Raw genomic sequence first — 115,343 nt, forward strand, 5'->3', positions numbered from 1 at the left:
CTCCAAGCATTTTTATTTTACTCACTATTGAGCATTCGTATCCATGAAAAATAGTTCCCAAAGATGACCGTCAATATCCTCAAAACCCCACCCGTACATAAAACCATGGTCCTGTGGCTCTTTTGAAGGCTTGCCTCCAGCTTTTAAAGCATTATTGACAATCTCATCAACTTTTTCCCTGCTATCAATAGATAAAGCCATAATGGCTTCTGAGCTATTAGTTGTATCAGCAATCTCTTTTTTAGTAAAGTTCTTGTAGTGGTCTTCAACTAACAACATGGCAAATATATTATCACTGATGATCATACATGCGGCTAATTCATTGGTGAACTGAGAGTTAAACTCAAAACCTAACTTAGAGAAAAACTCCTTAGTCTTATTTAGATCTTTTACTGGTAGGTTAACAAAAATACTTTTTGCTTGGATTCCCATATCTTACCTCCCTTATATTTTCCATCCTAGAGGTAATTCTCTATCGCTCCTACTAATTCCTTCAGTATTTAAACAAAAAGTACTCCCCGAAACTTTCACAGAAGATACCGGTCCTTACGGTTAAAATCACTGTGTAAGTATATGGATTGTCCTTAAACAGCATTTATCGTTAAAAATAAGCTTGAATTTAGGTAAAGTAGATTAGAAGGCAACTTAGTACTAGAAAAGACCCATTAAAAAAGAAGAAGTTCAATTTTATTAAAAAACTGAACTTCTTCTTGAGTTATTTTGTGTACGTGCTTTAGAGCCAAACTCGTTAGGATGATGCCTACCCGTTTTTCTTTTTTTGTTCCTTCTTTTTACTTTCGGACTTACTCTCGCTCAAGAGTTCGAGTACTTTATTAGCATTAAAATCGCCTAGCTCATTGCTGTACTCTTCGCTAAACGTTTCACGATTTTGATGTTGATTGCTATTCTTGTTTTCCATTTTGTAATCCTTTTTTAGAGTTGCGGTTTGCACCCTTCATTGCGTCTTCCGCAATCGCTTCTTGAGCAAACTCTGTATCCGGCATACTTTCTGTTGGTGTATTATTATTTTTTAAGGCTGCATCAAATTTTACTTTTCTCTTAGCCATAGTGAACACCCCTTATCTAAAGTTGAGGATTTTCCTCACTGTTTATTGTTTCCGTTTCTTCCTTGCCTATGAGCTTTTTTTAGACGTCAAGCTCCTTTCATATCCTTGTGGCCGTTGGAGATAATAAGAAGGAAACACTAAATAAAGGGGTGAGATGTTTGAAGAAAAAGAAAAAGACTGAAGATCAACTAGAAGTGCCATTTATGAATGAAACCATGCCACACCAACCCGAAGCTCCAGTGTTCAAAGGGAGTGGTATTAAGATGGAAAAACCATTCGTGAATGAGCATGGAGTGGTAATTGGCGACAGCTTTTATGATTCACCTAACTCTCCGCTTAATAATTGGTCGGACGACGTGGATCCTTCTATAATGGCAGGAGAAGAATGGGTTCACCCTACCAATGATATTGGCTGGAATACAGCTGAAAATAGGGACTTAATAGAGAAAAAGATACCACCACAAGGTGTTCCTTTTACACATCCAGATAAGGATGTTAGCTATAATCAGGATTAATAAAGTAAAGCATCAGCTCAAATGAGGCTGATGCTTTTTGTTGCTGTCGAGCTATACTGATACTTAAGAAAGAACACTGTCTTAGAGATAACGTAAAAAATAGCCTGCTCGACGCAGGCCTTAACCTTCTGCCTTTGGTTTTATCTCCTTTAGAGCAATTAAGCCAGCGAGAATACAGATCCCTGTAATACTATAGTACATTACTTGATGAGATGCTTTCATAAGGAGAACAAACACAGGAGGACCTGCTGCCACCCCAATAAATCTCATTGAACTATACAGTGAGGTAATCGTTCCTCTTTCCTCTTTTTCAATTCCTTCTGTAATGAGTGAATCCATACAAGGTAACGTAACCCCGATCCCTACACCACAGACAAAGAAAATGCCAAGCAAGAAATAAATATTTTCTGTAAAACTAATCGCAAAAACAGAAGCTGCTAATAAGGCAATGCCCCCCACTGTTATCCATTTCATTAAGACTTTATTCTCTTTAATTTTTCTACCTGTTATAAACGAAGCTAAACATAACGAAGCAAGTGGGATTGCTAAAATTAAACCTTTTTTTACCCCTTCTATACCATGTTGATCCTCAAGCATAGAAGATAAGTAAAAGAGTACGCCAAATAGAACAAACATCAGTATGCAGCCAATGGCAAAAATGGCATATAACCATCTTCCACTTTCCTTAAATATTTTTTTTACTGACTTAAGAAATTCCTTAAAAGGTAAGGGCTCATCCTGTTTTTTTGGACTTTTAACTAAAAATATCATTAAGATAATAGAAATTAAAGTAAATGCAGGAATGGCAAAGAAGGGTAAAAACCACACAATCCCGGCGAGTAAGGAACCTAAAATAGGACTTAACACCTTACCGAACGTATTGGAGGTCTCAATGACACCCAGCTCTTTACTTACTTCTTCTTCACTTCTAAACATGTCTCCAACTAGAGGCATCACAACAGGAGCTGCACCTGCTGCACCGACACCTTGCAACACTCTTCCAACGAGAATCATCATGTAAGGATCCTTCATTTTCCATGAGGCCCAACCTGATATTAATCCTCCAATACCCGCTATAATTAAACTAGGAATAATTACTTTTTTACGTCCAATTCGATCCGATAAATAACCCGCTATCGGAATGAGAATAATCGCCACAATGGAATATAAAGTTATGACCATACTTACTTGAAACGAACTAATTTTCAACTTTTTCTCAATTGTAGGGAGAACGGGGATAAGCATTGAATTCCCTAAAGTCATAACTAACGGTATGGAAGCAAGTGAAACGATTGACCACTTTTTTTCATGTTCCATTTAAACAACCTACCTTATCAGAATTGAATTCGACTCTATTATCATTAGTTTTTCTTCGTAAATTTATATTGTAAGTTAATGGTAATGGTGGTTTAACGCAGTAAAGCGGTGGGGGCCAGGCCCCCACCGCTTTACTGCGTTAAATAAATAAATAACAAAAAAGGACCTTCTGCAAGAGAAGATCCTTTGTTTAGCCGATAATTACTCGTTCTTTTGGATAATGGTAGCGGACTTTCTTTTCTCTTCGACCACCTAATAATACTAATACGAGAATAATCCCAATTCTTCCTACGAACATAAGGAAAATGATGATACATTTACCTAATGTGCTTAAGTCAGGGGTAATTCCCATTGATAGTCCAGACGTACCGAATGCAGAGCATACTTCAAAGATAATGCTGATAATCGGAAACGGTTCTGTGACTAAAAGGATTAAAGTGGCAGAGAAACAAATGATAATCGCTAAGAATGAAATAGCGAGTGCCTTTAGAATATCATCTTCATGTAATTCTCGATTGAATATTTTTATGTGTTTATTTCCCTTTGCAAAATGATATATAAATAATAGGTTTAAAGCAAAGGTCGTCGTTCTTATTCCCCCACCTACAGAGCTTGGAGAGGCACCTATAAACATTAGGATGGATAAGAAGAACAACGTCGGTTCGCTAAATTCATTAACATCCATTGTAGCTAAGCCACCACTTCTCGTGCTAATCGACTGAAATAAGGAATAAAACAAAGCTTCATGCCAAACCATGTCTTTGAAAAAATTCTTGAGCTCTAAAAGTATGATGACAATCGTACCAAATACAATTAATAGAAAAAAAGTAATGGATGTGAGCTTCGCAAACAATGAGAATCTAAATCGATAACCATCCGTTTTATTAGTAAGGAAGTCTTTTACCTCAATTAAGACAGGAAATCCAATTGCTCCAAGTATGATGAGTAACATATTAATAAATTGTACAAAGTAGTCTTTGGCAAACGGAATAAGAGAACTACCGGTTATATCAAATCCACCATTTGTAGTTGCCGAAATGGAGGCGAAAAAACCCTGTAAATATGCTTCTTGCCATGTAGGAAAGTAATTTAAAAAATAAGTTCCTAAGATCAATGCACCCATTAATTCAATAATAATAATGATGGCTAAAATTTGTCTCATTAAGTTGACGAGACCAGACAAATTAGTTTGGTTCTGATCTAGCATAATTAATTGTCTTTCCTTCAGACCAATTTTCTTCCCCATAATTAAATATACAAAGGTCCCTAGTGTCATAACCCCGATACCGCCAAATTGAAGTACGAATGCGAGAATGAAGACCCCGGTCACACTAAAGGTATCTGCGGTGGAGACTACGGTCAATCCCGTTACACTTACTGCACTAACAGCTGTAAATAACGCATCAATAAAACTCCATGTTACGTCTTCTTTATGAGCTACAGGTAAGCTAAGCAATATAACTGATATGGTTACAGCTATGAAATAGAAACTGACAATGAGCTGTGCCGGACTAAGCCTATGTAGCTTCATTTTAAATGGTTGAAACATAAATTGACCCTAACCTTTCACACTTATTATACACTCCCATTTTGACCTATATAATCGAAAAGGGCAACAGCCTTTCGTAAATCTATTTATTACAAGTCCTGTATGGTTATGAGATTCTTTCCATCAATTGAAATCATTGGACAGTATTAGTTACTATACAGTCTCTCATACTAAGAAAGCAATACCTTATTGCAAAAGAAATGGAAGGAGTCGATCCAAATGGCTAACAGTAGTAATAAACTATTAGTGCCTGGTATCGAACAGGCATTAGATGCAATCAAATATGAAATTGCTGAAGAGTTTGGTGTGAGCCTAGGCTCAGATACAGTTGCAAGAGCAAATGGTTCTGTTGGTGGCGAAATTACAAAGCGTCTTGTAAAGACAGCCCAACAACAAATCAATGGTCAATTTAATCCACAACAATAATTAAATATACATGGCTTAACCCGGAATAGTTGATATTCCGGGTTTTACATGAGGCAGAAATTGTTATCAATACTACATGTACTGATATTTCAACGGAAAATAGATTGATTCCAACTTCTTACCGAGTATTCCAACAAAATATAAAATCATTCCACGAAATATTGCCTTATTTCACTATTCTACCTACTAATTTCACGAAACAATGTAAAAGAAAAAGAGCAGGTTTACCCTACTCTAGTCATCGTCTTCTTCGTCGTCATCGTCCTCGTCGCGATCTTTGCCTTTTTCATCGTCGTCATCGTCATCGTCTTCTTCTCTGTCATCATCGCGATCTTCTTTTTTATTTTTAATTTTTTCTTTTACTTCTTTTAGTTTTTCTTTTACATGTTCGGTCTTCTTTTCTTGCTTTTGCTCTGTTGCTTTTTGTTGATTGGCTTTAGCATCGTTATTTTTTTCCTGCATCTGAACCTTAGGTAATTCTTCTTTTTGTTTCTCTACTACTTCATTCTCTTTATCGACAGGCTTTACTGGTTGTTCTACAGGCTTATCTTTTGCTTCTGTTTCTTTATTACTTTCTTTTTGTTCTTCATCTTTTGTAGCCATGATGAATTCTTTAACGTACTTTCCTGTAGATAAGCCTTTTCCAATTGCAAGCTCTCTATCCTGAATGCCCCGGTCCAAGACGGTAATTTTCACATTCTCTGCTTTGTGAGCTTTAGCTATGGCTGATACATTTTTTGTTAGTTTTTCTTTAAGTACATCTCCTTCATCATCCACTACGACTGTCGCAATGATGACCTCTGCACCTTCCTTGTAATACCCAGATTCTCGACTATCCTTGATGATAGATTCCGTTACACTCTCAATGGAGTGATTTTTCCATTCTTCCAAATTAGCTATAATGGCTCTACCTTCTTGGTTATATGCTTTTAATGTAATAACCCTTAGCTTCTTATCAACAGCTGCTTCTATACTTGGATTGATATCTATAGACATATAGGCATATACCTGATGACTGTCATAATAGGAAAAGGCAGTAAAAAATAATAAAATGGCTGCTATTGAACTTGCTAATGCTATTCGTAACTTGCCAAAGCTAAAGTACGGAGTTTTCTTAAAACTAGCACGTTCATTTAACGGAAAAAAATCAATTTCCTCTCCAACTTCATAATTCTCTCTCACTTTTCGTCCTTTTAGAAATTCACCATCAGGGGTAAGAACCGTTACATGTGTCGCATTAACCTCCAGCACTACTCCTTTCTTCAATTGTCCATCACCCCTTTAACATACTCTTTTAAAAATGTATAATCGCTTGCCATGATGATACAAACCGCGATGATATACTTTCTATTTCGTTCTATCGTTTTGCGACTAACTTCAACTTCCTTCTCTAAGTCTTTCATAGGTAGCCTTTTCTTTTCAAACAAAATCCGTTTAAACTCAGAATTACTAATGACTTCCTTTGCTACCTTCATTGCATTTTCTCTTGCATCCGAATGCTTGGGAGAATTCTCAACTAAATCCTGAAAGCTTAAATCAAATTGCTTTAATACCGATTGATAGTGAAAGATTTCATCTCTTCGATGTTCTTCTTCTAGCTTTTTATAATAATTGTCTACTGACACATCTACCTCATATTTATTTTGAACAGTTTCTTCATCATTGATTTGAGAATCAAGTTTGACTGTTTGTTGTCTACTTTCTTTCCTAATAAAATCAATGACTCTTCTTTTTATAATTAATTCTGCAAATGAGAGAAGCGAACTTCCCTTATCTGACGAATACTTTTCAATGGATTCATTAAAAGCAATGAGTCCAATACTAAATTCATCATCCATCTCCGTAATATATCGTTTGCAGACTTTCGAAACTGTCTTTGCTATAAAAGGTTTATAATCATTAATAAGTTCATCTTTAAGTTCAACATTCCCGTTTTGGATGTCAATTACCTTATCCTCAAGGGTTTGCGTCTTTTTTAAGTTAAAGAGTAAACTAAGCATAAGGCTTCACCTCTTCTCTTCAATAAAAAAATTCGTGATTGTATAAGAGTATGTGACCGTCGTGTTAAAATTAATTCATATTAATTTTTTGCTACTTTCTATCCATACGAAGTAACAAAAATGAATCCTTTCATTATAACATGACGTTGCCTTATAGATAGTACCAAAATATTGAAGAGGATTCGTTTAAGTTTGCCTGTTTTTCATATAAACACATGTATCTATAGCATCTTGACATTGACTTTAGCGATGGCGCCAACGCTTTATCTATTACAATGGCTTTGTTCCATTTACCATAACGTACGCATCTTCCTCCCCCTTTTAGGGGGTGAATTTATAAAACAATTTCATACACTTTGGATGACGTATAAAAGCCCTCTCTTTAGTAAGAAAGGGCTTGTTTCTATTTTCGAGTAACTCTGAATATAACCACTCTTTTTTTCCACATTACATATAAAAAAATGATGATCACTAATCCTACTGCGACTGGAAGTAAATATTGATTTGCTAGGCTTCCGACATCCTTCCAACGTGGCCCTAATTGAACTCCCAAAAATACATAAAGCGCAGTTATGGGAAACATGGCAATAAAGGTGTATATACTAAATACCCAGACGTTCATTTTGGCCATGCCACAAGGTATTGAAATTAGCGTTCTCACACCAGGAACAAACCTGCCTGTAAAAGCAACAATCCCTCCATATTTTGTAAAGAAGTCATCTGCTTTTTGAATTTGGGCTTCTTTAATGAATAGGTACTTTCCATATTTAAGGAGAAATGGTCTGCCACCAAATCTTCCAAGTGCATATAAAGTAAGCGGTCCAAACGTTCCCCCTAGCGCTCCCGCTAATACAACGAGCCAGAAAGACATATCTCCCTCATACACCCAATAGCCGGCAAGAGGTAAGACAACCTCAGCAGGAACAAATTCTAACGTTAACGCAATTGCAACACCTAGATATGAAAACTGCTTTAGAAATTCTACTAATGTTATAATCCATTCTTCCATTTATGGCTTCCTCTCAATTTAAACTTTTTCTAAATTAGTGTCTTGGTTCTTAGAAAAATGCAACTGCATAGATCATTAAGGTAGTTAGTAATAATCAGGATTCTTTTCCAAAAGCAACAACATTTACGAAAAAGCCTTTGTAATTAATTAAATAGGACATACATCGTTATTTTAAAGGTATGCGTGTAGGAGGTCAATGATTGATTGGAAAGATTATACCCGTGTGAAAATAGTTAGTAGGGAAAAACTATAACAAACAATTTTTGTAAGGATGTGTTAATTTATGCATACAATGTGGAAAGGCTCTATTAGCTTTGGCCTTGTTAATATACCGATTAAGCTTTTTTCAGCAACCGAAGATAAGGATATAAAATTAAGAACACTTCATAAGGAATGTCATACACCCATTAAGTATGAAAAAGTCTGTCCAAATTGCGAAAAAGAGGTCGAAGCCGAAGATCTAATCAAGGGTTACGAATATGTGAAAGGGAAATTCATTATGATTTCTGATGAAGAATTAGCCAGCTTAAAAGAAGAACATGAGGAAAAAAGTGTAGAAATTATTGATTTTGTGAATTTAGAGGAAATAGACCCTATTTATTTTAGTAGGTCTTATTATATGGGTCCTGGTGAAAACGGAAATAAAGCATATGCATTATTACGTGAGGCATTACAAAAGTCAGGGAAGATTGGTATTGCAGAAATCACCATTCGTTCAAAGCAGCAAATGGCTGTTGTCAGAGTGTATAAAAACACGCTTGTCATGGAAACCATTCACTATCCTGATGAAGTAAGAAATGTAGAAGAAGTACCAAGCGTCCCAGAAAACGTTGAGATTAACCCAAAAGAGCTTGACACTGCCATTATGCTTATTGATCAGCTGACGACTGAATTTCAACCTGATAAGTACAAGGATGACTACAGAGAAGCTGTTCATGGACTTATTCAAGAGAAAATTAATAAGAATGAGGGAACGACAGCGAAAGAAGCACCTCGTACAAACGTTGTTGATCTCATGAGCGCATTACAGGCTAGTATCGAACGTACTAAAGATAAAGCCCCTACAACAACTAGACCGAAAACAGCGCCTAAAGCAGAGCCTATAGCTGAAAAGAAAACTGGAACAGAAGCGACTACTGCTGCTCCTGCTGACAAAAAGAAAACAAGAACGACTCGAAAAAAGGCTTAAAAGTTAGGAGTGAGTTTTGCTCACTCCTTTTTTGTAATCCAAGTAGCAGCATCATATAGATCATTAAATCGAAAATCTGCCATATCCGCTTTCTCATCTCCGACTATAATCGTTTTCGTCCCCGCTGCTTTTCCCGCTAAAATATCAACATCTCGGTCACCTATCATATAACTTGTACTTAAATCCACACCATGTAACCTTGCTAAATCTGTAATCATTTTGGGACCTGGTTTTCTACACTCACAACCGGCCGTTGGCTTATGAGCACAATAAACGACTTCAACGATTGAGGCACCGTATGCACTTAAATCTTTTTCTAATTGTTGATGAATAGCCTTCAATGCTTGCTCTGTCATATAACCTAAACCTACTCCACCTTGGTTGGTGACAACAAAAACAGGATAACCAGCATCATTTAGTAACTTAATGGCTTCTCCTACTCTAGGAAGTAAATATAGATCACTTGGTTTATTGACAAATTTTACTCGCTTGGTTAATACCTCATTAATGACTCCGTCTCGGTCTAAAAATATTGCACTTTTCATAGGAAAGTCCTCCTGTCAGCATTGATCTAAATAAATTATTGCATAAAAACAGTGAAAATAAAAAAAGGTAAGGTTAAAAGAAGTGGAAAGGAATTAAACATGTATCGAATTCCTAAACCGATGCTCCCTACCTTAACAACCGATTTCCCAAAAGGAAACGAGTGGGCGTTTGAGATCAAGTATGATGGATTCAGAGCCCTTTTTTATATTGACGAACATAGCTTTCAATTCATGAGTAGGAATGGTCTTTCTTTACATCCACAATTTCCTGAGGTGGATGAAGCTGTTGCTTTTGCAAGAGAGGTATGGAAGGACTCTCTTCCTCTATTATTCGACGGGGAGTTATGTTTATTAGATTCTCCTTTTAAAGCTGATTTTGAAGCCATTCAGTTGCGAGGAAGGTTAAAGTCTCAGGATAAGATTATGGCCGTAACAAAGGAGAAGCAAGCTCATTACTGCGTTTTTGATGTACTCATGATGAAGTCTGAAGTTATTTCTCAAAAACCTTATAAAGAGCGAAAAGGTCAATTGCAGGAACTATTTAAAGAAGGAGATTTACCATTAGAGGTTCAACCACATTCTTCTGTATTTTTTCAATACATACGAGAATTCGATCAGCATGAGGTAATTTGGAAGCTAGCTGAACAGTATGATGCAGAAGGTGTCATTGCGAAGCACGTTAACAGCAAATGGGAGGATGGAAAACGAACGACTCAGTGGTACAAGATAAAAAATTGGAAAGAAAGTACTTTTTTTGCTATTTCCTATGAGAAGAAAAATGGATATTTTCATTTAGGTGTTGTACGAGATGGTGAACTGTACAGTGTAGGGTTAGTTTCTCATGGTTTTTCATCAGAAGAAAGGGATGCTCTCATACAAGTAATAAAAACTAATAAAACTAACGAAAATAACGAGTTTATTTTTGTGGAGCCAGGTATTTGTATGGACGTGCAATTTTTAGAGCTTTATAAGGAGCAGCTAAGGCAGCCAGCTTTTAAGCAATTTCGTTTTGATGTAAAGTGGCAAGATTGTACATGGGAAAAGCTACAACAAAGTATTCATCCTATTCCTGAAGAAGTAACGATTACTCATCCTGATAAGCCGTTATGGCCGAAAGTGAATATTGATAAGCAGACTTATTTATTTTACCTAAGAAGCATTGCTCCTTACCTCTTACCGTTTCTAGAGAATCGCTTGTTAACAGTCATACGTTATCCACATGGTATGTTAGGGGAAGCCTTTTATCAAAAAAACTGTCCTGATTATGCGCCCGATTTTATTCAGACCTCGATGTCAGAGGGTATTAATTATATTGTTTGCAATAATATGGAGACTTTAATGTGGCTTGGTAATCAGCTCGCTTTTGAATTTCACATTCCTTTTCAAACGATAAATTCTACCGGACCTTCTGAAATAGTCTTTGATTTAGATCCTCCTTCGAGGGACTTTTTCCATTTAGCGGTGAAAGCAGCTCTCTTAATGAAGGAAGTATTTGATGGACTAAAGCTTCAGTCGTTTATCAAAACATCTGGAAACAAAGGGCTCCAAATTTATTTACCTTTACCAGAAAATACGTTTTCATATGAGGATACAAGAAAATTTACAGAGTTCATTGCTCATTATTTAATTACGAAGGATCCTGATAGCTTTACGATTGAAAGATTAAAGAAAAATCGTGGACAAAAACTTTATGTAGATTATATACAGCATGCAGAAGGCAAAACCATCATTTCTCCCTATTCGGCAAGAGGGAATGAAGACGGACTAGTTGCCACTCCCCTTTATTGGGAAGAGGTAACAGAGGAGCTCACCCCTGAATTATTTCCTGTGAACAAAATGGTGGAACGGATCAAGCAGGTTGGTAATCCATTCCAAGATTACTTTAAAGTTAAAGAAACACAGCCTTTTCAAGACATCTTAGATTTTCTAAATCAGACAGAATAAAATTAGGTTGCTTGCTGACTCAGGTACCAATAAGTACCTGAGTTTTTAGTTACTATATTCAATTAACCAACAATCCCGATACTCACCTTCATGCCATTCTCGCTTTGGGAGAAGCATCTTTTTTACAAATCCGCATTTTTCATAACATCGGATAGCTCGAACATTCCACGTTTGTGGATCCATAATGATTTTTGAGGCACCGACTGTATTGCTTAGAAAATGTACCATTGTGTTTATTAACTCTGTACCTATTCCCCTGTTCCAATAGGAAACCTCACCGATAAATTGATCCATCCCGTAAATTGTTTCATCGTCACGATAGGAAAATTCAAGCCTCTCTTCAGAATCAATTGGGTAGTATTGGATATAACCAATAGGCTGATCTTCATAAAAAACAATATTCCTAAACACTTCTTCTTCTCTTTCATAGAAAGTTTCTTTCACTTGTTCAAGTGAAAATGGTCGATCACGACCTTCATAGAATTCTAGTACTTGGTCATCACTCAACCACTTTGTCAACCATTCAGCATCTTCTTCGGCTAGTGGACGTATTGTTAACGGTCCTTGTTTAATGATCACTATGAGCTCATTCCTTTACTTGGAGTCGGTATTGGTTGTTTTCTTGCTTGAAAAGGTAAACCTTGTTTCCAATTTAACCCATATCCATTATAAGGTATAAGTTGTTTTCTGTGTATGTAAATCTTTGACACTTTGACACAGTAAAGATAAATAGAAAAAGCCTCCTAAACAGGGGCTTTCTCTGTTTGTTCTAGCTTCATTTTCACTAGAACTAGCTTTATCTTAAAGTAATCAATGTCAGCAGGTAACTCTTCCTTAATTGGTTTTAAGCGTTCTTCACCAAGCTCTATGACTTTTTCCATAATCGCTTTTTCTTCATCGTCATTAAGAACGCTGTACCAATCAAACTCATTTCCTTCTTCCACTGCTTGAATAATGTGATTTTGTATCGTGACAAGTGATCTTTCTCGTTGAGTAGATATCTCTTTTAGTGTCATTCCCTGTTGGTACAGGTAAAAGGATTCCAAATGACTCGGCTGCTTGTTGTTTTCTGATATGGGCTTTAAAGTTTTTACTTGCACCATTTGTTCATGAATGACTGTTAAAAAACGAGCTCCGTATCGTTCACGCTTTTGCTCACCGATCCCTTTTACCTGTATGAGTTCTTCCATTGATAATGGCTTGATCTCACTTAACTCTCTTAAGGTCTTGTCTGAAAAAATCATGAACGGCGGAACCTTTTCTTCACTTGCTATTAGCTTTCGTAACTCTCTTAATTGTACGAATAATGGTTGATCGCCTTCACTTTGCTGTGTTGGTAGACTAACTCCTTTTTTATATACCCTGACTTCCCCAAGTAGTACCGGGAGTGAAAGTTTTGTTAGAGAGACTATCGGGTACTTTCCTTCAGATAGTTGTAGAAACCCTTCTGCGACGAGATACTGAATAATGGAAGTAATCTCTTTTTCCGTATACTTGGAAAGAAGTCCGTATGTCGAAAGCTTCTGAAAATCAAATTCTTGAATTCTTTTATTTTTTGAACCCTTTAACACTTGAGATACGAGGGTAATGCCAAAACGCTCATTCATTCTTTTGATGCAGGAGAAAACGATTTGGGCTTCTTTAGTAATCTCCACTTTTTCTCTTGTATCCTTACAATTAGCGCAAGTTTGACAAGTGTTGAATTGATCTTGATCGTTAAAATATTGCAATAAATAGACTTGCAAACACTGCTCTGTATGGCAAAAATCAACCATTGTTTGCAGCTTTTTATATTCCTGTTGTTTTAATTCAGGATTTAGCATAGTTTGTTCGATTAAAAATTTCTGAAGTTGAGTATCTTGTGGAGAGTATAATATAATGCACTCACTAATCTCTCCATCTCTACCTGCACGTCCAGCTTCTTGATAGTAAGACTCAACATTTCTTGGTAACTGATAGTGAATGACATACCTTACATTCGATTTATTAATCCCCATTCCAAATGCATTAGTAGCAACCATAATTTCAGAATGATCGTATAAATATGCTTCTTGACTATTCTTCCGTTCTTCCTCCGACAGTCCTGCATGATACTTTGATACCTTATGACCTTTTTTTGCTAAAAAGTCATGAATCTTATCAACGTCCTTTCGAGTGGAAGCATAGATGATTCCTGGCTTTTCTTTATTCCTAGAAACATAGGATGTAAGGTAAGCCATTTTATCTACACCCTTTTCTACCGAAAGAATGAGGTTGTCTCGTTTAAACCCAGTAGCTGTCACATTTTGATTATCAATGGAAAGCATTTGACAAATATCCTCTACTACCTCATTTGTAGCGGTAGCCGTTAAAGCCAGAATAACAGGATTTGAAGGAAGAGTTTGAATGACCTGGGAAAGTGTTCTGTAGCTTGGCCGGAAATCATGACCCCATTGAGAGATACAATGCGCTTCATCAACTGCAATCATTTCCACACGGAGATTATCAAGCAGGGAGCAAAATTGAGGAGATTCAAAACGTTCTGGAGCTACATAGATCAATTTATAAGTTCCATTCCGAGCTTCATGTAGCCGCTCATCAACTTCCCGCTGTGTTAACGAGCTGTTTATATAAGTGGCAGGAATATTCATCAGATTTAAGCTATCCACCTGATCCTTCATTAAAGATATTAACGGAGAAATGACAATCGTAATGCCCTCCATTAAAAGGGCAGGAATCTGATAACATACAGACTTTCCACCACCCGTAGGCATTAGCACTAACGAATGCTTCCTCCTAAGAACATGCTCAATGACCTCAGCCTGGCCACGCCGGAACGAATCATACCCATAATACTTTTTTAATAAAACCTCAGCATCTTTAAGAATACAGTACCCCTCCTAAACTAGTTACCTTTTACTGCACAACTATTATATCAAAGATTCAGGAATATTAGATGAGGAATTAATTAGGATTTACTTATAAGTTGATGCTCTTTATCACATTAAAGCATTGGGGGCCAGGCCCCCAATGCTTTAATGCACTAAATGACTAAATTTCGATTGATGTTTAACTAGCTATACTAGCCCTAGCTTGTTTCGTTGCTGCTCGATTACGCTCGGAAGGATTCTTTCAAACAGAATCTCTACAGTAATGGTAGTGCCAGTATCAACTTCAATATAGTTCCACCTTGGCTCACAAATCCCTAGAAATATTCTTAATTGATCCGCCGAGAATGGTAGGAATGGAGATAGTAGGTTCGATAAGTTAGCAATGATTTGTACACAGGTATATAGTGTATTTTGACAGTTAGTTATATCTTCGTTTAGTGCAAGCCAAGGTTTTTGTGCGTCAAAAAATTTATTGGCATCACGAATACAGTGAAAGATCTCTTCTATTGAGGATTTAAGTTCTCCACACTCCAGTTTCTCCCCTACCGATACATACAAATGACTAAGTTTATCTTCGAAGGCTGGTTCAATTACTCCGGATGGAACCTTGTTGTTAAACGCCCTTCCTATAAACTTTAGTGTACGATTTACAAAATTTCCGTAAGCTCCTAGTAGTTCACCATTATGGGAGTGAACAAAATCTTGCCAGGAAAAATTGGCGTCTTTGGTTTCAGGCCCGTTAATCGTGACATAATAACGAATGGTATCAGGATGAAAAGAATCTAATAAGTCAGGCAACCAAACTGCATAATTTTTACTTGTAGAGATTTTCTTTTGTTCGATGGTCACATACTCATTTGAGATAATATGGCTCGGTAAGGCTAAATTTTCTAATCCTAGTAATATGGCTGGCCATATTATAGTGTGAAATGGAATGTTGTCCTTTCCATGAATATAGTAGGATTTCACGTTTCTTTCCCAAAAATCTTGCCAGTCATGACCAGTAACATCTGCCCATTGTTTTGAAGCAGATAAATAACCAGAAACAGCTTCAATCCAAACGTAAATCTTTTTATCTTCATACCCTGTGATAGGAACAGAAACTCCTATCGAAAGGTCTCTTGTTACTGCACGGTCATGTAGCCCTTCAACCAAATACCTTTTTGTTAGCATAACAGCGTTTCTTCTCCATTCACCTTCCTGGCTTGCTCTCTCTACAAGTTGACTAAGCTCCTCCTGAAACTTAGAAAGAGCAAAATAAAAATGTTCAGTCTCTTTTATTATTGGTTCAAGTCCACACAACTTACATCTCCTGTCTAGGAGTTCTAGAGGATCAAGGATAGAAGAGCAATGATCACATTGATCCCCTCTTGCCTCGGAACGACAGTGTGGACAGATACCTTCCACATAACGATCAGGCAAAAACTGGTGACATTCATTACAGTATGATTGATCAACTTTTTTTCTATAAATTAAATCCTTCTCTACTAGGTCTTTAAATATATCCTTAACTGCCTTATGGTGATATTCATGATCTGTTCGAGTATATAAATCATAAGTAAAACCTAACTTGTTAAAGCATTTCACAAACTCATCATGATAATAATCAGTAATCTCCTCAACGTTCTTACCTTCTTGACTTGCTCTAATAGCAATAGGAGTTCCATTACAATCACTTCCTGACACATAAAGCACTTTCTCTCCCTTTATACGAAAATATCTCGCTAATACATCCCCAGGAAGTAAACTCGAAACATGCCCCAAGTGAAGAGAACCATTCGCATATGGCCACGCCCCCCCAATAAAAACTGCCATTAAAAATTCCTCCATTCATTATTTAGTGTGGATTTCTCTTTATCGCATTAACGTATCGGGGGCCAGGCCCCCGATACATTAGTGGAGTAAAGTGGTGTATTTCGAGTACTAACTAGAAATAAAAAACCTCGCCCTCTTACAAGTTCACTTGTAAAAGGACGAGGTTTGCCTCGTGTTACCACCTTTTTTCACTAATAGCTTACACCATTAGTCTCAACAGGTACGGAACATAGTTTATTTCTGCTCGATACCGTGACGTTTGTAACGGACGTCAAATCCCGTTGCAGTCTACCTCCATTAAGGAATCGGTGCACAGCTCTGAGACCATTTTCCAATAGTAGTTCTTGCTTCTTTTCAGCAACCGAAGCTCTCTGTAGAAGAACATAGTTATTGTACTTTTCTCTTAATAGCCTTTAACACATTTTTACAGAATGTTCCAATAAAATCAAGTGTTTTTTATTTCATGTATGTAGTTCGTAAAAAATAACAAATACTACCTATAATTAAGTAAAAGGAAAGGAGTGTCTCATCTTACATCCATGGCTCAACTAAAATTCTGTTCATTAACTATTATTTTATTCCTCATCAGTCCTATATCTACATTGGCCACTACAAACTGTTCGTTACCTTGCAAATATCAGTCGAACAGTTGGGAAATTCATGTTAAAGAAATAAAAACAGATACTCTAGAGTCCGGTTCACTTTGGTTTAAGCTAAGAAATAAAGAACTTACTAAACAAGATATTTCTATAGACGGTTTAGTAGAGAGTCCCATTCTAGAACTTAAGTTACCTTTCTTCCAATCCGTTCTTATTCATTCTCTACCACAAAATCAAGAATTTATCTTTCAACAATGGCTAGAGCAGATTAACCCCGAGCAACTTGAACTCGTTGTAACCTGGCTTACTGGAGAAGAAATTCAAAGGGAAACACTAATCATTAATCTAAATTAGTTGTTTTTCATCAGAATTAGCTTTAACACATTAAAGGAGTGGGGGCCTGGCCCCCACTCCTTTAATGTAATAAAGTACCTTATTTAAAACCTATTTTTATTTCAATATTTATATTTGGGTTGTTACTAACTCAAACTAATAGTGATAAGATTTATAGTATTAAAGTTAGTATAGAAGGAGAAAATTCTTATAAGTAAATTACCTTATAAATTATCGTCAATCCCATAGACCTCACATACTCATCTCCTACCACATCAAATTTCTCAAAAGACCTTTTTGTCTCTCACTTCATGCAGCAATCACAGCTACCACCATTTTTCACAACATGATCCTATTATTAAAAAAGATATTTCCCAAGAAATTTGTCGAATCTTAATTAACACCCAATACCCCTATTAAAAATCAAATATTCCTCTGCGTTTCACACTATAATTCTAAGTCATTTAGGTATCTATTAAATAACTTCTGTCCATTATATTAGTAAGGAGTTGAGATCGTAATGACAGATTCTACGTTTAAAATTGTTACTAAAAATGAAGAAACTAATAGTACTACTATTGTGTACCTATGCCAGAATGATCCCTTACAAGATTCTCTTTTTCAATGTTCATTTTCAAAAGATAATAACGACTACGTGGTTACCGAGCATCTACAATACTGTATGAAATCAGAAAATTTTCTAGATATTCAAGGTCTGTATTCTAACGAGCTTCAGCAAGAAATCATTACTGCATTACACAATTGTAGCTAGAAAATCAAATTAACCTTAAATCTCCGCTGAAACCACCTTATGACTTTCTTTCTCATGCATAGCTTGAACATCTTCTATTGCATCTGGGAGCTCTTTGTCTAAATTTCTAATCCGAGGATGCAAGTAATATACTACACCAAGAATTGCCCATAAAATCCCTAATATGATAAAGAGTAAGCCTATACCTCTACTTTCGCCAACTCCAATCAGTCTACCTATACTGCTAGCTAATAATCCTCCTTCTACCATCATTGGTGTAAAGAGCTTTTCTGCAACTGGACCCGCTGTTATATATGCAAATGGTGCTAGGGAAAGGGCTACCATTCTCCTTAGTGCAAACACCCTTCCTTGAACATTAGGCTTTACCTTCCTCTGCCAAATCGATTGACTTGCTGCATTGCCAAATGGAATGAGTGACATAGTCAAAAACATTCCAATCGTAATGACATAAACTGACGACACAAAACCTGATATACTTAGTCCAATTGCACTTAAGAATCCGAATAAAATAAACTGTTTAACTTGATCTTGCATCCCCTTCCAGACACTCATAATTATTCCACCTAAGAGCATTCCACCTCCTGTAACAGAGATGGCAATTCCAAGAGCTCTTTCATCTCCAATAGTTAGAATTAAAGGCTGCATTAGAACATTAACGTAGCCTAACAAAAAGTTAGCAAAGGCAAAATAAAGTAACAATCCTAAAAGTGCTGGCCTTTTTTGAATATAGTCCCATCCCAACATAGCTTCTTTTAGGAATGGCGCCTTCTCTTGATTTTCTTCCTTTTTTAATTCAGGGAATCTAACAAAAACTAAGGTAGTAATGGCAATGATGAATGTGATGAAATCAACTAGAATTACTCCTTGTAGACCAATGATTCCTAATAAAAATCCCGCCGCTAATGGAGCAATAATCATAGAAAGAGAATCCGCCATTTGAACCATCCCGTTTGCTCTTGATAAGTTCTCTTTAGGGACAAGTAAAGCTATCGTGGATTGATAAGCAGGCATTTGGAACGCACTACTAAATGAACCGAGTGCTGTAGACAAAAAGATATGCCAAATTTCCAGTTGATTTGAGAGGAGAAGGACAAAAATAAGTAATGTACTAAATCCTGCTACACAATCGGCTAAAATCATTACATTTTTTCGTTTCCACTTGTCTACAACATAACCGGCTATTGGAGAAGCTAAAACTCCAGGAAGAACCGAAGACATGACAATTAAAGAAAATAGTGTGACAGATCCTGTTTCCTGAAAAACCCAAACACCTAATGCAAATCCAGTCAATCCTGAACCAATTACGGATGCAAGCTGACCAAACCAAATGACTAAAAAAGTTTTAAAACTTTGCTTAATCATGGCCAACCTCCTAATCTATTATTTTATGAAAAGATAAAAATAAGTTATATTCCTCTCCATTGCCTTCTGAAGCTGTTTTCTGGTTCATCTTTTCATTCCATTTCTCAGACAAACTCTTTAACTCATTGTATAATTCGTCACGATCTTCATTGGTTAGAGTCTGTTTCATTTGAAAAAATAAAGGCTTAAAGAACTCCTCATTTTTTCTTGCCTCTTCAATAGATTTTAAAAAACTGTTACGAAATTCACGGAGAGTAGAATTAATAATTTGGCTTTGTTCATGGAATTCATGGATACCCTCTCCTTCTGTTCGAGATAAGCGAATTCGTATGTTTTTCGCTATTGGCAAGTAATACTTCTCAACAATTCCACCATTAATTTTTGTGTCAATTAAGATTAATAACCCGAGTTTTTCAAGTTCTTTAACATGATAATGTACTTTAGAAGCTGGCAGTTCCAATTCATCTGCTACTTGTTTAGCTGTTCTCGGCTTATCATCTCGAAACATACTTATAATTCTCATTCGCAAGTCATCAGATAATACTTTAGCTTGTTTCAAATTTTTAACTTCGTAATAATCTAACTGTTTCATTATTCATATCCCATCCTCAATCAAATTAATTTTATCGTTCAAGAAAATTTGAATGGTAAATTTAATTTGATTATATAACCAATTTCCATTTATTTCAATAGTTTTACAATTATAATAAAAATAATCTGTTTATAAACTTATTTTACACTTTATTACATTAAAGGAGTGGGGGCCTGCCCCCCACTCCTTTAATGCGATAAAGCAACTTATAACTACTAGTAGGACCGTTCGAGTAATTTGCGCATATGCTTTACTAAACACACGAAAAAGGAGAAAAGAGATGAGTTATTCTTATACAGATTTACTAGCTCTATTTGGTATTGGTGGGGCTCATCCTGGTGGCTTAACGCTGACAAGAGCTGTTTTGGATGAGTTGCCTATCAATGAAGAAACCGCACTACTTGAAGTGGGGTGTGGTACTGGCCAAACGACAGCATATCTTGCACATCACTTTCCTTGTAGGCTCTATGCCATTGATCAACATCCGGTAATGATTGAGAAAACACGTAAAAGGTTGTTAGGTAAGCAAGATTCAATTTCATTATTAGAAGGTTCTGCTGAGGATCTTCCGTTTGTAGATAACAAGTTTGATTACATTCTGTCCGAATCAGTCACTGCTTTTACCAAAGTACAGGAATCCCTAAAGGAATACTCAAGAGTCTTAAAGCAATCCGGGACACTTACACTCATTGAAATGACGAAACTTCAGTCTCTTAGTGATCATGAAAGTCGTGAATTATTAGACTTTTATGGCATTCATGACATTTTCTCAGAAGAAGATTGGCTTTTGCACTTAGAAAGGTCAGGCTTTAAAAATGTAACAACGTTTTCTATACAATTAGAAGAGTTAGTTCCAGATGAAGATGATTTTACTGAGTTTGACATTAGTCCTGGAGTAGATCCTTCACTTTTCGATAAATTAGATCGACATGAAGAGTTAACCAGTAAATATAAAAACAAGCTGGGTTTTCGTGTATTTTTTTGTAAAAAGGCTTAACTAGTCAAATGTACAATCCCTGACATCCTCCTAAACATATGTTAGTAGCGTATAGAAAATGTAACAGGGTATCGTATTCGATACTTGTTATAAGTGACTGCTATGCACAAAGGAGGTAAGATCAATGTCTCATGATATTTACGGATTATGCTGTCGTTATCAAGGTAAGGTAGTTAAAATTAATGAGCACAACGGACGCGTTCATTACGGACGAATCACTAGAGTTAGTAGAAACAATGTCTACCTAGAACCGATTGGATCTCGTGGTGGTCTTGGTGGATATGGGTATTGGGGCTATGGATATGGATACGGCTATGGTTACGGCGGTGGGTATCGCGTTGCATTAGGTGTAATTGCTGGTGTCGCTCTTGCGGGTCTATTCTTCTGGTAATATATAATTATCTTAATCGCATTAGCAACGATATTTTTCAGTTCAGTTTCACACTACTCCCTTTAACACATTAAAGCAGTGGGGGCCTGGCCCCCACTGCTTTAATGCGCTAAAATCTTATCATTCATCTCTAAAAGCCACTCTTGTCTCATATAATCGATTAAGCTTATAAATTAATAAACTGTTCAGGGAGGATGGAAGATGGATAGACAGCGTACGTTTTTTTATGGGTTGATTATGGGAGTTGTGTTCATGATGTTTCCTGTTCCGAGTGTATCTATTTTAGGTGAATTACTGGTTACGCTTAAAGGTGCGATTCAAATTATTGGGTTAATCTTATTTATTGCCTGTAGTCTTCCTTTGATGGTTAGTGTTTATAAAGCATTTATTAGGTAGCTTTTTGGTTGAGGTTACATAATTTTGGGCCTCCTGGTACATTCTATTAGTCGTACAATAGAAGAGGAGGATGTTCACATGCAGAAGAATGCTAGAGGTTATGCACAGGAGTCTTATACTTCATTAACAAATGCGAAGGATCAATTGCAACAAGCTTTACAAACGGTTGAAAATGACGGGAATCGTCAAAATATTGAGCAATCATTAAAAATGGTTGAGCAAGCACTACAGCAATGTAGCCAAACAGTTAGCCAATTAGAGCAAGCTTAATATCAAGTATCACAAAAAAGGTAGGTTGTCTCCCCATAAGGATACACCTACCTTTTTCAAATAACTTGGCCCATTAAAAAGCAATTCTTGAACCAGTAGCTAATTTGTTTGCATACTCTTCTAACAAGTCAACAGAATTGATATCTGTTTCAAACAAAGGTATAAAGTGAATATCTTGGTTCTTAAACTCTTTATGAATCCATCGTACATACTCACGTTCTGTTTCTTTTCTTTTCTTCCAAAACTCCCCTTCCACTTGCTCCGACAATACTTTATTGACAATAAGCCCTTCAACTTCTAATTCGTGATTTTTTAATAACTTAATGGCCTTTGATGTTTCTAATATAGGAAGTCGTTCAGGATTTAATACAAAGATAAATCCCGTCATTCCTTTGTTTAATAGAATTTTTCGTACAGCTGCAAATCGTTCTTTACGCTTTTGTAAAACTTCGTAAATGGGATCTTCAATCGGCTCTCCATCATTTAAGAGTTGTACATAGTTCTCGTTGCGCTTTTTTCTTCTCTCAAGCATTCCGTCAATCCAAACTCCCATTAACTCTGGTAACGTCAGAAGTCTGAGGGTATGACCTGTTGGTGCTGTATCAAAGATGATGGTGTCATATTTCTCTCCCTCATCTAAGATAATTGAAACAATACGATCAAAAAGAGCCGCTTCCTCAGCACCTGGAGACGAACTGGCCGCATCAATTTGTCGGTTCACCTCATCTAGCATTGTTGACTTCACTACACCGTGAATATTTTCCTTTACCGACTGAATGTAACGCTTTGATTCTAAGGCAGGGTCTATTTCAATTGCATTTAGATTAGGCAGTACCATGATAGGCTGATTTGTTAGCTCTTTGTGAAAAATATCCCCCACATTATGAGCGGGATCCGTTGATATAAGTAGCGTTTTCTTCTTTTCTTTTGCATGTAACAGTGCCAGGGCTGCAGCACTTGTTGATTTACCTACTCCACCCTTACCACCTACAAATAAAATTCGTTTATTCATTAACATCGCAAATCTCCTTAACAACAGCGTATTCCATCAAGTGGTGATTTTTCCATCCCCATTCGTAAATGCCAATCATGAAACTTTTCAAGGATATAAGGATACAGCTCTAACGTGTAATAAAAAGCTGGATTGGGTAAACCAAGCGTTTCTGACATACAAAGTAATAAGAATAAATCATCCTCATCCCTTAACTCTCTAGCGATTTCAGTCCGATGTTGAACAGATAAAATTTCATCATAAAGCGTTAATAAACGTTTCAAAGCCGAGAGTCCTTTTTCCACAAGCATCACCTACTTAAAAAAGTGAAAAAGGGAACCCGTATTATACGGGCTCCTCTCTTCCCTACAGATTTGTATGAATACTAGTTGGATCATCTTTCTTTGATAGTTCTTTGAAGGCAGTTAGGACAATCCAGATCGCAAATACTAAGATTATACTACCTAAAATAAAGAGTAGTAGGTTCGCGTCTGTCTCTCCAAATCCAGACCATTGGAAGAATACTTGTTGAACCATTGCCCAAACTGTCATCGTCAGGATAAACACCATTGGTATGAACGTAACTAAGTAATTTCGACCTAATCGTTTTAACCAAATCGATATGAGCAATAAACTAATGCCCGCTAACAACTGATTAGATGTTCCAAATAACGGCCACAGTAAGTATCCACCAGAACCGAATCCGTTTGGCCCTTTCGGTAAAAGAACTAACGCTGCACTAGCAAATACTGCAACAGATGTAGCAACATGAGTCTTTGTTAACGTGTTGACCTTATATTCCTGTCCAAGCTCTGAAATAATGTATCTCATTAATCGAACAGAGGAATCTAATGTAGTGGCAGCAAAACTTACGACAATAACCGAAATAATGGTTCCAGCGATACCAGCAGGAATTCCAATACCCGTTGCTAGTTGAGCTCCACCTTTAATAAAGTTTCCTAAACCACCCGCATTCGCTGCTCCAAAGCTGTTATAAGCTTCTTTAAATTCTCCCACATTTGCAAATACAGTCACACAAGCAATAATCGAGATTAAGGCTAAAAACCCTTCCCCAACTGCTCCAAGATAACCAACAAATCGTGCATCCGTTTCTTTATTTAACTGCTTAGAGGATGTACCCGATGAAACAAGTCCATGGAAACCTGAGATGGCTCCACAAGCGATCGTAATAAATAATAATGGTAACCATGATTTATCCGCAGCATCAAGATTTGTCATCGGAGCTGTAATCTCAGGACGAAGAACGAATAAGCCAAGATACATGACCACTAATCCGACCACTAGCTGATGAGAGTTAATATAATCTCTCGGCTGAAGCAATTTCCATACCGGCATAACGGAGGCGATATAGCAATAGACCATTAAGATAATGATCCAAACAAAGAATGCTAGTGAAACTCCATTTAAGCCGAATATTGTCGTTGTTTCAGCACCACCAAAATAACTTACTAAATCAATTTGTAAGGCTGGCACTAAGGAAGTAATAACAGCTGAACCATACATAACAGCAAGTGCAACTAAAGACGGTAACAGCATGCCTCCTTTTTTCTTGTATACAGAGTACCCAATCCAAATAGCTAATGGAATTTCAATAAAGACTGGAATAACACTTGCTGGGAATTTAATAAATAGATTGGCGATAACCCAAGCAAAGACCGCATTTACCATTAAAACTAGAATTAAAATAATAAATAAGAATAATAGCTTTGCACGCTTTCCAATTAACTTATCCGCTAGAGTACCGACAGATTGCCCTTTATTTCTTACAGACAAGACTAATGTTCCAAAATCATGAACACCTGCAGCAAAAACGGTTCCAAGAATGACCCATAACAAAGCAGGTAACCAACCCCAATATACGGCAATCGCAGGACCTACGATCGGTGCTGCACCTGCAACTGAAGTAAAATGGTGACCCCATAATACAGTCTTTTTAGTTGGAACAAAATCTACTCCATCATTAAATTGGTGTGCAGGCGTAACAAAATTAGCATCTAATTTAAAAATCTTCTCTGCCACAAACTTAGAGTAATAACGATAGCCAAGCGCAAACACAATGGTACCAATAATAGCTAACCATATACCGCTCATACTTTTCCCTCCTATGACTTTATTTTAGTACCAGATGTTAAAATCTGGGTCTAATTGAATAGTAATAATATATGAAAACGTTGTCAATAATATTATTTGAATTTTTTGTAAATACATTTTCTTACGAAGAAAAGACTCTCTTTGTATAGATTGTTGCTTCCGTAAAAACCCACTAGGTAGCACAGTGATCAGTGCTTTATAGGGAGAGTTGCCCTTGTACCTACCAACATGTGATATATAAAATAGTTCCACTCATTACTCATATTCGTATTACAGAAGTTAGCAAAATGATGCTCATGAAAAATGCAGTAGAAAATGATGTGGACGAAGCGATCTCTTCTCTATTCGTAAAGCGTATTAATTTCATTTAGATGATTTCCAAAGGTTTATCCGCGAAAACATGAGAACAGTGGTAGCATATAAACGATTTTATAAAGATGATTTTGAGAAGGACTTTATAAATCTGTTAGATGAGAAATTATCTACTTTTAACGAAAACAAAGAACAATCCCTCTCCATTAAAGATCACATTCAGAATGTATTGAATACCAATCGTTTGAGAAATTTAACGAATAAACCTGTAGTAGAACCTATTCAAAGTTTTCCGTCAGGTTTATACAGCCAAAAGGATTTAATGAATTTATTTAACATCAAACACAAGGTGGCGTTATATCGTAAGTTAGAGTTACTGGGAATTAATAAAATGGAGTTAGGAAACATGGTACGTTATTCAAAAGAGGAAATAGACGAAGAACTACAAGAAGATAATGATAGAGAATTCCTTGCTAGAATGTACATCACAGATTTTCTTCATTTAACCAAAACTTATGGGGATAAATATATTCTAGAAATACAAAAGCAAGCTCTAAAGGTTTTGGAAAAGAATGAAATAGCGGGATTTTAAACAAGAAAATCCTCGTCAAAGACGAGAATAATCGAAAATGGACCAAAGACAGTATCAGGGCCTTTGATCAACAATATTAAAGGTACTATTATAGTATCTTACATTCTAGAAACTTGCAATAATTAATGATAGAGATTTAACCTCTAGTTAAATAGATTAAATTTGAAGGGATATAAATAATTACAAAGAAATTATGGTTGGGTTACACAATTTATTTTTTTCCTATCTTCTTGTTTATCCAGTAAGCTTCGTACCTTTAGTATTACTAACGATGGGTGCTGCTTTAATTCCTGGAATATTTCAGGATAATGTCTTTTATATTTTCTATACCTTAGTCACGATTATTGGGGCAATTTTATTGAATTACTTCTTCAAACGAAATATGAAATTACAAAAGAATACCAAGTTTTCACTGGCAATATTCTTTGCTCATCTGGTTCTGCTCCCTATGACAGCGTATGTAATTCTTATAATGTAATAACCCTTCCCTTTCATAAGAAATAGGCACCATGCATATAATTATTACACTTCTAATTTGAATTTTTCTAATTCTCTTTTTAAGTCAGTGATTAAATCATTTAACTCATTTGCCGATTCGGATACAACAACAATTGCATATAGTTGTTCATCAATGCTTGAGGTAATCTGCTCAGTAGATGCAGCCGATTCCTCACTTACTGAAGCAATACTTTCAACTGCTCTTGAAACATTGTCTTTTGAAGACACCAGTAATTGAATGTTTTCATTTACTTCTCCAATGATCGTTTCAATTCCACTAACTGATTCTGCAATCTTATTAAATGAATCCTCTGTTTCTTTTACAGCATCTAATTGTTCTTTTGCTAATATTTTTGTGCGATCCATTTTTGTATTTGCTTTGTTGTAACAGAAATAATTCCTGAAAGTGTTTGGCGTACTTCTTCAGTAGCTTTCTTTGTTTCTTCTGCTAAAGAACGTACTTCACTTGCAACTACAGCGAATCCTTTACCATGTTCACCAGCTCTCGCTGCCTCAATAGAAGCGTTAAGGGCAAGCAAGTTTGTTTGCTCAGAAATGGGGTTGATAGTTCCGATAATGACTTGAATTTCTTGTACTCTTTGAGAAAGGGTTTCGATAACATCTTTTGCCTGTTCTACTGATGTCTCTGTTTCAACAGACTTCTCTTTTAGCGTTGTAACGCTGCTAATACCCATTTCATTAGATGATACAACTTGTGTAGAAGCTACACTCATTGATTTTGTTTGTTCAGAAAGTAATTGGATCTGTTCAGCCAGTTCCACCGTAGCATTAAATGTTTCATCAGCATCGCTTGCTTGTTGAACAGCACCTCTAGAGATTTCACCGATTGCCTTCCCAATTTCTTCACTGGAAGCTGTCGTTTCTTCAGCTACTTCACTTAGGTTTTGAGAAGTACCAGTAATACTATTAACAGATTGATTAACCTTACCAATTAATTGCTTTAGGTTTGTAACCATTGAAGAGAATCCATTTACCAGATCACCAATCTCATCAGAACGCTTAACTGAATTTACTTCTACAGCTAAGTTACCTTATGCAACTTCTTTTACATGGTTTGTAATAGAGATAAGTGGTTTAGATATTCTCTTAGCAAAGATATAGGATATAACTCCACCAATCTATAGAGAGATTGATAATGTAATCGCTAGTGCCACTAATACTTCGTTTGCACCGTCATTAAAGTCCATTTCATATGTTCCAGCTGAAATAATCCAGCCCCAGTTTGGATCTATCTTATTGTACGTAATTTTCTTTGCAATGGCATTTTCGTCAGTTGGAAGAGCCCAACTATACTCTACGAATCCTCCACCTTCTTGAGCTATTTTGATTTGCTCTTGAACAAATAATGAACCATCAACGTCTTCAGTTTCCCAAACATTTTTACCTTCAATGGTTGGGTGAGCCATTTCTAGACCTTCTTTATCATAAGCAACAAAGTAACCATTTTCCCCTAAGTTAACTGGACTTGACATTGTACACTTACCATCAGGGTTCATTTCTCCAATTAAATATACCTTCACTCTTTCTTGAGCTTCTTGTAAAGATAATTCACCATCTTCTACTTGCTTATTGGCTGAATCAATTAGTTGAATAGCCATCTCTACACCATTTTGTAGTGTCGTTTTTCCTAAGTTGTCCATTTGGTTCTTTGCAATAAAGTATCCTACAGTCCCAATAATGATATTAGGAATGATTAAGACAAGTAGACTTATTTTAAGCTTCATATCATAGCTCCTTCTAACTTCGTTATAGACTCCCCCTTTTTATCGTCAGAATCGACTCACTTATAGCTTAGTAATTTATGGGAAAAAACAAGCATTAAAAAAGACTGTATAAATGAACTATACAGTCTTGGTTCTAATTTAGGATTGTGTCTTTAATGGGATCTAAGAGAGAAGTAATATTGATTGGGTTTTCGCTAGAACCCACCTTCATTTTTACTGAAATAACAGTCTTACCGTCTTCCAATTCTTTTGGCTCTACAATACTAATGCCAATTACTTTAAATTTGTCGTCTTTATCACGTAAATATCGTTGGAACATTTTTGTTTCCCCTTTAATTGTTTAATACATCATTCGTTTTTAGTTAGTAGTTTATGACTATGTATTAGCTAGTATAATATGGATTATATACAATACGTGTATAAGTAACTCTATACACATATTATCATGATTACTATGTTTATGATAAACATCTTTCACTTCATAAAAAGGTAAATTTAACTAATTAACGTATTTTTAAATCAAAAATAGGATTAGCAATGGATTTCTCCTATGCTAATCCTATTTTCCTAATGTATGCGAGTCACATTGAGAATTCCTCGATTCCTGTTATAATATTTACTTCTTTTCAATTGAATATCTTATTTAGGGATTTGAACTGTCTTCAGATGATTAACACCTAAGCCCATCATAACCCGTCTCAATTCAACTACTAATTTTTTATCTAATTTACTTTCATACACTAGGTTGTAGCAGGCTCTCATGCTTTCCCAAGTTGAGGGACTATTACTTAACCTAGGTATACTTTTTAATAAGTTAATGAATTCTGTAACATTTTCCTCTGTAACATTGGTTACAAATTCCTTCTGTAATTGCTTTATTCTTCTTGATGTAGGAAGGTATTTTAAATTTGGACGGATAAAAAGAAAGAAGAAGAGTCCAAACATGATTACTAGTGGTATAAAGGGATATATATTTTCCATTGTTACACTCCTTTGCTAAAGTAGCCTTAAAATTTTATTTATTCTTTCTTGCTCTATTTTCTTTTTAGGTTCATAGTTTTCAATAAATTTATTTAACTGATATTTTGAATTAAATACAGGTGCATGAAAATCATCTAACCTAACATCAACACTTGGATTAGAAAAAAATACACACCCTTCCACCCATGCCCTTGTACCATTGTCTTTTAAATAATTTGATAGTATCCATACTTGCCTTTTTACTTGTTTTAATGGGTTTTTCATTGTATTTGTGTACTCTCCACCTTTTCTTCCAACTTTGTGTTGTGTCCAGGTAGAAGAATCAACATTACCTGCTATTTCTCCATTATGATTTTTGGTTTCCACTATAAAAACACCATTTGGACCTACAACCACTAAGTCTAGTTCAGCGTCTTTTCCGTCATATGAAACTCTGACACTTGATATTCCGGTGTATCCAGAAGGTAATTCAGAAACCGAGTTTATCGCTGTTTTTTCACCCTCAATACCAGAGTTTATACTTTTATATTTATGCCAAAACTTGCCCCCAATTGCAGCGGGGATGATAGCTGTTAAATGCCATATGCCTTCAAAATGATAGCCTTGGGTAACAAATAAGATGCCATAAAGAGCAGTAGGAATAAAAAATAAAATAGATAATAGTAGGTACTTACTTTGAAAATCTTCTAAATGATTTTTATTTTTATGGATCGTAGCCATAGTAGTAATCCTCCTAGTGTAAGTTGGGTGAGTCTTTATAAAAAAAAAGGGTAAGACTACCCTTTTTTTACTTTAATGAAATGATGAATTTCTCAGATTGACCAGGAGTAGGTAGTTTTCCGTTTGCTTTATTTACTAGATTAACATTATCAATGATAAGCTCTTTAGGCTCACCCATTGCATTTGTAAACTTAAATGTATAGCTTTTTGTTACTCCTGCACCTAGCTGTTCCATATGTGGGAAGTTTGCAGTGTACTCCCCCTCGGTTGTTACCAATGTAGCGGTTCCAGCTGTTCCCCATCCAAATGCAACACTGTATTGTGTATTTGTATTTTCAGTATCCATTATTAATAAATACCCATCGCTTTGCTTGTTTACATTAAAATTACTAAATGTAAGATTGGTTGTAACATATGGTTCTATGGAAATGGAGGTTTCTACTTCTGGTTGAGTAGCAGCTACCGACGCACTATCTGTTGATTCTGTATTTTCAGATGCTAATTCATTTTTTATTTCTTCCTTTAGTTCCTCTTTTAATTTATCCTTTTCTGCCTCTGCTTGGAGTTCAGCTTTTACTTCTGCTCTAATTTCTTCTTCTGTTTTTGCTTTCTCGGAGCATCCAGTTAACAATGTTAACACAAATATTGTTGCAATAGTAAGTAGCTTAGTTATATTCATGATAATCTCTCCTTTGTTAAGTTTCCTATTAATTTAAAAGCCACTTGGTGGTGGCATCATTTGTTGTTGCATCTGTTGCATTTGCTGTTGTTGACTCTGATCCATAAATTGTTGATGAGCATTCATATGGTCTTGTAATGCTTGTTGATGGACTTGATTTTGTTCTTGCACCCATGCGAGGTGTTTTTGCATTTCTTCATCTTGTTGAACAAGCTTATTTAATTGTTGTTGTAACTCAACAAAGGATTGAGTATGTTCTTGAGATAATTGATTAGCATCAAAAACTAACTTATAGCCATCCTCTTGTTTTAATAAGCTTAGTGTATTAATTTCTACTTGAATTCTTTCATTCTCCATATTAAGTATTTCTGTTGAATATATAATGGCTCGAGTATCTCCACTTGTAAGTAACTCAATCGTTTCTAAGAAGTTAACTTGAATTTCGTTTGTTTTTAGGTGTTCAGTAATGATCGTTGTTTGTTCCTGAATTAATTTCTCTTGACCTGATACAGCTATTTCTTCGATCAATTTAGTATCCTTGTTATTTAGAAATTTGAAATACCATTTAACTAATTCTTCTTCATTTAGAAGTGACAGTTGGGGCTTGCCTGTCTTTTCACTTAGTGTTTTTATTTGTTCCTCTATCGTTTTTTCTGCATTCCCTTTATCTCCCACCACTTGCTCTTCTAAAGAAGATTTCTCTGAACATGCTGCTAATAGTAGAATAGTAGATAGTAATAATAGACTAATAATTTTCTTCATATTATTTACTCCTTTTTATGAGTATAGGTAATTTTCTCTGTTTCTAGTAGAAGTGTACTTCAAATAAAGAGATAGTGTCAACCATGAATTACAAAATAAAAAAATAAAAAAGTGAAGATTTATTCTCCACTTTTAAGACCTACTGGATTAATTTTTAGTGATGCAGCAATTCGATGAACCATATCAATAAATTCGTCACCATCTAAATATTGATCTAGATTAGACATTTTACAATCAAATAGAACGAATTCTGTTGGCATTTCTACTCCATTTAAGTATGTAGGGTTAACTGGATCATCTAATTCAATAATTCCTCTGATAAAAAAGCTATCAGCAACATGTTCCATTCCGTAACTAAATTCGTGACCCGTCTCTTCCAATACAGATAGGGCTAAGTCAAAACTTGTGAATTTAGTTGTATGTTTATTAAGCCATTCCGTAAAGTCTTTTTCATTTAGAGCTTGGGATAGGTTAACTGAATCCGACATAAATGAATATTCATCTTTATATCGAAATCGATTCTCTATCAGTTGTTCAAAGCACTTTTGATATGATATTGGCACAACTTCTCTAAATGGAATGGGAAATAACCTTGAAATATAGATTTCAAAGGTTCCTGTGTAGGGACCAATTCTATTTTGATTAAATAATTCACCGTAACTTCTAACAACGTTTGTTATTCTCGTGCGATAGTCTTCCATGTACTTGTTCTCCTTGAAAAAAAGTTGCTTACAAAAATTATAATTAATTTAAACAATTGTTTAAAGACTTTGTTTTCAAGACCTAAAACCTTTTGCTTGTAAGAACAATATATTATAGTTAAAATGGTAATCAAGAATTACATATATCTAAGTTTTTTGGTGCTCTTTTAAGGAGGTAGGAATCATTGATTAAAGATGACACTAAACAAACTCTACCTACGATGTTACGCCAATTACGTGGTAAAGAATCTTTACGAAATGCTAGCACTCGGATTGGTATTTCTCATAACTATTTAAGTAATTTAGAAAAAGGAATTGATCCAAGAACCGATAAACCAATTCACCCCTCACCAGATATCTTAAAGAAGATTAGCAAAGCTTACTCCTTTCCTTACGAGGAATTAATGGTGATTGCGGGTTACACTGAATCTGAATCAACTGGTGATAAAATAGACCTCTTGGAATACCTAAATTCTTTTAATGGTTTTACTTGGGGTGGAAGAGAAATTAGTTCTACCAACCAAAAGAAGATTATTACCATAATTAATACCATGTTATTAACTGAAAATGAATGATTTAAGTAGATAATAGATAAAAAGGATGTACTCTAAAGAGTAAGTAGTTCAGTTTTGGAGTGCAAAATTAGAAATAGCAGTCCAAAACGGACTGCTTTTTTAATATGTAATCGGTATATATATTCACTGTTAAAATCGCAGGCTTTTCGTAGATGACAATTTTATAAGATTATTCTGTAAATATGTTATTCTTTAAACAAAGCTTATTCAACTAACGGGAAAGTTTAGTGAAAGAAGAGTTTCTGAATTGAGTTGAGAAATGGAGATGTAATTAGGTAATTAATTAATTTAATTCTTCTAAACCTTTAATAGTAAAGCGAGGATGTGTCATTTTGAGGAAATATGGAATAATTGCTGCACTTATCCTACTTATTGTTATTTTATTAACCTTATATATATACCGTGTGCAAGACTTAGATGATGTACTTAATATTGAACAAGTTGACCGCATTCTTCTGACAACAGAAGAAAGAGAACTTAACGGCGTTGAAATTCCAAGGGTAAGCCAAGAACAACTAAATCAACTTGCTAAATTTTTAAATCAATATCAAGTAAGGTTATCTATGAAAAAGGGTTGGTCTTCTGATTATCCAAGAGAACAGTTTACTCTTCGCATAGTATATAAAAGCGGAGATTATGAGATTTATACCTTCGAACGAGATGTCGTTGCAACAACACGAATTTATAAAGTAGTAAATGATCCATTGGATTATAAATGGATACAGGAGTTTGAGCGTGATCTTAACTCAAATTAAGACGAATTTAAAGGATTACTGGAAGTTGAAATTAATAGCTTCTTCTTAAGCTAAAGGGTGCTTTAGTTGAAGAAAGAGTCACTTTCAAAAAGCGAATTTCTTATGGATTTTAATCCCTATAAGAGAATGAATGAACCATAATGGATAAAATCCGTTATGGTTTTTTGCTGCAATTCGCAAGCGAATTCGCTACATAAATCACATGACTACAATATATATTTCATTGTATTGAAAAGGTATACGAATTAAGGCGTGAAAACACCGTCAAATGTGAATAAATCGTTATTATATCAACAAAAAAGAGCATACGAAATGTGTTGCGAATTCGTATGCTAAAAATATTGTTTTTTCTTAGTTTGCACTCCAAAACTGAACTACTTACTCTAAAGAGTTCATCCTTTTTTTGCTTTTGCCTATTTATTGTCTACTGAGTTATAAAGGTTAGTTAGATTTACTTTGAAACTTGAATATGAGAAATCCGCTTCTAGTGTTTGAGCCTGCAATATAGAACTAATTTTTATCCAATCCTTTTGCAGTCCTTGACTAATTTTATCTTCTTTACTTTGAATAAAGTTTAATTGGTCTTCATGGATTTTTAGAAGATCCTCTATAGTTGCTACAACGGGTTTGTTAATCTCTACTGGTGTAGGTCTGCTCTTTTTAGCACTTGTCCTATTCGTCTGCATGAAGCTCCTATTAGCCATAAACTGAATAGGATCAATAACTCGTTCCTTACTTTTGGTAACTTCCACCGGTTTCTCAATATCTAACATAGCACTATAAACATTATAAGTTTCTATTATCTCATTTGTAGTTAGTTCTTTGCGGTTTAGAGCAATATATTCTTCATGTAAATGGCGATCTGTTCTCCCGTAATCTTTGCGTTCCATACTAGATATATAGAGTGATACATAGCGATTAGCAACACCATCATGTAATCTAGGCAGGGCCTTACAATTGATTTGTTGGTACTTAGGTCTCCATCCTAACTGAGTTAAGTAACCAGTCTGTCCCAATTTAAAAATATAGTCGTATATTGCGAATGAATAGGTTGCCTCGGTTTCTTTCATATACTTTATACGAAACACACCACTTTTCTTTAATTTCCAAAAATCATTTTTCACATTGTCTAACCAGACCTTCTCTTTTTGGTAAAGGTATTTATCATATAGATATAGCTGCCAAACCTGTCTTGGCGTTTCAATTAAAAAGTCATTAAGAGTATATACATTTAAAAAGCCCGGAAAGTTTTCTGCATTAAAGTTATGTTTTTCACAAAGGCGATTAAACAAAGCTTGTTCATTAGGAGTCATCTGTATTCGTAGATAATCCAAATGAATATCAATATGTCGTATATATGATTTACGGTTTGTGTTTATTTGTTGAATAACTAGCTGTTGACGTTCTAACATTCTTTCACGTTCTAGTTGTTGCTTCTTCAACCTTAATTGATATTGTTTTTCTTCTTCTTTTTCCTCTTGTTCCCGTTTCATTTGTTCTATTCTTTCTTCTTCTCGCTTCTTTTTCCATTCAAGTAGCATTTGAAAGTAGTGGTCAGTACCGATTAGATGTCCCCTGATGATACCTTCTTTTAGTTCAAACCTCTCTTCAGAGCCTTTTATAAGTAGACTAGACATCCTCGATTCAAAGATAAATGGATAAATTGCTTTCACTTCAACAGACTCAGTATCTAAGAAGAATAATGACTTAAACTGCTTAAAAATGGCTTCAGAAAGTGATACTAATCTATGTTTTTCTTCATCCACTTCACCGTTCGTTATACCATAGGTATGCACAGAACTACCTAATACCCACACGTCTTGAATTCCAACACTTTTATATAGATTATGTCTATCTAACCATTCGTTACCTGAAATCCTTGAGCACTGCATTTCAACAGCAATTCGTTTTCCATTAGGTAGAATGGCCATGACATCAGCTCGTTGATTTGTTTCTTGGATCTTATATTCCATTTCAACTTGAGCATCTGGAAATAACTCCTTCAGCCAGTTGTAGATTTGTATTTTGCCTTCAAGGTGTTCCTTTGTTTCTGGTTCACTTTCGTATACACAGTTCAGTATTTTATCATGTCTAAAATGAGGTACTTGTTTTTGTCCGGAAAAGAACGTTACAGGCTTTTCACATTCAGAACAGTACAGTACTTTGCATTGTGATAAAAACTTTATTTCTTCAGTGTTTTTGGTTATAGGCGAGATTTTATTCCCGTATTGATCAATGGCAACTAACATTTTTCTTCTCCCATTAGCTGTTTTTATAAATAACTAATTAAGTATTTCACCAAATTTGATGTGAGTCCTCTTTTTATAATGTGAATATACAAGAAAAAAGTCAGCACCTTATGAAAAGGACTGACTTGATGTTTAATTAATTTAATGATTTAGTTGCTGTTTATTTTGGAGTAATTCAAACTCTTTTAGATCATTTGCTCTCTTCAGCTCATGAGCTATGTTAGCGAGTGCTTTTCTAATGCTAGGGATTTCTCCTTCAATTAGCTTTCTTCCACCAATTGTTTGAAAAAATGAATTCATTTTTTATTGCTCCTTCATGATGTATTGCTTAGCTCTTATTTAAATAGAGGGATAACGTTATTATTAGGATTTTGTTTAACTGGCTTTGGTTCACTCTTATTTGATGGAGCGAATCCAGGATATTTATGTCTAAATAAGCGGGTTTCATCATCTGAGCTAAGTCCCATATCTGCCATTGCTTCCATTTCTGCGATAACACTTAATTCATCACTTACTACTGAATGATAATGGTTGGCCGTTATTTCCGAACGCTTACGAAGTTTGATATTGCTTGATAAACCTGCTTTCGCTTGAATCAGCATCTCAGCAAGTGTGAGAGCTGCATCTTGTCTAGAAATAGTCCCGGTCCATCTTACTCTATCTACTTTATCCATCATGTCACTTTGTTTGAGTAATTCTTCTGCTACTGGGTATTTGCTGAAATCTATCATCACTAACACTCCTTTCTTCAATATGACTCTTATATCTATTTCTATAGTAATATGATATTAGTAGTAATTCAAAAAATTATTAGGGCTATTTTAAGTTACGGGGGAAGCAATAATTATGTTGATAACAAAAGGGACATATGTAAGGTGGAACTCAAAAAACAAAAGAAAATTCGTGGAGCTTGGTTACAAATTCACAAAAATGAGGGATTGGCTTCCTGTTAAAGTTGAACATTTGGCTATATACTCTGATACACGTGTAGATGTAATATGTGATTACTGTCTAGAGGAAGGAATTACGGAAAGGAAACATAACAGTCTTTGGAAGGCATATTCCCATTATTTAAAGGAACAGAGATATGTTGAGAAGGACTGTTGTGATAATTGTAAATATAAAAAGTATAGAGATGTATTAACCTTTAAACAACATAAAGGCATGTTAACTATAGATGATGATGGATATTGGACTTTTGAGGAGAACAGATTAAAAGAACTGGAGTCCTTCATTTTAAAACACAAAACCATTCATAAGATGAAAGACCATCCAGAGGGAAAAAAATTATATCATAATTTAACAAATAAGAGACGCCATCAAGATAATACAAGTATTTCTACAATGGCAATTGGAATTGCTATTAAATATGGACTTGAAATTAATGTAGTTGCCCCAAGAAAATCACGTAATTACTATCAAGATGAGTTTGTCTTTTATGAGGCAATTAGAAAAATAATAGCAGAACATAATAATGTATTTCCCTCAACTCCTACTTTACTTAGAGAGTTGAAGGTAGGATTTAATATATTAGAACATCATGGTGGTATTTATGAAATTAAAAGGAAACTTGGTCTAAATAACAAAGAGGATCTAAGAGATAACAGTGGCTTTTATAATTCAAGTAAGTATGAGGTATATGTTGCAAACTATCTTTTTGAAAATAAGATTCCTTATAGCCGAGAAGAATATCCTTTTCAGGGCTATGATTATAGAAGTGATTTTTTCCTTCCTTTGAAGGATGGTGGAGGATTGCACGTAGAGGTTTGGGGGTTCGAGAGGGAGAATACCTCTTCACTTGGTGTTGAGTATAATGCTACGAGAATTGATAAAGAAAAGCACTATGCTGATGTATACAAAAACGCATTTATAAGTATTGAAGGTCCAGCTACCTTTGATAAAAATAGCTATAAAAAGATACAAGAGTCTCTTTATGACGTTTTTTCAAAGTACCTTCACTTACCATTCAAGTATATAGAACAAAGTGTATTTATACCTTCAGGTTTACTTACTAACGAGGAATTGTTTAACAAAGTAATGGAATTGAGTGATGATACTGACTATGTCCCTGAAACAACTACTCTTGTGAATAACGGATATAGACCTTACTATAACGAAATTATTAAAAGATTTGACACTTATGAAGAGTTTGCTAGTACATTTAATATGAAGACTCGATTTAAACGAAGAGGATATTGGGATAAGGAGAAAATACAAGAACTTTTTCTTTATATGTTAGAAAACTATGGATATATCCTAACAAGAACAGAAATTATATCGAATAAAAGCGATGAAAAAATTAAAGAACTAAGTAAACGTATTGCACAAATTGCTGTAATTGACGAGAAACTAGATCTATTTGATTTTTGTATTCGTTCCCAAAAGAAAATTCCAGAAAAAGAAATCAAATGGCTTGTAAATGTCAGTGAAAATAGAGGGGCTACTATAAAAGGGAAAGTTAGTGAAAATCAACAGGCCAAGGCGCAAAACATTCTTAATGAACTGAAGGTAGAACCAGCATTAATTATAAAAAAAGCAAATGATAAGACTATATCAATACTAAAAGAAGAGTTATTTGGCATATTTAAATATATGCTTCTAAACTACGGTCAGATCTTATCTCTAACAGAGTATTTAAATGCTAGAAAAAATGATTACATCCTAAATCGTACAGAGATATATAAAAGAATTCGTAGAAAGAAGTTGTCCATGATTAGTTTAAAGTTAGAGTTTTATCAAAGCTGTATTGAAGAAGGGGTTGCAATTCCTCCTTCGGAAGTATATTGGATTAGAAAAACTGCTCGTGGTATAACCGGTAATCAAGTTCAAACAACTTCTGAGGAAAGAGCTTTTGCTAGAAAACTTAGAGACAAACTGAGGAATTAGAATACAAGTTTCTAAGAGTATGACAAATACTGTTCAGATAAGAAAGAAGACCTTGCAGAAATGTAAGGTCTTTTTGCTTCTTTCTATTCGTAAACATAGTATCTGTTTTTCCCAGTTACTTTAGCCTGATACATCGCACTATCAGCCTCTTTTATTAATTTGTCACTGTCCTTGAGTTTATTACTGTTAAAAGAAATGCCGATGCTTGATGTAATTGATACCTCTATATCATCAATTTTTATTGGAGAGTCGAGCTTCTTAATTATATCTTCAGCAATCTCAAGTGTATTTTCATAATCAATATTGGATAACTGTATTGCAAACTCATCACCTGCTAATCGTGATGCCGTATCATGTTCTCCTACACATTCTTTTATATTCTTTGCTGCTTTCTTTAACAATTCATCACCAATATCATGCCCATAATTATCATTTACTTGCTTAAACCCATCCAAATCAATAAAATCAATAAACATCACCGCTATATCTTTCTCAGACTGCAATGCAGCGTTTAATCGTTCATTAAACAATCGTCTATTGGGAAGATGAGTCAAGCTATCATAGTAGGCCATTTGATAAACAAGTTTTTCAGCATCTTTTCTGGCTGTTATATCTTGAAAAAAGACCTGTACTTTTAAAACACCATTTTCTTCGTATGGAATTCCTTTCATTTCTACATCAATTACTTTATGAGCTAGTCGAATCATTTTTTCTTCTAACGTATCTACAGTTGGGTTTAATTGAATTGAATTCCAACGGTTTCGAAGAATTTCATGATAACTTTGGTCTATTAAGTCCAGTACATTTCGACCAATTAACTCATTCTCTTTCTTTGCTGCAAGAATTTCCATAACAGCTTTGTTTACATAAGTGAGCTTACCAAATTCGTGGATTATGATTCCAAATGGTGATTGTTCCACTAACTTCCGATAACATTCTTCACTTACCTTTAGTTTTATATTGCTTTTCTCATCCAGAAGTGAAGTTACAATGATGGATATTAGGACTAAAAATATAAACAACCCACTCATTACTACCAAAATTAGATTGCTATGTTCACTAATATAGTCATTTCCTCGGTAAATTAGGAACATGGTTGTGGGTTACAAATTGAGCAGCACCCATACCGGTATAATGTAATGAAGAGATAGCTAAACCTAATAATACAGAACCTACTATCCTACTTGTTAATTTACCTTCTCTTTTCTTTGAATAATACCAAAATGAAATGACAAGGACTAAAATAGCAATAGCAATGGATAATAAAAACATTCCAGGTTTATACGTAATTGTAGCTTCCATTTCCATTTAAGCCATACCAGTATAGTGCATTCCTGCTATACCAGCTCCCATTATCAAGCTACTTAACACCAATGAGTATCTATTTTTGGTATGATGCTCAATAAACCAAAATGACAGGATAGAGGTTCCTATAGGTAAAATAAGCGATAAGCCTACTAATTTTAAGTTATATGTCATTGGGATATCTATATGAACCGAGAGCATGCCAATAAAGTGCATGGTCCAGATTCCCCCACCCATTATGACAGAAGCGACAAATAACAGTATCCGGTCACGATTTTTATAAGTTGTCACCCTGCTTAATAAGTGAACAGCAGTATATGAAGTTAACATGGCAATTACAACAGAAAAATAACCAAGTGTAACTGGTGTGTCCAATGATTTCAGTTTCAAATGTCATATAATTACACCTTTATAATTTATAATAGAAATCCTTTCAACAATATATCATCTAGTTAGTGATTTAATTAACGTTATCTATTGTTGACCTTCAACATAAAAAAGCGTCAATCAAGTGATCAACGCTAAGTCTAATAATAGTTACTTATCCTACTTTTTAAAAGAGCATGAAGTATAGTTTTGCTACACCAATTAAACCAAACAACAATGATGTGACCTTTGAAACGAATGAGCCAATTATTTTAGTAATTTTTCTTACTACTATCCATATAGCAAGGATTACAACGATAATGATTGAAAGTGTGTTAAGGGATAAAAACCAGTTAAGTAATTCCATGATGTCTATTTTCCTAATCCTTAATTCTTCTCTATATTTTTACGTATGCTTGTCACGATAAGGGATACAGCATATCCCCCAGTTGCCAAACTAATTAATCGTGTTATTAAGGTAATATATAAATCCACTCCTTGAAGGCGAAGCATCGATTCAGAAATGAATGCTAATACAGATATAGCTAATAAAATGAAGATGTTCTTCTTTTTCATAAGTTAATTCCCAGCTAATTTTATTTTGAGAAAACCTCTTTTAACTCTTCCTTTGTATAACCTATATTTATAGCAGCTACCCGGAATGCCTCACGATTTAAGCACTGCATTAGTTCCTTTTCAATCTTTACAAGCTCTTCTTTTCCTTTTGCTTTATCAGCGGGTGTTCCAATATTTATTAATCCCAGGATCATCACCATTTTTTCGAGCATAATCGCTACTTCAAATCCGTTTTTATCATGAATGGTAGGTTGTTCAATATGGATATCTGAAAACATTGTGATAACCTCCTTATGTTCTGTGTTTGTATCTTCATGTTAGTGCATCGTAAGGATGATTTCTAATTTTCAAAGGCTCTATTTTACTTATCGGCGCTATTAACCTCTGTTTTCTGTTCTAGAATAGATAAAACTTTTGAAACTGCCTCTCGTACTTCCCCTACTCTATTTGCTACGTCTGAAGAGATCCGTTGAAAGATTGCAGGGTTCGCTCCTTCTTCTGTTAATTCATAGAGTCGTTTATGACGGGTATTACTTTCAAAGCCTTCACTATCTACCCAAATTCCCTTTAGAAAACCTTCCTTCTCTTCCATCAATCTCGCAATATCGTAAATATAGCTCACAGACGAATCCCAACCGTATTTTTGCTTAATCTGGTCTCTCATATCTTTTACGTAGAAACGCTTCTTCATGGACCCGTAGACCCCGCTCAGGAGCTCTTTAAGAATGACATACTTAATATGGTCACGAACACTCACTAATTTAGAAAAGAATGGACGATATTCTTCGTTAAAAGGTTGAATCTTACCTTTGGAATGTCCATGTAGATCAGCATGAAATACATCGAGTACCCGCTTCACTTCTGTAAGTTATTCATAATGGTCTTGAAAGAAAGACTGACGAGCATCTTTACCTTGACCAGTAATGGAGTAAATCAGTCTCTTTCCTTCTTCTTGAGTTTGTAGCAATCCTTCATTTACTAGCTTTTTAAGAGTTGAATAAAAATTGGATCGACTAGGTGTGGTGCCTGGTTTTCTTACAATGACACTTCGGTTTTATAGTATTAGTAGGGAATTTATTAGAAAACATCTCATGACCTCTCGCTCTCAACCCGGGAATGAAAATAGGTTCTCTTTACCATAATGTAGATACTACAAACAGTGAGTATATAACGTGGCTCTTAATGGTGGTTTAACCCTGTTTAGAAAACTGTTGGAATGAATTTGGTGCACAACCCATTGTTAGCTCTCTCTTTTATGAGAGATGACTACGAACAGAAAAATGTTCAATTTCAAATTCGTTCCACTGTTTTTGTGGAATACTTTATGAAGGAAGAGTGGAATGGAACTATTATACAAACGGTGTGCGGGTTTAGATGTTCATGCAGAAACAATTGTAGCTTGTGTATTGTTAGGTGAATCTGAAACTGACATGGAAAAGGAGATTGAAACCTTTCCTACTTTAACGAAAGATTTATTTCGCCTATTAAAGTGGTTAGAGGGAAAAACAGGTTACCCATATTGCGATGGAAAGCACCGGGATTTATTGGAAACCTGTTTACAATATTTTAGAAGATTTCTTTGATATTACCTTAGCTAATGCACAAAGAATTAAGAACGTTCCAGGTAGAAAAACAGATGTTTCAGATGCAGAATGGATCGCCAAATTAAGACATGGCTTGATTGAAAAAAGCTTTGTTCCTCCTGAAGACTTTCGTAATCTTCGTGATTTAACACGCCTTAGAAAGAAGTGGATTGGACATATGACATCTGAAAAGAATCGGATTCAGAAGGTACTCGAGGCTTCGAACATCAAATTGGGAACCGTTATTTCAGATGTATTTGGTGTTTCAGGAAGAAAGCTCTTAGAAAAATTAATGACGGAAGGTTATATAGATTCGGAAGAAGTCGAACAGAGAATCCACGGAAAGATGGAACATAAGAGACAATTAATTACCGATTCATTATTTGGAACATTGAATGATCATCAGATTTTTCTTATCAAGCAATCTTGGATGCACATTGTAAACCTGGAAGAATTAATAGCTGAAATTGAGAAAAGAATCGATGACGTTTTAGTAAAGTATCAAAAAGAAGTAAATCTTCTTATTACAATGCCAGGTATTAAGAAAGACACAGCTGCGGTTATATTGGCTGAAATAGGTCTGGATATGATTCAATTTCCAACCTCTAAACACCTCACCTCCTGGGCAGGTTTGTCACCTGGTAATCATGAAAGTGCAGGGAAACGAAAGACTTCACGAACGATGAATGGAAATCCACACATAAAATCTGCTTTATGTGAAGCTGCCTGGGCTGTTTCACGAAGTCGAAATAAAAGATTATCAACTAAATATTGGTCATTGGCTGCGAGAAGAGGAAAGAAAAAAGCACTCGTTGCGATAGCACACCGAATGCTTACGATTGTCAATCATATGCTTTTAAACAAGGAACCCTACAACGAGACACCCGTAAACTAGCAGTATAGACAAACAATAAAAAAGTTATACGAGAAACCTTAAATTAAGGTAGCTCTACTTTCCTATTGTAAAAATTTGATTAGTATTAGGATAAACAGTTCGGGTGAAGTTTAAACCCGATAATTATTTTCACAGAAAAAGAGCCAAAAAAAGAAGGATACCTATTACTCTAGGTTCCTTCTCCTTATTAAAATCCGCCGACAGAAGCCTCACGCAAATGAGTCTGTTCAGGTATTTGATTGACAACATATTTACCAATCTCAATGGATGCAGTGGCAGCCGGTGAAGGTGCATTACACACATGAATACTTTTTTTACCCTTGATAATATGAAAATCATCAACAAGGCTACCATCTGCTTTAAGTGCTTGAGCTCTTACACCAGCTGGAGCTGGTACTAAGTCATCTTCTGTAATCTCAGGAATTAATTCCTGAAGGCTCTCTACAAATCTCTTTTTACTGAAGGAACGAGCCATTTCATCAAGACCTTCCTTCATATATTTACTTGCAAGCTTCCAAAATCCACCGTAAGACATTACTTCAGCAAAATCCTTGATATTGAAGTCAGTTTTTCGATATCCTTCTCGTTTAAAGCTTAAAACGGCATTTGGTCCGGCGTCTACCTCTCCACCTATCATTCTCGTAAAATGTACACCTAAGAACGGAAAATTCGGATTGGGTACAGGATAGATGAGATTCTTAACTAGCCCTCTTTTTTCCGGCTTCAGCTTAAAATATTCACCTCTAAACGGTACAATCTTGGTATCAGTAGCATACCCAGTCATTCTTGCAATTCGATCACTATGTAAACCAGCACAATTAATCAACATGTTCGTTTGGTAGGTCGCATTATTCGTATCAATGAAAACTCCGTCATTCGTTTCTTTAATATTTGTCACTTCTTCAAATACTTTAACTTCTCCACCATTTTCTTTAATAATAGTAGCAAAAGCTTCCGAAACTTGTTTATAATTAACGATTCCGGCCATTGGTACATGAATAGCTCCAAGACCCTTCACATGAGGTTCAATTTCCTTCAGGCGGTCGGAATCGATTTTTTTTATGTTTAGTCCATTCTGTAAACCGCGGTCAAAAAGATTATCTAATAACGGAAGCTCTTCTTCCTTCGTTGCTACAATTACTTTTCCACAAATATCATGCTCAATATTATAACGCTGACAAAACTCGGTCATGGATTGGCTACCTTTACGAGCAAATTGGGCTTTAAAGCTACCCGGCTTATAATAAATACCTGAATGAATAACCCCACTGTTATGTCCCGTTTGATGTGATGCAAGTGTTTTTTCCTTTTCTAATAATAGTACCTTAGCATTTGGAAAACGTTCTAGTAACGCCTTACCAACCGATAAGCCGACAATTCCTCCTCCAATTATGGTGAAATCATACATGCTGTCTCCCCCACCTTATCTATTTTTTATTTGACAAGCCTCTGCTAATAATTCAACAAGATGAACCACACGGATCTCCTTTGTCATACCTTTACGCTCTACACCAAGTTTCATTTGCAAGTGACATCCTGGATTCGTTGTTACAATGACACTCGGCTTTACTTCTGCTACAGTAGACATTTTCACGTCTAATATATCCATCGATTCTTGATAATTTACAATATTGTAGATCCCAGCTGAACCACAACACATATTCAGACTAGGAAGCTCTTGATATTGGATGCCTGGTATAGATAATAATAATTGTCTCGGTTCCTTTACCCTCTTTTGAACATTTGTCATGTGACAGGAAGGCTGATATGTTACTTTCTCGTTGATCTCTTTTGTAAAAGGTAAGGAAAGCTCGTTTAAAATGACACTAATATCAACATTCTTCTCTGCAAACGTCTTTGCTCGTTCACTCCAAACGGGATCGTCCTTTAATAGGTGGTCATATTCTACTAACGCAGCACCGCAACCACCAATACTATTCACAACAAAATCAAATTCATATTTCTCAAAAGCTTCAATATTCTTTTTAGCAAGTTCTATAGCAAGCTTTCTCTCACCACTATGGTTTTGTAAAGCACCACAGCAAGTTTGTTCTGAGATCACTTGAACTTCACAACCAGCTTTTTGTAAAAGCTTGATACTAAGATCATTAATACTAGTAAAGACAGCATCCATCACACAGCCTGTAAAAAAGCCAATCTTATACATCGTTTTTCCTTCAGGCTTTACATGGTTTTTCCTTTTCTTTTTTAACGGGGAGTCTACTTTTGGAATGATATGGTCAAACGCAACCATGGACTCAGGCAATATTTTGTCAACCATTCCTGTTTTATGGGCTAGTGCTTTCAACCCTGTTGTTTGGTACATGTGTAAGCCATAGCCAACAAAATTCAGCATCTTTTTATTAGGAAATGTCATTTCAAAAAGGGCTTTACGAAGCAACTTTGTACGACTACTAGTAGCATCCTTTTTATCTTCATAGATGACTTCTTTGGCAGACTCAAGGATTGCTCCATACTGAACATTGGTTGGACAGGCAGTTTCACAAGCTCGACAGCCTAGACATAGCTCAATTGGATCTTCTAGTTTAGATAGAGGAATTTTTCCTTCAGCAGCCATTTTCACGAGATTAATTCTACCTCTAGGAGAGTGAGTCTCCTTGCCCATGGTCATATAAGTGGGACAAGAGGGAAGACAATAGCCACATTGGACACAACTAAAGGTCTCTTCATAAGCAAGGCCCGGATAAGTTATTTTACTATTCATGATGCAACACAAGCTTTTGACCAGGCTCTGGGAAAATCTTACCTGGATTTAATATATTGTTAGGATCCCAGCTTTTCTTAATTCGTGTCATCATATCAATGCCTGCCTTTCCAAGCTCCATCTCCATAAAAGGGGCTTTCATTGTACCAATTCCATGTTCCCCTGAAAGTGTGCCTCCTAGCTCAACTGCCGCTTCAAAAATCTCTCCAACTGCCTGCTCAACACGCAGCATTTCTTCTTTATCCCGCTTATCTGCAATAATGTTGGGATGTAAGTTTCCATCACCTGCATGACCAAATACAACAAGATCTACCTGATATTTTTCTCTAATTTCTTTTAATCTCTTAAACATATCTGGTATTTTACTTCTTGGAACGGTTGCGTCTTCAGATATTTTAGTAGGTTTAATACGGACAATAGCTGGAGAAACAAGCTTTCTAGCTTTCCATAGCTCATTTGCTTCGTGATCTGTTTGAGCTACCTTTGTTTCTCTTGCTCCCACCTCTTTACACACCTGCTGTACCTTCTGCATTTCATAAGAAATAGCAATTGGATGTCCGTCAAGCTCAATTAACAATATTGCTTCAATATCCGTCGGTAGTCCAAGAGGTTCATATTCTTCAACAGCGATGACTGAAGCCTGGTCCATGATTTCCATTTTGGCAGGTACAATTCCTGAAGTTAAAATTTTTGAGATGGCCCTTCCTGAATCCACTAAGTCATCAAATATGGCCATCATCGTCTTTGTCGCTTGAGGTTTAGGCACTATCCTTAAAATAGCCTCTGTTATTACTCCAAGTGTCCCTTCTGACCCAACAATAAGCTTCGTTAAATCATACCCGGTTACATTCTTAACCGTTCTTCCACCAGTACGGATGATTTCTCCTTCCGGTGTGACGACTTCTAATCCAATCACATAATCCTTTGTTACACCGTACTTTAATCCCCTTGGTCCCCCTGCATTTTCAGCAAGATTTCCACCGATTGTCGAAACACTTGAGCTACTTGGGTCCGGTGGATACATCATTCCCCACTCGTTCGCTGCTTTATGTATATCTGCTGTTAACACTCCTGGTGAAACAATAGCGACCATGTCCTCTACATCAATTTCTAATGTTTGATTCCACCTAGCAAAATCTAGAACAATTCCTCCCTTAACAGGAAGAGGACCTCCACTTAAACTAGTACCTTGTCCTCGTGGACATACAGGTATTCTATATTGATTGGCAAGCTTCATAATTTCAGATACTTCTTTAGTTGACAATGGCTGAACCACAACATCTGGTAGATGAATGCCAAAGGATGCGTCAAAGGAATAACTATATCGGTCCGCTTCATTTAAAAGCACCCTCTTAGGATCTCCTACGATTGATATAAGTTGTTCAGTGATTTCAGGAGAGAGCTCCGCCATGTCTACTTCACCTCATCTGTCTTAGATTTTTTCTATTAAAATATGACCCTAGCAAAAAAGAAGGTGATAACCTCCTTTTACTTAATCAAGTGCAACCTTGAAGCTTCCCTTTTCATCCTGTCCCCATCGTAACGATAGGGTATCACCATGACGAATAGGCCCAACTCCTTCTGGTGTGCCCGTATAGATAATGTCACCTTTTTTAAGACCAAAATAATAATTACAATGCTCAATCACTTGTTTAAAATCAAACATCATGTCTCTAATGTTTCCTAGTTGAACAGTTTCTCCATTTTTTGAAAGAGAGAATTCCACTTCTTTACATCCTTCAACACCAGGGAAAGCCCAGAAATCTGTTATAACAGCTGAATTCGGGAACCCCTTTGCCTTTAGCCAAGGATGACCTTTATCCTTCAGCTTCGATTGCTCATCACGAAGAGTAAAATCTATTCCAAGTGCCATTTGGTCCACTACATCTTCAACTTCAAAAGATTCTGGGACATCTTTTGCAATATGTAAGACAATTTCAAGCTCGTGATGAATTTCTCCACGACCTCCTGGATAGCGTATTTCACTTCCATCTGCCTTTACTAAAGAATGCGTTGGCTTAGAAAATAATATCGGTGAAGAAGGGATTGCATTTCCTAGCTCTAATGCATGATTAGCATAGTTTCTTCCGATACAAAAGATATTTTTTACTTCAACCATTTTTATCGCCTCTATCCTTTTAGTCTTTTCTTAATATTCATTAGAAATGGCTCTTTTCGTATAGATTGTTGCTTTCGTAAAAATCCCAATATCCGGATTTTTACTCGGTAGTACTGTGGTCAGTACTTAATAGAGTTGCTCTATTCTAACAATGATCGATAGGTTTCAAGGTATTAAGAAACAAAGTCTTATAAAAGAGCCTTAGAAATAAACACTAGCATTTGGATCGCCAACTTTTAACCTTACAACATTCAAATGATGTTGCATCGTTTGACGGGCCTTTTCCTTGTTTCTTTCTTTTATGGCAAGAAAAATGGCCTCATGCTCTTTAAACACTTCTTCTCTTTTACGCGTGCTACCAATGTTCTTTTTCAAAGAATAGTGTAATGCTTTCTGATAAAGGTCTGCTAGGTTATCAATTGTCTGAATAAAAAACGGGTTATAGGTAGCCCTAACGATCACACGGTGAAATTCAAAATCTGCTTCAGACCCTACACTCTTTTCATCCTCAAGTGTCTGACGAAACGCATTCAAAGCCAACTCTAGCTCTTTTATATCCTGATCTGTATGCCTTTCTGCTGCAAGGGCAGCAGCTTCCGTCTCAATAATCGTCCTCATTTCCAACAGATGATACACTTCTTCAACCTCAATCATCTCAAAGGAAAAACGGTCTAGCATATTTATCATTTGTACTTCTTTAACCCAACTTCCTCCACCTTGCCTTGATTCAATTAACCCACTTGCAGCCAATACGCTTAAAGCTTCCCGAATAGGAGAACGACTTACCCCAAACATTTTTGCCAATTCGTTCTCTGTCGGTAACTTACTGTTAGGGGGAAACTTACCGTCTCTTATCATCATTTCTAGTTGTTCATATACTTGGTGTGATACCTTTTTGCGATTAATGGATTCTACCATTCCGCTTCCCCCTTCATGTTTTATGCTCCGCTTATATTTAGATCATTATTTAAATTCGGTTTCTTTTTTGCTCGAGTCATGTGAACGGCTAGTAAGATTGCCATGATACCGATACCGATCAGGTCTGTTATACCACCTGGTTTAATTAATAAAAATGCCCCAACGAAGAAACCAATTCTCTCTATAATGTTTAATTTTGTTGAAAAGAAATTAAATGTTGAGACTGACAATGAGAATACCCCTAAAAGACCTGTCACTGCTGCAAGTACTACATTTAAAACAGAAACTGGTTCTCCTGTTGATGTTTGCATGACAAAGATTGGGTTATAAGCAATCATGAACGGGATAATAAATCCAGGTAATGTTAATTTTAGTGCTGTTATGGACGTTTTCATTGCATCTGCTCCAGCTAATCCAGCCGCCGTATAAGAGGCTAATGCTACTGGAGGTGTAATGTTAGACATAGCACCAAACCAGAATACAAAGAAGTGAGCAGCAACTGGGTGTACTCCAGCTTCAACTAAAGCCGGTGCCGCTGTGACAGCTACCACAATATATAAAGCTGTTGATGGTAAACCCATACTAAGAACAATACATGTGATCATAACAAGGATTAATATGATCCATAATTGACCACCTGAAAGAGCTAAAACATTATAAGCAATCGCAGAACCTAAACCAGTCATCGTCACAACCGCGATAATGATTCCGATGGCAGCACAAGCAATACCAACTTGGATTGTTCCCTTTGCTCCTTCTATTAATGCGTCAATTGCTTTTTTAATGGTAATTCGATTTTCTTTGTTTCTAGTTAGCCAACTTGACACAATAACTGAACCAATCCCTGCAAAACCTGCAAATAATGGCGTTTTTCCTGCTAGTAAAGTTCCAATAACAATGACAATCGGTAATAATAAGATTCCACCCTCTTTTAGTACTTCTTTTACAAGAGGTATTGAATCTTTACTCATTCCCTTTAAGCCTTTCTTTTTCGCTTCAATATCAATCGCAATAATTAAAGCACTATAATACAGTAAAGCAGGAATAATAGCAGCTAAAATAATAACGGTATACGATACTCCTAAGAAACCAGCCATAATAAAGGCTGCCGCTCCCATGATTGGCGGCATGATCATACCACCGGTAGAAGCCGCTGCTTCAACTGCTCCCGCAAATCTTGGAGCTAATCCAATCCCTTTCATTAATGGAATAGTGAATGTCCCTGTTGTGGCTACGTTTGCGACAGCACTACCACTTAAAGAACCTGTAAGGGCACTTGATAAAACTGCTACTTGAGCAGGTCCCCCTCGTCGCTGTCCAGCTGCAGCAATGGCTAAGTCATTAAACAGCTTAGATGCACCACTCGCACCTAGAAACGCACCAAACAAAATAAAGAGGATAATATAAGTAGAGGCAATGGATAATGTGATGCCGAACACACCTTCAGTTGTCATATACAATCTATATAACAAACGTTCGAAAGTGAAGCCCGCATGTGCAAACATTCCTGGAAAATAGGGCCCGAATAGCGCATAAACAATGGCTATTAAAGCGAGTAATGGAATGAAAATTCCGATCGAACGGCGAGCCGCTTCTAGTAAAACAACAATCGTGATAACTGCAAAAATGTAGTCTCTTGTAATAGCGTTGGACATTTGAACATTATGAATCGTGGAGTAGGAGAATAAAATATAAACAACCCCTATTAATCCCAACACTGTCCATCCAATGTCTAAACCGTTGAACTTAGTTCTGTCACCACTTTTTCTGGCAGGATATAAAAGCAAAGCTAAAATTAATAAAAAGGCTAAAAAAGCAGAGTTACGATAGATTTCTTGGATATTTGTAAAAGCATTTACATAAATCGAAAAACCAGATAAAAGAGCGCCAACAATGGCTAATACTAACGCCTGTTTACCTGAGAGTAACCTCATTCCTCCACCGGCTTCTTTATCCAATTGCAATTCAACTTGTTTTTCATTTGCCATATATATTCCTCCTTTCACTTTTGCAAATAAACCAATTACTTAAAATATGGAGATGGAATTTACTCCCCATCTCCATATTTTTTCTTGTTAGATTATTTTGCTTCAGGTGGGATTAGGTGATCTGGAATATCCAGTCCCGCCTCTTTAAAGTATTTATAAGCTCCTGCATGAAGTGGTGCTGGTAGTCCATCTAGTGCAGTTTCAAGCGTAATTTCCTTTGCAGAGTTATGAACTTCATACATCTGATCTAAGTTTTCATAAAGTGCCTTTGTTAATTGGTAAACTGTCTCTTCATCCATGTCTCCTGCTACTCCAAGGAAGTTAGGTTGAGCAATTGTTTGGATTTCCTTATCAACCTTTGGATAAGTTCCTGCTGGAATTGTATAGCGGTACCAAGTATTGAATACACCATTTACTGCTTCCATTTGCTCATCTGTTACTTCAAGAATAGTAGCCTTTACTCCACTAGCATATGCGTCAGTTAGAGCAGCTACTGGAATACCTGCTGGCATTGATGCTCCTTCTAAACGTCCATCACGCATAGATGCAACAGCATCATCATATCCAAGATATTCTGGCGTAATGTCTTCTTTTGTTAGATTAAGAGCTTCCATGATAACTAGAGTCGATTGTTCTGTACCACTAGCTTGTGGACCAACTGAGAATACTGAACCTTCGATATCTGCAATGGTACCCGTTGACACTTTAGAATCCATTAATACAAAGTGCTCAACATTTGGCCATAACATTGAAATTGAACGTAAATCTTCATATGCATTTCCTTCAAAATTACCTTTTCCTGTGTATGCCTGAGCACCAATTAATCCTTGAAGGATTGCCATTTGTGCTTCTCCATTACGAAGTAAATCAATATTTTCAACAGATCCTGCTGAAGATTGACCAGTTGCATTAATCCCTTGATCTGCCAATTTTTCAGACCATAGATTTCCCATCCCTACTCCAATTGGATAATATGTACCACCAGTTGATGCAGTTGCAATTGTGACGAATTGCTTTTTAGCTCCCCCGCCACCGGCTTGGTTTGTTCCGCCACATGCTGAAAGTAGTAGTAGTGCTAAAAGGCTGACAAACATAATACTTTTTCTGTTTCTTAGAAATTTCATTGTTCTCCCCCTATTAAGCTAAATTTTTCAAACGCTGGAAATGAAAGCGCTTAAAATAATTTGTAATACAAGTATACAACATTACAAATCTATTTCAATATTTTTTTAATATGAATTTTTCGACAATTACCAACATGATTAACTACTACCTTTAGCGCGTCAATAATTTCCTAATTATGGTATAATGATTAAATCGAATATAGGTGATTGTTACGAGCTCTAAATAGTTTTAACGAATAAGGAGGCAATACATAATGAACAAGCTGCAAATTAAAGTGGTAAGCATATCCTTGATTGTACTGGCCGGATTATTTGGTTATATGGTTTGGAGTCAAGCAACTTCCTCTAATTTAAAACAAAAACAAGAGGCTGCTGATTTTACTCAAGCAACTGATCAAAGTAAAACTTTATCTATAAATATCGTGGATGATGCAAAACGAGTTGAAGAAATCTTTCCTCTTGAGATGCAAGAATACCAAATACAAAATGCCATTCATTTTATGTCTCATCAAAAGGTAAAGGCTGATGAAAAATGGGGTGCGATCCAAATTACTCCTGAAAGAATTAGAAGGTTATTAGTCATTGTCGAACATAATCAATCAAACTATAAGCATAGTAAACTCTATATAGATATTCTGAATCGCTGGTTACAAGGAAATTTCTCCTCTGCTGACGATGATCACAATTCAATATGGAAATTGCAAAACGGGAATATTGGGGAAGCTACTGGAGTGTTAACAGCTGATGAGGAAAGAAAATTTATTGAGAAGCATTTTAATAAATAACATTTAGTTTAATAATTTATAAAACACCCCGGTCAATCTGAAGGTTGGCTGGGGTGTTTGTATTTTAGACGTTTTAGACGACGACAACAAAAAAACACTTTTATATAAAAGTGTTTTTTTAATGACCTGTGAGGGACTTGAACCCCCGACCCCTTCCCTGTCAAGGAAGTGCTCTCCCACTGAGCTAACAAGTCGTATATGGGATGTAGGAATAATATATCGGAATAAGTGAAAAAAGTCAATGTCCAAAGTATGTGAAAAATTTATTTCATTTTAACATTTGCAAACAGAACAAATGTTCGATTATAATATATTTGAGGTGATCATGATGAGTACATTTCAACCAGTTCTAGAAAAATTATTCGAAAGAAACCAGCGTGCTGAGATAATCTACTTATCGGCATCTGGCTCACTTACACATCGTGTAATTAAAATTAAAAAAGTAACGCCTTTTTGGGTCAAAGGATACTGCTATCTTCGTAAAACGGAAAGAACTTTTTCCTTACAAAATATATTATCTATATATCCTGTACAAAATAACCAAGAGTCCCCTTTCAAACATGCGGCAGGAAGATAAACTTTCTGCTCTTTCCTTTTATCAGAACACACTCTTTCATTTTCAAATTCTCTACATAACATAGTATTCGTGCAGTAAACTATTCCTTAAAGGAGGAAATCAGATGAATTTTGAGTATAAAATCCCTACAACTTTTTTTAGTAAAAGTGAATATGCAAAAGAACTAAGTGATGAACTAGAAAATGATGCAGAAGGGTTAATTTTTGATCAATTTATACATGATATTGGCGCGCAGCTACATATAGACATCATTTATAAAAGACTTTCTCCAGAGCAATATCGTTGGCTATTAGGTAAAAATCAGGATGTTGAGGTTTTCTTAGATTCCCATCATGAGAAGTACTATCAATTATCCATCATACCGTTAACTCCCCTTGGAGAGCAGCAAGCTTTGCAACTTGAAACAAATACGGGCTTACTACATTAGAAGATGAAGATTATTGTGGTTTCAGATACTCATATGCCTAAAAAATCAAAAGTACTACCAGTTCCCTTAGTTTCAGCATTGTCCCAGGCAGACCACATCCTGCATTTAGGAGATTGGCAATCAGTAGATCTATACGAAACACTTAAAGGCTTTGCACCAGTGGATGGAGTTGCCGGTAACGGTGATCCCAGTGAATTAATAGAGCAATTTGGATTCTGTAAAGTTGTTTCCTTTCAAGGCTTTCGTTTCGGATTGGTCCATGGACATCTTGGAAAAGGAAAATCAACCGAAGAAAGAGCCACTCGTGCATTTTTAACTAATTCAGTTGACGTTATTTTATTTGGACACTCTCATATACCGATTAACAAAAAGAAAGACGGTATTCACCTATTTAATCCAGGTTCACCTACTGACAAACGCCGTCAACCTTTTTTCTCTTATGGAGTCATTGAAATAAAAGAATCTTTATCCATACGCCATGAATACTTTTCAAAGGATGAGCTAGTTGGTAGAAAGTAAACTCTATACAACGACAACCTCCTTTTATGCTAAAATAAAAATTACTAACAAATGAGTTTGCTGTACTTGCTTAATTAGGCACGTTCATGCAAAAGCTACAATGGATGGAGGTTAGACAGATGGCATCTATGACCGGGAAGACAGAGGAAATCACTTTTTATAGTCAAGCTTTACAAGAAGAATTAACCTTACTTCTATATAAACCGGCAAATTTTTCAACGTTATATAAATATCATCTTGTTATTGCTCAAGACGGACAAGACTATTTTAATTTAGGTCGAATTGCTCGCGTAACAGAAGAATTGCTTGAAGAGAAAAAAATACCTAATACAATTATTGTTGGGGTTCCTTATTCAAGTGTTCGAGATCGACGTGAAAAGTACCATCCTGAGGGTAAGCAAAAGGATTCTTATATTCGCTTTCTAGCACATGAATTAGTTCCTTATCTAGACCAAGCTTTACCTACCTACCAAATGGGACGGGGGCGAGTTCTCATAGGTGATTCTTTAGGCGGGACTATATCATTGCTTACAGGCTTACAGTATCCTCATACCTTTGGGAAAATAGCAATGCAATCTCCATACGTGGATTCATCTATTTTACATAAAGTCGAACAGTTTCCTTCTCCACATCTTTTACAGCTTTATCATACATTCGGAACTAAAGAGGATTCTGTAAAGACTACAGACGGTGAAATCAAAGACTTTGTTACTCCAAACCAAGAGCTGTCAAATCTAATTAAGAATAAAAATTTCGAGTCACTTTGTAATGAATTTGAAGGCGATCATACTTGGACTTATTGGCAACCTGATTTGAAGCAAGCACTACATTATATCCTTAATGACTAATGTGACTATTTTTTGAATATTTGCTATAATAATAGTACTTTTAAATAAAATTGATTGATATTTATATACTTTAAGGGAGGTATTCCTATGAAATATGGTATTGCTATATTTCCGTCCAAAAAATTACAAGATTATGCGAATTCATTTCGTAAGCGTTATGACCCAAGCTACGCTCTTATATCTCCACACATTACACTAAAGAGTGGATTTGAAGTGGAAGAAAACCAAGTCGAAGCGATTGTTCAAGAATTACATAAAATCGCATCTGAGGTTAAAGCATTTAAGGTCAATGTATATAAAGTAAGCTCTTTTCATCCTGTAAATAATGTTATTTACTTCGGGGTGGAAGCTAAACCTGAATTAGAAGTGCTGCATAATAAAATGCATGAGGGAATTTTATCAACGGATCGCGAGTATGCGTATGTTCCCCATATTACAATTGCTCAAAACTTATCCGATGATGAGCACTCTGATGTATTAAGTTCACTTAAAATGACAAAAGTGAATTATGAAGAAACGGTGGATCGTTTCCAATTACTATATCAATTAGAAAATGGTTCGTGGACTGTCCATGAAACATTCCACCTCGGAAAGGAATGCTAAACATTGAACGTAACAGTTGTAAGCAATGAACAGGAATTTGAAGATGCTTTAAAAGTTAGAAGAATCGTCTTTATTAATGAACAACAGGTTCCTGAAGAAGAAGAAATTGATCAATATGAGAATGAATGTACACATGTCATCATGTATGACACTGAAAAACAACCCATTGCTACGGGAAGATTACGTGATGTTGACGGTATCGGCAAGATGGAAAGAATCTGTGTCCTTGATTCTCATCGCGGATTAGGATTAGGCAAAAATATTATGGATCGTCTTGAAGTCATTGCAAAGGAAAAGGGTTATCACAAACTCAAGCTGAATGCTCAAACACATGCAGAAGGCTTTTATAAGAAACTTGGGTATCAAACCATCTCAGATGTTTTTCTTGATGCCGGCATTCCTCACGTTACGATGGTAAAAGAGGTATAAGGTCAACTGCTACTAGTGATAGTAGCAGTTTTTTATTTTGCGAATTTGTTTCATCCTAAGATTCCTCATCATAAATATGGCGCTTCCTGCACATTCTAAGTAACGAGAGAAAAGGGAAGGTGACACGCATGGACTTTTTGGGGATTGGGATTAAATTATTAGTTGGATACACAGCTTTAATGATCACAACTAAGACTCTCGGGAAAACGCAGATTAATCAGTTAACACCTTTCGACTTTATTTCCGCCTTAGTGTTAGGTGAATTAGTGGGTGGAGCTGTACACGACAAAGACATAAATTTTGTACAAATTATCTATGTTGTATTTATTTGGGGATTACTCATTTACGTAACCGAACTAGCTACACAGAAGTTTAAGAAATCTCGGGACTTATTAGAAGGACAACCTTCACTCATTATTAAAAAGGGAAAAATTATTTATGAAGAGTTAAAGAAGAATAAATTAGATCTTAATCAGCTTCAGGACCTGCTTCGGAAGAAAGATGTTTTTTCTATTAAAGAAGTTGAATATGCCATATTAGAAATCGATGGGACCGTCAGTGTGTTAAGGAAATCAAATTTTGATGCACCTACTAGAAAAGACTTGAATATTAAAGAGGAACCTGTCTACTTACCTATTGCTTTAATTACGGATGGAGAGGTCATTGAAGATAACATGAGAGAATCTGGATTAGATCAATCATGGCTTTTGAGTCAGTTACGGGTTCATGGTTGTAACCGAATACGAGACTGCTTATACGCAGAATGGAGAGAGGGAGAAGCCTTGCACGTCATTAAGTACTAGGCTTCTCCCTCTTTTTTTCTTACGGTTAGCGTATTTTGAATAATGTCTAATTGTATCTCTTGATTTTTATATAACATCGTTAAGTAAGACGTAATAGCTGTCCTGTATAAGGCCCATGACGTCATGTTAGTAAGGACCACATCCCAACGATTGCACATCAATTGGACAAGTTGTTCATGACTAATACCGTTAGGATGTATGTCTATAATTTCCTTAATTGAATGCAGTATCTCTTGGTGCTTTTCTTGATTAGCTGTAATCGTAGATTGGAATTTTTCTTCAAATTCACCGTGGCCAGGAATGGCTCCTTCACAATTAATCTTCTGTAGTTTTTCTAGAGAATGAAAGGTTTGTTCAAGATCAACAATGTAAGGAATCTTATGTTTGTCTAGCGCCTCTGTTCCAAAGTAGGAATCAGAAGCATACAGTAAATCGTTTACTTTAACCCCAAGCTGGTTTAGACTATGCCCTGGAAGACTAATGAATTCAAGGTGAAATCCATCAATTTCATACACTCCTTCATGTATCACTTGATGTATATGAATGGCTTGTCCCTCTATAAATTTGTTGCGCAGCTCATCTATTGGAAGATTTGACTGAAAGAAAGAAGAAGATGCCAGAATGGGATATCGAAGGATAGCTTCCTCTAAGTAAGGAGCCATGGTGTAAACACCAAATTTCTCTTGCAGAAAGGCGGCTCCACCATAGTGATCGGCATGAGAATGTGTCACAAAAAGATGAGTAACAGGTAGCTTTTCTTCATCAAGTTTCCTTAACACTTTCTTCATAGACTGCTGATCTAACCCAGCATCGATAAGCAAACCTTTATTTGAATGAGCTTGTTTTACATAGCCAATATTAACAGCAGCTTTAAAATAGTATTGATTCTCATTGATTTGAATAAATTCCATATTTACACTCAACCTTTATATTGCTTCGTTTATATGATTTCCTTTACCGGTAATCTTTGAAATTAATCGAGGACTAACTTTTGTTTTTGTAGGCTTTTGTGCTTGATTTCTGTAAGAATTTACACTAGTCAACTCTTCAGAGGCCTCAAACTTATAATCCGATTGTTCTCTATTATGACGGTCTTTTAATTTTTTTTCCATAGATACCTTTGCAATTGGCGTCAATACATATGGGGATACCCCCGTTTTCACCATCCGGTTTGCATATTGTGTATATTCATGCTGAGTAATTGGTAGAATATAACCCACTATCAACACCTCCTTATTTATTTACCCACTTTTCTCACTCACTAAACGATTCGTGTTAAGATTTCAATTTATGACAGTCACTGCCCTATCAATTTCGATCAAAGTGGTTAATACAATTATTATCCGATACTCCCCCTATGAACTTTGACGATTCATGAAACCATTCCCCTTGAATTCACCATCAATTTCAGACACAATCAGACAAACGAAGAGGAAATCCTCTAATCTAGCGCAAGTGTAACCCTTCGGCACTCTCCCTGGTACAAGAAAGGATAACTACTAAAAAAATGCCCTCCGTATAAACGAAGGGCCAAAGAAATTAGCATGTTGGGGAAATCCGTTCTATATATACTATGTCCCTCGTTCCATCATGTATGGACAAGTGCACTAGGGAAAACGTGGATTTTCAGACAATCTATTTTCTAATTAACCATTCCCCGCTTTCGCACATTAACGCATGTGGGGCCTGGCCCCCATTCCTTTAACGTGTTACCGCACCGGGGGCCTGGCCCCCATCCCTTTAACGTGTTACCGCAGTGGGGGCCTGACCCCGTTTAGGTGGGGTTCGAGGGTTTGGATGAGTTGTTGCATTTGGGTTGCTTGGTGGTGCATGATCGTTTGGATGGATTGGTCATTGGTTTGGAGTCCAAGTAGCTCTAATTCGGCCTGACATTTTTTTAGGGTAGCGTAGAGCCTTTTGGAGTGTTGTGGATGAGGTGCCTCTTCTTGATCCTGATCATCGTAGAGATCTAGGTGAAGATGCTGGTTCTGGTTTCCATCTATTTGTGCTAAATAGATGTCATCCACTTTTAATCCTCGCTTCTTTGCTTCTTTATGTAGCCAGCTCCTGTCTAGATTGAGTTGGGAAAGGGATTCATCTACAATATCCCCGTCCATTATGACTACTTTTGGTTCTTTTTCTTCTTGAGGTTCCTCTACTACATCCCCTACTGATAAAGGCTGGTATTGTTTTTTTCTTAATACGCTTAAGTCTCCTGTCGGCTCAAATGAGGCAAATTCGACATCTGCTACGCGGAATATATCTTTCTTTCTTAGCATTTCTAGTAGTTCATCTGCAGAGATTTTCTCTTTTTTTAGGTTCTCCTCTAGAACTTTTCCGTTCTTAATAAAGACAGTTGACTTACCTTCTACAAAGTCTCGGAACTTTTTACTTTTAACTGCGATAATATCGAATAGATAAGGGATAGATGCCCAGATGATTATGGCAATTCCTCCATGTAAGTAGGATACTGCTATGTCCATTGACAGCGATCCAGCAATATCCCCAATCGTTATCCCAACGATTGTTTCAAAAAAGGAGAGCTCTGATAGCTGCTTTTTCCCTAACAGCTTTAAAATAAAAAATAATCCAATTAAAATTGAAATTGAGCGTACAATAATCAGCAGCCATTCCGGCATCATATCCCTCTCCCTCTTACGTCACTAAATTGACCTTCCCATCAGCCTTTTGGTTTAAATATTAATGCCCCAATAAAAGCAAAAATAATGGCAGAAGATATCCCTGAGCTTGTCACTTCAAACATCCCAGTTAATACGCCAATAATACCGTGCTGTTGTGCTTCTTCCATCGCACCGTGCACGAGTGAGTTTCCAAAACTAGTAATAGGAATTGTCGCACCAGCCCCCGCAAACGCAATGAGTGGCTCATATAGGTCTAATCCGTCAAGTATGGCTCCAAGGACTACTAATGTGCTCAGCGTATGAGCTGGGGTTAACTTAAAGACGTCCATCATAATTTGACCAATGACACAAATGAAGCCACCTACAACAAAAGCCCAGAAAAAGGTTGCTAGCATTATGCATCACCTCCATATTCAATTGAAACAGCATGTGCAATACAAGGAATCGTTTCCTTCTGTTGAAAAGACAGTGGAGAAAGAAGTGCACCTGTTGCAACAACCAAGATTTTCTTCAGTTCTCCCTTTCTCATTTTATTTAATAGATGCCCATAAAGCACTGTAGCAGAGCATCCTGGCCCGCTTGCTCCCGCCATTACTGGTTGGTCATCTTTATAAATTAAAAGTCCACAGTCCTTAAATTGTTCAGGTGATAGTGTAACATCTTTCTCAGTTAATAGGTCTAGCGCAACTTTCCTTCCAATTTTCCCTAGATCTCCAGTCACAACTAAATCATAATAGGAAGGGTCAATACCTCTATCCTTAAAATGTGCTTCAATTGTATCAACAGCTGCTGGGGCCATGGCTCCTCCCATATTAAAAGGATCTTTTAGTCCCAAGTCCATTACCCTTCCTATAGTAGCGGAAGTAACACGAGGACCTTTGCCTGTTTTACTTACTACACACGCACCTGATCCTGTTACAGTCCACTGAGCTGTTGGGGGCTTTTGTCCTCCATATTCCGTTGGGTATCGGAATTGTTTTTCAACTGCTGAGTTGTGACTTGATGCTGCGGTTACTACATGTTCTGCTCCACCATGATTAACGATAAACGCACCAAGAGCTAATCCCTCCATTGAAGTAGAACAAGCACCAAACAAGCCAAAATATGGTATACCAAGAGTTCTTGCTGCAAAACTAGATGGCGTAATCTGATTGATCAAATCACCCGCAAGCAAGAACTGAATATCATCTTTTGTTAGACTCGCTTTTTCTAATGATTTATAAATTGATTCCTCTAAAAGAATTTTATGAGCTTTTTCATACGAATCTTCACCGAGCCATAGATCATCATGGAGTATATCGAAATCTTCTGCTAGGTTTCCTTTGGCCTCAAATGGCCCTCCTACCGCAGCAGAGGACGTAATAACGGGTTGATTGTCAAAAACCCATGTACGTTGTATCTGGTTCATAAAATGTCATCCTCACATGGTTATAATGGTTTTTATTAGTGCTACGACGAAAGCTGAGAAGGTACCAAATAGAACAACAGACCCTGCAAGCTTAAATATATTAGACCCAACTCCTAATACAAATCCCTCTGTTCGATGTTCAATGGCTGCTGAAATAACAGCATTACCAAATCCCGTTACCGGAACAGCACTACCCGCTCCTGCAAATTGAGCAAGATGATCATATACACCAAATCCTGTTAATAACATGGAGATAAAAATCATCGTTGCAACTGTAGGATTTCCTACCGTCATCTCAGTGAAATCAAAGAAAGTTATATAAAATAATGAGATGGCTTGTCCTATACAACAAATAAGCCCTCCCACTAAAAATGCCTTCATGCAATTTCGTACGACAGGTCTTTTAAATTCTATCTGCTGCTCAAACTGTTTATAAGTTTCTTGTGACGCCATATGGTTTTTCTTTGGTTTGTTTGCCAACTGTATCAACTCTCTCTCTTTGTTATGTTTTCTCCTTAGAAAGACGTTTAATTTCGTTTATCTTTTTTTCAATTTCCTTCTCAGATAAATCTCCCTTTTCAGTTACTAAATTATTTAGCTCAAGTAATATTTTTAAATCATGCGAAACCGTTATCTTATGTTCTGGGAACTTCTTTTTAAGATTTTTTCTAACTTTCTCTTCCACTTCCATTACATTAAATTCTTCAAGCTTTTCCACATTAAAGCCAACGATTAGCTCCTTGTCATGATGGACAGCAATTACTTCATTTATTTCTTCGTAACGTAATGTTTCATTTTTAGCTTTTATCGCTATTTTATCTTTCGTTAACTTCATTTTCTCCAGTTCATCATGCGTCATGGCTACGTTATGTGGTTGAGTACTTTCCTGATTTTGTCCCTGTTCGTTAGTTCCTGAACAAGCTGTTAAGAGCCAGCACAAGGCTACACATATCATTATTCTTTTTTTCATCACAATCATCCTTATCCTGATCTAGTAGCTTTTTAGTTACGTACTTATATTAGATTGTGTTTTTTTTCCTTGTTTATGATGGTATTCTAATTCCAATTTTTAGTTATCTGGTTTCATTGCATGCAAAAAAAAGAAACAGGCTATTGCCTATTTCTGAATTAGGAGTATCTTCTTTTTCTGCCGCATCCGCAGCCTTTTTTCTTTTTCTTCTCTACTTCAGCTACTGGTTTTTTATCTTCTTTTGCTGTTTGAACTTGTTTTTTCAGCATCTTGGATCCCTCCTAGCTTTGATCTATCATCTATATAATATGATGAAGAATTTTAGAGAGTTCCCTATACAAGCAAAACAGGCTTTACCACTAGTCATCCGTTATCTTTAAAACAATGCTTTCAACTATTGCTGCCAGCCCTGCAATAGCCATTATCATCACTAAAGGTTCCGTTCCAACCGGCCATATCCACCAAGCGATATAAAAGAAGGCTGCACACCAAATCCCTGTGCACCAATAGCAACTTAACAGTTCTCCTATCCACCTTCGTAAGCCTTTTCCTTTCACCACAATATAGGTTGAGGTGCTTCCATCCTCTTCCGTTTCTTTAATTTCTTCATGAAAAGGTCTGCGCAGAAAAGACGTAATGTTATCAAACACAAGTAAATGAGTTAAACGAAAGCTCGCTAAACTTAACAGAATAAAATGTAACCAAGTCACCCTACCGCACTCCTCTTCTGGTCAAGCATAGCTGAAGAAAATCTGCTCATTCCTCACGAGATCATCCTCATCCTTATACAATATTCAGCTAGTACACGGTTAGTGACAGAAAACTCCATTTATGAAGGTTGAATCTTTTTTACAACATGTTGGTGAATGAGATGAAAGGCAGTTCGACAACTAAGTAAATAAACGATAAATCCCAAAAATGAATAGGTATGCTTCCAGTCATGTAGTTCAAACATATGAAAATAAATAAAAACTGGTTCAACTATAAACGACAAAATGGCAGCCCAAATAATTGTTGCGATGATGAAACTTTTCCACTTTGTAAACCATTGAAAAATAAACATGGAGCTCACTGGGATTACACAAATATCAGCTGGAAATAACGGAGGAACCATTGAAAATAGCTTATCAGGGTAGCCCCATAATAATAAATCAACCCCCACTACATCTAAAACGGTAGCTACGATTCCACAAAACAAACCGAACGAGAAGATCTCATAAAATTTAGTTTTATTAACATACCTCCACCAAACAATATAGGGCATGAATGTTGAAAACAAAAGGAACCACCAAGATAATGAAAGAAGATCGTCATGCCTCCAATGCTTTATGGACATTTCACTTAATGACTTCCTGACTTCTTGAATTTCCTCATATGTTGGAATTTGTCCAAATACTAGTAGCTCCATATATATTCTCCTCGTCGTTTCCTTTCTTATATTATTTTATGGACCTTATCTTTTCATGTATATAAAGCATAAAAAAACACCCTCAATTGCTAAGGGTGTTCTGGATAAATATTATTTTTTTGCTCGTAGCTCTGCGGAATCAACCGTATGTTTTAAAAGCATAGAGATGGTCACTGGACCAACTCCTCCTGGAACCGGAGTAATAGCACTTGCCTTAGTGTAGCATGCTTCATAGTCAACATCCCCGATATTACCAGGGTTGTAACCAGCATCTAAAATCACCGCACCGGCCTTTATCCAAGCTCCTTGAATGAAGTTAGGCTTCCCGACAGCGGCCACCACAATATCTGCTTGACTCACTAAATCAGCAAGATTCTGCGTCTTAGAGTGACAAGTCGTAACTGTTGCATCACGGTTAAGCAGCATGACAGAGACCGGCTTTCCCAATATCGGGCTCCTTCCTACTACAACTGCATGCTTTCCCTCCATTGGTAGATCATAATAATCTAAAATGGCCATAATAGCAGCAGGTGTACAACAAGGGTATTTTCCAAATCCGAATGCCAATTGCCCATAACCAAAACTTGTTACTCCGTCGACGTCCTTCTCAATAGAAATGGCTTCGAATGCTGCCCGCTCATCAATATGAGCTGGCACTGGATGTTGTAACAGGATCCCATCCACTAAAGAATCGCTATTAAGTTCCTGAATACATTGAATTAGCTCTTCAGTAGTGGTCTCTGAAGGCAAATGAATTCGTTTTGATTGAATTCCTAGCTTTTCACAAGCATTGCCCTTCATCTTTACGTATGTAGCAGAAGAAGGATCATCCCCTACTAACACTGTTGCTAAGCATGGGGTAATCTCCTTTTCCTTCAAGTTGTGCACTCTTACCTGCAACTTGGCTTTAACATCATCTGCGACCTTGAGTCCATCTAGTACTAGTGGTTGATTCATTCTATTTGCCCCCTTGAAATGGTAAAAGGTAAGTAATCTTACCCCTGCCCAGACGAACGGCTTCTTCTATTGACGCAGCTCCCCAGTGGTCTTTTCCACCTATTTTCGTCAGTCACTGCGATTTATCTACTTAATAATGTCTTCATTCTATCATAGTAAACACGAATAAACAAAACAAATTAGTTAACTTCGTTCGCCTTTCTAGCGATGTAGCTTGCATATAACACTGTATGTTTCGCTACATCTAGTTCGAGACTAAAGGTCGGAGGTGTACCCGGTCTCCAGTTCACTTCATAAATCCATGCTTTATTGTTCTGATCTACACCAACATCTATTCCCAGTTCATCCAGTGGTTCTTCATATAAGCTGTCAAAATGAGCAGCAAAACTTAAGGCAAAGTGTTCTAAATATCGCTTCATGTTATAATATTGGTCATGAAATTCCATTTTTAAAAAGTCCTCAAACAAGTTGGTATATCCACCTTTACTTATGTTTGACACCACGTCATTCACTGTAATTCTTGGATAAATGCAAGTAATAATCCACTTGCCTTCAGCATTTTTTTGTACATGAAGTCTAAGATCATATGGGTAACCATCATTTGTAATGGACCTTATATAAGGCTGAACAATCCAACTATTGATCATCATTAAATCTACAATATACTGGCTAAACTGCTCTTCTCTTAGCCTTATTTCCTTTCTTCTAACAAGCAGTCGGTACATATCCTCACATTTTTCAACGAAAATAGCATCTTCACTTTTTCTTCCTGAGATAGGGTTAATGATTAATTCCTTTTCCTTTTTAAACATTTCGGTAACTGTTTCAACCGACGACAGCGTCTTTGTAGGTATAAGATATTGACTAAACTCTTCACCTGCTTTAATACGATGATAGACATTCAGTTGATTTCCGATAGAGTGACTAGTAAAGGGTATTAACTCTCTGAGTTTTCTCTCTATCTCTACCTGCATATCAGTAGTAGCACTTCCTGCATTATAGATCACATCTGGAAATAAAAAAGTGTCATTCACCCATCCACCATCTTCATATTTATAACCAACTATTGTCTTTGTTAAAAAGTCCACATTCCCGAATGAAAAATAATAAAAACCCACACCTTCCATTTTTGCAGCTGCAGCATAGGCATACGCTTTTTTCACCGTGTCAGGATGTTTTCGATCATATAGCATACCAATCGTCACCATCGTTTATCACCGCTGTTCTTCAATATAAAATTGTATTTCTTTTGCAGCAGAGATGGCTAAATGTTTGGCTTTTTCTTTTGTTTCTGCAGCTGCGATGATATATCCATATCGATGACCCATTGACGTTGGTGGATGGACAAGCATCCCTTTTCTCGGCTTAATATATACTTCTCTTACTCCGTCAGCTCTTGATGCTCTATTCTTCCCTGCGATCTTCACAATACTTCCCCTGGTTAGGATGGTTAAATAATGAGTATAGACAAATTCATGTTTAGTAGGTGAAACGTCTACAGGAAGTCCAAGATATAATCTCAAGGTTTGTTCCACTAGATTGATTCCCAGGCTATACAAAATCATAGAGTTCATGGCTCCACCAGAAATTCTTGGATTTACCTCAATGAGCTTCCATTGTTTGTCTACTCTCCTAAGCTCAAAATGACAACTTCCTCGCATCATACCCATTGCTCGGATAATTTCAGTAAGCGTTTCTTTTAATGAAGCTAATATAGCAGCATCTAAATCTAGCAAAGAGTAGTAACCAGTAATAATAAAACGCTCTTGCTTCGTAATCTCCTGTCCAATTATTGCGATAATATCTACATCACCATTCTGGACAATTGCTTCAATTAACCATTGTTGTCCATCAATATATTCTTCTACTAAAATCGGCGTCTGAGGATTCTCAACCTTTAATTGATTCATGACTTCGTTTAGTTCGTGAATGGTTTCAACCAGGTGGACATCCTTTGAACCTGTGGATGCAGGTGATTTTACGATACAAGGTATTTCAATCGTCATGCTATTTATAAATTCATCTATTGTCTGACTATGATCGTAAACAGCAAATTGCACATTAGCAGGGCTTTCTTTCAAAGCTTTACGAGTTAGGATTTTGTCTTCCATAACCTTAGTAGAAGCTAACGTAAATCCTTCCAACCCTAATTGTTCGGATAGTTCCATTGCCACGGAAACTAAAGAGTCAATAAAACTGATCACTCCTTTTACAACCTTCCCTTGTATCTGCAATCTGTCAATATACTCCAACATCTGCTCGGTATCGCGTGTGTTAAGTAGCACCATTTCATGGACATCACAAAATTCTTCCCTCTGCATAATGAACTTCTTTCGACTTGTAAAGAGCACGGTATAATAGCCAAGTTCTTCAGCAGCACGAATGGCGTCTCTACTAGAACCTGACTTATTCGTTTCTAGAAAAATAATGGTTTTCAAAACGTTAAACACCTTCTTTTGCATAAAGGTAATTCTCTTTATTACAGCATATTTAGCAGAAGGTTAAATGTGAGGCTTCCAATGTACTTTAATTTTTAAAATACTCTTTTCGTATAGATTGTTGCTTTCAGTCTAGTTTAAAAAGTAGGTTATAAAGCAACAAAGTATCAGAAAAGAGCCTATAATAACGATGAAGAAAGGAGATCACGCACATGCATGATCTCCTTACCTATAAGAGGAAGATTTAAATTAGAACCACCAAGGGCGTCTACGGTCCTCTTCATCATCTCGATTATCTCTGTTGTCATCATCGTTTCTCTCTTCGTCAAAATCCCGTCTTCGATCATCTACATCATCAAATTCATCATCATTAAAATCATCTCTTACATCATCTAAATCTCTTTCCTCTCGATTTCCTCTTAGGAATCCGAACCATGGATCTCTTTTTCGCTTGCGGTCATCATCATTAATTATAATAACTTTATCTGCTTTAATAATTACTTTATCAACATGGATTTCTTTCTTCTTTTTAGACATCTAGCTTCCTCCTCTTTAAGTAGTGCTCACATGTATAGTATGTTTTATGAAAAAAGAGGTTTGGGCACTTGTCCAAATGTAAGAAAAATCAGCATAACTATGACGAAGAAAACCTGCTCCTTAAAAAGAGCAGGTCTTTACCATTTAGGCTCAACGACCGGTAGGTTCCGTGTTACTAACCTCGGGTCCACAAACTGAATTCCACAAAACTTGTTAAGACATAAAGTTAGGCAACATTTCGTTTTTTTAAGTTTGTATACTTCACATACAGATGTTGTAATTTCACCATCTACATCGAGAGGAATAAGAAGACTAATGGTTATGGTACCTTCCTTTTCATGAACATCTTCTATTCTAAAAAAATGAGTTTCAAACACCGTTACTCCCCTCGTTCCAGGTCTGTAAAAGTATCCGATCGCCTCAAAATAATCACCAGAACTTTCGTCTGCCAATAACATAAAAGGTATGGTATCTTCTCCCATTCTCCCAGGGAGTAGATTTCGAAAATAGGAACTCATGAAATCATAAACTACATCTTGGACATTCATTGTTTTTCGTAATACTTCTCTTAAATTCATGTGATAAACCCCCAGTAACATCCTGTTGTATCCTATGCTATGGGTGTATGACTAGTGATAAGTGTACGCTATTTTTGCTTGGCAAGATAAAGAGCATATTCAATGTGATATTGAGCTGTCTCCAATTCCCGAAATTTGCAGCCAGGTCTCCAGTTCACCTCGAAAATTTTAAAGTCACTTCCGTTCACTAGTGCCACATCAATACCTAGCTCATCAAGACTTCTATCATATAGTAGTTCAAAGTCCACTGGAAATTGTAAGGCTAGTTCACTTAGTCTCTTCATAATCCTTGTAGCACTAGCTGGAAATTCATCTTGTAAAAATCCTTCTAACTCAACTCGATACCCCCCACTGTGCACATTGCTGACGATACCATCCTTTTGACCGACTCTCGGATAGATCGTGTTAATCACCCACTTACCTTCCCCGTCTTTTTGAATATGAACTCGAAAATCAAAGGGGTGATTGTGTTGGGTTTTACATTCGATAAAAGGTTGCAAGATATAGGATTTCTTTACTATTTTTTCTTGGAGGATATTAATCGCAGCTTCTATATTCAACTCTACTTGCTCATGTCTTTCTTTCCAAATAATGGTGTCCTTCTCAATAGTCTTTATATAAATAAGCTCTCTTCCCTTATTTCCATTTTTAGGTTTAATGATGATCTCTTTGTATTGGTGTAGCATTTCTACAACTTCCACAGCCTCTTTCACTTCAAAAGAAGGTATGAGCAAATCTTTAAACTTATTTGAATCGTACATCCTTTTAAACACAGCATATTTATTGCCAATCGGAAAACTTGTATAAGGAATCTCGTGCTTTAATAATCTATTTATTTGTCTTTCTTCTTTTGTTTTGGGGGAATCGGCATTAAATATTACACTAGGAAATGAGATTACCTCCTCCACCCATTTTCCGTCTTTATAAAACTTTCCATCTATTGTTCGGTTCGTAAAATCCACATCTTTGTAAGTGAAATAAAAAAAAGTGACCCCCATCATCTTAGAAACGGCTGCACATGCATAGGCTTTCCGAATTTTTTCAGGGTTCTTTTGACGATGGAGCATACCAATTATGGACAATTCTCTCACCCCTATTACCAGAAACTACTCACGAATAATGTACCGTTATTAGTCTATTATGATACCTACTCTTATGTGCCCTTATAGACAAATGAAACATTTTTTAAATGAATGATATCTGTACCTGTCCATCCATCAAACTTTCTCATAAAATACATTATTCCCTTAGAAAGAGGTGAAAAGCTATGTCAAAAAAATGTAAGAAGAAAAAAAAGAAAAAAGTGGATAAAGTCATCAAAGTCATAGTGGAAGAAAAACATCATCGTCACCATGATGACTGTCATCACTGCAAGTCACTATGCCATCGTTTCCGTTGTCGTCCAGTTTGTCATTTAAAACATCGTTGTAGCTGTAGACGTGACTTTTTCTTTGATGATTTCCATCATTGTTAACATTTCTTAGGGAGAACAAGTAAATCTTGTTCTCTCTTAAGGCTTATGTCCCTTTCAATCTAGTCAGTTATTCATACTATATAACATACGGGGAATAGGAGGTAAGAAGTATGTCTCACCATTGTACCTGTCATTCGTGCCATAAAAAGCACGATGTCGATTCTCATTTCTCTAGAGATTATCATTCTAGTAAGCATTTTTCCCACTTAGATCATCATGATCATTCTAAGCATCATCATTTAAAACACCATCATCACAGCACTTGTGAGTGTCACCGCCACAACAGACATCATTCAGTTCATCACAGCAGTTGTAAATGCCACAGTCATAGCAGAAATTTTAATCACATTCACAAGTTAACTAGTAAACATCATGACAGATTTAATGTACTGCAAAGAAATTATCATAAGAAGCAAAATGTTATGAAGTTAGCCCCACTAAAACCCAGAGAGTTACATTGCCATGATCATAAAATTTGCCACGAAAAGAAAATCCATTCTGGCGGAAATACGATTATTATTCATATGTAACTCTTTACAATCGTAAATACAAGGAGGAATCTAGTATGAGTCATTTTTGTTCAAAATGTGGCAAAAAGAAATTTGACCACCATGATCATCATGACCATTTTGGTCACCATGATTGCCATCATCCTCGCCACGATCACCATGGACATGATCATCACTTCGATCATCATGTGTGTGATGACCACTTTTGCGACCGCTTTTTATGTGATAAAGATTTTCGAGTACGCTTAGGTGGGTTACAGGGTGGATTAAACTTCCGTTTACGTCAACTAATTGGTTGTATCGTTAAGATGGAACTTGAAGGAGACCGAAAAGTAAAAGCAAAGATTTGCTTTGTAGGCTCTGATTTCGTAGAAATTGAAGTGTTAGATGAAATGAAAGAAGTAGAAGAAAAAGAAGAAGAAGAGGAAAAGAAGAAAAAAAAGAAGAAAAAAAGAAAAAAAAGAAAATTTAGAGGGAAATCCTGGATAGTTCCTTTTGAGTCTATTGATTTTGTTGAACTCGATGATGATCACCATCATTAAGGAATAACCCGCTCTTTACCAAGAGCGGTTACATACTGCTAGAAAGGAGGGTATATATGAAACGAAAAGCAGTCATCCAACAATTACAACAGCTTCTACCATCTAGTAAACCTCACTGTTACCTTCCGTTTATACCGGAATTTGCGATCATTGTCTACCTAGCCAATGGAATGCCATTCTCACCTTTGGTAAGAATGAAGGACAAATGTGCACCGACAAAATTATTAAAACTCTTACAAGTTGATTGTGAGAAAAATTGTCTCTTTGTACGCCCTATTCCAGAACAAAATCCCTCTTTTATTTCAAAAGAATGCATAACCATAGATTTTAACCAAGTGTGTGCGCTGCAAATTGTGGAGATTAAAAAATTTATTAAAGAGGAAGATTATGAAGAAGAAAGCTCTTCAAGCTCTGAAGAACTGGATAAAGAAGAAAACAGTCAGGAAAGAAAAAAGAGACCCATTTACTTTCCAAGCTATCCAATTGTGTCTACGAATGGAGAAAATCACAATTCCAAAGAAGAGCCGAAAGAAAACGAGCCATGCGATGGTCCTACTAATCTAAATTCAATAGATTCTAAGGAAGCTACTGAACAACTAAAGAGCTGCTATAATAGTAATCAACAACAATACGCTCATTTGGAAGTAGAAGTCGAACAGAATAATCAAGACAACTGTTCACAGGAAGAAAGTAAAGTTCTAAAAGAAGTAAAAAAATACAATAAGAAAAAGAAAGTTAAAAAGTTTAATCACTGGATTGTACCATTTTCCTCCATTATAAACATTGAAGTAGATGAAGATGATAACTGCTAGTTAAGAAACACTATTCACTGGGAAGGTAAAAAGAATGCCACTCCAATTGAAGTGACATTCTTTTTGTGTTACTTACTTTTAAAAGTCAACTTACATAGATTATTTAGGGGAATCTCTCTTTCTTTATTTTTCATTTTTAAGGTGAATGATTCATCGTGTACATCACATATAATCCCCTTCATCTTCACCCCATCTAGCGTGACCTTTACTTTTTCCCCTACAAGTAACATCATATAGATCTTAATAGTTAGTCTGAAGAAAATTTGGATAAGCTCTGGTGAAGAAGAGACCACCTCTCCAAAATTAAAAGTTAATTTCCTCCTGAAGCAGGGATCTATATCTGCAAGATTTGGTTCTGGATTTGGTTCAGCAAATCGATTTTTCAATTTCACAAGAAGAATTTGCTCAAACGGAATGAGTACATCCGTTTTCTTCCTCTTTAATAATACAAAATCTTGACCTACAAGAAACACTCTTCCTTTTACACTCAAGTTTTTGTTTTCATTAGTAAGGCTTGGGCAATTCAACTTTACGATGACCTCTTGGCCTACTAATCCATCGAATGAAATTTCAAATATCTGATTTTGTTCTCTTTCCCCTGAAAGGGCAATATCTAATAACATTTCATTAATCGCGTCTATTTTTGCTTCAAGTTCTTCTAATTCTTCTTCAGGTAAACAGGAGTTTGGTGAAGGATATTTGGGTTGAGGTATTCTGGTGGGACAACAATCCTCTGGAATACAGAAATCATCTGGAGTCCCAGCTGGAATAAATTCAGGACATCTAAAGTCTCTACATACACTTTCTTCTTTCATTCTTTCACCACCCTTTTTAAAATAAGGGGACATATGTCCCCTCTGTTATTTCCTCTTTAGTGGAGGTAAATGTTCCATTAATCGTTGATGGACGCGCATAATACCCCACATACCTAACTCAATATCCCACATGATATTACCAGAGCGGTACATATAATCCCCAGGATAGTTATAACTTCCACCTGCACCCCCAATTAACTCTAGATCAGCTTTTCTTCCCATTACATTGAAACCTACAAAAGATTCTTTTCGGGAATTTAAGTCCTTGGGATCAAAACGCCAGTAATGTCCATGAAGATGGAAGGTATGCGTTCTTCTTCGTTCTGATGGAGTAATAAGTCTGACTGTAACTGGGTCTCCTGGATACGCTTCAAAGACTGGTGTAGCTGGATCTCCAAATACTTTGGAACTAAATAGATCTCCAAGCTCTGAGTGCTCTCTAAAACGGTTCATTAATCTCTCGGTTCGATAATTGAAACCTCTCGAACCTTGGTCATACGTGTCCACTTCTTCTTCTGATAAACCTCCCTCTCCTTCTCCGAGAAGAATTCCATCTGGTGGGTCATTAATAATTTGATCGAATTTATCAAATAAGCGAACACCATCGTGCATAATCATGACAAACTCTCGTATATCCGGGATCAATGGGTTTCGTAAGACAACACTATTACCCGTTTTCACCGGTTCCATGGTGTGAGGATCCAAATAAACAGTCCCACGCGGCTCTGCTATAAATGCTCCAAAGGCTCCCTGTGAACGATGATTTCGAATATCCGCCATATCCCACATACCGCAAGCACCATAATTACGATCTACATACCAGCTATAGGTTATCGTTTCACCAGGTCCTACTGTCTGATCAGCGTTAAATCCTACAGTTTCACCCGCCGATGTTTTCACATCATAATCTAATAGCTGTGGATGAAGAGAGATTCGAAGTGATGGTGGATAGAAGGCTTGTTCTTTAACGATTGGATAGTCATAGATACCGTCCTTAAACGGAAACTTGTCAAATTCTAGTAAACTAGTTAATTTTACTTCAATGACATCACCTAGATTACCTCTTATTATAAGCGGTTCAGGATTTTTCCTTCCTGATCGTATGTCTTCAACATCCTCTTCAAGTGCAAAAACAATACCATTAGCATCATAATCTCCATATGATTCGTTATAAACAATAGGTGTTTGGAAAGCTACAATACTATAGCGACGCACAGGTGCATCTGCTGGAGCCACGCTTATAACTTTGTCAGCAGGTGCTGGAGGTAATCCTGTACAATCTGGAAGTGGTTCTAATCTTTCAGGTGGTAATGGTCGATCTGGAAGTGGAATTAATTGTGGTACTTCGGCGTCATACCCACGTATAAGCCCCCACAGACCATTCCATAAATCTTCCTCAGTTTCGAACGTCCATAAATAGTCACCTGATCTCGGAACATACATTTCAAACGTGAATGATTCCGAAAGACCGATATGCTGCTGATCCTCAAATTTTGAATCAAGGTCCCTACGTTCTACTTGCCATTTCATTCCATGCAAATTAAAACTGTGTGATTCCTCGTGTGCTCCTTGTAGTAGACGTATCCGGATTGGATCGCCCTCATACGCCTTAAAGACTTCGGTAAAAGGATCACCTTTTACAAATGAACTAAACGTATAGGCCGGGTCACAATCCTCTCCAAGTCTAAACTGTAATGGTTCGTTTCGTAAATTTACTCCGAACAAACCTGGGTCATCTAAAGAACCTGGAAATTCAGGTGGTTGTATTGGTTGACCGTCCTTCGTAAACATGTAAGTGAAGTCTTGAGCAAAGATTGTGTAATCTCTGAAATCCGGTATTAATGGGTTTAGGCATGTCACTTCTGTTCCACGATCAACCAATTCTCCTGTAGTAGAATCAATGACAGTTGTAAATCTTGGCTCTACAACACCTCCCGCAAAGAGACCATGCTGTTCATGGAGTGTTGCAAATAAGTGATCATGGAAGAACCATGCTTTTAGTTCCACATCTGCATAATACTCATATCGAATTGTTTCACCTGGTAATACGCTTGAATCATAATTCCATCCGACGTTTGCCCCATCATTTACTAGTACATCAAATTTAACAAAATGGATATGCATTCCACATTCGTACGTTCTCTTTACTAACTGGAAAGCATCTCCATCAAATACATGTGGAAGTCGATTTGTAAAGTTGATGCGAATACAGGTACCTGCCGCCTGTTGAAAGACGAGTGGCTCTGGTGCTTTTCTACCTGAACACACGTCATCAATATCTTCATCTAATATAAATATTCTTCCATTAGGATCGTGCCATCCTTCTCTATTGTAGACAATGGGTAGCTGAATAACGGAGACATTGTATTCCCTAACAGGTGCGTTTTCTAGACAAGGATCTGAGAACACCGCACCTGGTCTTGGATTTGGTATCGCTGCATTCCTTTCTAGTTCCGTCATTTCTCTACCACCCACAATACCTAACGGTGGTCTAGGTGCTTTACATCCTACTTTACCAGGAATAAAGTTTGGAAAACCAGGTCGTTCAGGTGTTGGTTTTGGTGGTGCTGGTCGATCTGGTAAAGGTTGAAGAGCTTTAATTGGTACTCCGTTTGGATAACATTGACTTCCATCTTGCAGAGTATCAAACACTCGGTTCATTCCCCACATTCCAGCACCAAAGTGAGGATATAGATGACAGTGAATGATGGCGTCTCCAATAGCGCCATGGAGACTTCCTAAACCGTATAGCGGCTCAATATTATAATGAGTTTGTGGACTCGTTGCTTGTGAATCAAATATCTCTGAATTTAAGTTATCAGGGTCTCTAAACCACTGGTGAACATGATAGTGGAATACATGTGTTTCTTTTACCCCAGCGTGAATGAGACGAATTTTTGCTGGATCACCTACATACCCTCTTAATATAGGGGTAGCAGGATCTCCAAACACCCATGAATCATGGTGAACTTCCTCCCCATCGCAATCCGGACAAACGACTGCTTCATCTATGAGCTGCGCTCGTCGATTTAACGGTTCATAGCGGTAGTTAACACCGTGGAAAGATTCACTTTCTTGACCTGTATCGAAATCTATAGGATTATTTCCAGTTATATCATTGATCTCCATCTGGTCGGCAAACATCCAAGTATACTCCCGAAATGAAGGTAAAATCGGATGATGAATATCAGCATCTGCCCCACTATTTATAGGTCCTCCTGTAACAGGATCAGTCCACCAAGAAAAGCGCTTCTCAACGTACAATGCACCGTATAGTCCATTGCTATTCGAACCATTCTCACTGCTTGAAGGATTCCCTAAGTCTGAGAACATATAGATACCCTGATGAGGCGTATTAATTCGATACATAATAGAATCACCAGGTGGAACGGTTGTATCTGGATTAAATCCTACATTTGCTCCGTCAGATGTCAACACATCATATTCAGCCTCTTGAAAATGCATACTAGCATTAAAGGGAAGCTTGTTTTCGAACAAGATCTCAACTACATCTCCTTCATTTGCTCTAATAACAAGTGGCTGTACAAGGTCAACGGGAGTGAATGGGTTCTTCTTCACAAGTTCTCTTACTTTAGATTCATTTTCTTTTAAAACATACATCATACCGTTTGGGTTGTGATCACCAAAGGTATTAACCACTATTCGAATCGGTATAGCGACGACATGATAGCATCGCTTCATGGAATAACCTCCTTTCTTCTACTTAATCACTAACATTCGGAATTCTTGGTCCATTATCACGTTCAATAAAAAATACTTCAATGGAGTCTATATGAATGTGCCACTCTCTATTCTCAAGCTGTGCTATATGCGTTGTCTCAACGTCCATAACAAGTAGGTCTTCTACGACATCCTTAATCGTGCCGATGAATAAAAATGGGAAGGCTGGTGTTAATAAGAAGGCTCTCCTTCCAATTCCATTCACGAAATGCTCTATTAGGGCTTCATCATGTATGTCATTAATTGAAACCCCTCCAGTTTGTCTTAGGTGCTCAAATGATTCCACTTTTAGTTCCCCTCCTTTTATGCTAAGAAATTGAGAATCTTGTATCACAATCAAAATTTGTTGTAAATTGTGAGATTTTCTCTAACGGAATACTAATTGGAAATGGATTCTCATAAAAAGGTGCGTTTACAAATTTAATAATGACTGGAAATAATGTGATGTGCCCTGCTTCTACCTCTGAAATCTCACCACAGAATATAGGCCTAAATGTCTGACCTAATAGATTTAACTGTGAGGTTTGTGTAATTACTAATATTTGTTCTCCAATCATTTCTTTTAAATCACGATATATAGGATCTATAATTGGTTGCTCATCATGACTCATAATAATCCTCCTTTTTGACTAGGGTTATAGTAATCTATTCAAACTTTGTGAACATGGTATAGTAAATAAATCTAACTCCGCCAATAAATCTGGCCCAATTTTCTAATAGCTTGGAAGAATCGCAACGTTTCAATCATATAAACTTCTGATAAAGCTATTTCAGTCTCTGACTTAAACAGTGATAGCTGAAGCTTCTCCTTCGAAACATAGATTATTTTTCCTATTCCTACTTTTTCGTCACCATAATGAATCTCGACTAAGGAACCAATCCATCTGTTTAAACTTGTATATAAAGTATCTTCATTAAAGAGCTGATATAATGGTTCCCTTTTTGTGACGGTTTCACCAAATTGATACAGTAGTTTTTCTCGGTAATTATTGTCATAAATAAAATGCTGATGTGTATTTGAATAATTGGGAATGCCATAAGGGATGTTGGCAGATTGAATGACCTCATATGGAATCCAGTATCTTTTTTTAAGATCGGTCAGCATAACATGATCTCTTCCTACACCCGCCACCTTTCCGGTCGTATATAGAAATGAACCGTTACAAGTGGAATATACCTCTACTTGTTGATTTCTCTTCATTTTAAAAAATTTCTTCAAGGTCAAACTCTTTTTTAATTTTGAGTTTTTGCTAGTAATATTAAACAAATTTTGTTGCTCCATATACTCCATTAAGATTCTCGTTTCTTCAGTTGATAAGTTACTGGTTGGTGACGTCAATCCTTCTCCCATTGAAAGGTTTCTCTCATTGATTTCATCCATTTTAATTACTTCTTGTTTTCTTTTTTCTAACAACCTCTTTACATATTCATCGTGTCTGATTTTCTCCTTCATGAGCTCCCTCCCCCCTTACATGAAGGTAATCTATATACAGTATGTCAAAAGACCTAAACTTGTAATTGGCATTCGCCCTCCTTGGCGAGCGAATTTTCCAAGCAGGAATAGCCTATTTTACGAAATAAGGACACCTCCCCAACACCAAAAACCTCCCAATTCATATTGTAATTAGTGACAATAAGTCAAAAACAAAAAAATTAAGGAGATGAAAGTCAATGAGTTGTAAAGATCACGACTTTAATTGTGTATGTGAAGCCGTTCGTAACATTGCTGACCTTCAAGACGCTGTAGAAGATAACTGTCCTACTAGTTGTTTCTCAAACCTTTTAAACCCTGCATTTGCACCAGGTAGAGATACAATTCCATTCATCTTATATACAAAAAAAGGTAAGCCATTCACTGCATTTGGTAACATTCGTCCAAATCAAGTTGCTAACCCTGTAGTTGGTATGAATGCGTTTAAGACACCTTTCTTCCGTGTAAATAATGTGGATGGGTGCTGTGCTACACTTGAGTTACTTGAGTCAAATGTAGAGCCAGATTGTAAAAAAGATGTTGAAGAAATCATCTGTGGTACTGAACGTTTATTCAGAACAGGTAACTGTATTGAAGTAGACTTAAAGTGCTTCTGCGCAATCCAATGTTTAACTCCTGAATTAGTTCAAGCTAATACAGGTCAATTCAGACGCTAATTTTAGCTAATAAAGCTCGGCGAGATGCCGAGCTTTTTTCATGCCCAAAGGAGAAAAAGATAGGTCACGTACCTAAACACATGTACACTTGTCCCCCAATATGATAATAGGGACTAATAAGTTCAAAACCGTATTAGGAGGAAGTGTAATGAGTAAACGTAAGGATGATTTTAATTGTGTATGTGATGCCATTCAAAACATTAAAGATTTACAAGATGCTGTAGAGGATCAATGTCCCACTAGCTGCTTTTCAGATCTATTATCACCAGCTAATTTTGTAGGTGACACGATTCCTTTCTTACTTTATACAAAGAAGGGCGATCTTTTTAAGGCTTTTGGAAACATCGGTGAGTTACGAGGAGGAGATTGTTTTAAAACTCCATTCTTCCGAGTAGAAGGAATTGACGATTGCTGTGCCACTCTTTCATTACTAAGACCCGTTGGTGTAGATTTCTGCGATAAAGATGACATTTGTGATGTGGAAAGACTCGTAAAAACTGATTTCTGTATCGAAGTAGATCTTGGTTGCTTCTGTGCTATTCAATGTTTAGACCCGAGGCTTGTCAATAATTTTGCAAGAGGAAACGTTGCTGGAGTAGAAGACCGAGTCAAGGATAAGGTGGAAGATACCCAACAAGAAGATGATGACAATACAATGGGTAGACGCCGTAGAAGAAGATAAAGATAATAAACTAAAAGGTATATTCCTCATATAACCTTTTATTCACCCTTTACTCTATGAGAAACCGGAAGTAAATATTTAAAAAAGAAATTGGCAGTAAAAGCCAATTTCTTCTTCTATAACCCTATAATTTGGACACTCTTTATAGACGAAAGCGGTATTTCTACCTTATATGGATCTTTTAAGATTCTTGCTGTAACCATTTCATTTTCTAATGACATAATCTTTCCTTGAAACGTATCATGTTCTGTCATAATTTCACACAATGGTTTTGGCATGTTTGATTTAGCGTTTGTGAAGAAGTGAATTTTTTCGAGTGTAGAGAATTCTTTAAAACTCTTTCGATCGTTTGTACTTTTTGCCGCGTTATTTCCTTCTTGAGCTACACCTTGTTGTTCAACGACCTTCTTTTCCTTTGTTACAGACTCTTCTTCTATTATTTGTGCTTCTTTTTTAATTGAAATATACTCCTGCACCTTTACATAAGCTGGTTGTAAGTTGGGCTGGGTAATATATAAGAGTGGACTCCGTTTTACCGCCTGAGCTTCTTTCATGGCTTCAACCTCCGTAACTAAGTTTTCACCATATTTGTATGCATATTACGAGTTGAATGTGCCTAAACAACTTATGACGATCACTTACCTTTAAATATATTGAACGAATTTAATAAAGGAACGGATTTTTTTTCTTTTTCTCCGAATAGATCTTTCAACAGTATGACCGTTTCCGCTAGCTTTAAAATATCAAAGTCTAATTCTTTAACAAGGTTTACAAGCCCTTTCTCTTTTTTCCTACTTTTACTCCCTCGTTTCCGTTTTTTCTTTCTTTTTTTCTTACTAGATTCTCGTTTCAAACTTTTTATTTTCTCATCTGTCTCCAAGATCCGGTTTGTTAGAAGTCTTAAACTTTCTTCAATACTATTTAGTTTTCCCTCCAAGTTAGAATACTGATTACGAAGTAATTTCAGTTCTTCCATTTCAGCATCTTTACTAATATCTATCACTTGCTTTTTCAAGACCATTGTTTATAACAGTCCTTTCCCTAAATAAGGGAGCAAGACAATAACTAATAATAAAAAAATGACTAACGTTAACACCCATAATACCATCTCTTATACTCCTCCTTTTAGATTTCTAAATAAGACAACACCTACTTTTAAGTAGGTGCTGCCTTCCTTTTATTAGTAAGCTGCTCCAACAATAATTAAAAGAATAAATAAAACAACAATTAACGCAAATCTATTGTTATTTCCACCTGACATTGTCTGGTCAACTCCCCTCTTCTAATCTGGTAAGACATCTTACATTAACTACTATATGTAAGAAGATTATTTTGGTATGGACAAACCGCTTGATGAAAAAATGGAATTTTAATAGGAAGAAATATTTATATTGAGCGAATATTATATATTCCCTAATAAAGCATTTATGAGTATAATTTACTAGAGAAGGGAGATTATGGGCATGTATATAAATAGTGAAAAAACGGTCACTCCATATGACTATTACAAAAATCAACAAACTAGTTATTCAAAAAATAATGAAAACTCCTACCAACAACCACAGCAAACTACTAAATCATATTCAACGAATAAAACGGAAACTTCAAAACAATCAGAGCTAACAGACCAACATTCAAAGTCTTCTAACACAGTTAAGCCTACGACTGATTGGACAAAGATGAAGGAAGTACTAGAAGCCTATTATTCTCTTAACAATCAGGGCTTTGGTAACTTTCAAGATTTTAAAAGTAACATGCAAAACTTAATGGAGAAATTTGTATCTTTTAAAGTAGATAAACAAAAACAAACATGGGAATCAAAGCTCCACCAATTTAAAATTGAAATAAGCAGAGAAGCTTATGAACAATATAGAAACAAAGAAACAAAGAACACCACTTCTGACAGTGTCAAATTAGATAACGGATCTACTATTAGTTCTGGTGCAACCACTAATACAGGATCAACAAGTAATACAAGTACATCTTCAGATACAGATTCTACATCAGGTACTACTAGTGGCTCAGGCTCTACTGGTGGCACAGGTTCTACTGGTGATTCAGGTTCTACTAGTGGCTCAGGCTCTACTGGTGATTCAGGTTCTACTAGTGGCTCAGGCTCTACTGGTGATTCAGGTACTACTAGTGGCTCCGGTTCTACTGGTGATTCAGGCTCTACTAGTGGCTCCGGTTCTACTGGTGGTTCAGGTTCTACTGGTGACTCAGGTTCTACTGGTGATTCAGGTTCTACTGGTGGCTCAGGTTCTACTGGTGGCTCAAGTTCTACTGGTGGTTCAGGTTCTACTGGTGATTCAGGTTCTACTGGTGGCTCAGGTTCTACTGGTGATTCAGGTTCTACTGGTGATTCAGGTTCTACTGGTGGTTCAGGTTCTACTGGTGATTCAGGTTCTACTGGTGGCTCAGGTTCGACTGGAGGTTCGACTGGAGGTTCGACTGGAGGTTCGACTGGAGGTTCGACTGGAGGTTCGACTGGAGGTTCGACTGGAGGTTCGACTGGAGGTTCGACTGGAGGTTCGACTGGAGGTTCGACTGGTGGCACAGGTGATACTGGTGGTATTATCGGCGGTCTATTTGGAAAGAAGTAAAATATATCCTAATAAACGAAAGAACCCTGCAAATGCAGGGTTCTTGTTTATTAGTTGCCTAAAATATGATAGCCAGAATCTACGTGTATCATCTCACCCGTAATTCCACGTGAGTAATCACTGAACAAGAATACTGCTGTATCTCCTACTTCTTCCTGTGTTGTTGTACGACGTAGCGGAGATTTTTCTTCGATTTCTTTTAAGATTGAATTAAAATCACTAACACCTTTAGCAGATAATGTACGAATCGGACCAGCAGAAATAGAGTTCACTCGGATTCCTTGCTTTCCAAGATCATTTGCTAAATACTTTACGCTTGCATCTAGAGACGCTTTTGCAACACCCATTACATTGTAGTTGTTTACAACACGCTCTCCACCAAGGTAAGTTAGCGTAACTATGCTTCCACCTTCTGTCATAAGGTCTTTTGCCACCTTAGCAACAGCTGTTAAAGAGTAAGAACTAATATTATGTGCTAATAAGAACCCGTCTCTTGTTGTATTCATGTAGTCACCATTAAGCTCTTCTTTATTAGCAAAAGCGATACAGTGAGCAACTCCATGAATGGCGCCAACTTGTTCCTTAATATCTGCAAAACACTTTTCGATATCTTGGTCATTTGTTACATCACAAGGTAACACTAAGGAATCTGCACCTTCTAATGTTCCTGCAAGTTCACGTACACTTGACTCTAAACGCTCACCTGCATACGTAAAGACAAGACGAGCACCAGCCTCATGTAATGATCTAGCAATCCCCCAAGCAATACTTCTTTTATTCGCAACACCCATCACAACATATGTACGACCATTTAAAGATAACGACATAATTTGGTTCCTCCTACAAAAATCTTTTATACAAGTTATTAGTACCTAGTCATAGTATAACATAATAGTTAAAAAAGAAAAGCCTTATCGGTTTGATAAGACTTTTTCATGTATTTCAGCTAGCTATTACTTCTATTAAACATTTTTACCAAATTCTAGTATCATCTTTAATTCATCAACATATTCACGAGAACCTGTCACAATTAATCGGTCCTCTAGCTTTAACTCTGTATCTCCATGTGGAACAATTGAATCTTTCCCTCTAAAGATTCGGACAAATATAACGTCGCCCGTAAATGGGAAGTTCCGAAGTTCAATTCCGTTATATAAGCTATTTCTCATATTAATTTGATATAAAGCTGTTTCTTGGTTCGTCAAGATATTCATGACACTTGGTGATTCAATTAGTGCACGCAATAAGGACTTCGTGGATAAAAGTACTGAAAATACTTCTACTCCGTGACTTTTTAACGCTTCATCCAGCACAGGGTTCTCAGCACGAGCAATCACTCGTTCTACTCCTGATTCCTTCGCAAATGTAGCTACTTCTGCATTAATTTCCTCATCACCTGTGGTCACAACTAGTATATCAACTTCAAAAATATCGAGCTTCTTCATTTCTTCAATCGTGTAATTTTCTAGTTCTACGATATTAAATAGTGAATCAGAAACTTGCTTTTCGATCTTATCCTGCTTCATATGATAGATCGTTGTTTCGAATAAGTCCTTGTTTAATTCTAATGTTGCTGGCAGTGTCAGCTGATTGGCACCTATAAAGGCAACTTTTTTCTTCAAATCTTCTACTTTTTGTTCTGGGAAGATTTTCTTAAATGCCACTGGTGTAATGATACTTGTAATGACGGCTACAAGAATGAGAGCACCTGACATCTGTCCATCAATAATTTCCATTCTCTCCCCAATCGTTGCAGCAGCAATAACAAGCGATAAGGTAGATGTAAGTAAGAACCCTGAGGCAAGGACAGTTTTCGTATCATACCAAATTTTCATTATATAGACTGGTACAACTTTCGATACAAATAACGCTATTAATAATAGAGGAATTAAATAAATAACCTTTGGGTCTTCAAATAGACTCCATACATCAAGGTTAACCCCTACCATAACAAAGAATATAGGAATTAAAAAACCATATCCAAATGAATCAAGCTTATGAACTAAGTCTGCATTTGGAGACAATAGTGAAACGAGTACCCCCGCTAAGAAAGCTCCAAGAATATTCTCGGCTCCAACTGATTCTGAGAGGCCAACTAATACGATGATGAGTGTAAATACCGCTCTCGTACCAATTTGTATGGTTCCTTTTGACATGGTTTCTAAGTAAGTTTGATGCTTGAAGTATTTCCCTAATAGATAAATACCTACTCCAGCCCCAAATAGAATCAGTAATAACCACATGTTCCCCTGATCTTCACTATACAGAGAAACAAAAACTGCTAGTAAAATCATCGTTACTAAATCAGCAATAACCGCCACTAAAAGAATGGTTTGACCGATTGAACGTTTCATTAAGTTTGCTTCTTTTAATGTTGGAACGACAACCCCAAGTGAGATCGTAGAAATGATCAGAGTCATTAAAAATGCATTTTCAATAAATCCTGTCCATACAAAGAGGTAAGATAAAAATAAGGAAATCCCAAATATCCCAATAAAGATTACGCTAGAAACTAAAAATGAGTTCGGTGCATTTTTACCGTTAGGAAGGACTTCTTTCTTTTTATTACCAGCAAATGCTGTAAAATCAATTTCTAATCCACTTAAAAACATTAAAAATATAAAACCTAATGTGGATAATGTTTCGATCCACATATCTGGATGAATTAAATTGAATCCAGATTTACCAATAATTAAACCCATGATGATTTCTGCAACCACAACCGGGAGAAAATTCAATTTAAATCGGTGCATTAACAGTGGTGTTAAAAATGCGACCATAACGACAATAAGTAATGATGTAACTGAAGCATGATGTTCCATTAGTAATTCCCCCTTGAACATATGAACTTTTTCTAAATCTAATTTAAGTTCATATCAATAACTTCTATTCCGAAATTGTTATAATAAGTACTGCATAAATGTGGTTGCCAGCCCAAAATAGACAATAATACTTATAATATCATTAATCGTTGTAATAAATGGGCCTGAAGCAACAGCTGGATCAATTTTAAATTGATGCATAAGCATGGGGATAAGTGCGCCTGCTATGGTGGCAATAAACAGAGTGATAAAAATAGATATCCCTACTAGCATTCCCAGAATTAAATGTCCCTTCCATAAAAAAACAACGATTGATACTAATATCCCACAAGTTGTACCAGTTATTAATCCTGTCCCCGCTTCTCTCCAAATAGATTTCCAAATAGAGTTCTCTAATTGTTCTCCAATGGCTATATTTCTTACCGCAACCGCTAACGATTGGGTACCAGTATTACCTGCCATCCCTGCGATTAAAGGAATAAAGACAGCAAGTATTGCTACTTGATCTAACGTTTCCTCAAACCTTCCGATCAAGCTTGCTGTTAACATACCTAAGAACAATAAGATAATAAGCCAAGGCAATCTCTTACGTGCCGCAGCAAAGGAACCTCTGTCAATCGTATCCATATTAGATACGGCAGCTAGTTTAGAGTAATCATCGGATGCTTCTTCATCTATAACATCTATAATATCGTCAACGGTTATGATTCCAAGCAGATGGCCTTCAAAATCAACAACTGGTAGTGCCAAGAAATTGTAATCCTTCATGGTTTTAGCAACGTTCTCTTGATCATCTCCGACACCAACTGATACGACACGATCATACATGATGTCAGCAACCATCGTGTCTTCATCAGAAATGATAAGATCACGTAAACTGATAACTCCTACCAGTTTCTTTTCCTCATTGATGACATATAAGTAATAGATCGTTTCAGCGTCTGGCGCTTCGTTCCTTAAAATTTGCATGGCAGAACGAATGGTTTGATGTGCCTCAATCGAGATAAATTCGGTAGTCATAATACTACCGGCTGTATATTCATCATAATGGAGTAAGTCTTTTATTTCTCGTGCAGCCTCATCATCCATCATGGTCAAATAACTAGCAACTTGGTTTTTATCAAGCTCATTTAAGACGTCTGCCGCATCGTCTGCATACATTTCAGCTAACATGTCAGCAGCATAAGACGGTATCATATCAGAAATGATTTCCTGAACCTCTTCATCATTATCTAGATTTTCAATAATAGGGGCCATTTCTTCTGGTGACATATACTCATATATGCGTTGCCTAAGCTCTCTTGACTGATCTTCAAAAAATCGCGCCTGATCGTAAGGGTGAAGCTCTGTATATATTTGTCGAAAAGATAAAATATCTTCCGTTTCTAAAAATCCAAGAAGTTGCTCTTTAGTATTCTCATTATTCTCTTTCATGATGTCCTCCTTTCACAAGAGTCGATAGGCACCACTGTTAGGTCCTAGCTAAATTACTAGTAATATACTAACAAACAATACGAAAGAAATCTTGTTTCGCGACTCTTATTTTATACTATTTTTTATATGACGAATAAACTCGAATAATAGTACATACCCGATTTTTATAAATTTTAATCATGCTCATATGTGACGTGCTTATGATGTACTCATATTTTGTTTGTCGTTGTAGTGTTTAATAGGTATGGTCATACATTTTTGTTGCTAGTTGTAGCTATTTTCTTGCGTCGTCCATTTTTCTTGCGACTCCGGGCTCTTTTCTTGCGGGTTGGACACTTTTTCTTGCGAGTTGGACCTGGTTTCTTGCGTCCTCCATTTTTTCTTGCGACTCCGAGTTCTTTTCTTGCGGCTTGGTCACTTTTTCTTGCGAGTTGGACCTGGTTTCTTGCGTCCTCCATTTTTTCTTGCGACTCCGGGCTCTTTTCTTGCGACTTGGTCACTTTTCTTGCGAGTTGGTGCTATTTTCTTGCGTCCTCCATTTTTTCTTGCGACTCCGGGTTCTTTTCTTGCGACTTGGTCACTTTTCTTGCGAGTTGGTGCTATTTTCTTGCGTCCTCCATTTTTTCTTGCGACTCCGGGTTCTTTTCTTGCGACTTCAAGCTTTTTTTTTTTGCGAGTTCCACCCGTTTTCTTGCACCATCAAGCAACAATCCACTCTAATACAACCTAAATAAAGATTAGTTCCTCAAAAATATGGCATAACTGATAATAACCTTACATTAGAGAAAGGGTTTAATTATGCAAACGGAAAAATCGACATCGCAGCGAATTGATTACACATTACTGTTTATATTATTTTTATTAAGTATCGCAAGTACGCTAGCTATATTAAGTGCACAGCCTTCTCTTCCTGAGAAGCTTCAACATATTAATTTTGCTTTTCAGCAATGGCAATGGTATACCGTTGGGTCTGTTGCCATTTTAGTAACCATGCTAATTGATTATGACAGGTTTAAACAGGTTGCTTGGTATTTATATGGTTTCGGTCTCGTCCTTTTACTTGGTCTTGAGTTAAACGTACCGAGTAGCCTAGTCCAAACCATAAAGGGGGCGACTAGCTGGTACAAGCTTCCTGGTATTGGAAATTTCCAACCTTCCGAATTACTAAAAATTTTTTTAATTTTAGTGTTAAGTCAGTTAGTAGTCTCCCATCGAGAGAAGCATCAAGAAAACGCGTTAAAATTAGATCTCTTGTTGCTTACTAAATTATCAATTACCACACTTGTTCCTTTACTGTTTTTAATCAAACAACCTGATTTAGGCATGTCAATGGTATTCATGGCAATCTTTGTGTCCATCTTATTTGTGTCGGGAATTAGTTGGAGAATTATTTTCTCCATTGGCTTACTATTTGTTGCTTTCGTAACAAGTTTGGTTTATATGTATTTTGCTTTTCCCGCATTCTTCAAGGCACATATATTGGATGAATACCAACTAAACCGATTTTATGGCTGGCTTACTCCTTATGAGTATTCAAGTGCCCAAGGCTTCCAATTAATTAGGTCGCTACTTGCTATTGGTTCAGGCTCACTGTCAGGGAAAGGCTATATGAATACGGAGGTTTATTTACCAGAACCGCATACTGATTTTATTTTTTCCATTATAGGAGAGCAGTTTGGTTTTATAGGGGCAAGCATTGTCATATCGTTATTCTTTATATTAATTTTTAGGATGATTCATATCGCTATTGAGTGTCATGATCCTTATGGAAGCTACTTGTGCGCAGGAATTATTGGCATGATCACTTTTCAAGTATTTCAAAACATCGGAATGACGATTGGCTTGTTACCAATTACTGGACTCCCTCTCCCGTTTATCAGCTACGGTGGGAGCTCTTTGGCAACCTACATGCTTGCAATGGGAATTATCCTAAACGTACGCTCTAGAACAAAGAAATATTTATTTGATTAGTAGTAAACAAAGGCAGTGTTCATCTCACTTGTACAACAGGGTTTAAGGAGGATTCTTATGAAAATTGATATTATTGGAGATATCCACGGGTGTTATCAAGAGTTTGTTGAACTAACCAACAAACTTGGCTATCAGTGGAATAGTGGGCTCCCCATACATAAAGATGGTCGGATTCTTGGGTTTGTAGGCGACCTAACAGACCGTGGACCGCAGTCTTTACAGGTCATTGATACCCTTTATAAACTCGTGATGATTGCAAAAAAAGCTTACTATTGTCCTGGCAATCATTGCAACAAATTATACCGTTATTTTCTTGGTCGAAAGGTACAAATTACTCACGGACTTGAGACAACGGTAGCAGAATATAAGGCTTTGTCCGAACAGGAACAAGAAAGGATCAAGAACCAATTTATTGAGCTCTACGAATCTTCCCCACTCTACCACGTCTTAGATGGAAAAAAGCTTGTTATTGCACATGCTGGTATTCGTCAAGACTATATTGGAAGGCATGATAAGAAGGTTCAAACATTTGTGCTTTATGGAGATATCACGGGTGAAACGAATCCAGATGGTTCGCCTGTTAGACGTGATTGGTCACAACACTATTCAGGTGAGGCGTGGATTGTGTATGGTCATACACCGGTTAAACAGCCTAGAACGATTAATCATACGATAAATATTGACACAGGCTGCGTATTTGGAGGACAGTTAACTGCTCTACGTTACCCGGAGCTTGAAACCGTATCCGTTCCATCTACCATGATTTATGTAGAAGAAAAATTCAGGAGCTTTGGCTAAACCTTCGTGATCTTCAAAGATCCCTTTTAGAAAGAGAAAAGAGCGTAAAGCAGTGGTATAACAAGTAAAGCTGTTTCCACTATTGTTACGCTCTTTCTTCAAGTACTTTTTTCATGTCATTTGGTAAATCTGAAGTGATTAATATCTTCTCATGCGTAATTGGATGATGAAACGATAATGTTCTACTATGCAATGCTTGCCTAGTAATGAAATCTCTTTTTCCACCATATAGATCATCTCCTAATAGAGGGTGACCGATATGAGCCATATGAACACGTATTTGATGGGTTCTCCCTGTTTCAAGTGATACCGAAACATGAGTGAACTCTTTGTAGTGCTGAATGACGTGGAAATGGGTAATGGCCTCTTGTCCATCCTCTCGTACTTCTCTTTCAATAATACTCGTATCTTTTCTACCGATTGGAGCTTTTATCGTTCCCTTATTCTCGCTCATTACTCCATGTACAAGTGCTTCGTAGGTCCTTTTAATACTAGAGGACTTTTGTTGTTTTGAGAAAAGATGATGAGTATAACGGTGCTTAGCCACAATTAATAGTCCTGATGTATCACGATCTAGCCGATTTACAATATGAACCGTGCTCCCTATTTGTTGTTGCTCATAATAATAAAGAAGTGCATTAGCTAACGAGCCATTCGGATGCTCTCGTGAAGGAATCGTTGACATGTAAGGCTGCTTATTGATAATAAGCAGATAATCATCCTCATACGGTATGTTTAAAGGAATGTTTTCTTTTACCATGTCTGTGCTTGGAACTTCAGGGGGGAACACGACATGAAGAATATCTCCCTTTTTTAGTTCGTAACGCACGGTAATGGGGACATGATTAACAAGAATATGTCCACCATTAAATTTGATATCAGTTAAAGCCGTTTTGGAAATCTCTTTATCTTTCAAAAATTCTTTTACAAGTTTCCCGCTGTCATGCTCATGAATCTCCCAAGTAAGACGAAAAGGCTGCACGTTACTTATCTCCTACGAAAGAATCTCTGACTCTCTTCCAAAATGGGAATGGGCGGAAACGAGCAAATTTAATTTTTTCGTTGGCTACACGATATTGAATAGATTTTACATCCTTGTGTAATAAGGTTAGGTGGTCAACCGTAATTTGAAAATCAACATGATTAATCGGTTTTAGCATACAAGTATGATGGCCTGGTAAGACGAGTGGTGACCCAATTGTTCTAAACACTCGATTGTTAATGGAAGCCATCTCTGCCACTTGAATCGCTTCAATGGAAGGATGAAGAATAGCCCCGCCTAATGCTTTATTATAGGCCGTACTTCCAGACGGAGTAGAAATACAAAGTCCATCACCGCGGAATGTTTCGAAACCTTGCCCCTTAATTTCCACATCCATCACAAGTGAACCCTCAACTGCCTTAACAGTACTTTCATTTAGTGCAAGATACCTAGCCTCTTTCCCACCATTTAAATGACGGATAATCACCTCAAGTAGCGGATATTCAACAACTTGATAAGGTGTTTTAGCGATGGCAATAACTAACTTCTCCACTTCTTCTGGAACCCAATCTGCATAGAAACCTAAATGACCTGTATGTACCCCAACAAAAGCTGTTTTATCTAGTCGTTTTTGATAACGATGAAACGCATATAGTAGTGTTCCGTCTCCCCCTACGGAAATGACGATATCGGGTTGATCCTCATCATAAATAAGCTCGAAGTCTTGTAAGTAGGTTCTCATCTTTAGCATTAATGTATTAGATACAGTGTCACCCTTTGATGTAATGGCAAATCTCATAAAAATCTCTCCCACCCTTATCCTTCATTTTTTCTGGAAAAAGCAACTTGCGCCTCTTGAATTTCATCTTTAATAAGAGACATCTCTTCATCAAGCCTGAAAGCTGCCTCAGCAGCACGCTGAAGTCTCTGTTTAATATTTTCAGGAATTTGCCCACTATATTTATAATTTAATGAATGTTCAATGGTTGCCCAGAAATTCATAGATAATGTTCGGATTTGAATCTCAACGAGAATTTTCTTAACACCTTCAAGTGTTTCTACCGGGTAGCGAATGACTAAATGATAGGAGCGATACCCACTCTCTTTCTTCTGAGAGATATAATCGCGCTCTTCAACAACCTCAAAGTCCATACGTGCTTTTAAAAGCTCAACTACCTTCGTTATATCCTCAACAAACTGACACATCATTCTAACTCCAGCGATGTCTGATATCTCATCCTCTATCTTAGCCAGTTCAATATTCTTACTTAGTGCTTTATTTAAAATACTTGGAATTGGCTTAACTCGACCGGTAACAAATTCAATTGGTGAAGTTAGAGAATGCTGTTCAAATTGAGAACGAATCCCCTTAAACTTTATTTTTAATTCGTCAACCGCTTGCACATACGGCGCTAAAAAAACATCCCAGTTTTCAATCATTCTACCACCACCACTAGTATTAGAAGAGCGTAAGCCCCTTGCTTATGCTCAGCGAAAGCCTATTTTTTATAAAATTAAATTATGTAAAAAAAACCTTCTCTACTTCTTTTTCCATATCACTACCATAATTAGCATTGCCTTGGATATTCTGGATTAGATACTCTAGTTCATCCTTTAATCCAATCAGTTCTAACTCTAATTCGTTCATAACTAGTTGAACAGAAGCATCATCAGCTAGTGCCTTTTTTAACTCTGGCCAAAATGGAGAGGATAAAGCCAGATATACATATTCTTCGTTATTTTCCAATATGTAAATAAACGCGAGTTGATCTGAGTCGACAAGAACTCTTTCAGCTGCCGATAAAGTACCCTTTTCAAAGTTTGTCGGATGAGCAATTAGTTTTAACTGTCCATCATTCCATTCAGCTCGTTCTATAGAGATTCTCTTTTGCATGTTGTAACTCCCTTCTATTTCCACTATCTTTTTTATTTTACCATAGAAAACCTAACTACATTAATAGCTAGAATATAGTATAATGTTTTAAGTAAAGGAGTCGTGCGAATAATGACACAAGAGCTTGAGATTGAATTTAAAAACCTAGTAACAAAAGAAGAATTCTCCTATTTATTAGCTGAGTTTTCACTAGACATGCATCAATTTATCATACAACAAAACCATTATTTCGATACGATTGACTTTTCACTAAAAGAAAGAAAAGCAGCCCTTCGAATACGATATAAAAATAATTCTTACACGTTAACGTTAAAACAGACAATTGAAGAAGGCATTCTTGAAACGCACCAAAAATTAACCGATAAAGAAGCAAGGTCCATCCTTGAAGGCTTTCCCCTTATAAAAGGAGAAGTCTATGACATCATTAAGGAAGATGGAATAAATCCAGAAGCACTCAAGTACCTGGGTATGTTAGAGACAAGCCGAGCTGAAATACAGTATGAGGACGGTACTTTAGTCTTTGATCACAGCCGTTACCTAAATCAAAGTGACTATGAAATTGAATATGAAGCTACTCATTTTCAAAAAGGACAACAAAACTTCCGAAAGTTTTTACAAACATACAATATTCCTATTCGAGAAACGGAAAACAAAATCAGGCGATTTTTTAGGGCAAAAGGGTTGGAGGGAACAGAATGAACATAAATCAGTTAAAAATGGTACTTGAACTGCAGGCATTGCGAAATTTCTCAAGTGCATCTTCATCAAACGAGACAGATTCTAACCTATTTCAAGACATGTTCAATGAACTGCTGTCAGAAGGTATGAACAAAACTTCTCATACACTCTCCCTACTGAAGAATGGTGTGGAGTCTTTGCCTACTATACAACTACATGCGGTAAACAAATCTCTACCTCCTATCCAACTGGGTAGTCTGGATGAAATGATTCAGCAGGCAGCTGAAAAATATAATATTGATGCTAAGCTTATTAAAGCTGTTATTAAAAATGAATCAAATTTTAATGCGAATGCGGTTAGTCATGCAGGAGCTAGTGGTCTTATGCAATTAATGCCGTCAACAGCTAAAGGCCTTGGTGTAAAAAATATCTTTGATCCCGCTCAAAATATAGAAGGTGGAACAAAATATTTGCGCAATATGCTAGATCGTTATGACGGAAACCTCTCTCTAGCACTTGCAGCCTATAATGCAGGCCCTGGTAATGTTGATAAATATAATGGAATCCCTCCTTTTAAAGAAACACAAAACTATGTAAAAAAAGTAACCAATACGTTCCAGCAATTAAATGCTTAATGAAGCTATCCATATTCCTGGATAGCTTCTTTCTTTATAACTCCCTTATTTCCATAAACTCTCAAGCACTTTATTTGATGTCCACTTCCCAGATTGATAAAATAAGTAGTAAACATATTTCTTTAACTTTAGAGAGAAGTTATATCTATATATTCATACAATACAACTTGAACCTTCCTATAATGAAAAGGAGTTTTATTTATATGACAGAGCAAGAGTACGCTAATACCCCCTTCCAGGCAATTGGTGGAGAGGAGGTAATCTCTCGTTTAGTAGATGCCTTTTACAATAGAGTAGGAAGTCATCCTGAGCTACAACCAATATTCCCTAACGATTTAACGGAGACGGCCCGCAAACAGAAACAGTTCTTGACTCAATATTTAGGAGGCCCAAGCCTTTATACGGAGGAACATGGCCATCCCATGCTGAGGGCCCGTCATTTGCCTTTTGAAATTACACCTAGTCGAGCCAAAGCATGGTTAACCTGTATGGACGAAGCTATGGATGAGATTGGATTAGAAGGAGATCTTCGTGATGGGTTTTATCACCGCTTAGTGCTAACTGCACAGCATATGATTAATACTCCGGAAGACAAGGGGGAACCACGATGATTGATCAGATAGATCCCTCCGCTTCTTATGAATGTGGAAAAAAACCGCTTGAGATTTATGTATTCATTGATCCTTTATGTCCGGAATGCTGGGCATTGGAGCCGATTCTAAAGAAATTGCAAATAGAATACGGAAAATATTTTTCAATTAGGCATGTTTTAAGTGGCCGTCTCGCTACATTAAACCTAAGAAAGGCTACATTAAATGGTAATATTGCTACTGTATGGGAACGAACGGCAAGTCGATCTGGGATGTCATGTGACGGTGACATATGGTTTGAAAATCCAATAGCAACCCCCTTTACAGCTTCAATCGCCATAAAAGCAGCTGAACTTCAAGGTAGAAAAATTGGCCTGAAATATTTACGAAAGCTACAGGAGCTTCTATTCTTACAAAAACAAAATATATCAGAAGAGGATGTCCTTATTGATTGCGCTGATGAAGTAGGTCTTGAGACGAATGAGTTCGTAAAAGACCTGCATTCTGAAAGTGCGGCAAAAGCTTTCCAATGCGACTTGAAAATTACTTCTGAAATGGAAGTAGACAAAATTCCGACCTTAGTATTCTTTAACGAAAATATTGAAGAAGAAGGAATGAAGGTAACAGGACTATATGCTTATGAGGTGTACGTTCGTATCATTCAAGACCTTCTGCAAGAAGAATTGGCGCCTGCTACTCCGCCTCCATTAGAAGAGTTTTTACAGTATTTTAAGTTTGTTGCCACCAAAGAGATAGCTGTAGTCTATAACATGGAAGTGCATGAAGTAGAAATAGAAATGAAAAAGCTACTTCTCAAACAAAAAGTAGAGTTAGTACCAGTCAAGTACGGAACATTTTGGAGGTATATTGAGTAAGTATTGATAATACGGTCCAATTATCACTATATAAAAAAGATTTGGTTTCTAACCAAATCTTTTTTATTAGTCTTTTTTTCAAGGCTCTTTTCTAAAACTTTGTTGATTTTCAAGCTAATAATTCTAAATATCCATCCTATTTTGTACGAAAAAACGAAGTAATAATTGTTAGAAATGAGCAACTCTCTATTTAAAGGACTGGACGTTGTACTACCTAGTAAAAATCCGGCTACCTGAGATTTTTACGAAAGCAACAATTTTTACGAAAACAGCCTTTTTCAACCATAAGATGGTTCGAACTTGCATAAGATTATAAAACAGGACGACTTCTATAAAGGAGGGAAAGCTATGAGTCTTAAAACAATCATTGCCATTTTAGCGTTTATGTTTGCTTTTTACATTCAGCTACTTGGCATGTTAAACCTAATGCCTTTATTACTTACGACCCCTCTATTATTCATCGTACTATTATTGATAGTCTATAGTTATAATAACCGCAGGCGATTTAGAGGCTTTCATCGTAATTAGTGTTTCTTATCATACAATAATTCAGCTTGTTTTATTGTTTCTACTACTAGTTCTTGAACGGTAAGATCTCGTGCCAGTTGAGGACATTGACCCGACCAAAGTGACATATAGTCTGGATTATTGTTTGTTGCTGCCGCTTTTCGAATGTCTTGCGTTAATGAGTTTTGTACAGGGAAAACCGGGAGTGTCTGTTCATTTAGACGAAGCTGCTCTATAAAGTGGTTTTTAATTCCTCTTGCCGGTTTTCCTGAAAAGGCTCTTGTGATGACGGTCTCATCCTCTGCCGCTTGGAGGATTGCTTCCTTATGCTTCGGATGAGCCCCACTTTCCTTAGTTGTTAAGAAAGCTGTTCCCATTTGAACCGCCTCTGCACCTAAATGAAGAGCAGTAACTAATCCTCTCCCATCCATAATACCCCCTGCAGCTATAACAGGTAGTTGGACTTGCTTCTTTACTTGTGGAATAAGAGACATAAGTCCGATTAAACTATCTTCGTAATCTTCATCATTAAAGGTTCCCCTATGACCACCTGCCTCACTTCCTTGTAACACAATCAGATCCATTCCGGCCTGTTCACAAGATATAGCTTCCTTTACATTTGTTGCTGTTCCCACTAACTTTATACCATGCTTTTTTAATTCATGAATGGTTTCTTCAGAAGGTAACCCAAACGTGAAGGAGCAAACAGGAATGTTTTCATCTATAACAATCTTTACTTGCTCTTGAAAAGTTTTATGTAAATCTGGAAAAGTAGGTAGCTCAAGAAGTTCCGGCAAATTTAGTGCAGCACGGACGGGAGCCAATAATTCTTGTGAAGTCTTTATTGTCTTTTGATCTATGAGATAATTTACTGGTACAAATAAATTTACGCCAAAAGGTCTTGAAGTTATTTTCTTTATCCCTTGGATTTGGGTTTTTAACTGAACTGGACTCATATACCCTGCCCCAATCATACCGAGTACTCCTGCTTCTGCAGCGGCCGTTAACAATTCAGTTGTCGTCACGCCACCAGCCATGGGTGCTTGTATAATTGGGTAACGTATTGATAGCATTTCAGTTATTCTTGTATTCATCCTTCTCCACCTCTCAATCTGATTATGTTCTATAATTTAATATTTAATTTAATTCTTACCTTATAATCTATCATATGCTTCATAATCATGTCTGCAATACCTACTGCTTGTCCCATTATAAATCTAATTGGTAACGGGGTAACACCCGTGCTGCTGTAACAAAAATAGAAGGTGGAACTATTATTTATAAGTAGTGATGTCTTTAACTGCTTAAAAGTGGATTTTGAAAGGTAGTCGTGAAGAATGTATTATGAAGCAAGTGTAAAGGTGGCAATAAATCTAATATAGGTCATCTCTATATTAGATTTTTCTTACATAAGTAAATGAAACAAAACACCCTAATCCCTTAGGTGTTTTTATCATGTATAGAGCTTCTCTGAATTATCATACTCATGAATAATTTTAAAATAGAAAGTACGCCTCTAGAAATTAATTTGACGATAAATACGAGAAATATTGAATAGTACCACTCCCAGCTTCTTGAGAACTTCATTGTATCAGTTTTCCGTTCAAGCCAAATTTCATATGAAGCTTGTGGTATGGTAAAAAAAAATGCTTTCATTAATATTTTAGGAAGTTTATCATGATATGTTTGTTGCGCAAACCACACAGATAAATAAGGACAAACTAAATAATCATACACTACATTTACTTTAAAGATTCTAGGTAAGAATCGTTTTGGATATTTCAATTTTTTTGTAGTAATCAATATTCTGTCTAATACGTGATTAAAGATTCCATTAATTATAAACAATGAAACCCAGAGTTTATTCGACGGTCTTTTGAATAACGTAGGAAACGCAAGGATTCCAAATATTATACCTACTCTAATAATCGTTCTCTCAATCATAGCAATGTCCCCCTTATCAAAATATAGAGTTTCCAAAACCTCATTATCACATTCATATCTGAGTTAGAGCAGTATTCTAGAAAGCATGTCCTTATCAATTTTGTTGAAATATTGTTTTACTTCCCAACCAATATAACTTAGAATACATATGGAAAGTATTTACATTTAACTCAATGTTGCAACAATCTTACCTTAGTCAGCATTATATTAGTAGTTGAGGAGGATGAAGATGAATGTAGTAATCAGTTTGGTAAAGCAAATCGTGATGTTTATAGTCATAGCGTTTCTATTAATTTCTATTACACTCATACCTACTGGGACAGAAGAAGTTTTAGAGGATTATCAATTAACATTTGACTATAAGTGGACTATCTATTGGAACGAAGTTAAAGATACATGCCTTAACTTGTTATCCGGCAATGGTCTGGGTACTACTAAAATTGGAATTACCGTTTCTGAACATATTCAGCGTTACGTTGGAAGGAGTCTACTACTTATTATATTAGGGTACGTTTTAAGTTTACTGTTTGGTTTTATTAAGGGATTACTAGATTATAAATTTTCAAGAATGTCCCAAACTTTAATCGGTAGAGTATCTAATATCCTTTTTACATCCTTACCTGATTTCTTTATCTTTATCTTACTTCAATATTCGTTTTTACTTCTTGCCAGATCAGGTTTTATACGACTGGATTTGTATGGACACGAGAATTGGTTCAACATCTTTTTACCTTTATTTGCTTTGCTAATTTTCCCTGTGTTCTATTTATCCAAGATTGTATATACTGAGCTGAAACAGGCTGAAAAAAATGATTATGTATTAACAGCAAAATCTAAGGGGCTACATCCCTATTGGGTCTTAAATAGGCATATCATTAAAAATTGTATACAAACTTTCATGGCTCATGGTCAAACCGTGTTTCTCTTCTTTTTATCTAGTCTTCCTATTATTGAACTACTATCCGCGTATAACGGAGCGGGGTACCAATTAATGAACGCGATACTTAACCGGGAATTTAATTTAACGATAGGGTATTTACTCGTGTTTTTACTTATAATGTATGTTGCTGTATGGTTCAATAAAATCATATTATTCATCTGGAAAATAGAACGGCATTCTACTTGGTTAACCAATCGGTCGCGAGATCAAGAATCCCGTGTTGTTCAAAAACCAAGAGGAGCCTCACTATGAATGTATTTCGTATAAGTCCATTATTTTTAGTTGGTAGCATTGCCTTAGCCCTTTTACTGTTGATCACGTTTATCGGACCCTATCTTCCGTTTGTGAGTAATGATCTCGAGGGAAAAATGTATATATTAGATGAAAATCGTAAACCAGTACCTCCCCCTTATCCACCTTCTGAAGATTATTTATTGGGCACAGATGCTAAAGGAAGAGATTTGTTAAGTGTGTTAATAAATGGCGCTAAAGAAACCTTATTATTCATATTGTGTATCTCCCTTATCCGATACACATTGGCTTTACCTTTAGGATATATGGCGATCCATAACAGATTTGCTAAAAGTTTAGTAATGTCATGGAACCGTTTATTTTCTTATGTACCAACCTTTATGGTGATACTAATACTTTCTTTATTACCCTTTATCTTGTATTCTCTCAATCGTTTATGGATGATGATTTTTTTAATTGCCTTTATCGATGTAGGTAGAGTGGCAGAACTATATCGAGTTATGTTCGAGCAAATCAAAACAAAGCAATATATAGCATCAGGAATCTCATCAGGAGCAAAGCCTATTTATTTATTTTTTCGTTATTATTTACAGCCCGCACGAAATCAAGTTATTGTTCATCTAATTCTTGATTTAGGCAGGAACTTACTATTACTTGCCCAATTAGGCTTTGCCTCTGTATTCCTTACTCAAGTAATCTTTCAAGATGAAACTGGACAATGGATTTGGATGAATAACTCGAACAACTGGCCCATTTTCTTAAAAGATGTTCTTGAAGATATACGTAGAGCTATTTGGATCCCGTTCTGGGCTTCCGTATTTATAGCTTATACCATTTTTGCCATTAATTTATTTGGCGAAGGGTTAAAAGACTTCTTTGAAAAGAAGGCGAGAATATGAACAAAAGGCGCATTTGCCCCGGTTAGCCTCAGGCATAGCAAATGTTCCTTTGACCGAGGAAAAAGTGTTGTTCTTTTTCTTTCGAAGGGCTGGGCGCTGGAGCTGGATTGAAATGCACTGACCCAAGTTATCCGCAAATGATCATTTTATAATTTCCTTACCAAAATAAAAGGCCGATTTCTCTTTAGAAAAATCGGCCTTTTGCTATTTATTTTTGTTCTAATAATTGTTCCATTTCTGTTAGCTTCTCTTCAAATACTTGAAGAGCCTGTTTAATTGGCTCAGAAGACGTCATATCAACGCCAGCCTTTTTAAGGACTTCAATCGGATAATCAGAACTTCCTGCTTTTAAGAAGTCTAGGTACCGGTCTACAGCTGGTTGACCTTCTTCTAGAATTTGTTTTGATAATGCTGTTGCAGCACTGAATCCTGTCGCATATTGGAATACATAGTAATTGTAGTAGAAATGAGGTATTCTAGACCACTCTAGACCAATTTCTTCATCAATTACGATCTCATCACCGAAGTACTTTTTGTTTAGCTCATAGTACATGCTAGTGAGTAGATCTGCTGTTAAAGCTTCTCCTTGTTGAGCCTTTACATGAATTTGATGTTCAAACTCAGCAAACATCGTTTGACGGAAGACCGTTCCACGGAAGCCTTCAAGGTAATGGTTTAATAAGTATAAACGTTTCTGATCATCATCAATTGTTTTTAATAAATAATCATTTAGAAGATTTTCATTACACGTCGATGCAACCTCCGCTACGAAAATAGAGTAGTTTCCATAAACGTATGGTTGTGTTTTTCTTGTGTAGTAGCTGTGTACAGAATGCCCAAACTCATGAGCAAGAGTGAATAAATTATTCACATTGTCTTGCCAGTTCATTAGGATATATGGATTTGTTCCATATGCTCCAGAAGAGTATGCACCACTACGTTTCCCTTTATTTTCCTGAACGTCGACCCATCTGTTTTGATAAGCTTCTTTTAAGATATCCTGATATTCTTCTCCAAGAGGAGTTAGGCCTTTTAATACAAGATCCTTTGCTTCGTCATACGTAACTTCCATCTTTACATCCTTCACAAGAGGAGTAAACAGGTCATACATATGAATCTCTTTTAATCCTAGCACTTTTTTGCGTAGCGACACGTAACGATGTAATAAATGTAAATGGTCGTTTACGGTGTCTACAAGATTCTCATACACTTGCTCAGGAATGTTATTACTACTTAAAGCAGACTCTCGAGCTGACTTATAATTTCTTACACTAGCATAAAAATTATCCTTCTTTACGACTCCAGCCAGCGTACTTGAGAATGTGTTTTTATACTTTCCATAAGTCTCATACACTGCTTTAAACGCTTCTTCTCTAACACGTACATCCGTGCTTTCTAGAAAGCGAATATAACGTCCGTGAGTAATTTCAACTTCTTCCCCGTTTTCATCCTTAATGGTTGGGAATTTTAAGTCAGCATTATTCAGCATTCCGAACGTGGTAGCTGGTGAACTTGTCACATCAGCTGTTTTAGCTAATAAAGCTTCTTCTTTAGCACTTAATACATGAGGGCGAGTCCTCGTAATATCCTCAATTGCATGGGCATATACTTGTAACTCATCCTTTTCAGCTATAAATGACTTAACCTTCTCTTCATCTAACGCTAAAATTTCTGGTACGACATAAGAAAGAGCACTTGAAATTTGAGTATATAAGTTTTTCGCGCGATCATCTAAGCCTTGGTAGTGCGAATTTGTTGTATCTTGGTCATATCTCATATGTGCATAGGTATAAAGTTTACCCATTCTCATTAATAATTCATCCTGATATGTAAGTAATGCTAATAATGTATCTGCTGAATCTCCGAGCTTCCCTTCAAATTCACTTACCTTAGGAATCATTGCTTTAACCGCATTAAATTCAGCTTCCCATTGTTCGTCTGTCGTAAAGATATCTTCTAATCTCCAGGTATCCTGATGTGGAATCTCACTTCTTGCTGGCAATGTTTTAGTTGCTGTTTGTTCTGCCATTGTTATCCCTCCTAATACATTGAAAAAATACTTTTCAAAGACAACGAATATCCCGCTATCTCTCATAACTATTCGATTCTAACATGTATATTCCCTCTTTTTTTACACATTATCTAGTTTTTACGAATATATTTTTTATATCCACTCCTTCCAATGTATAATAAAAAGATGTTAGATTTACACATATACCTCTACACATAGAAAAAGGAAGTGATTGATATGATTACAATAAAAACAGAGAGAGAAATTGAACTAATGCACAAAGCTGGTAAGCTCTTAGCTGCTTGTCATAAAGAAATTGCAAAGATGATTAAGCCTGGCATTACGACAGCTGAAATTGATGCCTTTGTAGAAAAATTTCTTGCCGAACACGGAGCTACACCAGAACAAAAAGGCTTTCGTGGCTATGAGTATGCAACATGTGCATCCATCAACGATGAAATTTGCCACGGTTTTCCTAGGAAAGAACCGCTAAAAGATGGCGATATTGTCACGATTGATATGGTCGTAAATTTAAACGGTGGGTTGGCAGATTCAGCCTGGTCTTATGCAGTTGGCAATATACCTGAAAAAACGCAGAAGTTGCTTGATGTAACAAAGGAAGCTCTTTATCGAGGAATAGAGAAAGCTGTAGCAGGTAATAGGATTGGAGATATCGGGCATGCCATTCAAACATATGTTGAGGCAGAAGGATTCTCTGTCGTAAGAGACTTTATAGGCCACGGTATTGGACCTACTATACATGAAGACCCGCAAGTGCCTCATTTTGGCTTACCTCATAAGGGGCTTCGTTTAAAAGAAGGAATGGTCATTACGATTGAACCGATGGTGAACATTGGAGAGTGGCATTCTAAAATGGATTCCAATGGTTGGACTGCACGTACAGTAGATGGCTCCTTATCGGCACAATATGAGCACACAATAGCCATAACAAAAAAAGGACCATTATTATTAACAGAACAAATATAGAATAGGGTTTAGCAAGAGATTAATTCATTTTGACATACAAATAATTATCTATTTTTGTAATTTATTAATTAGTTTATCGGGAATAATAAGTGCGTTTCATTGCGCTGCAGACCCTCGCTTTCCGCGGGGAGATAAGAAGGGTATTTTCACTAGCGTGAAAAACCCCACTCCTCGGCTACGCCTGCGGGGTCTCAGCCTTTTCTCTATTTCCCGCAGGAGTCGAGTGTCTTTCGCTTCATTCCACTACATAATACTTAAAAATATTTTGTGAAAAGAACAACAGTTTTATAATAGAAATAAAAATAGACCCGAACTACTAGATGAATGATACTTTAATATTTCGCCTAATAGTTCGGGTTTACTATTTGGTAAGACACTTAGCTCCCAACATCTTTCTAATAAAAATCTGATTCCTCACAACAAATTCATAAATAATTAGGCGTTTACCTACATTAACAGCTTTTTATGCTTGGTAAAGAGTCTTTCATCAAATTCAAGCGCTTCTTCTATATTTTTAGGATATTGGCACCTTGTTATTCTTTTAAAGGTCTTCGTATTGACACGTTCTAAAAGACCCACTTGAACTAAAGATTGTAGATACTCCATAAGTGCAAACGAATAATGACTTGTCGTGATTAGAGGCAAGTCACGAATAAATAATGGCTCTGTTTTCCTTTTAAGATTAAAATATTCATATAATGATTGAAAAGTAAACACGTCTCCGATTGGACGTTGTTCGATAAATTCTAGTAGGATCCAAGATTGCCAAACAAATGGAGAAGTTTGAATCCAATACATGGATCGAATGGGGATGCCAATTTCAGAAGGAAGTAAAGATGGATAAACTTGTTTCTGATATAAGAAGTGTAATAGTTTCTTCATACTTTGAGACGGGTACCTCGTACAGTGTAATCTCCAGTTTTTCTTAATATCTATCCATTGCTGTATGGATGAGTTCGGATCTTTATGATGGGAAACGAGATTTCGAAATGTGAGGTCAGCGGGACAAATTATATCTAGATCCCCTAACGCTTTAGTAGAAGAAAGTGGAATAATATGATGGAGAAATAAAAACTTTCTTATTTCTGAACAATAAGATAATAGATAAGGTTTATGGTTACTCCCTAATTGCACGAACATCCAATCAAACGCTGAAAGCGAAAACTCTCCGGGACCATAACGCTTTAGTCTCTTCCCTCCTAGAATCCAAAGCGGCTTGATTTGTTTACTTACATATCCCTCTGTTCTCTCCTTAAATTGCTTAAAAGAAATGGTTGAACACTGATATTCTATAGCATATGAAGCTGATTTTATAGAGAGATATAAATCGGGGCGCTGTTTAATGTAATGAATATAAGGCTCTAGAACAGGATAAAGTGATTGATTTTGTAACCATTCATACAGTTGAAGCTTACCGCTTAAATGATAGCTTGATTCTGGTTCTGAGAAGGAATGACATTGAGAGGATCTTACGTGGGCAAAATGAGGAATTCTTTGATCACCAACTCGGAGCATTACGGGCTCTTTACAACCGGGACAGTGAAATTCTTCCTGATTTCTCAAGTTGAATAATGACTCCTTGGTCCAATCCTTGGTAATTGAGATTAATTGACCATTATGATTTTGAGCAACTAGCACTTACTCATCTCCTTTTTTTAGATTCCCTTTTAATTTCGATTCTTCTTCTAAGATTCCTTCATGATATGGCTCTTTTACAAAAAAATAAAAGCTGTACTCTAATCAACAAAGTTGTTAGAATACAGCCTACAATAAAGGAGAAAGCAATCGTGATAAAGATTCAAGTACTCTTATAAAAATCGAGCGCTCGTTGAATAGGTTAGGGTTAATGGCATTAGATTGCTCAATATCTTTTTCAAAAGCATTGACTAATCCTTTAATACTGTTGGATTCATACAAGAAAGCATTAACTTCAAAATTTAGATGAAAGCTTCTCATATCCATATTAGACGTCCCAATAGAAGCTACTTCTTGATCTATTATAATATATTTACTGTGCATAAACCCTTTTTGGTACTCATATACTTGGACACCCGCTTCCATCAACTCTGGAAAGTAAGATCTCGATGCATAGAAGACAATTCTTTTATCTGGGCGGCTTGGAACGATGATTTTCACATCAATGCCACTAAGCGAAGCAATTTTCAAAGCCGATAAGATATCTACATCAGGAATTAAATAAGGCGTAGCTATACAAATAGATTTTCTAGCGGAAGAGATCATTTCAAAGAATAGATTTTTAATAACCTCCCACTCATTGTCTGGCCCTCCTGCGACTAATTGAACTGCTCCGTTATTGGGTGATTCTACGTAGGTTGGTGATAAGTAGGCTCGAGATAATAGAGCTTCATTTGTCATGTAGTACCAGTCTTGAAGAAAGATAACCTGTAAGCTCTTCACACCCTCCCCTTCAAGATATAAATGAGTATCTCGCCAAAAACCAAAATAATCATCTTTACCCAGATATTCATCACCTATATTAAGTCCGCCGACAAAACCTCGCTCTCCATCAACCACGATAATCTTTCGGTGATTTCGAAAATTCACCTTATGGTTTAGGAAAGGAAGCTTAACAGGTGAGAAAGGGATAATTTGGACTCCTGAGTCTTTTAAAGACTGAATGTAGGTTTTAGATAACCTCCAGCTGCCTACTGAATCATAAAGAAATCTGACCTCTACCCCTTGTTTAGCCTTCTCTATTAACAAATCCTTTATTTGATTGCCAATTTCATCATCTCGAACGATATAATATTCAAGGTGGATAAATCGTTTCGCTCGTTTTAACTCCATTATGATCTTACTAAAGGTTTCTTCCCCGTTCGTTAGAACCTCTGAATGGGTTCTAGTCGATATCGGATTTCTACCTAGTCTTTGCGCAAGCGTCAAAAGCCTTTGTTGATGACCGTTAAATAAGTTACGATTATCATCATATTTACTACCTTCTCTTCCGGGAAAAGTTTCCTCATCAATTTCAGCTTTCTCTTGAAAGGTCTTTTTCTTCCTAAAGTTTCGTCCAAAAAGTATATAAAAAATAAATCCTACAATTGGAAAGATTCCTAACACAATCAGCCATGTAATCGTTTTGGTTGGATTCCGGTTTTCAAGGAAGATGACAAAACCCGTTAAAACAGCAAGCAAACTGAAGATTACACTGATGGCACCGATTAATTGTTGCCCCGTATATGTCTGTATAGAATAAAGAGAAAATAAAACAAACAGGATGAAAAGCAGTACTTGAATCGTTTGTTTCATAATTAGACCTCTTTTCTTCAGGTAAGGTTTCCCCAGCCTTCTAAAGAAATAGTTAAACGACTGATTTGTTTAGGCTCTTTTCTAAGTCTTTGTTGCTTTTCATACTAATTTTCAAATAAATTTCTCTTCTAATACTATTAAACCAGAGTAATAATTGTTAGAAAAGAGCAACTGTCTCTATTTAAAGCATTGAACACTGTACTACCGAGTAAAAATCCGGCTTTAGGGATTTTTACGTAAGCAACAATCTATACGAAAAGAGCCTTTGCTTAAAAAACCGACTCCTTATCAGGAATCGGTTAAGATTTTAATGAAAAATGTTTATTAATAACAGCTAATGCTTCTGTATCAACAATTTTCTTTCCATACTCTTCCATTCGGTGAATGGTTAATTGGCTTTCGTGTCCATATTCGAGGACAAGACTTAAGATATTATCTAGACTTTCTTCCTCTATATTTTCATTAAATTCAATATAGAGGTAATAGGAATTCTCAAATACAAATAAACTATTTTGTACATCGTCCAAATTAATTCTATGACTTAAAGAGATGACATCCTCAAAATCTCGGAATCGTACCATAAATTGTAGAGAGTCAGATTCTAGCTCTGTATCCAATTCCGATGTATCCTTGTCTTTTGTTTGGAAATGCTGGTCCAACAAAGATTCAATTTTATCATCGACAGGAAGGTCCAGATTCTTGTCTTCTCCTAGAGATAGTTCAAACTTCTGTCCATCCTTTGAAATTTGTGCTTTCGTTACGACAACTTCAATACCTTTTTCCATTGCCTGTACTTGAATCCAAAGTGGTCCTTCAACAGCAAACTCTTCTTGATGATGAACTTCATCCATCATTTCCCAGAAAAGTTCTTCACTTCTTTCTCGGTTATACCAAATCTCTTCACGATCGAATCCTCGTTCTTCAATATCACCATATGTTATATAAAACTTTACTGTGTGTTCATTAATACGTTCGATTTCCATTTTCACCTCTCCCTTCTTCACCTATTTTTGAAGGGACATACTACCCCCAAAGCGGAAGCTCTATTATACAATGTGCCCATTTTACTTATATATCAATCGTATCACATTTATTTGTTAATATCGACTGAGAGCTATTAGTAAAAGTATGGGTAGAGCTTAGTCAACAAGTTCCTTCACCTAGCAAAAATATTGTGTGATCTTCTATGTCTGAGACTAAATGGAGAACTTGCGCCTTTTGTTCTATTTTATGATAAAACGCAAAAATAGGGAAATAAAAACACCTAATCTTTTAAAAACAAACGTATGCCTATTACATGGTTAAAGATGCTGTTAATCTATAAATCTCACTAGTGAAGCAGGTCCACTTTTTCTTGACAGGTACTTTAAATATGCTTATATTGAGTAAGTCAATCAATTTAACGGTTAGGGTGTTTGTTATGGAATTAGAGTTTTGGACAGCTTTACTATTAATCATCGGTATTGATATAGTCTTAGGCGGAGATAACGCTATTGTCATTGCATTAGCAAGTAGGAATCTCCCTGAATCAAAGCGAAACAAAGCCATATTCCTAGGCACAGGTCTCGCAATTGTAATAAGAATTGTATTAACTATATTAGCTGTTTATTTACTGCAGATTCCATTCCTACAATTCATTGGTGGTATTCTATTACTCTATATTGCTTATAAACTCTTAGTAGACGATGGTGATGACACCGCTGATATACATGCTGGTGCAACACTTGGTGCTGCAGTCAAAACAATTGTTTTCGCTGATATAGTAATGGGCTTTGACAATGTCATTGCTGTAGCCGGAGCGGCACACGGAAATATCTATCTTGTCATGATAGGATTATTCGTATCCGTCCCTATCATTATTTGGGGAAGTAAGTTGATTTTATACCTAATGGAGCGGTTTGCTTCACTTGTCTATGTTGGTGGAGGAATTTTAGCTTATACAGCTGGTAATATGCTAGTTCATGAGGATAGACTTCAACCATTTTTTAATCAAAATGAGACTCTACGAATCTTAATTCCCATCTTCACAGTTGTTCTCTTACTTCTTGTAGGGTATATCGTAAATAAGAGAAAGAAATAGTTTAAAAGAAAAACTTCTACACGGTGTAGAAGTTTTTCTTTATGTCAAAGAGTTATTAATTAACTAAACGCTGTGCCTCTCTAAGTTGGAAAGTACGAACCTTACGAGGTAGGAATCTTCTAATTTCATCTTCATTGTATCCAACCTGAAGACGCTTCTCATCAATAATAATAGGTCTTCTTAATAGTCCTGGATTTTCTTGAATGAGCGAATATAGATCTTGCAATGGTAGCGATTCAACATTAACATTTAGTTTTTGGAACGTTTTAGATCTTGTTGAAATAATCTCATCTGTCCCATCTTCTGTCATACGTAGAATTTCTTTAATTTCTTTTAATGATAGAGGTTCAGACATAATATTACGCTCTACATATGGAATATCATGCTCCTCTAACCAAGATTTTGCCTTTCGACAAGATGTACAACTTGGTGATGTATATAATGTAACCATTAATACTTCACTCCTTTATATAATAAGGTTTAGTTTTTATGATCCAGCCGTAGCTTCGCGTCGCTCCAAGAAAACATGGGCAATCGGTATGCATACGCCTCTTACTGATAATGATTTTCATACTTATTTTAGAATAAGTACAAAATAGAAATATTTATATTTATTATAAACTAATTTGTATAATAAATATATAGAAACTTCTTGACTTATTTTGACTTTTTAGTGACTTTTTCACCTACCTACCTGACAAAAAGCATATATACTATTTGTACGAGTTTAGTATGTAAAAGGTTTCATCTTTCCTCTTCTTTTCCCGAAAAAATTTTCTATAAACATAAAATGGACACATTTTTTCTCTAATTTCTAAAACTCGCAGCTTATTCTTTGTTAATTCTTACATATACATGATAATTTTATCTTTAGACATGCTATTACAAGAGGTGAAAACATTGAGAACTTCTATTTATATGTTGATTATTTTTTCACTGTTTCTATTAAGTGGTTGCACGACAAAAGAGATTACCAAACAGGATACAGCAAGTGAGCAACTCCCTGTTAAAGTTGAACCAGCATTAACGAAAGCAATATCAAACTCCATTCAGTTAAACGGACTGGCTGTTCCTCATGTTCAAGTCCCACTTTTTACGGCACAGCCCCTCAATGTTCAAAAGGTTCATGTAAAGATCGGTGATGTCGTCAATGAAAATGATGTCCTTATTTCATTAGACCCTGAAGCAGCTTTAAAGCAGCTTAGTCAGGCTCAAGACACAGTTGTAAAGCTTCAATCTGCTCTAAATACTGCCAAACAAGCAATACCTTCTGAAGATCAACTAGTAGAATTAGATCAGTTACAAAAAGAAATTGAGGAAATTTTAACAAGGACGACTGAACTTATTACTCAGATTCAAGAGGGTGAGGTTTCAACTGAAGATGTACTCAAACAATCCTTAGAGGTCTCTATTAAACAAGCTCAGCTAGCTAACGCAACGAGCCAGCTTCAACCTGTTTCTCAAGCGACCATTACTGAGCTTGAAGCACAACTTTCACAAGCAAAGCAAGCTGTTGATCAGGCAAAAGAACTAGTAGCTGCGGCAGAAATAAAATCTCCAATAAACGGAATTGTAGCTTCTATGAATGTCGTTGAGAAGGGACTGGCTACTCCAACTTTACCACTTGTGACCATCATTGAGTTAACCGAAATTGATGCGACCTTTCAGGTAAATAGTTTTGAGGTTGTAAGAATCAGCCCTGGAACCGAAGTTAGCTTAACTTTCACAGGTATTGAAGAGCCTTATATAGGAAAAGTAGAAACCATTTCCCCTTCTGTGAATCCAGAAACAAATATGTTTACGGTAACGATTCCAGTTGCCAATACCGACAATAAAATTAAAGGTGGAATGAAAGCTACTGCCACTATAAAAATAGATGAAGTAGAACAAGCATTAGTGATACCTATTGAAGCTGTATTATATGAAGATAATAGCCCCTTTGTCTATATTGCTGTAGAGGGAACTGCTGTAAAAAAATCAATTGAAACGGGTATACGTGACGGAGAATTTATTCAAGTTGTCTCTGGACTGAATTTAGACGAGCAAGTTATTACGGAAGGAAAAGAAAGATTGAAAGATGGGGATGACATTTATGTATCAAACTAAAAGAGAGTTGAAAGCATGAACCTTTCAAAACTAGCCGTACTTAGACCAATAGCGATGTCTATGGTCGTATTGCTTCTCCTTATATTAGGGGTCGTTAGCGTAAAGAATATGACCATTGATTTATTCCCCGAGTTAACTTTTCCAGTTGCTGCCGTTACCGCTACATACGATGGAGCAGGACCAGAGGAGATTGAAAACCTTTTAGCAGAGCCACTAGAAAATGCCATGGGAACAATCCCAAATGTTGAGACAATCTCTTCCTTCTCTCAAAATGGAGGGGTATTGGTTGTAGTTTCCTTTAATTGGGGTACTAACATGGATTTTGCCGCTCTAGATATGCGGGAAAAAATAGATGCCGTACGTGAATTTTTACCTGCGGGTGTGGAAGCACCTAGGGTTGTTAGATTTGATCCTAGTGATTTACCTATTATACAGTTAGCTGTTAAAGATGTAAGTAATGAATTAGTAAAAGCAAAACAACTCGCTGAAGATGAGATTAAGCCACTGCTTGATTCCATTGGGGGAGTAGCTTCTGTATCCATTGAAGGTGGAGTGGAGAATGAAGTTAGATTAATCGTCGATCCGAAAGAGCTTGCAACGTATAATGTAACAATCGAACAGCTTCAACAACTTATCGGCTCAGAAAATCTAAACTTACCAGCAGGATCCATTACAGATCAAAGTCAACAGCTACCGATTAGAGTTACAGGACAGTTTCAATCAGTATCTGATATTGAGTCACTTCCCATTCCAACTAGTAATGGAATTCTCCCCTTACAGCAATTAGTAAAAGTTGAAGAATCGTTTAAACCTTCGACTCAGCTTAGCTTTTTAAACGGGGAGCCAAGTGTAGGAATTTCTATTCTCAAGCAATCCGGTACAAACACTGTGTCAGTAGCGGAGGAAATTCATAAGCGAATAGATGAAATAAAAAATCAGCTACCTGAAGGTATCGAGATTCAGACTGTTTTTGATCAAAGTAAATTTATTAACCAGTCCATTTCAGCGGTTACTTCAAACATGATTATTGGTAGTATTCTAGCTGCCATAATCTTGTATGTATTTCTGCGAAACTGGAGAAGTACATTAATAATCGGTTTTAGTATTCCTATTTCCATTGTCACGACTTTTATTTTCATGTATTTCAGTGGATATACATTGAACTTAATCACAATGGGTGGGCTAGCACTAGGTATAGGGATGATGGTTGATAATGCAATCGTCATATTAGAGAATATCTATAGACTGAGACAAACCGGTCAATCGATGAAAGATGCAGCTATCCAAGGAACGATGGAAGTTGGACCAGCCATTATAGCGTCCACTCTTACAACCATTATTGTATTTTTACCGATTATCTTTGTTGAAGGATTGGCTGCTCAATTATTTAAACCACTCGCCATTGTGGTGTCATTCTCATTATTTGCATCCTTGTTTACTGCACTTATTATCGTACCATTATTCTCTTCTCTATTTTTGAAGATAAAATCTACTAACGAAGAACAAGTAGGGAGATTCAGTGTATTAGCTACACAATATAAACGGTTACTAGAACGTACCCTCCATCATCCTAAAAAAACAATCATCATCACTTTGTCATGTGTCATTATTTCTTTGGCCGGTACCCCTTTTATTGGAACTGAATACCTGCCCGCACAAGATCAAAGTTATATTAATATGACCGTTAAACTACCCGAGGGCCGTTCATTAGATGCTACTTATGAGGTAACAGAAAGAATTGACCAATTATTAGAGGATATTGAGGAAATAGATCTTACCTTTGTCACAGTAGGTGGTGGAAATAATTTCTCTGTTGTAGCAGGTACAAGAACAAATCAAGCAAATTATAATATCCTTCTAGTGCCCAAAAATGAAAGAAACTATTCTGACCAGGAGATAGCCGAACAGATTCGTACAAGGGTTTCTGATTTACCTTATGCAAAGGTCTCAGTAGAAGCCAGTGATGGAGGTTTTTCAGATGATCCGGTATCTCTTACGATATCAGGTCCAAATATCGATGTGTTGCAGGAGTTAGCAAATGATACGGTTGATCTCATATCCAAAGTTGAAGGTGTTAGAGAGCCAACTACAAATTATACGGAAGGCAATCCTCAAATCTCAGTTATTATTAACAGAGAGGCTGCTAGTCAATATGGTATTGGAAGCGCACAAATTGCCTCAGCCGTTACAAATGCTACGAAGGGTGTTGTAGCAAGCCGACTGGCTAGAAATGGTGAAGAATTAGATATTCGATTAACATTGGAGGACACGTATACGTCTTCCATTGAGAGTTTATCCGAGCTATTACTATCGACGCCAACCGGTCAGAAGATCCCCCTACATGTCGTAGCAGAAGTCATTCGAGATCAAGGTCCAAGTCAAATTACACGAACTGACCGGATACGCGAAATAACCGTAAGAGCATCCATATTAAACCGAAGTCTTGGGGATGTGACAAAAGACATTGAAGAAACACTTAAAGAAAATATTATTTTTCCGTCAAATCAATATAAAATCTCATTTGGTGGACAAGACGAGCAGATGAATGATGCCTTCTTCAAACTTTCTCTGGCACTTGCTCTTGCAGTTGTTCTTGTTTATATGGTAATGGCAGGGCAGTTTGAGTCATTCTTGTATCCTTTTATTATAATGTTTGCAGTCCCACTAGCTGTCATTGGAGTAATTCTTGGATTATTAATAACCAATCAGCCATTTGGAGTTGGGTCCCTCGTAGGCATGCTAATTTTAGCGGGGATCGTCGTTAATAATGCCATTGTATTAGTAGAGACGATTAACCTTCAGAAAAAGAACGGAATGGCTACGTTTGAGGCAATTCTGAGTGCGGCACCAACCAGGTTAAGACCAATATTTATGACCACTTTAACAACCATTTTAGGTCTTATACCATTAACTCTAGGCTTTGGAGAAGGTACTGAAATTCAACAGCCGATGGCAATTGTTATTGTATTTGGTCTAAGTATTGCCACCTTTATTACGTTGCTCTTTATCCCTGTAGTCTACTTAACTTTTGACCGTCAGAAGAGTAAACGAAGGAAACAACGAGATATAGCTGTTGATTAAATACACAAGGCGTAACCGCCACGTCTTCCTATAAGATAAAAGGACCCACTTGGGTCCTTTTTACACATTCTTCAGTATGTCTTTTCCTTCCTCATCATCACTGAAGGTTAAAACTTCATCAACATCCTGATATGATTCCCCATACAACTCTTTATCTTTATAGGTGTGAATGAGTTGATATGTGCTTTTCATTCCTTCATATATAGTTGCCTCATCCTGATCATTTGGCGACCAATATAGGATTTCTAATTCATTCACCTCATTCGTTGCTAACGACCTTCTTCTATATCCTATTGAGTTTGCATGTATGAATCCTTCTCTTTTATAAAAACGCAATCTTTTAGACGTATCTGTGTCCTCATAATTGACAGGCTCTACTTCTAAGATGATTGGTTTATTCTTTTCTTTTAACTGTTCTATTAACTGATGTCCAAGACCCATTCCCCTTGCATCCTTTGAGACAAATAGGTAATCAATAAAGATAAAATCCTCCAGCTCTACATACATGAGTACATGATGTGGTCCCTCTTCTTTATGATAGATATCTCCCTGCTCTTCTAGCAAGATTTCCATGTGTTCCTTTGATTTCATTTCCTCTACTGGAAAATATTGATTTAACTTCTCATACCAATTCATTTAGCTACTCCCCTATTCCATAAAATCTTTCATTAATAGTTCGTCTTGAATATAGGTTATCTTATTCAACGATAATATAAATCGTGTATTTTTCTCTACTTAAAGGACAACTATGCTTAAAAATAAGTTGCCCTCTTTTCATTTCATTAAACATTGTCTACAATAGAAGGAGATGGATTGGAGGTACATAATCATGATTGAATATATTGTTGACTTTAGCTTAGTGGCACTCTTGGTAATAGGTCTAACGGCTATAATTGGTGTACTTACGAACGGAATTGGTGAGAAATTAGCCGGTGGAAATGGTGACCCTGAAAGTTTTAACCAATCGGCTCATACGCAAACTGGCTGGAATCAAGTTGGTGGCAAGAGAAAAAAGTAAACTGCACTTATGCGGTTTACTTTTTCTTTACCCTAATTTAGTGGAGTATAATCAACATTTGACGTGTAACTGTTACCAGCATTCCATAATAGAAATTCGTTTACACCATTTTCATTGAGTGCTTTAATTTGTGCCTCTATCTCAGCCTTACCGTATTTTCTATAGTTTCCGGCACCTAGATATGAAGCTGTAAAATCCTGAATCCATGGCCTTGATAACGGAGGATTAGATAGTTGGCTCAATTTTTCTTTTTCCACCTTCGCGTATTCTGATACTAACCTGTAAGGTTCTAAGTCAGGCTTTGAAATACCAAAGTAAGAGGTCCAGTGACTTGGATAAATCATTGAGGAAATAACATCTACATGTTCAGAAATCTTTGTGAAATTTTGGCCGATTCCAGGTGCCTCTGGTAAAGTAGCTGTGTACCCAAAAATGTCAACAGACACCTTTACTTGGTAAGGCTCCAATTTTTCCTTTGCATATTGAACAAAGTCTGTCACTGCCTGAACCCTCTTTTGAACATTTTCAAGGGGGAGGTCCTTATACTCACCCATCCCATAATCTAAAACTTGGTCTCTTTTCTCAAATCCTTCAGGAAACCGCACGTAATCAAATTGAATTTCTTGAAAGCCTAGCTTGGCAGCTTCAATCGCTATATTAACATTATGATCCCAAACCTCTTTTAAGAATGGGTTTACAAAAGACTCCCCTCTCCCATTTTTCCAAACCTGATCGTCCTCTGTAAAAGATAAATCTGGTCGATTTTTTGACCATACACTGTCTTTAAATACTACTACTCGGGCAATTGGATAAATTTCATGCTTTTCTAATATTTTTAGTTTATCATTAATATTTTTAATATACGGTTGACCAATAGAGTAATTTGGGGAGTTTGGTTCGGGCATATATGTTAAATGGCCCCGATCATCTTTTATATCGACAACCATTGCATTTAACTCAGTATTATCCATTAACCCAACTAACTGATCAAATCGTCCACCACCAAAAGAATGACCAGTAACATAAATTCCTCTAACTGCGTCAGGATACTGAAAGCTATAACCTGAGTCAAATTGAAAACGCACCATTTTCTCAGGCAACGTTTTTTTGTCAACAGACACTTCCCTAAACTCAAATTGTTTACTTGTCTTGATCACTTCATCGGCAAATGATCTTCCTGGGAAAAGGGCGCAGATCATTGCTAAAATAACCACAACCTTTTTTACATGAGATCGCATAACCATTCTCCTATCTACTTACTATTTTTTCATCCATTTATCACTCTTTCTGATGCAGTTTTTTCTAGATATACTATATTACATCCTATGAGTAACCTATAATCACTCATGCAGAATTAAGATAATTTGGTTCATATTCTTTATTGTTTCACAAACTTTATAACCCATTTATACTTTTAGTCCGGGAAAATATAGTAGTACTGGGCACACCTATTATAGTTATACTTGTATATAATAAAAGAAAACAGTTCAAGCTAAGTAAGAGTTACTTGTAATTGGAATAATCTTCTTATATAATAAGAAAAAAATTAAGAAAAATATGCAATGATAAAGATAGTATATATGGGATATTCATAACAGAGAGCCTGTGTTTGCTGGAAGCAGGTATGGAACCTATATAGAATGGGCTTTTGAGCATTTAAACCGAAATGAGATCACTCAAAGTAGGCTTTAACGCATGTCTAAGCGATAAAATAGACCCTGTATCATATACAGGATGAAAGTGATTTCGCATAAATCTTGCGAAATAATTAGGGTGGCACCACGGTCATTCGTCCCTATTCCATAGGAGACGAATGGCCTTTTTTTATTGGTCAAATTTAGGAGGTATTTAAAATGAAAACAATTTTTTCCGGTATCCAACCAAGTGGATCTTTAACATTAGGAAATTATCTTGGTGCTTTAAGACACTTCCCTTTATTACAGGACGAGTATAATTGCTTCTTCTGTATAGTCGATCAGCATGCAATCACGGTACCTCAAGATCGTTTTGAGTTGCGTAAAAACATTCGAAATCTAGCGGCACTCTATATTGCTGCTGGCATAGATCCGGAACGTTCAACATTATTTATCCAATCAGAGGTACCGGCACATGCCCAAGCAGGTTGGATGATGCAATGTGTCTCTTATATTGGTGAACTTGAGAGAATGACACAGTTCAAAGATAAGTCACATGGAAAAG

The 115,343-nt window shown here is 36.5% G+C and carries 125 protein-coding genes, 1 tRNA gene, 2 pseudogenes, 1 riboswitch and 2 other annotated features (1 of these 131 running past the window's edge); of the genes and pseudogenes, 44 read left to right on the forward strand and 84 right to left on the reverse strand.

Going from position 1 to position 115,343, the window contains the following annotated elements; all coding sequences use genetic code 11:
* Positions 1 to 24: 24 nt before the first annotated feature.
* The 3 genes from LT143_RS00005 to LT143_RS00015 all read right to left on the reverse strand — a co-directional run bounded on the left by LT143_RS00005 (position 25) and on the right by LT143_RS00015 (position 1,067).
* On the reverse strand, positions 25 to 432 hold the full coding sequence (locus LT143_RS00005; protein WP_246938492.1) for a VOC family protein: 408 nt from the start codon (positions 430 to 432) through the stop codon (positions 25 to 27).
* 328 nt (positions 433 to 760) lie between these two features.
* A complete protein-coding gene (locus LT143_RS00010) occupies positions 761 to 919 on the reverse strand; it encodes a hypothetical protein (protein ID WP_246938493.1) in 159 nt (52 codons plus the stop codon).
* Entirely contained in the window at positions 903 to 1,067 is a 165-nt protein-coding gene (locus LT143_RS00015; protein WP_246938494.1) for a hypothetical protein, read from the reverse strand. The genes LT143_RS00010 and LT143_RS00015 overlap by 17 nt, the downstream gene beginning before the upstream one ends.
* Before the next feature lie 158 nt (positions 1,068 to 1,225).
* On the opposite strand from LT143_RS00015, the gene LT143_RS00020 reads away from it, so the two are divergent.
* The gene (locus LT143_RS00020) at positions 1,226 to 1,582 is read left to right on the forward strand and encodes a DUF3905 domain-containing protein (RefSeq protein ID WP_418909785.1); all 357 of its coding nucleotides are present in this window, start codon (positions 1,226 to 1,228) and stop codon (positions 1,580 to 1,582) included.
* 120 nt (positions 1,583 to 1,702) lie between these two features.
* Here LT143_RS00020 and LT143_RS00025 read toward each other — a convergent pair whose 3' ends face one another.
* Positions 1,703 to 2,899, reverse strand: a complete 1,197-nt coding sequence (locus tag LT143_RS00025) for a bacillibactin exporter BcbE (RefSeq protein ID WP_246938495.1) — start codon at positions 2,897 to 2,899, stop codon at positions 1,703 to 1,705.
* A 190-nt stretch (positions 2,900 to 3,089) separates the two neighbouring features.
* Positions 3,090 to 4,430 carry a TrkH family potassium uptake protein gene (locus tag LT143_RS00030; protein ID WP_272495646.1) on the reverse strand — a complete coding sequence of 447 codons (1,341 nt, stop codon included), beginning with the start codon at positions 4,428 to 4,430 and terminating at the stop codon, positions 3,090 to 3,092.
* A gap of 237 nt (positions 4,431 to 4,667) precedes the next feature.
* Here LT143_RS00030 and LT143_RS00035 point away from each other — a divergent pair, with 237 nt between their 5' ends.
* Positions 4,668 to 4,874, forward strand: coding sequence for an alpha/beta-type small acid-soluble spore protein (locus LT143_RS00035; RefSeq protein WP_246938497.1), 207 nt, complete (start codon positions 4,668 to 4,670; stop codon positions 4,872 to 4,874).
* Between the two features lie 234 nt (positions 4,875 to 5,108).
* Here LT143_RS00035 and LT143_RS00040 read toward each other — a convergent pair whose 3' ends face one another.
* The 3 genes from LT143_RS00040 to LT143_RS00050 form a co-directional block, all read right to left on the reverse strand.
* Positions 5,109 to 6,140, reverse strand: coding sequence for an anti-sigma factor domain-containing protein (locus LT143_RS00040; RefSeq protein WP_246938498.1), 1,032 nt, complete (start codon positions 6,138 to 6,140; stop codon positions 5,109 to 5,111).
* Positions 6,137 to 6,874, reverse strand: a complete 738-nt coding sequence (gene sigI, locus LT143_RS00045; RefSeq protein WP_246938499.1) for an RNA polymerase sigma factor SigI — start codon at positions 6,872 to 6,874, stop codon at positions 6,137 to 6,139. The genes LT143_RS00040 and sigI overlap by 4 nt, the downstream gene beginning before the upstream one ends.
* Positions 6,875 to 7,277: 403 nt before the next feature.
* Complete coding sequence (locus LT143_RS00050; protein WP_246938500.1) at positions 7,278 to 7,883, reverse strand: DedA family protein; 606 nt, start codon at positions 7,881 to 7,883, stop codon at positions 7,278 to 7,280.
* Between the two features lie 283 nt (positions 7,884 to 8,166).
* Between LT143_RS00050 and ku the strand changes: the two genes are divergently transcribed.
* Positions 8,167 to 9,072, forward strand: a complete 906-nt coding sequence (ku, locus tag LT143_RS00055; protein WP_246938501.1) for a non-homologous end joining protein Ku — start codon at positions 8,167 to 8,169, stop codon at positions 9,070 to 9,072.
* A 20-nt stretch (positions 9,073 to 9,092) separates the two neighbouring features.
* Here the strand turns inward: ku and LT143_RS00060 are convergent, their stop codons facing one another.
* Positions 9,093 to 9,617 (reverse strand): D-glycero-alpha-D-manno-heptose-1,7-bisphosphate 7-phosphatase, encoded by a 525-nt coding sequence (locus LT143_RS00060; RefSeq protein WP_246938502.1) that lies wholly within the window; start codon positions 9,615 to 9,617, stop codon positions 9,093 to 9,095.
* A 51-nt stretch (positions 9,618 to 9,668) separates the two neighbouring features.
* Between LT143_RS00060 and LT143_RS00065 the strand changes: the two genes are divergently transcribed.
* Entirely contained in the window at positions 9,669 to 11,561 is a 1,893-nt protein-coding gene (locus LT143_RS00065) for a DNA ligase D (protein WP_336296583.1), read from the forward strand.
* A gap of 45 nt (positions 11,562 to 11,606) precedes the next feature.
* Here LT143_RS00065 and LT143_RS00070 read toward each other — a convergent pair whose 3' ends face one another.
* The 3 genes from LT143_RS00070 to metG all read right to left on the reverse strand — a co-directional run bounded on the left by LT143_RS00070 (position 11,607) and on the right by metG (position 16,246).
* On the reverse strand, positions 11,607 to 12,140 hold the full coding sequence (locus tag LT143_RS00070; RefSeq protein WP_246938503.1) for a GNAT family N-acetyltransferase: 534 nt from the start codon (positions 12,138 to 12,140) through the stop codon (positions 11,607 to 11,609).
* Between the two features lie 164 nt (positions 12,141 to 12,304).
* Positions 12,305 to 14,428, reverse strand: a complete 2,124-nt coding sequence (gene recQ / locus LT143_RS00075; RefSeq protein ID WP_246939108.1) for a DNA helicase RecQ — start codon at positions 14,426 to 14,428, stop codon at positions 12,305 to 12,307.
* 189 nt (positions 14,429 to 14,617) lie between these two features.
* Positions 14,618 to 16,246, reverse strand: coding sequence for a methionine--tRNA ligase (gene metG / locus LT143_RS00080; protein WP_246938504.1), 1,629 nt, complete (start codon positions 16,244 to 16,246; stop codon positions 14,618 to 14,620).
* A 151-nt stretch (positions 16,247 to 16,397) separates the two neighbouring features.
* Positions 16,398 to 16,663: a binding site (T-box leader), on the reverse strand.
* Between the two features lie 122 nt (positions 16,664 to 16,785).
* On the opposite strand from metG, the gene LT143_RS00085 reads away from it, so the two are divergent.
* Positions 16,786 to 17,199 (forward strand): hypothetical protein, encoded by a 414-nt coding sequence (locus tag LT143_RS00085; RefSeq protein ID WP_246938505.1) that lies wholly within the window; start codon positions 16,786 to 16,788, stop codon positions 17,197 to 17,199.
* A gap of 499 nt (positions 17,200 to 17,698) precedes the next feature.
* Entirely contained in the window at positions 17,699 to 17,950 is a 252-nt protein-coding gene (locus LT143_RS00090; RefSeq protein ID WP_246938506.1) for a hypothetical protein, read from the forward strand.
* 15 nt (positions 17,951 to 17,965) lie between these two features.
* On the opposite strand, the gene LT143_RS00095 is transcribed toward LT143_RS00090, so the two are convergent.
* Complete coding sequence (locus LT143_RS00095) at positions 17,966 to 19,312, reverse strand: MFS transporter (RefSeq protein WP_246938507.1); 1,347 nt, start codon at positions 19,310 to 19,312, stop codon at positions 17,966 to 17,968.
* Between the two features lie 10 nt (positions 19,313 to 19,322).
* Positions 19,323 to 19,904: a winged helix-turn-helix domain-containing protein gene (locus LT143_RS00100; protein WP_246938508.1), complete on the reverse strand. Its 582-nt coding sequence runs from the start codon at positions 19,902 to 19,904 to the stop codon at positions 19,323 to 19,325.
* Positions 19,905 to 20,184: 280 nt separating this feature from the next.
* Here LT143_RS00100 and LT143_RS00105 point away from each other — a divergent pair, with 280 nt between their 5' ends.
* The 4 genes from LT143_RS00105 to LT143_RS00120 all read left to right on the forward strand — a co-directional run bounded on the left by LT143_RS00105 (position 20,185) and on the right by LT143_RS00120 (position 21,958).
* The gene (locus LT143_RS00105; RefSeq protein WP_246938509.1) at positions 20,185 to 20,901 is read left to right on the forward strand and encodes a class I SAM-dependent methyltransferase; all 717 of its coding nucleotides are present in this window, start codon (positions 20,185 to 20,187) and stop codon (positions 20,899 to 20,901) included.
* A 124-nt stretch (positions 20,902 to 21,025) separates the two neighbouring features.
* On the forward strand, positions 21,026 to 21,292 hold the full coding sequence (locus LT143_RS00110; protein ID WP_246938510.1) for a hypothetical protein: 267 nt from the start codon (positions 21,026 to 21,028) through the stop codon (positions 21,290 to 21,292).
* Between the two features lie 201 nt (positions 21,293 to 21,493).
* Positions 21,494 to 21,688, forward strand: coding sequence for a hypothetical protein (locus LT143_RS00115; protein ID WP_246938511.1), 195 nt, complete (start codon positions 21,494 to 21,496; stop codon positions 21,686 to 21,688).
* 78 nt (positions 21,689 to 21,766) lie between these two features.
* Positions 21,767 to 21,958: a hypothetical protein gene (locus LT143_RS00120; RefSeq protein ID WP_246938512.1), complete on the forward strand. Its 192-nt coding sequence runs from the start codon at positions 21,767 to 21,769 to the stop codon at positions 21,956 to 21,958.
* Between the two features lie 73 nt (positions 21,959 to 22,031).
* On the opposite strand, the gene LT143_RS00125 is transcribed toward LT143_RS00120, so the two are convergent.
* The 3 genes from LT143_RS00125 to LT143_RS00135 are packed head-to-tail and all read right to left on the reverse strand — an operon-like array spanning position 22,032 to position 25,061.
* Positions 22,032 to 22,976: an ArsA family ATPase gene (locus LT143_RS00125; RefSeq protein ID WP_246938513.1), complete on the reverse strand. Its 945-nt coding sequence runs from the start codon at positions 22,974 to 22,976 to the stop codon at positions 22,032 to 22,034.
* Between the two features lie 11 nt (positions 22,977 to 22,987).
* Entirely contained in the window at positions 22,988 to 23,260 is a 273-nt protein-coding gene (locus LT143_RS00130; protein ID WP_246939111.1) for a cory-CC-star protein, read from the reverse strand.
* Positions 23,261 to 23,315: 55 nt separating this feature from the next.
* Positions 23,316 to 25,061, reverse strand: a complete 1,746-nt coding sequence (locus tag LT143_RS00135) for a carbon starvation CstA family protein (protein ID WP_246938514.1) — start codon at positions 25,059 to 25,061, stop codon at positions 23,316 to 23,318.
* Between the two features lie 230 nt (positions 25,062 to 25,291).
* Here LT143_RS00135 and LT143_RS00140 point away from each other — a divergent pair, with 230 nt between their 5' ends.
* Together LT143_RS00140 and LT143_RS00145 are read left to right on the forward strand one after the other, a co-directional pair.
* Positions 25,292 to 25,432 (forward strand): hypothetical protein, encoded by a 141-nt coding sequence (locus LT143_RS00140; protein WP_246938515.1) that lies wholly within the window; start codon positions 25,292 to 25,294, stop codon positions 25,430 to 25,432.
* A 38-nt stretch (positions 25,433 to 25,470) separates the two neighbouring features.
* Positions 25,471 to 25,965: a hypothetical protein gene (locus LT143_RS00145; protein ID WP_246938516.1), complete on the forward strand. Its 495-nt coding sequence runs from the start codon at positions 25,471 to 25,473 to the stop codon at positions 25,963 to 25,965.
* Between the two features lie 522 nt (positions 25,966 to 26,487).
* On the opposite strand, the gene LT143_RS00150 is transcribed toward LT143_RS00145, so the two are convergent.
* From LT143_RS00150 to LT143_RS00190, 9 genes are all read right to left on the reverse strand, one after another.
* Positions 26,488 to 26,829 (reverse strand): hypothetical protein, encoded by a 342-nt coding sequence (locus LT143_RS00150; protein ID WP_246938517.1) that lies wholly within the window; start codon positions 26,827 to 26,829, stop codon positions 26,488 to 26,490.
* Positions 26,808 to 27,440, reverse strand: a complete 633-nt coding sequence (locus LT143_RS00155; protein WP_246938518.1) for a methyl-accepting chemotaxis protein — start codon at positions 27,438 to 27,440, stop codon at positions 26,808 to 26,810. The genes LT143_RS00150 and LT143_RS00155 overlap by 22 nt, the downstream gene beginning before the upstream one ends.
* Before the next feature lie 162 nt (positions 27,441 to 27,602).
* Positions 27,603 to 28,208 (reverse strand): cache domain-containing protein, encoded by a 606-nt coding sequence (locus tag LT143_RS00160; protein WP_246938519.1) that lies wholly within the window; start codon positions 28,206 to 28,208, stop codon positions 27,603 to 27,605.
* Positions 28,209 to 28,341: 133 nt separating this feature from the next.
* Positions 28,342 to 28,527, reverse strand: a complete 186-nt coding sequence (locus tag LT143_RS00165; RefSeq protein WP_246938520.1) for a hypothetical protein — start codon at positions 28,525 to 28,527, stop codon at positions 28,342 to 28,344.
* A gap of 320 nt (positions 28,528 to 28,847) precedes the next feature.
* Positions 28,848 to 29,189: a preprotein translocase subunit YajC gene (locus LT143_RS00170; protein WP_246938521.1), complete on the reverse strand. Its 342-nt coding sequence runs from the start codon at positions 29,187 to 29,189 to the stop codon at positions 28,848 to 28,850.
* A gap of 15 nt (positions 29,190 to 29,204) precedes the next feature.
* The gene (locus LT143_RS00175) at positions 29,205 to 29,909 is read right to left on the reverse strand and encodes a nuclease-related domain-containing protein (RefSeq protein WP_246938522.1); all 705 of its coding nucleotides are present in this window, start codon (positions 29,907 to 29,909) and stop codon (positions 29,205 to 29,207) included.
* A 67-nt stretch (positions 29,910 to 29,976) separates the two neighbouring features.
* Positions 29,977 to 30,588 (reverse strand): hypothetical protein, encoded by a 612-nt coding sequence (locus LT143_RS00180; RefSeq protein WP_246938523.1) that lies wholly within the window; start codon positions 30,586 to 30,588, stop codon positions 29,977 to 29,979.
* A 33-nt stretch (positions 30,589 to 30,621) separates the two neighbouring features.
* Positions 30,622 to 31,350: a hypothetical protein gene (locus LT143_RS00185; protein ID WP_246938524.1), complete on the reverse strand. Its 729-nt coding sequence runs from the start codon at positions 31,348 to 31,350 to the stop codon at positions 30,622 to 30,624.
* Positions 31,351 to 31,469: 119 nt separating this feature from the next.
* Positions 31,470 to 32,051, reverse strand: a complete 582-nt coding sequence (locus LT143_RS00190) for a hypothetical protein (protein WP_246938525.1) — start codon at positions 32,049 to 32,051, stop codon at positions 31,470 to 31,472.
* A 185-nt stretch (positions 32,052 to 32,236) separates the two neighbouring features.
* On the opposite strand from LT143_RS00190, the gene LT143_RS00195 reads away from it, so the two are divergent.
* Positions 32,237 to 32,626, forward strand: a complete 390-nt coding sequence (locus LT143_RS00195) for a helix-turn-helix domain-containing protein (protein ID WP_246938526.1) — start codon at positions 32,237 to 32,239, stop codon at positions 32,624 to 32,626.
* A gap of 332 nt (positions 32,627 to 32,958) precedes the next feature.
* A complete protein-coding gene (locus LT143_RS00200) occupies positions 32,959 to 33,381 on the forward strand; it encodes a hypothetical protein (protein WP_246938527.1) in 423 nt (140 codons plus the stop codon).
* 413 nt (positions 33,382 to 33,794) lie between these two features.
* Here LT143_RS00200 and LT143_RS00205 read toward each other — a convergent pair whose 3' ends face one another.
* From LT143_RS00205 to LT143_RS00215, 3 genes are all read right to left on the reverse strand, one after another.
* The gene (locus LT143_RS00205; protein ID WP_246938528.1) at positions 33,795 to 35,630 is read right to left on the reverse strand and encodes a competence protein CoiA; all 1,836 of its coding nucleotides are present in this window, start codon (positions 35,628 to 35,630) and stop codon (positions 33,795 to 33,797) included.
* A gap of 141 nt (positions 35,631 to 35,771) precedes the next feature.
* Complete coding sequence (locus tag LT143_RS00210; RefSeq protein WP_246938529.1) at positions 35,772 to 35,930, reverse strand: hypothetical protein; 159 nt, start codon at positions 35,928 to 35,930, stop codon at positions 35,772 to 35,774.
* Between the two features lie 35 nt (positions 35,931 to 35,965).
* The gene (locus LT143_RS00215; RefSeq protein ID WP_246938530.1) at positions 35,966 to 36,361 is read right to left on the reverse strand and encodes a hypothetical protein; all 396 of its coding nucleotides are present in this window, start codon (positions 36,359 to 36,361) and stop codon (positions 35,966 to 35,968) included.
* 115 nt (positions 36,362 to 36,476) lie between these two features.
* On the opposite strand from LT143_RS00215, the gene LT143_RS00220 reads away from it, so the two are divergent.
* Positions 36,477 to 38,516: a hypothetical protein gene (locus LT143_RS00220; protein WP_246938531.1), complete on the forward strand. Its 2,040-nt coding sequence runs from the start codon at positions 36,477 to 36,479 to the stop codon at positions 38,514 to 38,516.
* 83 nt (positions 38,517 to 38,599) lie between these two features.
* Here the strand turns inward: LT143_RS00220 and LT143_RS00225 are convergent, their stop codons facing one another.
* The 7 genes from LT143_RS00225 to LT143_RS00255 form a co-directional block, all read right to left on the reverse strand.
* Positions 38,600 to 39,547, reverse strand: a complete 948-nt coding sequence (locus LT143_RS00225) for a sensor domain-containing diguanylate cyclase (protein WP_246939116.1) — start codon at positions 39,545 to 39,547, stop codon at positions 38,600 to 38,602.
* Between the two features lie 37 nt (positions 39,548 to 39,584).
* On the reverse strand, positions 39,585 to 39,818 hold the full coding sequence (locus LT143_RS00230) for an MHYT domain-containing protein (protein ID WP_246938532.1): 234 nt from the start codon (positions 39,816 to 39,818) through the stop codon (positions 39,585 to 39,587).
* 6 nt (positions 39,819 to 39,824) lie between these two features.
* Positions 39,825 to 40,211, reverse strand: coding sequence for an MHYT domain-containing protein (locus LT143_RS00235; protein ID WP_246938533.1), 387 nt, complete (start codon positions 40,209 to 40,211; stop codon positions 39,825 to 39,827).
* Between the two features lie 163 nt (positions 40,212 to 40,374).
* Positions 40,375 to 40,554: a hypothetical protein gene (locus tag LT143_RS00240; protein ID WP_246938534.1), complete on the reverse strand. Its 180-nt coding sequence runs from the start codon at positions 40,552 to 40,554 to the stop codon at positions 40,375 to 40,377.
* A gap of 20 nt (positions 40,555 to 40,574) precedes the next feature.
* A complete protein-coding gene (locus LT143_RS00245; RefSeq protein ID WP_246938535.1) occupies positions 40,575 to 40,763 on the reverse strand; it encodes a hypothetical protein in 189 nt (62 codons plus the stop codon).
* A gap of 20 nt (positions 40,764 to 40,783) precedes the next feature.
* Positions 40,784 to 41,041 carry a hypothetical protein gene (locus tag LT143_RS00250; RefSeq protein WP_246938536.1) on the reverse strand — a complete coding sequence of 86 codons (258 nt, stop codon included), beginning with the start codon at positions 41,039 to 41,041 and terminating at the stop codon, positions 40,784 to 40,786.
* A gap of 83 nt (positions 41,042 to 41,124) precedes the next feature.
* Positions 41,125 to 41,622 (reverse strand): PadR family transcriptional regulator, encoded by a 498-nt coding sequence (locus LT143_RS00255; protein ID WP_246938537.1) that lies wholly within the window; start codon positions 41,620 to 41,622, stop codon positions 41,125 to 41,127.
* Positions 41,623 to 42,103: 481 nt separating this feature from the next.
* Here LT143_RS00255 and LT143_RS00265 point away from each other — a divergent pair.
* A pseudogene (locus tag LT143_RS00265) lies at positions 42,104 to 43,241 on the forward strand (IS110 family RNA-guided transposase).
* A 187-nt stretch (positions 43,242 to 43,428) separates the two neighbouring features.
* On the opposite strand, the gene lhgO reads toward LT143_RS00265, so the two are convergent.
* The 7 genes from lhgO to LT143_RS00300 form a co-directional block, all read right to left on the reverse strand.
* Positions 43,429 to 44,649 carry an L-2-hydroxyglutarate oxidase gene (gene lhgO / locus LT143_RS00270; RefSeq protein ID WP_246938539.1) on the reverse strand — a complete coding sequence of 407 codons (1,221 nt, stop codon included), beginning with the start codon at positions 44,647 to 44,649 and terminating at the stop codon, positions 43,429 to 43,431.
* A gap of 15 nt (positions 44,650 to 44,664) precedes the next feature.
* Positions 44,665 to 45,966 carry a (Fe-S)-binding protein gene (locus LT143_RS00275; protein ID WP_246938540.1) on the reverse strand — a complete coding sequence of 434 codons (1,302 nt, stop codon included), beginning with the start codon at positions 45,964 to 45,966 and terminating at the stop codon, positions 44,665 to 44,667.
* Complete coding sequence (locus LT143_RS00280) at positions 45,959 to 47,377, reverse strand: FAD-binding oxidoreductase (RefSeq protein WP_246938541.1); 1,419 nt, start codon at positions 47,375 to 47,377, stop codon at positions 45,959 to 45,961. Before LT143_RS00280 ends, LT143_RS00275 begins: the two co-directional genes overlap by 8 nt.
* Before the next feature lie 81 nt (positions 47,378 to 47,458).
* Positions 47,459 to 48,085, reverse strand: a complete 627-nt coding sequence (locus LT143_RS00285) for a fumarylacetoacetate hydrolase family protein (protein ID WP_246938542.1) — start codon at positions 48,083 to 48,085, stop codon at positions 47,459 to 47,461.
* Between the two features lie 201 nt (positions 48,086 to 48,286).
* Entirely contained in the window at positions 48,287 to 49,003 is a 717-nt protein-coding gene (locus LT143_RS00290) for a FadR/GntR family transcriptional regulator (protein ID WP_246938543.1), read from the reverse strand.
* Between the two features lie 20 nt (positions 49,004 to 49,023).
* Positions 49,024 to 50,991 (reverse strand): TRAP transporter permease, encoded by a 1,968-nt coding sequence (locus LT143_RS00295; RefSeq protein WP_246938544.1) that lies wholly within the window; start codon positions 50,989 to 50,991, stop codon positions 49,024 to 49,026.
* 92 nt (positions 50,992 to 51,083) lie between these two features.
* Positions 51,084 to 52,115 carry a TAXI family TRAP transporter solute-binding subunit gene (locus LT143_RS00300; protein WP_246938545.1) on the reverse strand — a complete coding sequence of 344 codons (1,032 nt, stop codon included), beginning with the start codon at positions 52,113 to 52,115 and terminating at the stop codon, positions 51,084 to 51,086.
* A 254-nt stretch (positions 52,116 to 52,369) separates the two neighbouring features.
* Between LT143_RS00300 and LT143_RS00305 the strand changes: the two genes are divergently transcribed.
* On the forward strand, positions 52,370 to 52,900 hold the full coding sequence (locus LT143_RS00305; RefSeq protein ID WP_246938546.1) for a DUF6241 domain-containing protein: 531 nt from the start codon (positions 52,370 to 52,372) through the stop codon (positions 52,898 to 52,900).
* 122 nt (positions 52,901 to 53,022) lie between these two features.
* Here LT143_RS00305 and LT143_RS00310 read toward each other — a convergent pair.
* Positions 53,023 to 53,094, reverse strand: a tRNA-Val gene (locus LT143_RS00310).
* Positions 53,095 to 53,228: 134 nt separating this feature from the next.
* Here LT143_RS00310 and LT143_RS00315 point away from each other — a divergent pair.
* The 7 genes from LT143_RS00315 to LT143_RS00345 all read left to right on the forward strand — a co-directional run bounded on the left by LT143_RS00315 (position 53,229) and on the right by LT143_RS00345 (position 57,106).
* Entirely contained in the window at positions 53,229 to 53,477 is a 249-nt protein-coding gene (locus LT143_RS00315; protein WP_246938547.1) for a hypothetical protein, read from the forward strand.
* A gap of 103 nt (positions 53,478 to 53,580) precedes the next feature.
* A complete protein-coding gene (locus LT143_RS00320; RefSeq protein WP_246938548.1) occupies positions 53,581 to 53,904 on the forward strand; it encodes a hypothetical protein in 324 nt (107 codons plus the stop codon).
* Positions 53,905 to 53,907: 3 nt separating this feature from the next.
* A complete protein-coding gene (locus LT143_RS00325; protein WP_272495647.1) occupies positions 53,908 to 54,423 on the forward strand; it encodes a metallophosphoesterase family protein in 516 nt (171 codons plus the stop codon).
* A gap of 119 nt (positions 54,424 to 54,542) precedes the next feature.
* Entirely contained in the window at positions 54,543 to 55,271 is a 729-nt protein-coding gene (locus LT143_RS00330; protein WP_246939119.1) for an alpha/beta hydrolase, read from the forward strand.
* An 87-nt stretch (positions 55,272 to 55,358) separates the two neighbouring features.
* Complete coding sequence (locus LT143_RS00335) at positions 55,359 to 55,874, forward strand: YjcG family protein (RefSeq protein WP_246938550.1); 516 nt, start codon at positions 55,359 to 55,361, stop codon at positions 55,872 to 55,874.
* Between the two features lie 3 nt (positions 55,875 to 55,877).
* The gene (locus tag LT143_RS00340; RefSeq protein ID WP_246938551.1) at positions 55,878 to 56,303 is read left to right on the forward strand and encodes a GNAT family N-acetyltransferase; all 426 of its coding nucleotides are present in this window, start codon (positions 55,878 to 55,880) and stop codon (positions 56,301 to 56,303) included.
* Between the two features lie 128 nt (positions 56,304 to 56,431).
* Positions 56,432 to 57,106 carry a YetF domain-containing protein gene (locus LT143_RS00345; protein ID WP_246938552.1) on the forward strand — a complete coding sequence of 225 codons (675 nt, stop codon included), beginning with the start codon at positions 56,432 to 56,434 and terminating at the stop codon, positions 57,104 to 57,106.
* Here the strand turns inward: LT143_RS00345 and LT143_RS00350 are convergent.
* From LT143_RS00350 to LT143_RS00420, 15 genes are all read right to left on the reverse strand, one after another.
* Complete coding sequence (locus tag LT143_RS00350; protein ID WP_246938553.1) at positions 57,103 to 58,017, reverse strand: MBL fold metallo-hydrolase; 915 nt, start codon at positions 58,015 to 58,017, stop codon at positions 57,103 to 57,105. The two genes, LT143_RS00345 and LT143_RS00350, sit on opposite strands and share 4 nt — an antisense overlap.
* 15 nt (positions 58,018 to 58,032) lie before the next feature.
* Positions 58,033 to 58,326 (reverse strand): hypothetical protein, encoded by a 294-nt coding sequence (locus LT143_RS00355; RefSeq protein ID WP_246938554.1) that lies wholly within the window; start codon positions 58,324 to 58,326, stop codon positions 58,033 to 58,035.
* Between the two features lie 528 nt (positions 58,327 to 58,854).
* Positions 58,855 to 59,745, reverse strand: coding sequence for a DUF421 domain-containing protein (locus tag LT143_RS00360; RefSeq protein WP_246938555.1), 891 nt, complete (start codon positions 59,743 to 59,745; stop codon positions 58,855 to 58,857).
* A 41-nt stretch (positions 59,746 to 59,786) separates the two neighbouring features.
* A complete protein-coding gene (spoVAE, locus tag LT143_RS00365) occupies positions 59,787 to 60,143 on the reverse strand; it encodes a stage V sporulation protein AE (protein WP_246938556.1) in 357 nt (118 codons plus the stop codon).
* Positions 60,143 to 61,156 carry a stage V sporulation protein AD gene (gene spoVAD, locus LT143_RS00370; RefSeq protein ID WP_246938557.1) on the reverse strand — a complete coding sequence of 338 codons (1,014 nt, stop codon included), beginning with the start codon at positions 61,154 to 61,156 and terminating at the stop codon, positions 60,143 to 60,145. Before spoVAD ends, spoVAE begins: the two co-directional genes overlap by 1 nt.
* A 12-nt stretch (positions 61,157 to 61,168) precedes the next feature.
* Positions 61,169 to 61,609, reverse strand: a complete 441-nt coding sequence (gene spoVAC / locus LT143_RS00375) for a stage V sporulation protein AC (protein WP_246939122.1) — start codon at positions 61,607 to 61,609, stop codon at positions 61,169 to 61,171.
* 49 nt (positions 61,610 to 61,658) lie between these two features.
* Entirely contained in the window at positions 61,659 to 62,126 is a 468-nt protein-coding gene (locus tag LT143_RS00380) for a YhcN/YlaJ family sporulation lipoprotein (RefSeq protein ID WP_246938558.1), read from the reverse strand.
* Between the two features lie 359 nt (positions 62,127 to 62,485).
* Positions 62,486 to 62,836 (reverse strand): DUF1360 domain-containing protein, encoded by a 351-nt coding sequence (locus LT143_RS00385; RefSeq protein ID WP_246938559.1) that lies wholly within the window; start codon positions 62,834 to 62,836, stop codon positions 62,486 to 62,488.
* Between the two features lie 119 nt (positions 62,837 to 62,955).
* Complete coding sequence (locus tag LT143_RS00390; RefSeq protein WP_246938560.1) at positions 62,956 to 63,534, reverse strand: CBO0543 family protein; 579 nt, start codon at positions 63,532 to 63,534, stop codon at positions 62,956 to 62,958.
* Positions 63,535 to 63,645: 111 nt separating this feature from the next.
* Positions 63,646 to 64,491, reverse strand: a complete 846-nt coding sequence (locus tag LT143_RS00395; protein ID WP_246938561.1) for a bifunctional 5,10-methylenetetrahydrofolate dehydrogenase/5,10-methenyltetrahydrofolate cyclohydrolase — start codon at positions 64,489 to 64,491, stop codon at positions 63,646 to 63,648.
* Positions 64,492 to 64,530: 39 nt separating this feature from the next.
* Positions 64,531 to 64,617, reverse strand: a riboswitch (ZMP/ZTP riboswitch).
* A gap of 53 nt (positions 64,618 to 64,670) precedes the next feature.
* A complete protein-coding gene (locus LT143_RS00400) occupies positions 64,671 to 65,699 on the reverse strand; it encodes a YheC/YheD family protein (RefSeq protein WP_246938562.1) in 1,029 nt (342 codons plus the stop codon).
* Between the two features lie 6 nt (positions 65,700 to 65,705).
* Positions 65,706 to 66,929 carry an ATP-grasp domain-containing protein gene (locus LT143_RS00405; RefSeq protein ID WP_246938563.1) on the reverse strand — a complete coding sequence of 408 codons (1,224 nt, stop codon included), beginning with the start codon at positions 66,927 to 66,929 and terminating at the stop codon, positions 65,706 to 65,708.
* Between the two features lie 249 nt (positions 66,930 to 67,178).
* Entirely contained in the window at positions 67,179 to 67,466 is a 288-nt protein-coding gene (locus LT143_RS00410; RefSeq protein ID WP_246938564.1) for a hypothetical protein, read from the reverse strand.
* A 137-nt stretch (positions 67,467 to 67,603) separates the two neighbouring features.
* Positions 67,604 to 68,044, reverse strand: coding sequence for a CotY/CotZ family spore coat protein (locus LT143_RS00415; RefSeq protein WP_246938565.1), 441 nt, complete (start codon positions 68,042 to 68,044; stop codon positions 67,604 to 67,606).
* Positions 68,045 to 68,112: 68 nt separating this feature from the next.
* Positions 68,113 to 69,126, reverse strand: coding sequence for a YheC/YheD family protein (locus LT143_RS00420; RefSeq protein ID WP_246938566.1), 1,014 nt, complete (start codon positions 69,124 to 69,126; stop codon positions 68,113 to 68,115).
* A gap of 957 nt (positions 69,127 to 70,083) precedes the next feature.
* Here LT143_RS00420 and LT143_RS00425 point away from each other — a divergent pair.
* Together LT143_RS00425 and LT143_RS00430 are read left to right on the forward strand one after the other, a co-directional pair.
* Complete coding sequence (locus tag LT143_RS00425; RefSeq protein ID WP_246938567.1) at positions 70,084 to 70,569, forward strand: hypothetical protein; 486 nt, start codon at positions 70,084 to 70,086, stop codon at positions 70,567 to 70,569.
* Between the two features lie 56 nt (positions 70,570 to 70,625).
* Positions 70,626 to 71,381, forward strand: coding sequence for a hypothetical protein (locus LT143_RS00430; RefSeq protein ID WP_246938568.1), 756 nt, complete (start codon positions 70,626 to 70,628; stop codon positions 71,379 to 71,381).
* A gap of 68 nt (positions 71,382 to 71,449) precedes the next feature.
* Here the strand turns inward: LT143_RS00430 and LT143_RS00435 are convergent, their stop codons facing one another.
* The 5 genes from LT143_RS00435 to LT143_RS00455 form a co-directional block, all read right to left on the reverse strand.
* Positions 71,450 to 72,196: a hypothetical protein gene (locus LT143_RS00435; RefSeq protein ID WP_246938569.1), complete on the reverse strand. Its 747-nt coding sequence runs from the start codon at positions 72,194 to 72,196 to the stop codon at positions 71,450 to 71,452.
* Between the two features lie 45 nt (positions 72,197 to 72,241).
* Positions 72,242 to 75,898: a multicopper oxidase domain-containing protein gene (locus tag LT143_RS00440; RefSeq protein WP_246938570.1), complete on the reverse strand. Its 3,657-nt coding sequence runs from the start codon at positions 75,896 to 75,898 to the stop codon at positions 72,242 to 72,244.
* A 22-nt stretch (positions 75,899 to 75,920) separates the two neighbouring features.
* Complete coding sequence (locus LT143_RS00445; RefSeq protein WP_246938571.1) at positions 75,921 to 76,223, reverse strand: hypothetical protein; 303 nt, start codon at positions 76,221 to 76,223, stop codon at positions 75,921 to 75,923.
* A 22-nt stretch (positions 76,224 to 76,245) separates the two neighbouring features.
* Complete coding sequence (locus tag LT143_RS00450) at positions 76,246 to 76,548, reverse strand: hypothetical protein (RefSeq protein WP_246938572.1); 303 nt, start codon at positions 76,546 to 76,548, stop codon at positions 76,246 to 76,248.
* 71 nt (positions 76,549 to 76,619) lie between these two features.
* Positions 76,620 to 77,390: a hypothetical protein gene (locus LT143_RS00455; RefSeq protein WP_246938573.1), complete on the reverse strand. Its 771-nt coding sequence runs from the start codon at positions 77,388 to 77,390 to the stop codon at positions 76,620 to 76,622.
* A gap of 218 nt (positions 77,391 to 77,608) precedes the next feature.
* On the opposite strand from LT143_RS00455, the gene LT143_RS00460 reads away from it, so the two are divergent.
* Together LT143_RS00460 and LT143_RS00465 are read left to right on the forward strand one after the other, a co-directional pair.
* Positions 77,609 to 78,085, forward strand: a complete 477-nt coding sequence (locus tag LT143_RS00460; RefSeq protein ID WP_246938574.1) for a CotY/CotZ family spore coat protein — start codon at positions 77,609 to 77,611, stop codon at positions 78,083 to 78,085.
* A gap of 148 nt (positions 78,086 to 78,233) precedes the next feature.
* Positions 78,234 to 78,653: pseudogene (locus LT143_RS00465) on the forward strand (CotY/CotZ family spore coat protein); the annotation flags it as partial.
* A gap of 230 nt (positions 78,654 to 78,883) precedes the next feature.
* Here LT143_RS00465 and LT143_RS00470 read toward each other — a convergent pair.
* From LT143_RS00470 to LT143_RS00480, 3 genes are all read right to left on the reverse strand, one after another.
* Positions 78,884 to 79,321 carry a CotO family spore coat protein gene (locus LT143_RS00470; protein ID WP_246938575.1) on the reverse strand — a complete coding sequence of 146 codons (438 nt, stop codon included), beginning with the start codon at positions 79,319 to 79,321 and terminating at the stop codon, positions 78,884 to 78,886.
* An 80-nt stretch (positions 79,322 to 79,401) separates the two neighbouring features.
* Positions 79,402 to 79,782, reverse strand: a complete 381-nt coding sequence (locus tag LT143_RS00475) for a hypothetical protein (protein ID WP_246938576.1) — start codon at positions 79,780 to 79,782, stop codon at positions 79,402 to 79,404.
* Positions 79,783 to 79,947: 165 nt separating this feature from the next.
* Positions 79,948 to 80,028 (reverse strand): YjcZ family sporulation protein, encoded by an 81-nt coding sequence (locus LT143_RS00480; RefSeq protein ID WP_246939125.1) that lies wholly within the window; start codon positions 80,026 to 80,028, stop codon positions 79,948 to 79,950.
* 202 nt (positions 80,029 to 80,230) lie between these two features.
* Between LT143_RS00480 and LT143_RS00485 the strand changes: the two genes are divergently transcribed.
* Positions 80,231 to 81,370, forward strand: a complete 1,140-nt coding sequence (locus LT143_RS00485) for a hypothetical protein (RefSeq protein ID WP_246938577.1) — start codon at positions 80,231 to 80,233, stop codon at positions 81,368 to 81,370.
* Positions 81,371 to 81,420: 50 nt separating this feature from the next.
* Here the strand turns inward: LT143_RS00485 and fabI are convergent, their stop codons facing one another.
* From fabI to LT143_RS00505, 4 genes are all read right to left on the reverse strand, one after another.
* The gene (gene fabI / locus LT143_RS00490) at positions 81,421 to 82,197 is read right to left on the reverse strand and encodes an enoyl-ACP reductase FabI (RefSeq protein ID WP_246938578.1); all 777 of its coding nucleotides are present in this window, start codon (positions 82,195 to 82,197) and stop codon (positions 81,421 to 81,423) included.
* 135 nt (positions 82,198 to 82,332) lie between these two features.
* Positions 82,333 to 84,192, reverse strand: a complete 1,860-nt coding sequence (locus LT143_RS00495; RefSeq protein ID WP_246938579.1) for a monovalent cation:proton antiporter family protein — start codon at positions 84,190 to 84,192, stop codon at positions 82,333 to 82,335.
* A gap of 78 nt (positions 84,193 to 84,270) precedes the next feature.
* Positions 84,271 to 85,626, reverse strand: coding sequence for a magnesium transporter (gene mgtE / locus LT143_RS00500; RefSeq protein ID WP_246938580.1), 1,356 nt, complete (start codon positions 85,624 to 85,626; stop codon positions 84,271 to 84,273).
* A gap of 274 nt (positions 85,627 to 85,900) precedes the next feature.
* The gene (locus LT143_RS00505) at positions 85,901 to 86,044 is read right to left on the reverse strand and encodes a hypothetical protein (protein ID WP_246938581.1); all 144 of its coding nucleotides are present in this window, start codon (positions 86,042 to 86,044) and stop codon (positions 85,901 to 85,903) included.
* Positions 86,045 to 86,424: 380 nt separating this feature from the next.
* On the opposite strand from LT143_RS00505, the gene LT143_RS00510 reads away from it, so the two are divergent.
* Positions 86,425 to 87,597: an FtsW/RodA/SpoVE family cell cycle protein gene (locus LT143_RS00510; RefSeq protein WP_246938582.1), complete on the forward strand. Its 1,173-nt coding sequence runs from the start codon at positions 86,425 to 86,427 to the stop codon at positions 87,595 to 87,597.
* Positions 87,598 to 87,654: 57 nt separating this feature from the next.
* Positions 87,655 to 88,395 carry a bis(5'-nucleosyl)-tetraphosphatase PrpE gene (gene prpE / locus LT143_RS00515; RefSeq protein ID WP_246938583.1) on the forward strand — a complete coding sequence of 247 codons (741 nt, stop codon included), beginning with the start codon at positions 87,655 to 87,657 and terminating at the stop codon, positions 88,393 to 88,395.
* Positions 88,396 to 88,480: 85 nt separating this feature from the next.
* Here prpE and LT143_RS00520 read toward each other — a convergent pair whose 3' ends face one another.
* From LT143_RS00520 to LT143_RS00535, 4 genes are all read right to left on the reverse strand, one after another.
* Positions 88,481 to 89,377 (reverse strand): RluA family pseudouridine synthase, encoded by an 897-nt coding sequence (locus LT143_RS00520; RefSeq protein WP_246938584.1) that lies wholly within the window; start codon positions 89,375 to 89,377, stop codon positions 88,481 to 88,483.
* Between the two features lies 1 nt (position 89,378).
* On the reverse strand, positions 89,379 to 90,176 hold the full coding sequence (locus tag LT143_RS00525; RefSeq protein WP_246938585.1) for an NAD kinase: 798 nt from the start codon (positions 90,174 to 90,176) through the stop codon (positions 89,379 to 89,381).
* 17 nt (positions 90,177 to 90,193) lie between these two features.
* Entirely contained in the window at positions 90,194 to 90,817 is a 624-nt protein-coding gene (gene yjbM / locus LT143_RS00530; protein WP_246938586.1) for a GTP diphosphokinase, read from the reverse strand.
* A gap of 79 nt (positions 90,818 to 90,896) precedes the next feature.
* On the reverse strand, positions 90,897 to 91,271 hold the full coding sequence (locus LT143_RS00535) for a UPF0738 family protein (RefSeq protein ID WP_246938587.1): 375 nt from the start codon (positions 91,269 to 91,271) through the stop codon (positions 90,897 to 90,899).
* Between the two features lie 111 nt (positions 91,272 to 91,382).
* Between LT143_RS00535 and LT143_RS00540 the strand changes: the two genes are divergently transcribed.
* The 5 genes from LT143_RS00540 to LT143_RS00560 all read left to right on the forward strand — a co-directional run bounded on the left by LT143_RS00540 (position 91,383) and on the right by LT143_RS00560 (position 94,577).
* On the forward strand, positions 91,383 to 91,970 hold the full coding sequence (locus LT143_RS00540; RefSeq protein WP_246938588.1) for a CYTH domain-containing protein: 588 nt from the start codon (positions 91,383 to 91,385) through the stop codon (positions 91,968 to 91,970).
* Positions 91,967 to 92,584, forward strand: coding sequence for a lytic transglycosylase domain-containing protein (locus LT143_RS00545; RefSeq protein ID WP_246938589.1), 618 nt, complete (start codon positions 91,967 to 91,969; stop codon positions 92,582 to 92,584). The genes LT143_RS00540 and LT143_RS00545 overlap by 4 nt, the downstream gene beginning before the upstream one ends.
* 203 nt (positions 92,585 to 92,787) lie before the next feature.
* Positions 92,788 to 93,195 carry a globin domain-containing protein gene (locus LT143_RS00550; RefSeq protein WP_246938590.1) on the forward strand — a complete coding sequence of 136 codons (408 nt, stop codon included), beginning with the start codon at positions 92,788 to 92,790 and terminating at the stop codon, positions 93,193 to 93,195.
* Positions 93,192 to 94,049, forward strand: coding sequence for a ClpXP adapter SpxH family protein (locus LT143_RS00555; protein ID WP_246938591.1), 858 nt, complete (start codon positions 93,192 to 93,194; stop codon positions 94,047 to 94,049). The genes LT143_RS00550 and LT143_RS00555 overlap by 4 nt, the downstream gene beginning before the upstream one ends.
* Positions 94,050 to 94,397: 348 nt before the next feature.
* Complete coding sequence (locus LT143_RS00560; RefSeq protein WP_246938592.1) at positions 94,398 to 94,577, forward strand: hypothetical protein; 180 nt, start codon at positions 94,398 to 94,400, stop codon at positions 94,575 to 94,577.
* Here LT143_RS00560 and LT143_RS00565 read toward each other — a convergent pair.
* Both LT143_RS00565 and LT143_RS00570 read right to left on the reverse strand, forming a co-directional pair.
* Entirely contained in the window at positions 94,574 to 95,650 is a 1,077-nt protein-coding gene (locus tag LT143_RS00565) for an NAD(P)H-dependent flavin oxidoreductase (protein ID WP_246938593.1), read from the reverse strand. The genes LT143_RS00560 and LT143_RS00565 overlap by 4 nt on opposite strands.
* Before the next feature lie 346 nt (positions 95,651 to 95,996).
* A complete protein-coding gene (locus LT143_RS00570; RefSeq protein ID WP_246938594.1) occupies positions 95,997 to 96,500 on the reverse strand; it encodes a CBO0543 family protein in 504 nt (167 codons plus the stop codon).
* 229 nt (positions 96,501 to 96,729) lie between these two features.
* Here LT143_RS00570 and LT143_RS00575 point away from each other — a divergent pair, with 229 nt between their 5' ends.
* Entirely contained in the window at positions 96,730 to 97,692 is a 963-nt protein-coding gene (locus LT143_RS00575) for an ABC transporter permease subunit (protein WP_246938595.1), read from the forward strand.
* Positions 97,689 to 98,591: an ABC transporter permease subunit gene (locus tag LT143_RS00580; protein ID WP_246938596.1), complete on the forward strand. Its 903-nt coding sequence runs from the start codon at positions 97,689 to 97,691 to the stop codon at positions 98,589 to 98,591. Before LT143_RS00575 ends, LT143_RS00580 begins: the two co-directional genes overlap by 4 nt.
* A gap of 208 nt (positions 98,592 to 98,799) precedes the next feature.
* On the opposite strand, the gene pepF is transcribed toward LT143_RS00580, so the two are convergent.
* Positions 98,800 to 100,620 carry an oligoendopeptidase F gene (pepF, locus tag LT143_RS00585; protein ID WP_246938597.1) on the reverse strand — a complete coding sequence of 607 codons (1,821 nt, stop codon included), beginning with the start codon at positions 100,618 to 100,620 and terminating at the stop codon, positions 98,800 to 98,802.
* Positions 100,621 to 100,839: 219 nt separating this feature from the next.
* Between pepF and map the strand changes: the two genes are divergently transcribed.
* Positions 100,840 to 101,589 (forward strand): type I methionyl aminopeptidase, encoded by a 750-nt coding sequence (gene map, locus LT143_RS00590; RefSeq protein WP_246938598.1) that lies wholly within the window; start codon positions 100,840 to 100,842, stop codon positions 101,587 to 101,589.
* A gap of 447 nt (positions 101,590 to 102,036) precedes the next feature.
* Here the strand turns inward: map and LT143_RS00595 are convergent, their stop codons facing one another.
* The 3 genes from LT143_RS00595 to mecA all read right to left on the reverse strand — a co-directional run bounded on the left by LT143_RS00595 (position 102,037) and on the right by mecA (position 105,842).
* Positions 102,037 to 103,227, reverse strand: coding sequence for a competence protein CoiA (locus LT143_RS00595; RefSeq protein ID WP_246938599.1), 1,191 nt, complete (start codon positions 103,225 to 103,227; stop codon positions 102,037 to 102,039).
* A 126-nt stretch (positions 103,228 to 103,353) separates the two neighbouring features.
* Positions 103,354 to 104,859 carry a cardiolipin synthase gene (cls, locus tag LT143_RS00600; RefSeq protein ID WP_246938600.1) on the reverse strand — a complete coding sequence of 502 codons (1,506 nt, stop codon included), beginning with the start codon at positions 104,857 to 104,859 and terminating at the stop codon, positions 103,354 to 103,356.
* A 299-nt stretch (positions 104,860 to 105,158) separates the two neighbouring features.
* Positions 105,159 to 105,842, reverse strand: coding sequence for an adaptor protein MecA (gene mecA, locus LT143_RS00605; RefSeq protein WP_246938601.1), 684 nt, complete (start codon positions 105,840 to 105,842; stop codon positions 105,159 to 105,161).
* A gap of 437 nt (positions 105,843 to 106,279) precedes the next feature.
* Between mecA and LT143_RS00610 the strand changes: the two genes are divergently transcribed.
* Positions 106,280 to 106,939: a TerC family protein gene (locus tag LT143_RS00610; RefSeq protein WP_246938602.1), complete on the forward strand. Its 660-nt coding sequence runs from the start codon at positions 106,280 to 106,282 to the stop codon at positions 106,937 to 106,939.
* A gap of 55 nt (positions 106,940 to 106,994) precedes the next feature.
* On the opposite strand, the gene spxA is transcribed toward LT143_RS00610, so the two are convergent.
* Entirely contained in the window at positions 106,995 to 107,390 is a 396-nt protein-coding gene (spxA, locus tag LT143_RS00615) for a transcriptional regulator SpxA (protein WP_246938603.1), read from the reverse strand.
* A gap of 449 nt (positions 107,391 to 107,839) precedes the next feature.
* On the opposite strand from spxA, the gene LT143_RS00620 reads away from it, so the two are divergent.
* A complete protein-coding gene (locus LT143_RS00620; protein WP_246938604.1) occupies positions 107,840 to 109,045 on the forward strand; it encodes an efflux RND transporter periplasmic adaptor subunit in 1,206 nt (401 codons plus the stop codon).
* 15 nt (positions 109,046 to 109,060) lie between these two features.
* Positions 109,061 to 112,126 carry an efflux RND transporter permease subunit gene (locus LT143_RS00625; protein WP_246938605.1) on the forward strand — a complete coding sequence of 1,022 codons (3,066 nt, stop codon included), beginning with the start codon at positions 109,061 to 109,063 and terminating at the stop codon, positions 112,124 to 112,126.
* Positions 112,127 to 112,186: 60 nt separating this feature from the next.
* On the opposite strand, the gene LT143_RS00630 is transcribed toward LT143_RS00625, so the two are convergent.
* Positions 112,187 to 112,762, reverse strand: a complete 576-nt coding sequence (locus tag LT143_RS00630) for a GNAT family N-acetyltransferase (RefSeq protein WP_246938606.1) — start codon at positions 112,760 to 112,762, stop codon at positions 112,187 to 112,189.
* 193 nt (positions 112,763 to 112,955) lie between these two features.
* Between LT143_RS00630 and LT143_RS00635 the strand changes: the two genes are divergently transcribed.
* On the forward strand, positions 112,956 to 113,144 hold the full coding sequence (locus LT143_RS00635; RefSeq protein ID WP_246938607.1) for a hypothetical protein: 189 nt from the start codon (positions 112,956 to 112,958) through the stop codon (positions 113,142 to 113,144).
* A 32-nt stretch (positions 113,145 to 113,176) separates the two neighbouring features.
* On the opposite strand, the gene LT143_RS00640 is transcribed toward LT143_RS00635, so the two are convergent.
* Positions 113,177 to 114,382, reverse strand: a complete 1,206-nt coding sequence (locus tag LT143_RS00640) for a putative glycoside hydrolase (RefSeq protein WP_246938608.1) — start codon at positions 114,380 to 114,382, stop codon at positions 113,177 to 113,179.
* Positions 114,383 to 114,697: 315 nt separating this feature from the next.
* Positions 114,698 to 114,944 (forward strand) — a binding site (T-box leader).
* A 53-nt stretch (positions 114,945 to 114,997) separates the two neighbouring features.
* On the opposite strand from LT143_RS00640, the gene trpS reads away from it, so the two are divergent.
* Positions 114,998 to 115,343, forward strand: the beginning of a protein-coding gene (gene trpS, locus LT143_RS00645) for a tryptophan--tRNA ligase (protein ID WP_246938609.1). Its footprint extends 641 nt past the window's final position; 346 of the gene's 987 nt are visible here — the first part of the coding sequence; it begins with the start codon at positions 114,998 to 115,000; its stop codon lies off the right edge, out of view.

The sequence above is a fragment of the Bacillus pinisoli genome, assembly GCF_023036475.1.
In the GTDB taxonomy this organism is placed as follows: domain Bacteria; phylum Bacillota; class Bacilli; order Bacillales; family SA4; genus Bacillus_BS; species Bacillus_BS pinisoli.

Bases quoted from the DNA above. Each gene is read 5' to 3' on its own strand.
- ku (WP_246938501.1), top strand. From the start codon at position 8,167: ATGCATACAATGTGGAAAGGCTCTATTAGCTTTGGCCTTGTTAATATA.
- LT143_RS00215 (WP_246938530.1), bottom strand. From the start codon at position 36,361: ATGATAGATTTCAGCAAATACCCAGTAGCAGAAGAATTACTCAAACAA.
- LT143_RS00380 (WP_246938558.1), bottom strand. From the start codon at position 62,126: ATGAAAAAAAGAATAATGATATGTGTAGCCTTGTGCTGGCTCTTAACA.
- LT143_RS00060 (WP_246938502.1), bottom strand. From the start codon at position 9,617: ATGAAAAGTGCAATATTTTTAGACCGAGACGGAGTCATTAATGAGGTA.
- LT143_RS00335 (WP_246938550.1), top strand. From the start codon at position 55,359: ATGAAATATGGTATTGCTATATTTCCGTCCAAAAAATTACAAGATTAT.
- LT143_RS00015 (WP_246938494.1), bottom strand. From the start codon at position 1,067: ATGGCTAAGAGAAAAGTAAAATTTGATGCAGCCTTAAAAAATAATAAT.
- LT143_RS00170 (WP_246938521.1), bottom strand. From the start codon at position 29,189: ATGGAAAATATATATCCCTTTATACCACTAGTAATCATGTTTGGACTC.
- LT143_RS00180 (WP_246938523.1), bottom strand. From the start codon at position 30,588: ATGAATATAACTAAGCTACTTACTATTGCAACAATATTTGTGTTAACA.
- LT143_RS00545 (WP_246938589.1), top strand. From the start codon at position 91,967: ATGAACATAAATCAGTTAAAAATGGTACTTGAACTGCAGGCATTGCGA.
- LT143_RS00005 (WP_246938492.1), bottom strand. From the start codon at position 432: ATGGGAATCCAAGCAAAAAGTATTTTTGTTAACCTACCAGTAAAAGAT.
- LT143_RS00440 (WP_246938570.1), bottom strand. From the start codon at position 75,898: ATGAAGCGATGCTATCATGTCGTCGCTATACCGATTCGAATAGTGGTT.
- LT143_RS00190 (WP_246938525.1), bottom strand. From the start codon at position 32,051: ATGGAAGACTATCGCACGAGAATAACAAACGTTGTTAGAAGTTACGGT.
- LT143_RS00185 (WP_246938524.1), bottom strand. From the start codon at position 31,350: ATGAAGAAAATTATTAGTCTATTATTACTATCTACTATTCTACTATTA.
- LT143_RS00275 (WP_246938540.1), bottom strand. From the start codon at position 45,966: ATGAATAGTAAAATAACTTATCCGGGCCTTGCTTATGAAGAGACCTTT.
- LT143_RS00535 (WP_246938587.1), bottom strand. From the start codon at position 91,271: ATGCAAAAGAGAATCTCTATAGAACGAGCTGAATGGAATGATGGACAG.
- LT143_RS00135 (WP_246938514.1), bottom strand. From the start codon at position 25,061: ATGAGCGGTATATGGTTAGCTATTATTGGTACCATTGTGTTTGCGCTT.
- LT143_RS00300 (WP_246938545.1), bottom strand. From the start codon at position 52,115: ATGAAATTTCTAAGAAACAGAAAAAGTATTATGTTTGTCAGCCTTTTA.
- LT143_RS00455 (WP_246938573.1), bottom strand. From the start codon at position 77,390: ATGAAGGAGAAAATCAGACACGATGAATATGTAAAGAGGTTGTTAGAA.
- LT143_RS00280 (WP_246938541.1), bottom strand. From the start codon at position 47,377: ATGGCGGAGCTCTCTCCTGAAATCACTGAACAACTTATATCAATCGTA.
- LT143_RS00030 (WP_272495646.1), bottom strand. From the start codon at position 4,430: ATGAAGCTACATAGGCTTAGTCCGGCACAGCTCATTGTCAGTTTCTAT.
- LT143_RS00325 (WP_272495647.1), top strand. From the start codon at position 53,908: ATGAAGATTATTGTGGTTTCAGATACTCATATGCCTAAAAAATCAAAA.
- LT143_RS00175 (WP_246938522.1), bottom strand. From the start codon at position 29,909: ATGGCTACGATCCATAAAAATAAAAATCATTTAGAAGATTTTCAAAGT.
- LT143_RS00095 (WP_246938507.1), bottom strand. From the start codon at position 19,312: ATGATTAAGCAAAGTTTTAAAACTTTTTTAGTCATTTGGTTTGGTCAG.
- prpE (WP_246938583.1), top strand. From the start codon at position 87,655: ATGAAAATTGATATTATTGGAGATATCCACGGGTGTTATCAAGAGTTT.
- LT143_RS00425 (WP_246938567.1), top strand. From the start codon at position 70,084: ATGAGTCATTTTTGTTCAAAATGTGGCAAAAAGAAATTTGACCACCAT.
- LT143_RS00470 (WP_246938575.1), bottom strand. From the start codon at position 79,321: ATGAAAGAAGCTCAGGCGGTAAAACGGAGTCCACTCTTATATATTACC.
- LT143_RS00485 (WP_246938577.1), top strand. From the start codon at position 80,231: ATGTATATAAATAGTGAAAAAACGGTCACTCCATATGACTATTACAAA.
- spoVAE (WP_246938556.1), bottom strand. From the start codon at position 60,143: ATGCTAGCAACCTTTTTCTGGGCTTTTGTTGTAGGTGGCTTCATTTGT.
- LT143_RS00345 (WP_246938552.1), top strand. From the start codon at position 56,432: ATGGACTTTTTGGGGATTGGGATTAAATTATTAGTTGGATACACAGCT.
- lhgO (WP_246938539.1), bottom strand. From the start codon at position 44,649: ATGTATGATTTCACCATAATTGGAGGAGGAATTGTCGGCTTATCGGTT.
- LT143_RS00480 (WP_246939125.1), bottom strand. From the start codon at position 80,028: ATGTCAGGTGGAAATAACAATAGATTTGCGTTAATTGTTGTTTTATTT.
- LT143_RS00435 (WP_246938569.1), bottom strand. From the start codon at position 72,196: ATGAAAGAAGAAAGTGTATGTAGAGACTTTAGATGTCCTGAATTTATT.
- LT143_RS00285 (WP_246938542.1), bottom strand. From the start codon at position 48,085: ATGGTTGAAGTAAAAAATATCTTTTGTATCGGAAGAAACTATGCTAAT.
- LT143_RS00360 (WP_246938555.1), bottom strand. From the start codon at position 59,745: ATGCCGGAATGGCTGCTGATTATTGTACGCTCAATTTCAATTTTAATT.
- LT143_RS00225 (WP_246939116.1), bottom strand. From the start codon at position 39,547: ATGAGTGGGTTGTTTATATTTTTAGTCCTAATATCCATCATTGTAACT.
- LT143_RS00550 (WP_246938590.1), top strand. From the start codon at position 92,788: ATGACAGAGCAAGAGTACGCTAATACCCCCTTCCAGGCAATTGGTGGA.
- map (WP_246938598.1), top strand. From the start codon at position 100,840: ATGATTACAATAAAAACAGAGAGAGAAATTGAACTAATGCACAAAGCT.
- LT143_RS00125 (WP_246938513.1), bottom strand. From the start codon at position 22,976: ATGTTAATGAATAAACGAATTTTATTTGTAGGTGGTAAGGGTGGAGTA.
- LT143_RS00625 (WP_246938605.1), top strand. From the start codon at position 109,061: ATGAACCTTTCAAAACTAGCCGTACTTAGACCAATAGCGATGTCTATG.
- sigI (WP_246938499.1), bottom strand. From the start codon at position 6,874: ATGCTTAGTTTACTCTTTAACTTAAAAAAGACGCAAACCCTTGAGGAT.
- LT143_RS00025 (WP_246938495.1), bottom strand. From the start codon at position 2,899: ATGGAACATGAAAAAAAGTGGTCAATCGTTTCACTTGCTTCCATACCG.
- LT143_RS00050 (WP_246938500.1), bottom strand. From the start codon at position 7,883: ATGGAAGAATGGATTATAACATTAGTAGAATTTCTAAAGCAGTTTTCA.
- LT143_RS00630 (WP_246938606.1), bottom strand. From the start codon at position 112,762: ATGAATTGGTATGAGAAGTTAAATCAATATTTTCCAGTAGAGGAAATG.
- LT143_RS00010 (WP_246938493.1), bottom strand. From the start codon at position 919: ATGGAAAACAAGAATAGCAATCAACATCAAAATCGTGAAACGTTTAGC.
- LT143_RS00165 (WP_246938520.1), bottom strand. From the start codon at position 28,527: ATGTTCCAACGATATTTACGTGATAAAGACGACAAATTTAAAGTAATT.
- fabI (WP_246938578.1), bottom strand. From the start codon at position 82,197: ATGTCGTTATCTTTAAATGGTCGTACATATGTTGTGATGGGTGTTGCG.
- LT143_RS00390 (WP_246938560.1), bottom strand. From the start codon at position 63,534: ATGGAGCTACTAGTATTTGGACAAATTCCAACATATGAGGAAATTCAA.
- LT143_RS00450 (WP_246938572.1), bottom strand. From the start codon at position 76,548: ATGAGTCATGATGAGCAACCAATTATAGATCCTATATATCGTGATTTA.
- metG (WP_246938504.1), bottom strand. From the start codon at position 16,246: ATGGCAGTTTTTATTGGGGGGGCGTGGCCATATGCGAATGGTTCTCTT.
- LT143_RS00105 (WP_246938509.1), top strand. From the start codon at position 20,185: ATGAGTTATTCTTATACAGATTTACTAGCTCTATTTGGTATTGGTGGG.
- LT143_RS00495 (WP_246938579.1), bottom strand. From the start codon at position 84,192: ATGGAACATCATGCTTCAGTTACATCATTACTTATTGTCGTTATGGTC.
- LT143_RS00295 (WP_246938544.1), bottom strand. From the start codon at position 50,991: ATGGCAAATGAAAAACAAGTTGAATTGCAATTGGATAAAGAAGCCGGT.
- mecA (WP_246938601.1), bottom strand. From the start codon at position 105,842: ATGGAAATCGAACGTATTAATGAACACACAGTAAAGTTTTATATAACA.
- LT143_RS00250 (WP_246938536.1), bottom strand. From the start codon at position 41,041: ATGTTTTCAGATATCCATATTGAACAACCTACCATTCATGATAAAAAC.
- spoVAD (WP_246938557.1), bottom strand. From the start codon at position 61,156: ATGAACCAGATACAACGTACATGGGTTTTTGACAATCAACCCGTTATT.
- LT143_RS00580 (WP_246938596.1), top strand. From the start codon at position 97,689: ATGAATGTATTTCGTATAAGTCCATTATTTTTAGTTGGTAGCATTGCC.
- LT143_RS00525 (WP_246938585.1), bottom strand. From the start codon at position 90,176: ATGAGATTTGCCATTACATCAAAGGGTGACACTGTATCTAATACATTA.
- LT143_RS00315 (WP_246938547.1), top strand. From the start codon at position 53,229: ATGAGTACATTTCAACCAGTTCTAGAAAAATTATTCGAAAGAAACCAG.
- LT143_RS00130 (WP_246939111.1), bottom strand. From the start codon at position 23,260: ATGCTTGTGGAAAAAGGACTCTCGGCTTTGAAACGTTTATTAACGCTT.
- spoVAC (WP_246939122.1), bottom strand. From the start codon at position 61,609: ATGGCGTCACAAGAAACTTATAAACAGTTTGAGCAGCAGATAGAATTT.
- LT143_RS00430 (WP_246938568.1), top strand. From the start codon at position 70,626: ATGAAACGAAAAGCAGTCATCCAACAATTACAACAGCTTCTACCATCT.
- LT143_RS00035 (WP_246938497.1), top strand. From the start codon at position 4,668: ATGGCTAACAGTAGTAATAAACTATTAGTGCCTGGTATCGAACAGGCA.
- LT143_RS00330 (WP_246939119.1), top strand. From the start codon at position 54,543: ATGGCATCTATGACCGGGAAGACAGAGGAAATCACTTTTTATAGTCAA.
- LT143_RS00510 (WP_246938582.1), top strand. From the start codon at position 86,425: ATGCAAACGGAAAAATCGACATCGCAGCGAATTGATTACACATTACTG.
- LT143_RS00155 (WP_246938518.1), bottom strand. From the start codon at position 27,440: ATGGTTACAAACCTAAAGCAATTAATTGGTAAGGTTAATCAATCTGTT.
- LT143_RS00415 (WP_246938565.1), bottom strand. From the start codon at position 68,044: ATGAATTTAAGAGAAGTATTACGAAAAACAATGAATGTCCAAGATGTA.
- LT143_RS00460 (WP_246938574.1), top strand. From the start codon at position 77,609: ATGAGTTGTAAAGATCACGACTTTAATTGTGTATGTGAAGCCGTTCGT.
- yjbM (WP_246938586.1), bottom strand. From the start codon at position 90,817: ATGATTGAAAACTGGGATGTTTTTTTAGCGCCGTATGTGCAAGCGGTT.
- LT143_RS00110 (WP_246938510.1), top strand. From the start codon at position 21,026: ATGTCTCATGATATTTACGGATTATGCTGTCGTTATCAAGGTAAGGTA.
- LT143_RS00610 (WP_246938602.1), top strand. From the start codon at position 106,280: ATGGAATTAGAGTTTTGGACAGCTTTACTATTAATCATCGGTATTGAT.
- LT143_RS00560 (WP_246938592.1), top strand. From the start codon at position 94,398: ATGAGTCTTAAAACAATCATTGCCATTTTAGCGTTTATGTTTGCTTTT.
- LT143_RS00640 (WP_246938608.1), bottom strand. From the start codon at position 114,382: ATGCGATCTCATGTAAAAAAGGTTGTGGTTATTTTAGCAATGATCTGC.
- LT143_RS00635 (WP_246938607.1), top strand. From the start codon at position 112,956: ATGATTGAATATATTGTTGACTTTAGCTTAGTGGCACTCTTGGTAATA.
- LT143_RS00220 (WP_246938531.1), top strand. From the start codon at position 36,477: ATGTTGATAACAAAAGGGACATATGTAAGGTGGAACTCAAAAAACAAA.
- LT143_RS00350 (WP_246938553.1), bottom strand. From the start codon at position 58,017: ATGGAATTTATTCAAATCAATGAGAATCAATACTATTTTAAAGCTGCT.
- LT143_RS00570 (WP_246938594.1), bottom strand. From the start codon at position 96,500: ATGATTGAGAGAACGATTATTAGAGTAGGTATAATATTTGGAATCCTT.
- LT143_RS00205 (WP_246938528.1), bottom strand. From the start codon at position 35,630: ATGTTAGTTGCCATTGATCAATACGGGAATAAAATCTCGCCTATAACC.
- LT143_RS00100 (WP_246938508.1), bottom strand. From the start codon at position 19,904: ATGAAACAGTTAGATTATTACGAAGTTAAAAATTTGAAACAAGCTAAA.
- LT143_RS00400 (WP_246938562.1), bottom strand. From the start codon at position 65,699: ATGGTGACGATTGGTATGCTATATGATCGAAAACATCCTGACACGGTG.
- spxA (WP_246938603.1), bottom strand. From the start codon at position 107,390: ATGGTTACATTATATACATCACCAAGTTGTACATCTTGTCGAAAGGCA.
- LT143_RS00320 (WP_246938548.1), top strand. From the start codon at position 53,581: ATGAATTTTGAGTATAAAATCCCTACAACTTTTTTTAGTAAAAGTGAA.
- LT143_RS00090 (WP_246938506.1), top strand. From the start codon at position 17,699: ATGACAGATTCTACGTTTAAAATTGTTACTAAAAATGAAGAAACTAAT.
- LT143_RS00410 (WP_246938564.1), bottom strand. From the start codon at position 67,466: ATGTCTAAAAAGAAGAAAGAAATCCATGTTGATAAAGTAATTATTAAA.
- LT143_RS00245 (WP_246938535.1), bottom strand. From the start codon at position 40,763: ATGAAAAAGAAGAACATCTTCATTTTATTAGCTATATCTGTATTAGCA.
- LT143_RS00160 (WP_246938519.1), bottom strand. From the start codon at position 28,208: ATGAAGCTTAAAATAAGTCTACTTGTCTTAATCATTCCTAATATCATT.
- LT143_RS00575 (WP_246938595.1), top strand. From the start codon at position 96,730: ATGAATGTAGTAATCAGTTTGGTAAAGCAAATCGTGATGTTTATAGTC.
- LT143_RS00230 (WP_246938532.1), bottom strand. From the start codon at position 39,818: ATGGAAGCTACAATTACGTATAAACCTGGAATGTTTTTATTATCCATT.
- LT143_RS00290 (WP_246938543.1), bottom strand. From the start codon at position 49,003: ATGGTAGAATCCATTAATCGCAAAAAGGTATCACACCAAGTATATGAA.
- LT143_RS00085 (WP_246938505.1), top strand. From the start codon at position 16,786: ATGGCTCAACTAAAATTCTGTTCATTAACTATTATTTTATTCCTCATC.
- mgtE (WP_246938580.1), bottom strand. From the start codon at position 85,626: ATGAAAGAGAATAATGAGAATACTAAAGAGCAACTTCTTGGATTTTTA.
- LT143_RS00395 (WP_246938561.1), bottom strand. From the start codon at position 64,491: ATGAATCAACCACTAGTACTAGATGGACTCAAGGTCGCAGATGATGTT.
- cls (WP_246938600.1), bottom strand. From the start codon at position 104,859: ATGAAACAAACGATTCAAGTACTGCTTTTCATCCTGTTTGTTTTATTT.
- LT143_RS00150 (WP_246938517.1), bottom strand. From the start codon at position 26,829: ATGGATCGCACAAAAATATTAGCAAAAGAACAATTAGATGCTGTAAAA.
- LT143_RS00115 (WP_246938511.1), top strand. From the start codon at position 21,494: ATGGATAGACAGCGTACGTTTTTTTATGGGTTGATTATGGGAGTTGTG.
- LT143_RS00210 (WP_246938529.1), bottom strand. From the start codon at position 35,930: ATGAATTCATTTTTTCAAACAATTGGTGGAAGAAAGCTAATTGAAGGA.
- LT143_RS00120 (WP_246938512.1), top strand. From the start codon at position 21,767: ATGCAGAAGAATGCTAGAGGTTATGCACAGGAGTCTTATACTTCATTA.
- pepF (WP_246938597.1), bottom strand. From the start codon at position 100,620: ATGGCAGAACAAACAGCAACTAAAACATTGCCAGCAAGAAGTGAGATT.
- LT143_RS00240 (WP_246938534.1), bottom strand. From the start codon at position 40,554: ATGGAATTACTTAACTGGTTTTTATCCCTTAACACACTTTCAATCATT.
- LT143_RS00540 (WP_246938588.1), top strand. From the start codon at position 91,383: ATGACACAAGAGCTTGAGATTGAATTTAAAAACCTAGTAACAAAAGAA.
- LT143_RS00565 (WP_246938593.1), bottom strand. From the start codon at position 95,650: ATGAATACAAGAATAACTGAAATGCTATCAATACGTTACCCAATTATA.
- LT143_RS00305 (WP_246938546.1), top strand. From the start codon at position 52,370: ATGAACAAGCTGCAAATTAAAGTGGTAAGCATATCCTTGATTGTACTG.
- LT143_RS00555 (WP_246938591.1), top strand. From the start codon at position 93,192: ATGATTGATCAGATAGATCCCTCCGCTTCTTATGAATGTGGAAAAAAA.